Raw genomic sequence first — 111,371 nt, forward strand, 5'->3', positions numbered from 1 at the left:
GGACCACAGTGAGCGGGTCCCGCCCGGGTCGGGTGTCGGTGATCAGATGCAGTCGTCCTAGGGACGGCACGGCAACGCTCCTCCCTGCGCCGGCATTACCCGGATCAGGTTCAACGGTCGGGGGCTGTCAGCCCCCCTCTCAGCCCGGTACACCGGGCTCCCGTGGGTTACTTGCGTGTCACCGTACGACAGATCCGCCGGTCTGCCAAGGCGAGGTCTCGGCGGCGACTGGTCAGCCGGACCGCCGTGGCAACGAGCGAAATCGATGGGCCGTTTCGTGCGGTCCTGTTCGGAATGTCGCCCGCCGTTACCGAACCGTTACCCGCCGGCATCTTGCCGGACATTGAGACAGCCGAATTAATTTGTTCAGCGATTCGACAAAATGTCGGCGGGGCATCCTGGCACGGTGTAACCGCCGACTCCATCTGGGAGGGCGTTCGGCGAGCCGACTCCCGCGAGCTCTGTCACTACGACACAGGAGGCGGCGTGTCCCGTTCTCGTCGTGCCCGCTTACCCATCACCGCGACCTTCATCTCCCTAGCTCTCGCCTCGACGACGCTGTTCGGTGCGCCCGCCCAGGCGGCACCGACGGCCACGCAGGTCCCCCCACGAGAAGCACCAGCCGCCGCCCCGGTCACCCAGGCGGCGCCGAAGGTAGCGAAGGCCGCCGACGATCCCTACTCCGTCCTGGTCTTCTCCAAGACCGCCGGCTTCCGGCACGACTCCATCCCCACCGGCATCGCCGCCATCCAACAACTCGGTGCCGCCAACGGATTCACCGTGGACAGTTCCGAGGACGGCGCCGCATTCAGCGACGCCAACCTCGCGAAGTACAAGGCGGTGATCTGGCTTTCCACCACCGGTGACGTGCTCAACGCCGACCAGCAGGCGGCATTCGAGCGCTACGTGAAGGCCGGCGGCGGCTACGTCGGCATCCACGCCGCATCGGACACCGAGTACAGCTGGGCCTGGTACGGCGACCTGGTCGGCGCGTACTTCGCCAACCACCCGGCCAACCAGCAGGCCACGGTCAAGGTGGAGGACCACGCCCACCCGTCCACCGCCACGCTGCCGGACCGCTGGTCCCGCTTCGACGAGTGGTACAACTTCCAGACCAACCCGCGGCCCGACGTGCACGTGCTGGCGAGCCTGGACGAGAAGAGCTACACCCCGGGCGCCGGGGCGATGGGCGCCGACCACCCGACCGCCTGGTGCCAGGACTTCGACGGCGGCCGCTCCTGGTACACCGGTGGTGGACACACCCGGGAGTCGTACGCCGAGCCCGAGTTCCTCTCCCACCTGCTCGGCGGCATCCAGACCGCGGCCGGTATGGTGGACGCGGACTGCGGCGCCTCGAAGACCTCCAACTTCGAGAAGGTCGCGCTGGACAGCAACACCAGCAACCCGATGGAGTTGGACATCGCCCCCGACGGGCGCGTCTTCTACATCGAGCGCGACGGTCGCGTGCAGATCGTGAAGCCGGACACCGGCAGCACCGTCACCGCCGTCGACCTGGACGTCTTCACCGGCAACGAGGACGGTCTGATCGGCATCCGGCTCGACCCGGACTTCGCCACCAACAAGTGGGTGTACCTCTACTACGCGCCGAACGACGGCGTCACCCGCAACCTGCTGTCCCGGTTCACGGTGACCGGCGACACGATCGACCTGGCCAGCGAGAAGCAGGTGCTGCGGGTCGACACGCAGCGCAACACCTGCTGCCACGCTGGCGGCAGCATGACCTTCGACAGCGCCGGCAACCTCTACCTGGCCACCGGTGACAACACCAACCCGTTCGAGTCGAACTCGTACTCGCCGATCGACGAGCGGCCGGGCCGCCAGGACTTCGACTCGCAGCGCACCTCGGCCAACACCAACGACCTGCGCGGCAAGGTGATCCGTATCCACCCGGAGGACGACGGGACGTACACCGTCCCGACGGGCAACCTCTTCGCGCCGGGCACCGAGAAGACCCGTCCCGAGATCTACGCGATGGGCTTCCGCAACCCATTCCGGATCGGCACCGACCCGAAGACCAACACGCTGTACGTCGCGGACTACGGGCCGGACGCCAACGCGGACAACCCGACCCGGGGCCCCCGTGGCCTGGTCGAGTGGAACATCGTGACCCCCGGCAACTACGGCTGGCCGTACTGCACCGGGACGAACGAGGCCTACAACGACTACACGTTCCCGTCCGGTCCGAGCGGGGCGAAGTTCGACTGCGCCGCGCCGGTGAACAACTCGCCCAACAACACCGGCCTGACCAACCTCCCGCCGGTCGTTCCCGCGACCGTCGACTACGGGTACGCCGGTGACGCGCGTTACCCGGAGATCGGCGGCGGTGGCGCCCCGATGGGCGGCCCGGTCTACCGCTACGACGCCGACCTCAACTCCACCCGCAAGTGGCCGGCGTACTACGACGGCAAGGCGCTGCTCGGCGAGTGGAACCAGAACAAGATGTACACGATGCAGGTGACCGCCGACGGCAAGTCGCTGGTGGACATCAACCAGTTGCTCACCGGGATGAGCATGGTCCGGCCGATGGACTTCGAGTTCGGCCCGGACGGCGCCCTGTACCTGATCGAGTGGGGCAGCGGCTTCGGCGGCAACAACGACAACTCGGGCATCTACCGGATCGACTACATCGCTGGTGACCGCGCGCCGATCGCGGCGGCGTCCGCCACCCCGACGTCGGGTGCGGCGCCGTTGACTGTCACCTTCTCCAGCTCCGGATCCCGGGATCCGGACGGTGGCACGCTCACCTACGCCTGGACGTTCGGTGACGGGCAGACCTCCACCGAGGCGAACCCGACGCACACCTACGCCACGGCGGGCAACTACACCGCCCAGCTCACGGTCACCAACCCGAAGGGCCGTACCGCGGTGGCCAACGTGCCGATCACCGTGGGCAACACCGCGCCGACGGTGACCATCGAGTTCCCGCCGGACGGTGGCTTCTTCAACTGGGGTGACCAGGTCCGCTACACCATCAAGGTGACCGACCCGGAGGACGGGCAGGTCGACTGCGACAAGGTGCAGTTGCAGGTGCTGCTCGGTCACGACGAGCACGCCCACCCGCTGGAGCAGCACACCGGCTGCACCGGCACCGTCCAGACGTCGCTCGCCTCCGGGCACGGCGCCGAGGCGAACGTCTTCGCGGTCTTCGAGGCCACCTACACCGACGAGGGCGGTGCGGGCGGTTCCGCCTCGCTCACCGGCCGGTCGATCGAGGTTCTGCAGCCGAAGCAGAAGCAGGCCGAGTTCTTCACCGCCACCGGGCGCGCCCCGGTGAGCACCGGCGGTGGAGACGCCGGCGTGCAGCGGGAGACCGGCGCCGACACCGCCGGCGGTGGTCAGAACATCGGGTTCATCGAGGACGGCGACTGGTGGTCGGTGGCCCCTGCGGACCTGACCAACATCACCGAGATCCGGTTCCGGGCCGCCTCGGCCGCCGCTGGCGGTCGGATCGAGGTCCGCGCGGGTGCGGTTGACGGACCGGTGGTCGCCACGGCCACCGTGCCGGCGACGGGCGGCTGGCAGACGTACACGGACGTGAGCGCGCCGGTCACCGGTGCCGCGAGCGGTTCGCTGTACTTCCTGGCCCGCGACCCGAACGGCGGGACGGGCTCGCTGTTCAACGTCAACTGGATGGACTTCGTCGGCCGCGGTGTCACCGAGAACGCGCCGCCGACGGTCAGCGCCACGGCCACCCCGGCGACCGGCACCGCGCCGGTCACCGTCGCCTTCGACGGCACGGCCACCGACGCCGACGGGAACACCCCGCTGACGTACGCCTGGGACTTCGGTGACGGAGGCACGGCGACCACCCTGGACGCCAGCCACACCTACGCCAGCCCGGGCACCTTCACGGCCACCCTCACGGTGACCGACAGCAAGGGTGCCAAGTCGTACGCCACGGTGCCGGTGCGGGTGAACGCTCCGGACACGTCCTGCTTCGGAGCGCGTTCGGACGACTTCAACGGCAACACCCTCGACAAGGGCCGGTGGACCAGCGTGGTCCGGGAGAACCAGCTCTACTCGCTCACTGGCGGCGCGCTGCGGCTGCCCACCTCGGTGGGTGACCTCTACGGCGCTCGCAACGACGCCACCAACCTGGTGCTCCAGGCGGCTCCGACCGGCGCCTGGGAGATGACCACCAAGGTCACCCTGCCGGTGACGGCCAACTACCAGCAGGCTGGCGTCCTGGTGTACGGCGACGACGACAACTACGCCAAGCTGGACCTGCTGTACAACGGCAGCCGGCGGGTGGAGTTCATCCGGGAGACCGCCGGCACGCCGCGCAACGAGGCCGGCGACGCCGCCAACGCACCGGCGGGTGACACCGTGTACCTGCGGATCACCAGCGACGGGACGAACCTGACCGCGGCCGTCTCGGCCGACGGGCAGGCCTTCACCCCGGTCGGCCGATCGGCCGCGCTCGACGGCATCACGAACCCGCGGATCGGGGTCTTCGCGCTCAACGGAGGCACCGAGGCACCGGTGGTGGACGCCGCGTTCGACTCGTTCCAGGTGACGCCGGACGCCCCGGCTGGGCCGGTCGACCCGTCGGACGAGTTCACCGGCGCGACGTTGGACAAGTGCCGGTGGGACGCGATCCTGCGGGAGGACCCGGCCGGTTACCGGGTCACCGATGGCTCGCTGCGCATCGACGTGCCCAACGGTGACATCTACGGCACCGACAACACCGGGCCGAAGAACTTCATCCTCCAGACCGCGCCGTCCGGCGACTGGACCCTGGAGACGAAGGTCGACGGCAGCCTGCTGAACGAGCAGTACCAGCAGGCCGGTCTGCTCGTGCAGGCGGACGACGACAACTACCTGAAGTTCGACTTCATCGCGGACAACCAGGCCGGCCAGGCGGTGACGCGGCGGATCGAGTTCCGCAGCGAGATCGCCGGGGTGGTCCAGAACCCGCAGCCGGAGGCGGCCAACCTGACCGGTGCCGTGTGGCATCTGCGGCTGGCCCGTACCGGTGACACGTTCACCGCGTCGTACTCGGCCGACGGGACGACCTGGACCGCGTTGACGGCGTTGACCAACAGCGCGGTCGGGGCCACCCCGAAGGTCGGGCTGTTCACCCTCGGTGCCAACCAGACGGCGTCGAAGACCGCCTCGTTCGACTACTTCCGGCTCAGCACGGAGGTGGCCGACGAGACCGCGCCGGTGACCACGGCGGCGGTTTCCGGCACCCCGACCGACGGGTGGTACACCGGGCCGGTGACGGTCACGCTCACCGCTGCCGACGAGGCCGGCGGTAGCGGGCTCGCCGGTACGGCGTACCAGCTGGACGGTGCCACCACCTGGACGGATTACACCGCACCGGTGGAGGTCACCGGGGATGGCGAGCACGAGCTGCGGTTCCGCTCGACCGATGAGGCGGGCAACGTGGAGTCGACGAAGACCGTCTCGGTCAAGATCGACGCCACGGCGCCGGTGACCTCGGCGACGTTCGCTCCGGCGAACGACGCCGGCTGGCACGACGGGACGATCCCGGTCGTGTTGACCTCGAGCGACGCCGGTTCCGGCGTCAAGACGGTGGAGTGGTCGCTGGACGGTGGCGCGTGGACGCCGTACTCGACGCCGGTCGAGGTGAGCGGTGACGGGCAGCACGAGCTGCTGTTCCGCTCGACCGACAAGGCGGGCAACGCCGAGACGCTCAAGTCGGCGGTGCTGCGCATCGACGGCACCAAGCCGACGCTGCTGGTGTCCGGGATCGCCGACGGCCAGCTCTACGGCGACAGCCAGGACGTCCGGGTGTCCTGGCAGGCTGTCGACCCGACCTCGGGCATCGCGACCGTGGTCGGCAAGTTGAACGGCCAGACGTACACCAGCGGCACTCTGCAGGCCATGTACGAGCTGCCGCTCGGCCTGCACGAGCTGACCGTGACCGCGACCGACAAGGCGGGCAACGAGACCACCTCGGCGGTCCGCTTCTTCGTCACCACCTCGTTCCGGGACATGCAGAACCTGCTGGACCGGTTCAAGGCGACGGGGCGGCTCTCGGCCAAGGCGCACAAGCAGCTGACCGCGAAGCTGGACGCGGCCCGCAAGGCAGAGGCGGCCGGCAACGACAACAAGGCGATCAAGCAGCTGACCGACTTCCGGAACCTCGCCGCCGACGCCACCCTGGTGGCCGAGGCGGAGATCCGGGATGTCCTGATCCGGGACGCCGACTCCATGATCGTCCGGCTCGGCGGCACGGCCAGCAAGGCCGGCGTCAAGGCGAACGACGGTGAACCGATCAAGGGCACCGGGCGGCTCGGTGGCGATGCCACCCGGCTCGCACCCGGTCGCCAGCTCTGATCCGACGAGGCCCCTCCCCGACGCCGTGGCGTCGGGGAGGGGCCTCCCCCTTCAGTAATGAGGAGAGGCCCGTGACGGGTATCCGCAAGGTGTTTGCCGCAGTGTTCGCCGGGCTGGCCCTGACCCTGCTCTCCGCTGCCCCGGCGGCCGCTCAGGCCGACAAACTCAAGCTGACGGTGGCCGGTGACGGGGCCGAGGGGGTCACCATCCAGGCCACCCACACCGACGGTCGTCGGCTGGACAAAGTGGTGCGGTTGGTCCTCACCGCCACCGGCCCGGACGGGCAACAGATCGGGCCGGTGCAGCTGGACCCTCAGCCCGAGGGCCAAGGCTTCTACAGCAGCGGCCCGGTGCTCTCCGGCGGCAAGTGGAAGGTGACGGTCAAGTCCCCCGCTCCGTTGCAGAGCGAGGCCACCGCCGTGGTGCAGGCCAAGCCGCAGGCGCAGGCCCCGAGGCAATCGCCGACGCCCTCGCCGACGCCCAACCGCGACAGTGGGGAGGGGTTCACCTGGTGGTGGTCGGTCGGGGCCGCCGGCCTCGCGCTCGTCGCCGTCGCGATGGGGGTGGGCATCCTGCTCGGCCGCCGACGCACCGCTGAGGAGAACAACTGAAGCTCTGGCCTGGCGCTTCGCGCCAGGCCAGAGCTTTGATCGACACGAGTCGTCTGCGACTCGAACCCGCTGCTCAGCGGACAACCCGCACGGAACGACGGCGCTCGCCGTCGCGGGCTCAGAGGATGGCGCGCAGCGCCGCCAGGTCCTCGTCGCTCGGCTCCCAGGTACCGGCGGCGGCGTTGGCGCGTACCTGCTCCGCGGTGGTGGCACCGGCGATCACCGAGGTCACCGCCGGCTGGGCGGCCAGCCCGCCGATCGCCACCTGGAGCATGGTCAGCCCCCGCTCGGCCGCGTACGCCTCGATCGCCTCGATGGTGTCCCAGTCGGCTGCGGCGAGCCGCTCCGCGTACCGGCCACCGCCGGAGAGCCGGCTGCCGGCCGGCGGCTGACCCGAGCGCTTGTACTTGCCGGTGAGCAGCCCGTTGGCGAGCGGGAAGAACGGCAGCATGCCAAGGCCGAACCGCTCGCAGGCCGGGATGACCTCGGTCTCCACCGAGCGCTCCAGCAGGCTGTAGTGGTTCTGCGCGCTGATGAAGCGGGACCGCCCGTTGGACGAGGCGACCCAGTCCGCGTCGGCGATCTGCCAGCCGGCGAAGTTCGAGTTGCCCAGGTATCGCACCTTGCCGTCGCGGACCAGGTCATCCAGGGCGGCGAGGGTCTCGTCGATCGGGGTGCCCGGGTCGGGCTCGTGCATCTGGTAGAGGTCGATGTGGTCCGTGCCCAGCCGACGCAGCGACGCCTCCACGGCGCGGGCTATGTAGCGCCGCGCACCCCGCGCACCGAAGTCCGGTCCGTTCAGGCCGTTCATGTCCATACCGAACTTGGTGGCCACCACCACGTCGTCCCGGCGTCCCTTGAGCGCCTGCCCGAGCAGTTCCTCGGAGGCGCCCTGCGGCTCACCGTAGATGTCGGCGGTGTCGAACAGGGTGATCCCGGCGTCCAGAGCGGCGTCCACCACCGCGCGGGTGCCGTCGAGGTCGAGCTTCCGGCCGAAGTTGTTGCAGCCGATGCCGACCACGGACACCACGAGCCCGGAGTCGCCCAGCCGGCGATAGGTCATGTCAGTCACGAGATCCACCCTATGCCGGCCTGGTGCGGGCCACCTCGGCGGTGGCTCAACCGACCACCTCTGAGACCAGCTCGCGGGCTGCGCTGATGGTGGCGGCCAGCTCGGCGGGGCTGCGGCCGACGGCACCGAGGAGTGCCTGGGCCCGCCGCTCGAAGTCCGGCGGGGCCCCGGGCAGCCGACCCGCCGCGGCGATCATTCCCTTCTCGTTGACCAGCCACCGGCCCGCTCGGGCGTGCAGCACCTGGGCGAGCACCCCGACCGCCCGGAACAGGCAGCCGGCGACGTACCCGCTGTCCCCTGCGGTGCTGGCCTTGGCCGCGCCGGCCAGCAGAAACCCAGCCTCCCAACCGCCCGCCACCAGGGCATCGGCCAATGCGGGCGGATACTCCCGGGCCTGTTCCTTCAACCGGGCCAGCTCGCCGGTCGGATCCGCGAGCACCTGACACAGCGCCACCTCACCGACGTAGGCCGACGAGTAGAACCCGAGTGGGTGCCCGGCCTGCACCCCGACCTCGAACCGCCCGGTCCGGCAGTCCGTCCAGATGCGGTGCACCCGGTCGAGGTCCCGGTAGATCCAGTCCACCGCCGTTCCACCGACCCGCAGCCAACCACCGCCGTCGACCCACGGACCCCAGCCACCCGGGGCGGTGAGCGCGACGTCGGTGTCGTCGGCAACCGTCACGGCGACCGCGCGCAGCGCCCGTACGTCCAGCTCACCCCGGTAGTACAGACCCAGATCCCAGTCCGAGTCCGGACGCTGCTCACCGCGCGCCCGGCTACCACCGAGCGCCACGGCGACCACTCCCTCGACGGCGCAGAGCCGGTCGGGCAGGTCGGCGGGGATCACCCGACGTCCCAGACCGGCTCCGGAGTCTCCACCACCTCGCTGTCGCCTCGGAACAGCACGAACCTGTCGAATGAGCGGGTGAACCAGCGGTCGTGGGTGACCGCGATCACCGTTCCCTCGAACGCGGTGAGGCCCGCTTCGAGGGCCTCCGCGCTGGCCAGGTCGAGGTTGTCGGTGGGCTCGTCGAGCAGCAGCAGGGTCGCCCCGGACAGCTCCAGCAGCAGCACCAGGAAACGGGCCTGCTGACCACCGGAGAGCGTGCCGAAGCGCTGGTCGCCCTGACCGGCCAACTCGTAACGGCTGAGCACTCCCATCGCCGCGTGCCGGTCCATCCCCGTGCGGTGCTCGTCGCCCCGCCAGAGGATTTCGACAAGCGTCTTCGACATCAGTTCCGGCCGGTCGTGGGTCTGCGAGAAGTGCCCGGGGCGGACCCGGGCACCCAGCCGGGCCACACCGTCGTGGACCACCGGGGCGAGCGCGCCCGCCCCGTCGACCGGCCCGTTCGCCGGGTCCGGGTCGGTGCCGCCCCGGGCCAGCAGCCGCAGGAAATGCGACTTGCCGGTGCCGTTGGCACCGAGCACCGCCACCCGATCGCCGTACCAGATCTCCAGGTCGAAGGGAAAGGTCAGGCCGTCGAGCTCCAGCTGCTCGCAGATGACCGCGCGCTTGCCGGTCCGCCCGCCACTCAGCCGCATCCGGATGTCCTGGTCCTTCGGGGGTACGGGTGGCGGTCCGGCCTCCTCGAACTTGCGCAGCCGGGTCTGCGCGGCCTGGTAGCGCGAGGCCAACCCGTCGTTGTACGCGGCCTTCTGCTTGTACATCAGCATCAGCTCGCGCAGCTTCTGGTGCTCCTCGTCCCAGCGTCGACGCAGCTCGTCGAGGCGGGCGTGCCGGGCCACCCGGGCGGAGTGCCAGCTGGCGAAACCGCCCGGGTGCACCCAGGCGCTGCCACCCTCGACGGCCACCACCCGGTCGGCGCTCTGGGCCAGCAACTCGCGGTCGTGCGAGACGTAGAGCACCGACTTGGTCGACTCGCGCAGTCGCGCCTCCAGCCAGCGCTTGCCGGGCACGTCGAGGAAGTTGTCCGGCTCGTCGAGCAGCAGCACCTCGTCCGGGCCGCGCAACAGCAACTCCAACGCGAAGCGCTTCTGCTGGCCGCCGGAGAGGGTGCGCACCGGTCGGTCCCGCACGGCGTCCCAGGTCAGGTCGAGCACGATTGTCGCGACGGTGTCGAAGAGCACCTCGGCGTCGTACCCGCCGGCCTCGCCCCAGGCGCCCAGCGCGTCGGCGTACGCCAGCTGGGCCTTGCCCGCGGCGTTGCTGAACTTGCCGTGGGCCTCGGCCGCCCGCATGGCCGCCTCGGTCTCACCGAGCCGCCGGCCGGCGTCGCGTAGTGACGGCGGGGCCAGCGACAACGCCAGGTCGGCGAGCGTCGACTCATCGCCGATCATGCCGATGAACTGGCGCATCACACCCAGCCCGCCGGCCCGCGCGACGACGCCGGTACGCACCGGCAGGTCACCGGCGACCATCCGCAGCAGCGTGGTCTTTCCCGCGCCGTTCGGCCCGACGAGGGCGACCTTGCTGCCCTCACCGACCCGGAACGACACGTCGGCGAAGAGTTCCCGACCGTCGGGCAGGATGTGCCCGACCGCTGCCACGTCCACGTATCCCACGCCGGGATCCTGCCCCAGCAAGGGCCGGGAGGGACATCCAATTACCGGGTGACTCGCAGCACCCGGAAGCCCTTCTGGCTGGCGTACCGCTCGACCTGCCAGCTGTGCTCGGTGAGCCAGCGCTGCAGCGAGTCGCCGCCGAGGTGCCGGGCGACGACCAGCCAGCCGACGCCGTCCGGGGCGAGCCGGGGCAGCCAGCGCAGCAGCAGTTCGTGCAGCTCGTCCTTGCCAATGCGGATGGGTGGGTTGGACCAGAGCTGGGCGAACCGGGTGTCGGCCGGCACGTCGTCGGGCGCGCGGACCCGGACCCGGTCGGCGGCGTCGATCCGGGCCGCGTTGGCGGCGGTCAGCTCGCGGGCCCGGCTGTTGACGTCGACCGCCCAGACCGTGGTCGCGGGTGCCAGGTCGGCCAGCACGCACGCGATCGGCCCGAACCCGCAGCCGAGGTCGAGCAGGTCACCGACGGTGTCGGCGGCCGGTAGGTCGGCCTTGCGCAGGAGTACGGCGGTGCCCGGGTCGAGACGGCTGGCGGAGAAGACGCCGCCGGCCGAGACGAGCCGGTAGTCGCGGTCGGCGACGGAGAACTCGACCTCGCGTGGCGGAGCGTCGCTGGCGGGCTGAGCGGTGAAGTAGTGGTCGCCGGTCACGCCGGCAATTCTCGCACCGGCCCGGGGCGGCCATGACACGGCCCACGCGCACATTTCCCCGATATTACCCCCTAAAGGGACAATAACTCCTACTCTGGGCGACATGGTGTATCGGTACGAGTCCGATGAGGACGCTTTCGAGGAGTACCCGGAGCCCGGGTCCGACCTGTCGGTGCTCGGCGCCGGTCCGCCCCCGGCGCCCGGGCCCTCTCCGTCACGCTTCCCCACGCCGTCGCTGCCCCGGGCGAACCAGCTCTCGCTGCCGTCGTCGCAGCCACCGCCGGCTCGTGCCGACGTCCCGCCCGCCGCGCCCCGCAGCCAGGTCTACACCTCGGCCACGCCGATCGAGCCACCCGCCCGACGCGGCGGCGGCCGACTGTGGCAGGTGCTGATCGGCGGCGCAGCGGTCCTGGTGCTGCTCGCACTCTGCGGCCTCGGTGCCGCCGCGCTGCTCATCGATCGCGGCGAGCAACCGCAGAGCAACCCGACGTACCAGCCGAACGCCGCGCCGACGTCAGCCGCACCGGAACGGCCGGCCCTCGACTCCCGGGAGTCCGACCAGGCCCCGCTCACCGCCAAGGAACTCTTCCCCGCCAAGGAACTGAAGCTCACCGGCGGCCAGCCGAGCTACCAGGTGCTCAAGACACAGTCCAGCGGCAGTTGCGCGGTCGCCGCCACCGACGAGGTCGCCGACCTGCTGGTTCTCCTCGGTTGCAACCAGGTCGTCCGGGGCACGCTACGTACGTCCGACGGCGACCACCTGGTCACCGCCGGCCTGTTCAACCTCACCGACAAGGTCAGCGCGGACCGCGCCCGGGACCGGGTACGCCAACTCCTCGACGAGCGGCAGGGCCGGTTCCGTGGCCTCGTCGCCGGCGACGGCACCGACGTGCTGACCACCGCCCCGGCCCGGGTTGGCTGGCAGGTCCGTGGCCACTACCTGGCGTACGCGCTGGTGGTCCGCGAGGACGGCGAGGCGATCAAGGCGGGTGACACCAAGGTCCGCGAGATCCTGTACGACATGATCGAGCTGCACCTCAGCCGGGGCGTGCTGCAACAGCGGGCCGACGGCGGCACCGCCGCCCAACCGACGCCCTCCGACGGCAGCGCGAGCCAGGGCGGCAGCACCGGCGACGGCGGGTTGCCGGGCGACTGACCATCGCCAGGTGGTCGGCGGTCAGCCCTCGATCGGGACCCGCAGTCGGCGGGTGAGGTCGGCGCGGCGTGAGTACTCGGCCGGATCGGCCGGGTAACCGACGGCGACCAGGGTCAACCCGTGCGCGGGGGCCACGGTCACCTCGCTGGACCGCTCCTGGCGGGTGAGCAGGCTGCCCGGCCACTCGACCGGGCGGCGCCCGTCCCCGGCCACCAGCATCGCCCCCACCAGGCTGCGCACCATCGCCTGGCAGAACGCGTCGGCCTGCACGGTGGCGACCAGGATGTCGTCCGGGTCGCGGCGCCAGTCCAACCGGGTCACCTCGCGCAACGTGGTCGCGTTCTCCTTGCGCCGGCAGTACGCGGCGAAGTCGTGCTCCCCCACCAGGCCGTTCGCGGCGGCGTTCAGCGCGGCCAGGTCCAGCGGCTTCGGCCAGGCCAGCACCTCGTGCCGGCGCAGCGGCTCCGCACCGAAGGGCGCATCGGTGACCCGGTACTCGTAGCGCCGGAACGTGGCCGAGAACCGGGCGTCGAAATCGGCCGGCACCTCGGTCATCGCCCGTACGCGCATGTCGGTGGGGAGCAGACGGGCCAGCCGACGCAGCAGCCGCCCCTCATGCTGCCGCCACACGTCGACGGGCAGGTCCAGGTGGCAGACCTGCCCGGTAGCGTGCACCCCCGCGTCGGTCCGCCCGGCGACCGTCAGCCCGGTGGCCGTGCCGGCTCCGAGGACCAGGTCCAGGGTCTCGACGAGCACCCCCGCGACGGTGCGTCGGGTCGGCTGGGCAGCCCAGCCGGAAAAGCCCGTGCCGTCGTACGAGACGTCCAGCCGCAGCCGGATCCGCTCGTCCACCTCGTACCTCCTGTTACGGGTCGGGCCCGACACCCCGATGGGGTGCCGGGCCCGACGTTGCCCTTGATCAGGCCTTGTTCTCGGTGGCCTCGTCGCTGTCCTCGCGGGCGGCGTCGGTGTCACCGGACGCCGACACCGGCGCCTCGGAGTCCTGGTCGGCCTGAGCCGACTGCGGGGTCTCGTCGGCCGGGGCCAGGGCCTCGACCTTGTCCTGCTGCGCGGCCTTGCGGGCGGCGGTCTTCTTGTTCACCTTCGGCTCGGCGACCTGAAGCTCTTCCACCAGCTCGATGATGGCCATCGGCGCGTTGTCACCCTTGCGCGGACCGGTCTTCACGATCCGGGTGTAACCGCCGGGGCGGTTGGAGTACCGGGGCGCGATCTGGTCGAACAGGGCGTAGACCACGTCCTTGTCCTTGACGACACCCAGCACCCGCCGCCGCGAGGCGAGGTCACCGCGCTTGGCCTTGGTGATGAGCTGCTCGGCCAGCGGGCGCAGCCGCCGGGCCTTCGTCTCGGTGGTCTGGATCTTGCCGTGCTGGAACAGCGCAGTGGCCAGGTTGGCCAGCATCAGCCGCTCGTGCGAGGGGCTGCCGCCGAGGCGGGGGCCCTTGGTGGGCGTGGGCATTTTTGGTGCTCCTCAGTTGTGGCGGCAGCGCGGACTAGAGCTGCTCGGTCTCGCGGTAGTCGTCGGTGTCGTAGTCGGCCTCGCCGAAGGTGTCCACGACGTGCGCCGGGTCGAAGTTCGGAGCCGAGTCCTTCAGCCCGAGACCCATCCCGGCGAGCTTCATCTTGACCTCGTCGATCGACTTCTGACCGAAGTTGCGAATGTCGAGGAGGTCGGCCTCGGTACGCCCGATGAGCTCACCAACGGAGTTGATGCCCTCGCGCTTGAGGCAGTTGTAGGAGCGGACGGTGAGGTCCAGCTCCTCGATCGGCAGGGCAAGGTCCGCCGCCAACTGGGCGTCCTGCGGGGACGGCCCGATGTCGATGCCCTCGGCGGTCTCGTCCAGCTCCCGAGCCAGCCCGAACAGCTCCACCAGCGTCGAACCGGCGGAGGCCAGCGCGGTGCGCGGACCCATCGACGGCTTGGTCTCGACGTCGATGATCAGCCGGTCGAAGTCGGTACGCTGCTCGACACGGGTCGCCTCGACGCGGTACGTAACCTTCAGCACCGGCGAGTAGATCGAGTCGACCGGGATCCGGCCGATCTCGGCGCCGGACTGCTTGTTCTGCGCCGCCGTCACGTAGCCCCGGCCCCGCTCGACGGTCAGCTCCATGTCGAGCCGGCCCTTGCCGTTGAGGGTGGCGAGCTTGAGATCCGGGTTGTGCACCGAGACGCCAGCCGGCGGCTGAATGTCACCAGCGGTCACGTCGCCCGGGCCCTGCTTGCGCAGGTACATGCTGACCGGCTCGTCGTGCTCGGAGCTGACGCACAGCTCCTTGATGTTCATGACGAGCTCGACCACGTCCTCCTTGACACCGGGGATCGTGGTGAACTCGTGCAGCACACCGTCGATCTTGATCGAGGTGACGGCCGCGCCCGGGATCGACGACAGCAACGTGCGCCGCAGCGAGTTACCCAGGGTGTAGCCGAAGCCCGGCTCCAGCGGCTCGATGGCGAACCGGGACCGGGTCTCGTTGATCGACTCCTCGGAGAGGGAGGGTCGCTGGCTGATGAGCATCTTTTCTCTTCTCTTCCGGGGCGCCCGCTATTTGACGCCCACGACACAAACTGTTCCGGTGGCCCGCCCCGAAGGGCGGGCCACCGAACGAGCTCGGACTACTTGGAGTAGAGCTCGACGATCAACTGCTCCTGGACCTGCGTGTCAATGACCTGCCGGGCCGGGAGGGAGTGCACGAGCACCTTCATCTGGCTCGGGATGGCCTCAAGCCATGCCGGAACCGACTTCGAGCCGGCCTGGGCCTGCGCGACGATGAACGGGGTGAGCTCCTTGCTCTTGCCCCGAACCTCGATGATGTCGTGCTCCTTGACGCGGTACGACGGGATGTCGACCTTCTTGCCGTTCACCGTGAAGTGACCGTGCTTGACCAGCTGGCGGGCCATGTCCCGCGAGTGGGCGTAGCCGGCCCGGTAAACGACGTTGTCCAGCCGCGACTCGAGGATCTGCAGGAGGACCTCACCGGTCTTGGCCTGCTTGCCAACGGCTTCCTCGTAGTAACCGCGGAACTGCTTCTCCAGCACGCCGTAGACACGACGGGCCTTCTGCTTCTCACGGAGCTGGAGCAGGTACTCCGTCTCCTTCGTGCGGCCGCGGCCGTGCTGCCCGGGCGGGAACGGCCGGGACTCGAACGGGCACTTCGGACCATCGCACTTGCTGCCCTTGAGGAACAGCTTCATCTTCTCCCGCCGGCAACGGCGGCAGTCTGCACCGGTGTAACGAGCCATCTCTCTCTACCTCTCAGACCCGGCGACGCTTCGGCGGACGGCACCCGTTGTGCGGCTGCGGGGTGACGTCGGCGATCTGCCCGACCTCGAGGCCCACGGCCTGCAGCGAACGGATGGCGGTTTCCCGGCCGGAGCCGGGGCCCTTGACGAACACGTCGACCTTGCGCATGCCGTGCTCCATGGCGCGACGCGCGGCAGCCTCGGCGGCCAGCTGCGCGGCGAACGGAGTCGACTTGCGGGAGCCCTTGAAGCCCACCTGGCCAGCGGAGGCCCAGGAGATGACCGCACCGGTCGGGTCCGTGATGGACACGATGGTGTTGTTGAACGTGCTCTTGATGTGCGCCTGCCCGTGGGCGACGTTCTTGCGTTCCTTGCGCCGGACCTTCTTTACAGCGGCTCCGGCACGAGCCTTCGGTGGCATAAGTCTGTGCGCTCCTAGTTGACTTTCCGGATTGGGTTGCGGCCTGCCCTATCTCGGCGGCCGACCCCGTCATCCGGTCAAGAACTACTTCTTGCCGGGCTTCTTCTTGCCGGCGACGGTCCGCTTCGGGCCCTTGCGGGTCCGTGCATTGGTCTTGGTCCGCTGGCCACGCACGGGCAGGCCCCGGCGGTGCCGGATGCCGGCGTAGCAGCCGATCTCAACCTTGCGGCGGATGTCAGCGGCGACCTCGCGGCGCAGGTCGCCTTCAACCTTGTAGTTGCCCTCGATGTGGTCGCGGAGCTGCACGAGCTCCTCGTCCGTGAGGTCCCGAGCGCGCTTGTCCGGCGAGATGCCGGTAGCGGCGAGTGTCTCCTGGGCGCGGGTGCGACCGAGCCCGAAGATGTAGGTGAGCGCGATTTCCATCCGCTTCTCGCGGGGGAGATCCACGCCGACTAGACGTGCCATGTGCGGGCGTACTCCTCGTGATGTGTGGCGGAGGTGTGGACCCGTCCCATCCCGCTACCGGCCGTCCCGTCTTTCCGACGCGGTGAGCGCCGGCGACCGGGAACGGTCGCTGCCCGAGCGGGCCCCGGCCTCCGACCGGGGGTCAGCCACGCAGGAGTACGTCTCGCGTACCGCTCGTGGCTGGGACGAGCATGTGTGATGTGTGTGTCGCTGGGGATCTGCCTGGACCAACGCCACCCGGCGGTGTTACGGCCGGACGGGCTGAATCAGCCCTGGCGCTGCTTGTGGCGCGGGTCGCTGCAGATGACCATGACCCGGCCGTGCCGGCGGATAACCCGGCACTTCTGGCAGATCCTCTTGACGCTCGGCTTGACCTTCACGGTTGCCTTACTTCCCATCTGGCCCGGGGACGCGCGTTGCACGACACCAGACGTCGAAGACGGACACGGGACTCCCGGCCGTCGTCAGGACTACTTGTAGCGGTAGACGATGCGCCCGCGGGTCAGGTCGTACGGCGAAAGTTCGACGACGACCCGGTCCTCCGGAAGGATGCGGATGTAGTGCTGCCGCATCTTGCCGCTGATATGAGCCAGCACCTTGTGGCCGTTCGCGAGCTCCACCCGGAACATGGCGTTCGGCAGGGGCTCGATGACCCGACCCTCGATCTCAATGGCTCCGTCTTTTTTCGGCATGTCCTCCGCTGTCCTGACGTCGATTGCTCCGGGCGGCCCACAACGTCTTACACGGGAATCTGACCAAAATCAGATGCCCGCGCCAGCCGCGGCTCCAGGTCCCACCGAAGCGCAGGGTGGGCATGAAGGAGTGGACGCTGTGCGCCGATCTGAAAGTGTACGCCGGCCTGCGCGCGGTCGCCAAACCGGCCACCCACCGCACCGCCGTGTCGGCGATCGAGCCCTCAGCCGAGGGTCCGATGATCTCCGCGAGACCCACCGCCGGCCCCTGCACGCCGGTCGTCGACGACCGGTCCACGCCCGAACCGGCGGCGACTCCGCCGGCGCCAGCGGTCAACCAACCACTGGCGGCGCATCCCGTTCGTCCGGTTCAGCGGCGGCGCAGCTCCCTCTTGCGTTCCCGCTTCGCCCGCTTACGCTGCCGCTTGCGCTCCCGCTCGACCGCTTGGCGCCGGGGCTCCCCCGCGGACAGCCCGGTCACCGTACGGACCAGCAGCACCGCGCCCCACGGCCCGGCCACCCAGGCCGGCCAGAAGTAGAGCAGGTCCTGACTGAGCAGCGACGTCACCGCCCAGATGATCACCACGACCAGGATCACCTGCGGGTACGGCAACCACAGATCGGCCAGCCACCGGGCGGTGACGCCCCGGCCGGAGACCTGATCGGGCTGACCGGCCACGGGGCCGACAGCCGAAGCGCCGGCTGAGGCCGTCGCCAGGGTCGACCGCTGCGCCGGTGTCACCGGTGGCAGGTCGCCGAGCAGAGACTCCAACTCGGCGTACGTGCGCGCCGCGTAGGCCCGCTGCAACCGCTCGTCGTACTCGTGCAGGTCCAGTCGGCCTTCTTCGAGGGCGACCCGTAACCGGTCGGCCACCGCCGCACGGTCCGCGTCCGCGGCTCGCATCCCGTCGCGCCCGTTCATGCCGGCAAGCATGCCACCGTCACGCCAGTCCCGTCCGACCCGACCGCTCCAGCCTTGATCCCCTCAGGGTGGAGCTGTGCTCCGCGGCCGGACCGGTCAGGGGGCGGTCGAGGCGGCGGGTTGCCGCGCGGTGACCAGGTCGCCGAGGCGGGCCCGACCCCCGTCGAAGGCCGTGAGCACCCAGACGCCGTCCGGCAGCAGAGCCATCGAGTGCTCGACGTGCGCGGCCACCGAGCCGTCCCGGGTCACCACCGTCCACCCGTCGGCTAACTCGACCGTACGCGGCGACGCCATCGTGATCATCGGCTCGATGGCCAACGCCATGCCGGGAACCAGTCGTGGGCCCTTGCCCGGCCGACCGTGGTTCAGCACGTGCGGGTCCTGGTGCATCTCGGTGCCGATGCCGTGCCCGCCGTAGCCGTCGACGATGCCGTACCGGCCGCCCTTGCGGACCGCGCTCTCCACCGCGTGGGAAATGTCGGTCAGTCGGCCCTTGCCGCTGGCCGCACCACGTGCGGCGGCGGCGATGCCGGCCCACATCGCGTCCTCGGCGACCTCGGCCATCTTCAGCAGCGCCGGATCGACGTCGCCGACCCCGACGGTGATCGCCGAGTCGCCGTGCCAACCGTCCAGCACCGCGCCGCAGTCGATGGAGATCAGGTCACCAGCCTGGAGCACCTGCCCCGGCGAGGGGATGGCGTGCACGATCTGCTCGTTGACCGAGGAGCAGATCGACGCCGGGAAGCCGTGGTAGCCCTTGAACGACGGAACGCCACCCGCCTCGCGGATGGTCGACTCGGCGATGGCGTCCAGATCGGCGGTGCTGACACCGGGGGCAACTGCCTCCCGCATCCGGCGAAGCGCCTCGGCCACCACCAACCCGGCGGCCCGCATCTTCTCGATCTGGTCAGGGGTCTTCAGCTGGATGTCCAGCTGGGGACGACGCATTGAGCGATTACCTTTCGTTGCCGAACAGCGGGGCACGTCACGCGTACCCCGCTGTTCGCACTCTATCCGCCGTGGCCCGGCAGGACCTCAGCCGCCGTACGACCGCAGTGCGTCGATGGCCCGGGTGGTGACGTCCTCCACCGGGCCGGTGGCGTCGATCCCGACCAGCTTGCCCTGAGCGCCGTAGTAGTCGACCAGGGGCGCGGTCTTCTCGCTGTATTCACGAAGCCGGGTGGCGATCGTCTCCGGCTTGTCGTCGTCGCGCTGGAACAGCTCGGCGCCGCACCTGTCACAGATGCCGGGCCGGGTGGTGGCGTCGAACTCGACGTGCCAGATCTTCCCGCAGCCCCGGCAGGTACGCCGACCGGAGAGACGCCGGATCACCTCGTCGTCGTCGACCACCAACTCCAGGACCAGATCCAGGGCGGTGCCCAGATCGGCGAGGAGCTTGTCCAGGGCGGCGGCCTGCGGAGTGGTCCGCGGGAAACCGTCGAGCAGAAAGCCCTCGGTGGCGTCGGGCTCGGCCAGCCGGTCCCGGACCATGTTGATGGTGACCTCGTCCGGAACCAGCTCGCCTGCGTCCATGTACCGCTTCGCCTCGATACCGAGCGGCGTGCCCTGGGTGACGTTCGAACGGAAGATGTCTCCGGTCGAAATCTTGGGCACCGACAGGTGCGCGGCGACGAATTCCGCCTGCGTGCCCTTACCCGCGCCCGGCGGGCCAACCAGAACGAGTCTCATCTACCGCAGGAACCCTTCGTAGTTCCGCTGCATGAGTTGGCTCTCGATCTGCTTCACGGTCTCCAGACCGACGCCGACCATGATGAGCACAGCGGTGCCGCCGAACGGGAAGTTCTGGTACTGCTGGTTGTCCAGCCAGATGAAGAAGAAGTTCGGCAGGATCGAGATGACGCCGAGGTAGAGCGCGCCCGGCAGGGTGATCCGGCTGAGGATGAAGTCGAGGTAGTCGGCCGTCGGCTTGCCCGGGCGGATGCCCGGCACGAACCCGCCGTACTTCTTCATGTTGTCCGCGACCTCGGTCGGGTTGAACGTGATCGAGACGTAGAAGTACGTGAAGAAGATGATCAGCAGGAAGTAGACCGTGATGTAGATCGGGCTGTCCGGTGCCACCAGGTTGTTCTGGATCCACGCCTGGACCTTGCCCGGGTCGTTCTGGTCGAAGAACTGCAGAGCCAACTGCGGCAGGTAGAGCAGCGAAGAACCGAAGATGACCGGGATCACACCAGCCTGGTTGACCTTCAGCGGGATGTAGGTCGAGGTGCCGCCGTACATCCGCCGGCCGATCATCCGCTTGGCGTACTGCACCGGGATCCGGCGCTGCGCCTGCTCGATGAAGGTGACTGCGGTGATGACCACCAGGACCAGCGCGATGACCAGGGCGAACATGTCCCAGCCCTTGCTGGTCTTGATCTGCCAGCCCTCGCTGGGCAGGCGGGCCGCGATCGAGGTGAAGATCAGGACGGACATGCCGTTGCCGACGCCGCGGTCGGTGATCAGCTCACCGAGCCACATGACCATGCCGGTGCCGGCGGTCATGGTGATCACCAGGATGGCCAGGGTCAGCCAGTCCGGGATGCCGGTGCCGGTCGGGATGATCGGGAACTGGTCGCACTTGTTCTGGAACAGCTGCCCCGAGCGGGCCAGGGCCACGAACGCCGAGGCCTGCAGCACACCAAGACCGAGGGTCAGGTAGCGGGTGTACTGGGTGATCTTCGCCTGGCCGGCCTGGCCCTCCTTGCGGAGCTGCTCCAGGCGCGGGATCACGACGGTCAGCAGCTGCAGGATGATCGACGCGGTGATGTAGGGCATGATGCCCAGCGCGAAGACCGAGAGCTGCAGCAACGCTCCGCCGGAGAAGAGGTTGAGCAGGTTCAGCGGCCCCGTCGAGTCGCCCGAGATCGAGTCGAGGCACTTCTGCACGTTGCCGTACGAGACGCCCGGGCTGGGGAGCGTTGCACCCAGCCGGTAGACCGCGATGATGCCTACTGTGAACAGCAGCTTCTTGCGCAGGTCAGGCGTACGGAACGCACTGAGAAAGGCGGACAGCAACTTCTTCCTCCTGCGCGAGGCGGGCCGCCGGTGAACCCTGGCGGGTGGGGGTGGATCACGGGCGAGCGCCCGCAATCCATGGCTGGGATGGGACTCTAACAGCCCCACGCCGGTCCGGGCAGATGCGCCCGACTACATAAATCGAATCCGATGTTACCGGCCGCAATGGGCCCAGGTAGACCATGGCGCCCGCCAGTTGCTCACAACTGGACGGGCGCCATGGGTGGTACGCCTTACAGCTCGGTGGTGGAGCCACCGGCGGCGGCGATCTTCTCCTTGGCCGACGCACTGAACGCGTGCGCAGACACCTGGAGCGCGACCCCGCCGAGGTCCCCGGTGCCGAGGACCTTGACCGGGTGGCCCTTGCGGACCGCGCCGGACTCGACGAGCTCCAGCGGGCCGACCTCGCCACCGTTCGGGAACAGCTCAGCGAGTCGGTCCAGGTTGACAACCTGGAAGACCACCTTGAACTTGTTCTTGAAGCCCTTCAACTTCGGCAGGCGCATGTGGATGGGCATCTGCCCACCCTCGAACGCCGCCGAGATGTTCTTACGGGCCTTGGAACCCTTGGTACCGCGACCAGCGGTCTTGCCCTTGGAACCCTCACCGCGACCCACACGGGTCTTCGCGGTCTTGGAACCGGGCGCCGGGCGCAGGTGATGCACCTTGATCGTCATTACTCGACCTCCTCGACCTTCACGAGGTGGTTCACAGTGAAGATCATGCCGCGGATCTCGGGCCGGTCCTCCTTGACCACCACATCGTTGATCCGCTTGAGACCGAGCGAACGCAGCGAATCACGCTGGTTCTGCTTGGTCCCGATGACGGACCGGAGCTGGGTGACCTTCAGACGTGCCATCAGTGCGCCACCCCCGCACGCGACGCCAGCATGGCGGCCGGCGCGACGTCCTCCACCGGCAGACCACGACGCGCTGCGACCTGCTCAGGGGACTCAAGCCCCTTCAGGGCCGCCACGGTGGCGTGCACGATGTTGATCGGGTTCGACGAGCCGAGGCTCTTGGAGAGCACGTCGTGGATCCCGGCGCACTCCAGCACGGCACGCACCGGACCACCGGCGATGACACCCGTACCGGCCGAGGCCGGCTTGAGCAGCACGACGCCAGCGGCGTCCTCACCCGTCACCGGGTGCGGGATCGACTGACCGATCCGCGGAACCTTGAAGAAGTGCTTCTTGGCCTCCTCGACACCCTTGGCGATGGCCGCGGGCACCTCCTTGGCCTTTCCGTAGCCCACGCCGACCGTGCCGTCGCCGTCGCCCACGATCACCAGAGCGGTGAAGCTGAAGCGACGACCACCCTTCACGACCTTGGCGACGCGGTTGATCGCGACGACCCGCTCAAGGTGCGGGGTCTTCTCGACGGGCGCGTTTCCGCGGCCGCCCTCACGGCGGTTGTCGCGGCGACCACCCTCGTTGCCACCGGACCCGCCGCCACGGCGCTGTTGACCTGGCATCAGCAGCCTTCCTTATCTCTCGTGACGGGGTTGTTAGAACTCGAGCCCGGCTTCGCGGGCGGCGTCGGCAAGCGCGGCGACTCGCCCCGCGTACCGGTTGCCACCGCGGTCGAAGACGACCTTGGAGACGCCGGCGGCCTTGGCCCGCTCGGCGAGCAGCGCGCCCACCTTGCCAGCCAGGGCGCTCTTGTCGCCCTCCGTACCGCGCAGCGAGGCGTCCAGGGTCGACGCCGACGCCAGGGTGTGACCCTTGGTGTCGTCGACGATCTGGGCGACCATGTGCCGCAGCGAACGGGTGACGACCAGGCGCGGACGCTCGGCCGTACCACTGACGTTCTTGCGGACGCGGAAGTGTCGACGCGCACGCCCAACGGCGCGCTTGGCGGCGACACCGCGGCGGCGCTTGAGCAGCGTGGCGCTCACTTCTTACCTGCCTTTCCAGCCTTGCGGCGGATGACCTCGCCCTGGTACTTCACGCCCTTGCCCTTGTAGGGCTCCGGCGGACGGATCTTCCGGATGTTGGCGGCGACCTCACCGACCTGCTGCTTGTCGATGCCAGCCACGTGGAACAGGGTCGGCCGCTCCACCGTGAAGGTGATGCCCGCCGGGGCGGGGACGATCACCGGGTGCGAGAACCCGAGCGCGAACTCGAGGTCCGAACCCTTGGCGGTGACCCGGTAACCGGTGCCGGCGATCTCCAGGCTCTTGCGGTAGCCCTCGGTGACCCCGACGATCATGTTGGCAACCAGCGTACGGCTCAGGCCGTGGAGCTCCTTGGCCTTGCGCTCGTCGTTCGGCCGGTTGACGCTCAGCTGCCCATCCTCGGCCCGCTCGACCGTGATCGGCTCGGCGAGGGTGTGCTGGAGCTGGCCCTTGGGGCCCTTGACCTTGACGGTCTGCCCGTCGATCGTGATATCGACGCCGGCTGGTACCGGGATCGACTTACGTCCAATTCGCGACATTTCTACCTGTCTCCCGTTACCAGACGAAGGCGAGGACTTCCCCGCCAACACTCCGCTTGCGGGCCTGCCGGTCGGTCAGCAGCCCCTGGGACGTCGAAATGATCGCCACGCCCAGCCCACCGAGCACCCGGGGGAGCCCGTCCGACTTGGCGTACACCCGGAGACCGGGCTTGGACACGCGCTTGATGCCGGCCAGGCTCCGCTCGCGGTTCTGGCCGTACTTCAGCTCGACGACCAGTCGCTTGCCGACGGCGCCCTCCTCGGGCTCCTCGACCGACCAGGTGGCGATGTAACCCTCGGCCTTCAAGACCTCGGCGATGTTCGCCTTGATCTTGGAGTAGGGCATCTTCACCTGATCGTGGTACGCCTGGTTGGCGTTACGCAGACGCGTGAGCATGTCTGCGATCGGGTCGGTCATCGTCATGGATTTCGTCAGCCTTTCTCGCCGGGGTTCCCGGGGCATCAGCCCCGGGCCTACGGCGAAGAGCAATACCTAATCGGTGCAGGAGTTCCCGGCCGACGGCCGGGACGCGGTCGCCCTTACCAGGAAGCCTTGGACACGCCCGGCAGCTCACCGCGGTGGGCCATCTCCCGGATGCAGACCCGGCAGAGCCCGAACTTGCGGTAGACCGCCTTCGGACGCCCGCACCGCTGGCAGCGGGTGTACGCGCGAACCGAGAACTTCGGCTTCGCGGCCGCCTTGATGATCAGCGCCTTCTTGGCCATCTCAGTTCTCCTTGAACGGGAAGCCCAGGAGCTTGAGCAGCGCCCGGCCCTCGTCGTCGGTCGTGGCGGTGGTGACCACCGTGATGTCCATGCCCCGCTGGCGATCGATCCGGTCCTGGTCGATCTCGTGGAACACCGACTGCTCGGTCAGACCGAACGTGTAGTTGCCGTGCCCGTCCAGCTTGCGCCCGTCCAGACCGCGGAAGTCGCGGATACGCGGCAGCGAGATGGAGAGCAGCCGGTCCAGGAACTCCCACATCCGGTCGCCACGAAGGGTCACCTTCGCACCGATCGGCATGCCCTCGCGGAGCTTGAACTGCGCGATGGACTTGGTCGCCCGCCGCACCTGCGGCTTCTGGCCGGTGATCGTGGCGAGGTCGCGGACCGCGCCGTCGATCAGCTTGGCGTCGCGAGCAGCCTCGCCGACACCCATGTTGACGACGATCTTGACCAGCCGCGGCACCTGCATGGGGTTGCCGTAGCTGCGCTGCTCGCGCAGCTGGGCCACGATCTCGTTGCGGTACCGCTCCTTGAGGCGCGGCAGGGTCTTTTCGGTAGCCGTGGTCATCACAGGTCCTTACCGGTGCTACGCGCGATGCGGACCTTCTGGCCGTTGTCGTCGATCCGGTAACCGACGCGCGTCGGCTTGCCGTCGGAGTCCAGGACCTGCACGTTCGAGACGTGGATCGGGGCCTCCTGGGTGACGATGCCGCCGGTCTTGGCGCCACGCTGGGTGGTGCTGATGCGGGTGTGCTTCTTGACCCGGTTCACGCCCTCGACCAGGACCTTGTCCTGCCGCGGGAAGGCCGCGATGACCTTACCCTTGGCACCCTTGTCCTTGCCGGCGATGACGACGACCGTGTCGCCCTTCTTGACCTTCACGGTCACAACACCTCCGGCGCGAGGGAAATAATCTTCATGAACCGCTTGTCCCGCAGCTCCCGGCCCACCGGGCCGAAGATGCGGGTTCCACGCGGGTCCCCGCCGTCCTTGATGATGACGGCGGCGTTCTCGTCGAAGCGGATGTACGAGCCGTCCGGCCGACGCCTCTCCTTGGCCGTGCGAACGACGACCGCCTTGACGACGTCGCCCTTCTTCACACCGGCACCCGGGATCGCGTCCTTGACCGTGGCCACGATGACGTCGCCGATGCTCGCGTAGCGCCGACCCGAGCCACCGAGAACCCGGATGCACAGGATCTCCCGAGCACCCGTGTTGTCGGCGACGCGCAGTCGCGACTCCTGCTGAATCACGTCTATCTCCTATGTCTGCCGGTTCTCCGGCCGCCGTAGCGGCCGGCCGGAGCCTGGCGGAACCTACGCCCGACGCAACGCCGGGCGAGCTCGAGCCTTCGCTACTTGGCCTTTTCCAGGATCTCCACGATCCGCCAACGCTTGGTGGCGCTCAGCGGCCGGGTCTCCATGATGAGAACCCGGTCACCGGTGCCAGCGGCGTTCTGCTCGTCGTGCACCTTCAGCTTGGCCGTACGGCGCATGATCTTGCCGTACAGCGCGTGCCGAACCCGGTCCTCGACCTCGACCACGACGGTCTTGTCCATCTTGTCGCTGATCACCAGGCCCTCGCGGACCTTGCGGCGCGACCGCGCGGCGGCGGTGGCGGTCTCTTCGGTCATGATGCAGTCACCTCAGTCGGCGCGGCCGAGAGCCCCAGCTCGCGCTCACGCATGATCGTGTAGATCCGGGCGATCTCCCGACGGATGACCTGCAACCGCCGGTTGTTGTCCAGCTGCCCGGTTGCGGCCTGCACGCGGAGGTTGAACAGCTCCGCCTTGGCCTCCCGCAGCTTCGTGACCAGCTCCTCTTCGGAGAGCTCACGCAGCTCGGTCGCCTTAACGCCCGCTGCCATCAGGATTCACCCACTTCGCGCGTAACAATGCGGCACTTCATCGGGAGCTTGTGGATCGCGCGACGCATGGCCTCTCGCGCGATCTGCTCGTTGGGGAAGGACATCTCGAAGAGAACCCGCCCCGGCTTGACGTTGGCGACCCACCACTCGGGCGAACCCTTACCGGAACCCATCCGGGTCTCGGCAGGCTTCTTGGTGAGGGCCTGGTCCGGGAAGATCGTGATCCAGACCTTGCCACCACGCTTGATGTGGCGAGTCATCGCGATACGTGCCGACTCGATCTGCCGGTTGGTCACGTACGCCGGCTCGAGAGCCTGGATCCCGAACTCGCCGAACACCACCCGGTTACCACCCTTGGACGCGCCACTGCGGTCCGGGTGGTGCGGCTTGCGGAAGCCCTTCGGGGGCTTGCGCGGCATCAGCATCTGTCAGCCCTCCTGCTGCGTTTCTGCCGGAGCAGCCGCGGCCGCGACAGCTGCGCTGTCGACCGGCTCGCCGCTCGGCGTCTCGGCCTGCTGCGCGATGGTGGTCGCAGCAGCCCTGCCGGCCTCGGTGCCACCGGCCGTGGTGCCGGACGAACCCGACCGGCCACGGCGCGGACGCTCGGGACGGTCGCCACGCTCACCACGACGCGGGCGGGACGGACCGGCCTCGGCCGGAGCCTCCCGGCCCGGGACGGCGTCGCCCTTGTAGATCCAGACCTTCACACCGATCCGACCGAACGTGGTACGGGCCTCGAAGAAGCCGTACTCGATGTTGGCCCGCAGCGTGTGCAGCGGAACCCGGCCCTCACGGTAGAACTCGGTCCGGCTCATCTCGGCGCCGCCGAGGCGACCCGAGACCTGAACCCGAATGCCCTTGCAGACCGGGTTCTTCATCGCCGACTGCATGGCCTTGCGCATCGCCCGACGGAAGCTGACCCGGCTGGACAGCTGCTCGGCGACACCCTGCGCAACCAGCTGAGCGTCCGACTCGGGGTTCTTCACCTCGATGATGTTCAGCTGAACCTGCTTGCCGGTGAGCTTCTCGAGCTCGCCGCGGATCCGGTCGGCCTCCGCACCCTTACGGCCGATGACGATGCCCGGCCGGGCGGTGTGGATGTCGACGCGAACCCGGTCGCGGGTGCGCTCGATGTCGACCTTGGAGATCCCGGCACGCTCGAGGCCCTTGGACATCATGCGGCGGATCTTGACATCCTCGCCGATGTAGTCCTTGTAGAGCTTGTCCGCGAACCAACGGGACTTCCAGTCGGTCGAGATGCCGAGCCGGAACCCAGTGGGGTGAACCTTCTGACCCATTACTCGGCGTCCTCCGTCTTGCTCTGCGCTTCGGCCGGTGCGGCCTCAGTGGCCGGGGCGGCCTTCTTCGCCGCGGCCTTCCGCGGCGTTGCCGGCGCGACCGCTTCGACCGCCACCGTGATGTGGCAGGTCCGCTTGCGGATCCGGTACGCCCGACCCTGCGCCCGCGGCTGGAACCGCTTCATCGTCGGGCCCTCGTCCACGAAGGCCTCGCTGACGAGCAGCGCGTCGGGGTCCAGCCGCTCGTTGTTCTCCGCGTTGGCGATCGCGCTAGCGAGCACCTTGTACACCTGCTCGCTCGCAGCCTGCGGCGCGAACTGCAGCACCGTGAGCGCCTCCTTCGCGGGCAGGCCGCGGACGAGGTTGACCACCCGGCGCGCCTTCATCGGCGAGATGCGCACGTGCCGCGCAACCGCCCGCGCGCCCGGAAGCACCGGAGCGTCGCCCTTTCCTGGCATCGCTGTAACCCCTTGTTCCCTCTATCCGTATGCCCGCGGCGTCAGCGCCGACGGCTCTTCCGGTCGTCCTTCTCGTGACCCTTGAAAGTGCGGGTCAGCGCGAACTCGCCGAGCTTGTGCCCGACCATCGCCTCGGTCACGAACACCGGGACGTGCTTGCGTCCGTCGTGCACGGCGATCGTGTGTCCCAGCATCTCCGGGATGATCGTCGAGCGCCGCGACCAGGTCTTGATCACGTTCTTAGAGCCCTTGTCGTTCTGGACTTCCACCTTCTTGAGCAGGTGGTCGTCTACGAACGGGCCCTTCTTCAGGCTGCGAGGCATGTCTTATCTCCCTCAGCCGCGCTTACGCGTGGCGTAGCGGCGGCGGACGATCAGCCGGTCACTCGGCTGGCCCTTACGGCGGGTGCGGCCCTCGGGCTTACCCTGCGGGTTGACCGGGTGGCGACCACCGGAGGTCTTACCCTCACCACCACCGTGCGGGTGGTCGACCGGGTTCATGGCGACACCACGGACGGTCGGGCGCTTGCCCTTCCACCGCATACGGCCGGCCTTACCCCAGTTGATGTTCGACTGGTCGGCGTTGCCGATCTCGCCGACGCTGGCGCGGCAGCGAACATCCACACGCCGGATCTCGCCGGACGGCATACGCAGGGTCGCGTACGCGCCCTCACGGCCGAGCAGCTGGATGCCGACGCCGGCGGACCGGGCCAGCTTGGCCCCGCCACCCGGACGCAGCTCCACGTTGTGGATCGTGGTACCGACCGGGATGTTGCGCAGCGGCAGGTTGTTACCCGGCTTGATGTCGGCGCCCGGACCGGACTCGACGCGGTCGCCCTGCTTCAGGTCCTTCGGCGCGATGATGTACCGCTTCTCGCCGTCGGCGTAGTGCAGCAGCGCGATGCGCGCCGTGCGGTTCGGGTCGTACTCGATGTGAGCGACCTTCGCCGGCACGCCGTCCTTGTCGACCCGCTTGAAGTCGATCAGACGGTACTGGCGCTTGTGACCGCCACCGTGGTGCCGCGTGGTGATCCGGCCGTGGGCGTTACGCCCGCCCTTCTTCGGCAGCGGAACCAGCAGCGACTTCTCCGGCGTGGACCGGGTGATCTCGGCGAAGTCAGCGACACTCGAGCCACGTCGGCCCGGCGTCGTCGGCTTGTACTTACGGATAGCCATTGTCTACACCCCTCAGCTGACCGGGCCGCCGAAGGCCTCGATGCGGTCACCGTCAGCCAGCTTCACGATCGCCCGCTTGGTCGCCTTGCGCTGACCGAAACCGGTCTTGGTGCGCTTGCGCTTACCCTGGCGGTTGAGCGTGTTGACCGTCAGGACGCGGACGTTGAAGATCTGCTGGATAGCGATCTTGATCTCGGTCTTGTTCGCGTCCGGGTGCACCAGGAAGGTGTACCAGTTCCGGTTCAGCTCGCTGTAGCTCTTCTCCGAGACGACCGGCGCCACGATGATGTCGCGCGGGTCGGCGATCGTGCTCACTTGCCACCCTCCTCGGTGGTCTCGGCGGGCACGCCCAGGAACTCGTCCAGGGCGTCCTTGGTGAAGACCACGTCGTCGGCCACCAACACGTCGTACGTGTTCAGCTGGCCGGACTCGATCAGGTGCACGCGCGGCTCGTTGCGCAGCGACACCCAGTTCAGCTCGTCGGTGCTGCTCAGCACGACCAGGACCCGACGGGCCTCGGTGAGCTTGGTCAGCGTGGCCAGGGCCGCCTTGGTCGACGGCTTCTCGCCCGAGACGAACGCCTCGACGACGTGCACCTGCCCGGCGCGAGCCCGGTCGGAGAGGGCACCGCGCAGGGCGGCAGCCTTCATCTTCTTCGGGGTCCGCTGGCTGTAGTCACGCGGCACGGGACCGTGCACGACGCCACCACCGGCGAACTGCGGCGCGCGGATCGAGCCCTGCCGGGCGCGACCGGTGCCCTTCTGCTTGTAAGGCTTCTTGCCGCCACCGGCGACCTCGGCCCGAGTCTTGGTCTTGTGCGTGCCCTGTCGGGCCGCCGCGAGCTGGGCCACCACGACCTGGTGCATCAGCGCGACGTTGGCCTGCACGTCGAAGATGTCCGCCGGCAGCTCGACCGAGCTGCTGGTGGTGCCTTCGACGGTGCGCACGTCAACGGTGGTCACTTGGCCGCACCGCCCTTCTTCACCTTGATCTTGGCCGCGGTACGGACCAGAACCAGCGCGCCCTTGGGACCAGGAATGGCACCACGGACGAGCAGGAGGTTGTTCTCGGTGTCGACCGCCTGGACGGTCAGGTTCTGCACCGTGTAGCGAACGCCACCCATCCGGCCGGCCATCCGGGTGCCCTTGAAGACACGACCCGGGGTCGCGCAGGCGCCGATGGAACCGGGCGAACGGTGCTTGCGCTCGACACCGTGGCTGCTGCCGAGACCGTGGAAGCCGTGCCGCTTCATCGGGCCGGCGTAGCCCTTGCCCTTGGTCTTGCCGGTGACGTCGATGGTGACGCCGGCCGGGAACTCTTCGACCGTGACTTCCTGGCCGAGCGAGTATTCCCCAGCGTCCGTGGTGCGCAGCTCGACGATGTGCCGGCGCGGTGCCACGTCCGCCTTGGCGTAGTGCCCGCTGATCGGCTTCTTGACCTTGCGCGGGTCGATGGTGCCGTACGCCAGCTGGACCGCGGAGTAACCGTCCTTCTCGGCGCTACGAACCTGGCTGATGACGCACGGGCCGGCCTCGACCACGGTCACGGGAACAACACGGTTGTTGTCCCAGACCTGGGTCATGCCGAGCTTGGCGCCCAGGATCCCCTTGACTTGCCTGTCCATTTGTCCGGTCCCTACAGCTTGATCTCGATGTCGACGCCAGCCGGCAGGTCGAGGCGCATGAGCGAGTCGACCGTCTTCGGGGTCGGGTCGATGATGTCGATCAGCCGCTTGTGCGTGCGCATCTCGAAGTGCTCGCGCGAGTCCTTGTACTTGTGCGGCGAGCGGATAACGCAGAAACGGTTGATCTCCGTGGGCAGCGGCACCGGGCCCGCGACCTGCGCCCCGGTGCGCGTCACCGTCTCGACGATCTTCCGAGCCGAGGAGTCGACGACCTCGTGGTCATAGGCCTTGAGCCGGATGCGGATCTTCTGTCCCGCCATGGTGGCTTCTGTTCCTTCTCTCGATGCCGCTGTGTTGCGGGCGCCTGTACCGGCTGGTACAGGCCCACTTCGCCGACCCCCGCGGTCGGGCGTGTCGCGCCCTCGGGCCGGGCTCCGCCCCGTGGTTCCGGAGTGGTGCTGACCGCGCGGGGGGTCAAGGCGCCGATCGCATTACCGCGACCTGAACGCCGTGCGAGGGTGGTTGGCGACTGGGCCGCCAACCACCCCACGCTCGACTGTCTCGCCACCCGGAGGTTCAGCGCAAGCCGAACACAGGCGACGGTCTGTCGTTACGCAACCTGACTAGTATGCCGCACGACCGGCGGCGGGCCTAATCGGGGTTACCTAGTTCACTTCTGGATCTTGGTGACGAACCCGGCGCCGACGGTGCGGCCACCCTCGCGGATCGCGAACTTGAGGTTCTCCTCCATGGCGATGGGCTGGATCAGCTTCACCGACATGGTGGTGTTGTCACCCGGCATGACCATCTCGGTGCCCTCGGGGAGGGTGACGACACCGGTGACGTCCGTGGTCCGGAAGTAGAACTGCGGGCGGTAGTTCTGGAAGAACGGGGTGTGCCGGCCGCCCTCCTCCTTGGAGAGGATGTAGACCGTCGCCTCGAACTCCGTGTGCGGGGTGTTCGAGCCCGGCTTCACGACGACCATGCCGCGCTCGACCTCGTCGCGCTTGGTGCCACGCAGCAGCAGGCCGACGTTCTCGCCTGCGCGGGCGTCGTCCAGGGTCTTCCGGAACATCTCGATCGCGGTGACCTTGGTCTTGAAGCTCTTCTCCTTGATACCGACGAGCTCAACATCCTCGTTCGGCAGGAGAACGCCGCGCTCCACGCGACCGGTGACGACGGTGCCACGACCGGTGATCGTGAAGACGTCCTCAACCGGCATCAGGAACGGCTTGTCAACCTCGCGCTCCGGCTGCGGGATCGAGGTGTCGACCGCGGTCATCAGGTCCAGCAGCTTGCCGGTCCACTCGGGGTCACCCTCGAGGGCCTTCAGCGCCGAAACCCGAACGACCGGCAGGTCGTCACCCGGGTACTCCTGCGAGGAGAGCAGCTCACGAACCTCGAGCTCGACGAGCTCCAGGAGCTCCTCGTCATCGACCATGTCGCTCTTGTTGAGCGCCACGACGATGTACGGCACACCAACCTGACGGGCCAGCAGCACGTGCTCGCGGGTCTGCGGCATCGGGCCGTCGGTCGCCGCGACCACCAGGATCGCGCCGTCCATCTGCGCGGCACCGGTGATCATGTTCTTGATGTAGTCCGCGTGGCCGGGGCAGTCCACGTGCGCGTAGTGCCGCGCCTCGGTCTGGTACTCGACGTGCGCGATCGAGATCGTGATACCGCGGGCCTTCTCCTCCGGCGCCTTGTCGATCTCGTCGAACGGCGTGTAAGGGTTCAGGTCCGGGAACTGGTCGTGCAGGACCTTGGTGATGGCCGCCGTCAGCGTCGTCTTACCGTGGTCGATGTGACCAATGGTGCCGATGTTGACGTGCGGCTTAGTCCGCTCGAACTTAGCCTTCGCCACTGGTGTCCTCCTGTGGACTTCTTGGTTCGTACGCCCGGCGCGCCGGTCGGCGCTTAGGACTCTGTCGACAGCCTTTCCGGCCTGACGGCCGGGAAGCCATTGTGGGTTCTGCGGCGATGAAGCCTACAGGCCCGGTCTCACGCGATCCGATCGTGGTGGCCGCGGGCGGGTGAAACCTCCCGCGACCAACCACGAATCACCTGCTCAGGGCGTTACTCGCCCGTTGCCTTGGCGATGATCTCCTTCGCGACGCTCTGCGGAACCTCAGCGTAGGAGTCGAACTGCATGCTGTAGCTAGCCCGGCCCTGGGTCTTCGACCGCAGGTCGCCGACGTAGCCGAACATCTCCGACAACGGCACCAGAGCCCGGACGATGCGGGCGCCGCTGCGCTCCTCCATCGCCTGGATGATGCCGCGGCGGGAGTTGAGGTCACCGATGACGTCACCCATGTTCTCCTCAGGAGTGGTGACTTCAACGGCCATCATCGGCTCGAGCAGTGCAGGATCGGCCTTGCGGGCCGCGTCCTTCATCACCATCGAGCCGGCGATCTTGAATGCCATTTCCGACGAGTCGACCTCGTGGTACTGGCCGTCCAGCAGGGTCAGCTTCACGCCGACCAGCGGGAAGCCCGCCAGGATGCCGTACTGCAACGCATCCTGCGCACCGGCGTCCACCGACGGGATGAACTCCCGAGGGATGCGACCGCCGCTGACCGCGTTGGCGAACTCGTAGGTCGGCGAGTCGTTGTCCAGCGGCAGCGGCTCGACGCTCACGATCACGCGGGCGTACTGGCCGGAACCACCGGTCTGCTTCTTGTGGGTGTACTCGACCTTGTCCACCTTGCGGCGGATGGTCTCGCGGTACGCCACCTGCGGCTTGCCGACGTTGGCCTCGACGTTGAACTCGCGGCGCATCCGGTCGACCAGGATGTCCAGGTGCAGCTCGCCCATGCCGGAGATGACCGTCTGACCGGTCTCCTCGTCCAGCTGGACGCGGAAGGTCGGGTCCTCCTCGGCCAGGCGCTGGATGGCCGTACCCAGCTTCTCCTGGTCGGACTTGGTCTTCGGCTCGATCGCCACCGAGATGACCGGCTCCGGGAAGGTCATCGACTCCAGGATGACCGGGTTCGCCGGGTCCGAGAGCGTGTCGCCGGTGGTGGTCTGCTTGAGACCCTGGACGGCGATGATGTCGCCGGCCTGCGCCGACGGACGCTCTTCCCGCTTGTTGGCGTGCATCTGGTAGATCTTGCCGATGCGCTCCTTGCGGTCCTTGGTGGAGTTGACCACCTGGGAACCGGAATCGAGCGTGCCGGAGTAGACCCGCACGTAGGTGAGCTTGCCGAGGTGCTTGTCCGTCTGGATCTTGAAGGCCAGGCCGGAGAAGGGCTCCGAGTTGGACGGCTTGCGCAGCAGCGGGGTCTCGCCGTCGGTGGCCGTACCCTCGATGGCCGGAACGTCCAGCGGCGACGGCAGGAAGTCGACCACGGCGTCGAGCATGGGCTGAACGCCCTTGTTCTTGAACGCCGAGCCGCAGAGCACCGGGTTGGCCTTGCCAGCGATGGTGGCACGCCGGATGGCGGCCTTGATCTCCTCGACGGAGACCTCCTCGCCTTCCAGGTACTTCTCCATCACCGAGTCGTCGACGTCGGCGAGGGTCTCCATCAGCTTCTCGCGCCACTCGGCCGCGGAGTCGGCCAGCTCGGCCGGGATCTCCTCGATCGCGTAGTCCTCACCCTTCTGGGTCTCCCCGCGCCAGGTGAGGGCGCGCATGCCGATCAGGTCGACGACACCGATGTGGTCGCCCTCGAGCCCGATCGGGATCTGGAGCACCAGCGGGGTGGCGTTCAGCCGGTCGATCATCATCTGCACGCAGCGGAAGAAGTCGGCGCCGGTCCGGTCGAGCTTGTTGACGAAGCACATACGCGGGACGTTGTACTTGTCGGCCTGCCGCCAGACGTTCTCCGTCTGCGGCTCGACGCCGGCGACACCGTCGTAAACCGCGACCGCACCATCCAGGACCCGCAGCGACCGCTCGACCTCGACCGTGAAGTCGACGTGGCCAGGCGTGTCGATGATCTGGATCGTGTGGCCCTTCCACTCACACTTGGTAGCAGCGGAGGTGATGGTGATACCACGCTCCTGCTCCTGCTCCATCCAGTCCATGACGGCAGCGCCCTCGTGGACCTCACCGATCTTGTACGTGATGCCGGTGTAGAAGAGGATTCGCTCGGTGGTGGTGGTCTTACCGGCATCGATGTGCGCCATGATGCCGATGTTGCGTACGTTGGCGAGCGCGTCTGCGGCGGCCACTTCAATCCCTACTTATCGTCGTCTCGACTCAACTGGTGGCGGTTCCGGCGCCCAGTGGGCGCCGGAACCAGGGTGTTACCAGCGGTAGTGCGCGAAGGCCTTGTTGGACTCGGCCATCTTGTGCGTGTCCTCGCGCCGCTTGACGGCGGCACCGAGGCCGTTGCTCGCGTCCAGCAGCTCGTTCATCAGCCGCTCGACCATGGTCTTCTCACGCCGAGCGCGGGAGTAGGTGACCAGCCAACGCAGGCCCAGGGTGGTCGCCCGGGTCGGGCGAACCTCGACCGGAACCTGGTAGGTGGCGCCACCGACACGACGGCTGCGCACCTCGAGGGTCGGCTTGACGTTGTCCATCGCCCGCTTGAGGGTGACGACCGGGTCGGTGCCGGACTTCTCGCGGCAGCCCTCGAGAGCGGCGTACACGATGGTTTCGGCGAGCTGACGCTTGCCGCGCAGCAGGATCTTGTTCACCAGCTGGGTGACCAGCGGAGAGTTGTACACCGGGTCAGCGACCAGCGGCCGCCGCGGAGCGGGTCCTTTACGCGGCATGTCAGCTCTTCTCCTTCTTCGCGCCGTAACGGCTGCGCGCCTGCTTGCGGTTGCGGACACCCTGGGTGTCCAGCGATCCGCGAACGATCTTGTAACGCACGCCGGGAAGGTCCTTCACCCGGCCACCGCGGACGAGCACGATCGAGTGCTCCTGCAGGTTGTGACCGACGCCCGGGATGTAGGCGGTCACCTCGATCTGGCTGCTGAGCTTCACGCGAGCGACCTTGCGCAGCGCCGAGTTCGGCTTCTTCGGGGTGGTGGTGTACACGCGGGTGCACACGCCGCGCCGCTGAGGGGAACCCTTCAGCGCCGGGGTCTTGGTCTTGGTCGTCTTCGCCTGGCGGCCCTTTCGGACCAGCTGCTGGATCGTGGGCACCGGGTTTCTCCGCTCCCTTCGGCCGCATCCGCGGCCGCGCCGTCTGCTCGTTAACCGGCCTGATGACCGGCTCTCCTACATTCCGACCAGGGCCACCTTGCGGAGACCCCGGCACCCGCGGTCGGGCGTGTCGCCCTCTTCACGGTCCCGTTGCGACGCTTTCGCGCGCGACCGGGTTTGTGTCACCGGCGCGCGGGTCGCCCCGTGCCGGATCCTTGGCTTGTCGTGCCGCCGCCCGGAATCCGGAAACAGCGCACGCACGAGTTGCCCGGGCATGCCCGGGCACAAGGGGAAAGAGTACCTACCACAACCGCCCAGGTCAAAACGGAAGGGCCCGGCGACTGTCTCACACCCGCCGGCCGAATCTCGTCTTGCCCCGTCGCCCGCGATGGGCACCTACAGACACAAGTGTACCGGCTTCCCCGCGCGACCACCCGTCGCCCCCGGGGCGGGCACCGGGATGGTCCCACGGAAGCCGCGGACAACCGGCTCAGGCTCCGAGCCGGGCGGTGATCAGACTCACGTCAGGGCGAGAAGCAGCGCCAGACCCAGGCCCAGGAGGCTGAGCAGTGCCCCGGCCGCGCCACAACTGATCCCCGCCACCGCCAGCCCTCGGCCGGTGAACCGGACCGCAGAGGGCGCGGCCGGCCGGCGGATCTGCCGCTGGCCGAGCAGACCAGCGACGACCGCCGCGACACCGGCCAGCAACCCGAGCACAGCGAACGCTCCGGAAGCCCAGGCCCCGCCATCGTTGGAGAAGGCCACCCCGAAGCAGATCACCAGCAGCGAGACCAGGACCGACGCGACCCCGGCCACCAGCGCCCCGATGGCCAGCCCGGAGGTGACCGGCGCCACGTCCAGGTGCACGACGCCGAACGGCGTACCAGGCACCGCCTCCACCCGCTTCGGCGGCCGACGTTGGTCGTCGGTGGGCGGTGGCACCGCATGTGCCGGCGGGCCACCCCAGGCGGGGGCGTAGCCCGACGGCGGCGGGCCCCAACCCGGCGGCCCACCCGGCCCCGACGGCGGCGGACCCCAACCGGGCGGCCCACCCGGCCCCGACGACGGCGGACCCCAACCGGGCGGCCCACCTGGAGCGGAGACCGGGTGCGGCTGACCGGAGCCGGGCGGGCTGGCCGTGGCCCAGCCGGAGTGCGGCACAGGAGCTGGCGGCCCGCCCCAACCCGGTGCGGACGCGGGTGGGTGCGGCTCGCTGCTCGGGCCCGGTCGCGCCCAGTCGTTCGGCTCGGACGGGGCCGGCGCATCGGAATGGCCGGCCGGTTCATCCGCCGGGGGCCGCGCCGGATCCGTCACGAGGTCCTCCTGTCGAAAGGCCGCCACACCGCACGGCGGACACCGGCCAGGCTACCGCCGAGAGTGCCATTGCCCGCGCCGGGCGGCCACGGGCGGCTCAGTCCATGTTCGCCGGGTAGTCGTGGCCGAAAGGGGCGCCGGCCAACCGCACGACCCCGATCACCACCACGGCCACCACGGTGACCGCGACCAACACCAGGCCGGCCCAGGCCATCCGCTCACCCCGTCGCAGCCAGGCGCCGCCGGTCAGGAAACCCCCCGAGGAGTACGCCTCGCGGCGCGCCTGCCTGGCCAGTTGCAGTGCCACCGTCGCCGGCACCACCCCGCCGATGAACAGCCCGGTCAGCAGGCCGAGCAGCCCCAGCGCGAAAACCGCCCGCGCCTTCGTCGCACGGGCCGGATCCGGGTCCAGCGGGTGGCGCAGGCCCTCCTGCGCGACGGACACCTGCCCGGGTGCGGTCGTCATTCCCCCATCATGCCGAACTCGGACCGGGGGTGGGTGGGTCCGGACGCGACGAGGCCCCCGGCGGATGCCGGGGGCCTCGTCGTGTTACTGGTGCTTAGCGGTACGACCCGAAGTCGAAGTCGTCCAGCGGCACAGCCTGCCCGCTGGCCGGCCCGAAGCCGTAGTCGGTCTCCGGGTACCCGGTCATCGAGTAGACCTTGGCCTTGGCCTCCTCGGTCGGCTCCACCCGGACGTTGCGGTACTTGCTGATGCCCGTACCGGCCGGGATGAGCTTTCCGATGATCACGTTCTCCTTGAGGCCGACCAGCGAGTCGCTGCGCGAGTTGATCGCAGCGTCGGTCAGCACCCGGGTGGTCTCCTGGAAGGAGGCCGCCGAGAGCCAGGAGTCGGTGGCCAGCGAGGCCTTGGTGATACCCATCAGCACCGGACGACCGGCGGCGGGCTCGCCGCCCTCCGAGACGAGCCGGCGGTTCTCCGACTCGAACAGCGCCCGGTCGACAAGCACACCCGGCAGGAACTCGGTCGAGCCGGAGTCGATGACCGTCACCCGCTTGAGCATCTGGCGGATGATGATCTCGATGTGCTTGTCGTGGATGAGCACACCCTGCGAGCGGTAGACCTCCTGGACCTCACTGGTCAGGTGGACCTGGACCGCCCGCGGACCCATGATCCGCAGAAGCTCGTGCGGGTCGATGGTGCCCTCGGTCAGCTTCTCGCCGACCGCGACGTGACCGCCGTCGTGGGTCCGGAGCTTGACCCGCTTCGAGATCTTGTCGTAGACGATCTCTTCGCTGCCGTCGTCCGGCACCACGATGATCTTCCGCGAGCGCTCGCCGTCCTCGATCCGGATCCGACCCGGGGTGTCGGCGATGGGCGCCTTACCCTTCGGGACCCGAGCCTCGAAGATTTCCTGCACACGGGGCAGACCCTGGGTGATGTCCTCACCCGCGACACCACCGGTGTGGAAGGTACGCATCGTCAGCTGCGTACCGGGCTCACCGATGGACTGGGCGGCGATGATGCCGACCGCCTCGCCGATGTCGACCGACTTGCCGGTCGGCAGCGACCGGCCGTAGCAGGCCGCGCAGACGCCCAGCTTCGACTCACACGTGAGCACGCTGCGCACTCGGACCGTCTCCACACCAGCGGCGACGATCTTGTCGACCCCGATGGAGTTGATGTCCTGGCCGCGCTCGGCGACCACGGTGCCGTCCGGCCCCTTGATGTCGTCGGCCAGGGTCCGGGCGTGCACGCTGGTCTCGGCGTGGGTGTGGACGACGAGCTTGCCGTCCAGCTTCTCGCCGATCTGCATCGGGATCGCCCGGTCGGTGCCGCAGTCCTCTTCGCGGATGATGACGTCCTGCGAGACGTCCACCAGACGACGGGTCAGGTAACCCGAGTCGGCGGTCCGCAGCGCGGTGTCGGCGAGACCCTTACGGGCACCGTGCGTGGAGATGAAGTACTCCAGCACGGACAGACCCTCCCGGTAGCTGGCCTTGATCGGCCGCGGGATGATCTCGCCCTTCGGGTTGGCCACCAGACCACGGATCGCCGCGATCTGCCGGAGCTGGAGCAGGTTACCGCGGGCACCCGAGTTGATCATCTTCCACAGTGGGTTCTCCTGCGGCAGCGCGGTGTCCATCTCCTTGGCGACCTCGTTGGTCGCCTTGGTCCAGATCGTGATGAGCTCGCCGCGACGCTCCTCGGCGGTCATCAGACCACGCTGGTACTGCTTGTCGATCCGGTCGGCTTCCGCCTCGTACTTCGCCAGGATCTCCGCCTTGCGCGGCGGAGCGATGACGTCCTCCATGCCGATCGTCACGCCGGACCAGGTGGCCCAGTGGAAACCGGCCTCCTTGAGCCCGTCCAGGGTGGCGGCCAGCGCCACCTTGGGGAAGCGCTCGGCGAGGTCGTTGACGATCGCGGAGAGCTGACCCTTGCGGATCTCGTAGTTCACGAAGCGGTAGCCCTGCGGCAGCGTCTCGTTGAACAGCACCCGACCCAGGGTGGTCTCCACGGTCAGCGGGTCACCCTCGACCCAGCCCTCCGGGGCGGTCCACGCCTCGGCGCCGGCGCCGTTGTCGACACCGACCACCGCACGCAGGCGGATCTTCACAGGCGCCTGCAGGTGCAGCTCGCCGTTGTCGAAGGCCATCCGCGCCTCGGCGTCCGAGCTGAACGCCCGGCCCTCGCCCTTCTCACCGGCGGTGAGGTGGGTGAGGTGGTACAGACCGATGACCATGTCCTGGGTGGGCATGGTGACCGGCTTGCCGTCGGCCGGCTTGAGGATGTTGTTCGACGACAGCATCAGGATCCGCGCCTCGGCCTGAGCCTCGGCGGACAGCGGCACGTGCACCGCCATCTGGTCACCGTCGAAGTCGGCGTTGAACGCGGTGCAGACCAGCGGGTGGATCTGGATCGCCTTGCCCTCGACCAGCTGCGGCTCGAAGGCCTGGATGCCCAGGCGGTGCAGGGTCGGCGCGCGGTTCAGCAGCACCGGGTGCTCGCCGATGACCTCTTCCAGCACATCCCACACGACCGGGCGCTGACGCTCGACCATCCGCTTGGCGGACTTGATGTTCTGTGCGTGGTTGAGGTCGACCAGCCGCTTCATCACGAACGGCTTGAACAGCTCCAGTGCCATCTGCTTGGGCAGACCGCACTGGTGCAGCTTGAGCTTCGGGCCGACCACGATGACCGAACGGCCGGAGTAGTCGACGCGCTTGCCCAGCAGGTTCTGACGGAACCGGCCCTGCTTGCCCTTGAGCATGTCGGACAGCGACTTGAGCGGGCGGTTACCCGGGCCGGTGACCGGCCGGCCGCGACGGCCGTTGTCGAACAGCGCGTCGACGGCCTCCTGGAGCATCCGCTTCTCGTTGTTGACGATGATCTCGGGCGCGCCGAGGTCGATCAGTCGCTTGAGGCGGTTGTTCCGGTTGATCACACGGCGGTACAGGTCGTTCAGGTCGGAGGTCGCGAAACGGCCACCGTCGAGCTGCACCATCGGGCGCAGGTCCGGCGGGATGACCGGGACGCAGTCCAGCACCATGCCGAGCGGCGAGTTGCGGGTGTTCAGGAACGCCGCCACGACCTTGAGCCGCTTGAGCGCCCGGATCTTCCGCTGGCCCTTGCCGGACCGGATGGTCTCCCGCAGGCTCTCGGCCTCGGCGTCGAGGTCCATGTTCTGGACCAGCGCCTTGATCGCCTCGGCGCCCATGGATCCGGTGAAGTACTCACCGAACCGGTCGCGCAGCTCACGGTAGAGCAGCTCGTCGGTGACCAGCTGCTTCGGCTCCAGCTTGCGGAAGGTGTCCAGCACCTCGTCCAGGCGGTCGATCTCGCGCTGGGCCCGGTCGCGGATCTGGCGCATCTCGCGCTCTCCGCCCTCCTTGACCTTGCGCCGGACGTCCGCCTTGGCACCCTCGGCCTCCAGCTCGGCCAGGTCGGCCTCGAGCTTGGCGGCCCGCTTCTCGATCTCCGAGTCGCGGCTGTTCTCGGACTGCCGCTTCTCGGCCAGGATCTCGTTCTCGATCGTCGAGAGGTCACGGTGACGCGACTCGGCGTCCACGCTCGTCACGACGTACGAGGCGAAGTAAATGATCTTTTCGAGGTCCTTGGGGGCGAGGTCCAGCAGGTAGCCCAGCCGGCTCGGAACGCCCTTGAAGTACCAGATGTGGGTCACCGGAGCGGCGAGCTCGATGTGCCCCATCCGCTCACGACGGACCTTGGAGCGAGTCACCTCGACGCCGCAGCGCTCACAGATGATGCCCTTGAACCGGACGCGCTTGTACTTACCGCAGTAGCACTCCCAGTCCCGCTGCGGACCGAAGATCTTCTCGCAGAAGAGCCCGTCCTTTTCCGGCTTCAGGGTGCGGTAGTTGATCGTCTCAGGCTTCTTGACCTCGCCGTGCGACCACTGACGGATGTCGTCGGCGGTGGCGAGACCAATGCGCAGCTCGTCGAAGAAGTTGACGTCGAGCACTATGTCCCCTATGTCGTCGTCTGTACTGCTAATTCTCGGGTGGGGTCGGGGGCCGGCGAGCCGGCCCCCGACCGCTCACCTCAGACCTCTTCGACCGAGCTCGGCTCGCGCCGGGACAGGTCGATGCCCAGCTCCTCAGCGGCCCGGAACACCTCGTCGTCGGTCTCGCGCATCTCCAGGGCCACACCGTCGCTGGAGAGCACCTCAACGTTGAGGCACAGCGACTGCAGCTCCTTGAGCAGCACCTTGAACGACTCCGGGATGCCCGGCTCCGGGATGTTCTCGCCCTTGACGATGGCCTCGTAGACCTTCACTCGGCCGAGCACGTCGTCGGACTTGATCGTGAGCAGCTCCTGCAGGGCGTACGCGGCGCCGTACGCCTGCATCGCCCAGCACTCCATCTCACCGAAACGCTGACCACCGAACTGCGCCTTACCACCCAGCGGCTGCTGCGTGATCATCGAGTACGGGCCGGTCGAACGAGCGTGGATCTTGTCGTCGACCAGGTGGTTGAGCTTCAGGATGTAGACGTAGCCGACCGCGATCGGGTCCGGCAGCGGCTCGCCGGAACGACCGTCGAACAGCTGTGCCTTGCCGGTACGGCCGATCAGCTGCTTGCCGTCCCGGTTGGGCAGGGTCGACTCGAGCAGACCGGAGATCTCCTCCTCGCGGGCACCGTCGAAGACCGGGGTGGCCACGTTGGTGTCCCCCTCGGACTCGTGCGCGTCGATCGAGCGGAGCTGGCGCTTCCAGTCGGCGTCGTCACCCTCGACCTTCCAACCGGTCTTGGCGACCCAACCGAGGTGGGTCTCCAGGACCTGCCCGATGTTCATCCGGCTCGGCACACCGAGCGGGTTGAGCACGATGTCGACCGGGGTGCCGTCCTCCAGGAACGGCATGTCCTCGATCGGCAGGATCTTCGAGATGACACCCTTGTTGCCGTGTCGGCCGGCGAGCTTGTCGCCGTCCTGGATCTTGCGCTTCTGGGCGACGTAGACCCGGACCAGCTCGTTGACACCCGGCGGCAGTTCGTCGCCGTCCTCGCGGGAGAACGTGCGCACACCGATGACCGTGCCGGTCTCGCCGTGCGGCACCTTCAGCGAGGTGTCCCGAACCTCACGCGCCTTCTCACCGAAGATCGCGCGGAGTAGGCGCTCCTCCGGGGTCAGCTCGGTCTCACCCTTGGGCGTGACCTTGCCGACCAGGATGTCGCCGGGGACGACCTCGGCACCGATCCGGATGATGCCGCGCTCGTCGAGGTCGGCGAGCATTTCCTCGCTGACGTTCGGGATGTCGCGGGTGATCTCCTCCGGGCCGAGCTTGGTGTCCCGAGCGTCGACCTCGTGCTCCTCGATGTGGATCGAGGTGAGCACGTCCTGCTGCACGAGGCGCTGCGACAGGATGATCGCGTCCTCGTAGTTGTGACCCTCCCAGCACATGAACGCCACCAGCAGGTTGCGTCCGAGTGCCATCTCGCCCTCGTCGGTGCACGGCCCGTCGGCGATGACCTGACCGGCCTCGACGCGGTCGCCCTCGAAGACCACCGGCTTCTGGTTGACGCAGGAGCCGGCGTTGGAGCGGCGGAACTTGTGCAGCAGGTACGTCCGGCGGTGGCCGTCATCCTGGTGGATGGTGACGTAGTCGGCGCAGAGATCCTCGATCACACCGCCGACCTCGGCGACCACCACGTCGCCAGCGTCGACCGCGGCCCGGTATTCCATGCCCGTGCCCACCAGCGGCGCCTCGGCCTTGACCAGCGGCACCGCCTGGCGCTGCATGTTCGCGCCCATCAGTGCCCGGTTGGCGTCGTCGTGCTCGAGGAACGGGATCATGGCGGTCGCGACCGAGGTCATCTGCCGGGGCGAGACGTCCATGTAGTCGACGGCACCGGGGAGGACGTCCTCGGTCTCGCCGCCCTTACGACGGCAGAGCACCCGCTCCTCGGCGAACGTGCCGTCAGCCTTCAGGCGCGCGTTGGCCTGGGCCTTGACGAACCGGTCCTCCTCGTCCGCGGTCAGGTAGTCGATCTGGTCGGTGACCCGACCCTCGACGACCTTCCGGTACGGCGTCTCGATGAAGCCGAACGGGTTGACCCGGGCGAAGGTGGACAGCGCGCCGATCAGACCGATGTTCGGGCCTTCCGGCGTCTCGATCGGGCACATCCGGCCGTAGTGGGACGGGTGCACGTCGCGGACCTCGAAGCCGGCCCGCTCCCGGGACAGACCACCCGGGCCGAGCGCGCTCAGCCGGCGCCGGTGGGTGAGACCCGCCAGCGGGTTGGTCTGGTCCATGAACTGGGACAGCTGAGACGTCCCGAAGAACTCCTTGATCGCCGCCACCACCGGGCGGATGTTGATCAGGGTCTGCGGGGTGATCGCCTCGACGTCCTGCGTGGTCATCCGCTCGCGGACGACCCGCTCCATCCGGGACAGGCCGACTCGGACCTGGTTCTGGATGAGCTCACCCACGGTACGCAGGCGCCGGTTGCCGAAGTGGTCGATGTCGTCGGCCTCGTAGCCGTCCTCGCCGGCGTGCAGCCGGCACAGGTACTCCACGGTGGCGACGATGTCGTCCTCGGTCAGCGTGCCGGTGGTGATCGGCACGTCGACTTCGAGCTTCTTGTTGAACTTGTAGCGCCCGACCTTGGCGACGTCGTACCTCTTCGGGTTGAAGAAGAGGTTGTCGAGCAAGGTCTGGGCGTTCTCACGCGTCGGCGGCTCGCCAGGGCGCAGCTTGCGGTAGATGTCTAGCAGGGCCTCGTCCTGGCCGGCGATGTGGTCCTTCTCGAGCGTGGTCATGAGCAGCTCGGACCAGCCGAACCGCTCACGGATCCGCTCGGCCGACCAGCCGATGGCCTTGAGCAGGACGGTGACGGCCTGCCGACGCTTGCGGTCGATGCGTACGCCGACCGTGTCGCGCTTGTCGATGTCAAACTCCAGCCAGGCACCCCGACTGGGGATGACCTTGACGCTGGAGAGGTCGCGGTCGGAGGTCTTGTCCGGCTGCTTGTCGAAGTACACGCCCGGAGACCGGACGAGCTGGCTGACCACGACGCGCTCGGTGCCGTTGATGACGAAGGTGCCCTTGGGCGTCATCATCGGGAAGTCACCCATGAACACCGTCTGGCTCTTGATCTCGCCAGTGGTGTTGTTGGTGAACTCCGCGGTCACGAAGAGCGGAGCGCAGTAGGTCAGGTCCTTCTCCTTGCACTCCTCGATCGAGGCCTTGACCTCGTCGAAGCGCGGTGCCGAGAAGGAGAGCGACATGGTGCCGGAGAAGTCCTCAATGGGACTGATCTCTTCAAGGATCTCCGCGAGACCCGAGCGTGCGTGCGGGTCGTCCGCCGACCGGCCCTGCCAAGCCTCGTTGCCGACGAGCCAGTCGAAGGACTCGTTCTGGATGGCAAGGAGGTTGGGGACCTCGAGGTGTTCGGTGATCCTGCCGAATGAAACTCGGCGGGGAGCGAATGCGCTCGACGTACGACTGGTCTTCGCAGGGCGGGAAGCTGCCAAGATGCGTCCTTCCGAGGACCGGTGCTGCAGAACGGCTGGTACGCGTGCACTCCAATGACCCCACCAGAAATATCCGTAAACGGACATTTCCGAGCAGGGGTCAAGTCGGAAGGCAGCGCAAACTAGCAGTGTAGCCGAGAGGCTAACCGCTGTCCAGCCCACCCCGCAGGTCGTTTGCGGAACGCGCCTCGGCCCCCGTAAACCGGGGTCTGCCGGGCCGCTCAGAACGCAACGTCCCCACTGGGCCGCTCGGGTTGACGCGGCGATGGTGCCGCCACTGTCATACCCACGTCGTGGCCGTCGCAAGCGCGGTGTCTTGCTGGTGTCAGCGTGCCTGGCAGTCCGGTGCCGCGTCAAGGGCCGGTATCCGGGTTGCCCCTTCTTTCCCACCGGAGGGCGACCCGCCGCGCTCGTTCGGGTCACCGGTGCCGGTGGTCGGAGCCCAGCTCAGGACCGTTCGGCGCCGGACACACCAACACGGCGGGCGGTGATCCGTGTCGGATCACCGCCCGTCGCTACGCGATCGTGTCCCGGCTCACGAGCCAGGTACGCGCAGGTGGAACGTCAGGTCACTTGAGGGTGACCTTGGCGCCTTCACCCTCGAGCTTGGTCTTCGCCTTCTCGGCGGTCTCCTTGTTGACCTTCTCCAGGATGGCCTTCGGCGCGGACTCAACCGCGTCCTTGGCCTCCTTGAGGCCCAGGCCGGTCAGCTCACGCACGACCTTGATGACCTGGATCTTCTTGCCACCGTCAGCCTCGAGGATGACGTCGAACTCGTCCTGCTCCTCCTCGGCCGGCGCAGCAGCGCCACCGGCGGCACCGCCGGCCGCGGCGACCGCGACCGGAGCGGCAGCGGTGACCTCGAAGGTCGTCTCGAACTGCTTCACGAACTCAGAGAGCTCGATCAGCGTCATCTCCTTGAACGCGTCGAGCAGCTCGTCGGTGCTGAGCTTCGCCATATCTGGCGTCCTTTCCTGATTCTGTTAAGTAAAGAACTGGTGCGCCGTGGTGGCCTCAGGCCGCCTCGGCGCCCTCCTTCTCGCGCTTGTCCTGCAGGGCAGCCGCCAGACGGGCGGTCTTCGACAGCGGGGCCTGGAACAGGGCCGCGGCCTTGCTCAGGTTGCCCTTCATCGCGCCGGCCAGCTTGGCCAGCAGCACCTCGCGGGACTCAAGGTCGGCGAGCTTCGTGACCTCGGCCGCGGAAATGGCCTTGCCCTCGAAGACACCGCCCTTGATGACGAGCTTCGGGTTGGCCTTCGCGAAGTCGCGAAGCCCCTTCGCCGCCTCGACGACGTCGCCCGAAACGAAAGTCAGCGCGGTAGGACCGGTGAACAGCTCGTCGAGGCCGGTGATGCCCGCGTCCGTCGCAGCACGCTTCGCCAGCGTGTTCTTCGCGACCGTGTAGCTGGTCTCGGCGCCGAGCGTGCGCCGAAGCTGGGTGAGCTGGGAAACCGTCAGACCGCGGTACTCGGTCAGCACGGTGGCGCCCGAGCTACGGAAGCTCTCGGTCAGCTCAGCGACGGCCGTGGCCTTGTCGGCCCGGATCGGCTTGTCCGCCATGTCCCTCCTCTCTCGTTACTCGAGGCTGGTCCCCGTCACAGCCGAAGCCGGGGCGGGGGCGGAGGCAGCACGACAACGAAAAGCCCCGGCGCAGGGCGCACGGGGCGAGGGCCGGAAGTTCGTCACGGTCGGCGGACCATGCTCACTGCCGAGTTACGCTTGCCGCCCTACGCGGGTCGCCCGTTGTCGCGGGGCCTTCGACCGTGCCGAAGCACAGTGACCAGCGGTCTCTGGGTGGTTCCTCATCCGTGAGAACACGGATGACGTTTGAAGAGTACGCGACCCCACGACCTGCACCAAATCGCCCCCTGTGAGCCGCGCCACCGGCGGCCGGCGCTCCCGTCGCCGGTCAGCCCTGGGCCCGCCGCCGCCACAGGTAGCCGCCGACGACCACGGCGCTCCACGCCAGCGCCCACACGGTCAGCCCCAGCAGGGTGAGCGCGGCGGCGTCGCCTCCGGTGGTGCGGGCGGTAGCCATGATCGGCGGCGCCAGCCAGGGGGCCACCGAGCCGCTCAGGCCGAGCACCACCGCGCCGACGCCACCGAGGGCCAGCACCGCGACGCCGTACCCGGCACTGCCAACGGAGGCCCGGCTGGCCAACGCGCCCAGCGCAACCGCAGCGGGCAGGGCGAGCAGATGCGCCCACAACCCCAGGGCGAGCCCGACCGGGATCGACCGGTCCCCCGGGTCGACCGGGCCGGAGATCCCGCCGACCAGCCACGGGAAGAGCAGCGCGACCGCCACCGTCACCAGCGCCGCCACACCGGCGGCGAGGAGCCCGGCCAACCGCTCCCGGGCCGCACCGACCGCCACCTGTGCCAGCCGGCGCTGCACGTCCGGCTCCACGTCCAGAAGGATCTTGGTTTGCCAGGCGAGCACCGGGAAGAGCACCACCGCCGAGACGCCGTACGCCTCCGCCGGCTGGGCCCGGCCGCCGCCGTACAGCGTGCCGAGGGTGATCAGGCCGGCGAGCAAAGGTGCCAGCGCCCGACCGGTCCGTAGGAAACCGGCCAGCCGCATCCGCACCAGCGCGATCACCGGGCCTCCCCCGCTGCCGGCTCGACCACCGCGTCCGCGCCCTGGCCGCCCACAGGCTGCTCGGGCGTCAGCTCACCGGCTGGCCGGGCCGGTGGGGAGTGGGGGCGAGCCTGTGGTGCGGCGAGGGAGGCGTCGGCGCGTACTCGAAGAATTTGATGGCCCTCGGCGCGCAACCGGGCGACGGTGCCGGCGACCCGCGCGGCCGGCACCGCGACCTCGACCACCGCGATCGCCTCGTCCGCCGACGGCGCCTCTTCGGTCAGCGACCCGTCGGCCACCGACCAGCGGCGCGCGGCCGGCAACCGGACCGTCTCCCCACGGTGGTCGCTGACCAGGACGGCACCGTCGGCGGCGAGCACCTCGGAGATCAGCTCGGGGACCAGCTCGCGGGTGGCGGCGTCCAGCCCTTCCCACGGCTCGTCGAGCACCAGCAGGCCCGGCAGGCGCAGCATCGCCTGGGCGAGCCCGACCTTCTGCGCGGTGCCCTTGGACAGCTCCGGCAACCGGACCGAGCGGAAGGCGGACAGCCCGAGCCGGTCGGTCCAGGAGGTCACCGCCTCGTCGACCGCCGTCCCTCTCAGCCCCGCCACCCGGGCCATCCCGGTCAGGTAACGGACCACGGTGAACGGCTGGTCGGCCGGGAAACGCTCCGGCACCCAGCCCACCCGTGCCGGCCGGCCGGTCACCCGACCCCGGCCTGGGCGGAGCACTCCCGCGGCCACCTGGAGCAGGGTCGACTTGCCCACGCCGTTGCGGCCCAGAACGACCGCCACCTCGCCCGGACCGAGCCGCACGTCCACGCCCCGCAGCACCCACGGCCCCTGCCGGTGGTACCGCACCCAGACGTTCTCCAGCTGCATGGCACAGAGCCTGCCACACCTCAGACGCGCCGGGGCGCCGCCACGATCGTGGCGGCGCCCCGGTGGAACGAACTGTCGACTCAGGCCTCGGTAGCGTCTCCGGTGAGGTTCTTCACCAGGTTCGGGTCGACCGGAACGCCCGGGCCCATCGTGCTGGTGAGGATGACCTTGCGGAGGTACTTGCCCTTGGCCGCGGACGGCTTGGCACGCAGCACCTCGTCGAGCACCGCCGCGTAGTTGTCCACCAGCTGGCTCTCCGTGAAGGACGCCTTGCCGATGATCAGGTGCAGGTTGGAGTGCTTGTCCACCCGGAAGGTGATCTTGCCGCCCTTGATGTCCTGCACCGCCTTGGTGACGTCCATGGTCACCGTGCCGGTCTTCGGGTTCGGCATGAGACCGCGCGGGCCCAGGATCCGCGCGATCCGGCCGATCTTGGCCATCTGATCCGGCGTGGCGATCGCCGCGTCGAAGTCGAGCCAACCACCCTGGATCCGGGCGACCAGCTCGTCGGTGCCCACCTCGTCCGCACCCGCGGCGGTGGCCTCCTCGGCCTTCGCGCCACTGGCGAACACGATCACGCGGGCGGTCTTACCGGTGCCGTGCGGCAGGTTGACCGTGCCGCGGACCATCTGGTCCGCCTTGCGGGGGTCGACGCCGAGGCGCATGGCGACCTCGACCGTGGCGTCGAACTTGACGTTGGTGGTCTCCTTGGCCAGCTTCACGGCCTCGGCGGGGGTGTAGAGCTTGGACCGGTCGATGACGTCGGCGGCCTTGCGGTAGCTCTTGCTGCGCTGCATTGCTGATTACTCCTGTGGTCTCTGGCGGGCCGCTCGGCGCGAGCCCTCCCACGGTCAGATCGACGGCCTGGGCCGACGTCAGTCGTTGACGGTGATGCCCATCGAGCGGGCGGTGCCGGCGATGATCTTCTCGGCCTGGGCCAGGTCGTTGGCGTTGAGGTCGGCCATCTTCTTCTCGGCGATCTCACGCAGCTGGGCGCGGCTGACCGAGCCGACCTTCTCGGCCTGCGGAACGCCCGAACCCTTCTGCACACCGGCGGCCTTGATCAGCAGCCGGGCAGCGGGCGGGGTCTTCAGCACGAACGTGAAGGACCGGTCCTCGTACACGCTGATCTCGGCGGGGACGATGTCGCCCCGCTGGGACTCGGTCTGCGAGTTGTAGGACTTGCAGAACTCCATGATGTTCACGCCGTGCTGGCCGAGCGCGGGGCCGACCGGCGGCGCCGGCGTGGCCTGGCCCGCCGGCAGCTGAAGCGTGAACGTCTTGACGAGCTTCTTCTTCGGAGGCATGTCACTTCCTGGGGCTTGGAGCTGGGAAAATGCGGCTGTCGCCGCTCTCGGAGCGCGCACGGTCAGCGCGGTGCGACAGCGGCGACATTCAAGAGTAGCGCAGGCCGCAGCCCACTCGTCCGCCGAGGTCGAGCGGGAGGGCGTACGCCGACGTCGGCGGCGGGCTGGGCCCGCCGCCGACGACCAATCAGATCTTGGCGACCTGGTTGAAGTTGAGCTCCACCGGCGTCTCGCGACCGAAGATCGACACCAGCACCTTGAGCTTCTGCTGGTCGGCGTTGATCTCGCTGATCGTGGCCGGCAGCGACGCGAAGGCGCCGTCGGTGACGGTGACCGAGTCGCCCACCTCGAAGTCGAGGACCTTGATCTCCGGCTTCGACTTCTTCTGCTCGGTCTCGACGGCCGGCGCCAGCCACTTCAGCACCTCGTCGAGGGAGAGCGGGGCGGGCCGGTCGGCCCGGTCGGTCGCGCCGACGAAGCCGGTCACGCCCGGCGTGTTGCGCACACACGAGTAGGACTCGGCGGTCAGCTCCATCCGAACCAGGATGTAGCCCGGGAAGACCTTGGCCTGGATCTGCGAACGCTTACCGTTCTTGACCTCGACCTCTTCCCGGGTCGGCACCTCGACCTGGTAGATGAAGTCCTCCATGTCGAGGCTCGTGATCCGGGTCTCGAGGTTGGTCTTGACCTTGTTCTCGTACCCGGCGTACGAATGCACCACATACCAGTCACCCGGCGCGTAGCGCAGCTTCTGCCTCAACTCGGCGACCGGGTCGTACTCCTCGTCCGGCGCGGGTTCGGTCATGGGGAATTCCGGCTCGCTGGCGGCCTCAACCGACTCGTCACCAGCCGCCGTCGCGACCGTGGACTGCTCGTCCACCGGTCCGGCGGTCTCGTCGTACTCAGGCACGCTCGCTCACTTCCGTCACTATCGGCTGGAGACAGCCGGTCAGTCCGAGTTGCCGAAGACAAACAGCACGACCTTGGCAAAGCCGAGGTCCAGCAGGCCGACGATCGTCAGCATCACCGCGACGAACGTCACCACCACGGCGGTGTAGGTCAGCAACTCCTTACGCGTCGGCCAGATGACCTTACGCAGTTCGGCTACGACCTCGCGGAAAAACCGGGCGATGCGGCCGAACACGCCCACTCGACCGGTCTCCGACCGGGTCGTGGGCCGGCTGTCCGCCGACTCCGCCCGGGCACGCGACCGCGTGGCGGTGCCTCCCCGGGAGACCGGCTCGTCCGCGCTGGGGGCGTCGTCATCGGCTACCTCGTCGACGACCTCGTCGTCCAGACGATCGTCGCCGGCGTCCTCGCCGCGCCGCTTGTTGTCGGCCACTTCGCCCTCCGTCGCGGAATCTCGGGTCGCACGCCGAGTGGCGTACGCGGCGCTGGTCACGCCGGCCGGACCCTACCGTCCCGCGACGGGCCGCGGCCGGTGGATCAATCCGGAGGGCCCGATTGCCTCGGAACCACCCCGCCGATGCCACCACCACGGGCCGGACGCCGCCAAGCTGGCGGCGCGACCCACGGGAACGGTCAGGCCTGAGGCGCAGGGGTGACAGGACTTGAACCTGCAGCCTGCGGTTTTGGAGACCGCTGCTCTGCCAATTGAGCTACACCCCTGTGCGGCAACACTCGCCCCACGCGGTCACAGACGACCGAGCAGGGGTCACTTGCCCCACGGCGGACCAGTGTACGGGTAGCCGCCCGACTTTCCCAACCGGTCTCTCCGCCACGCGTGGCGGGCCTGCTTCAGCGTGTCGTCCGGATGGTTGCCCGGGCCTGCGAGAGCACCTTCTCGCCCAGGCAGGTGGCGGTCACGTCGAGACGGGTGAGGCCGTCCTCGGTCACCTCACGGACCCGCGCGGAGACCTCGATCTCGGTCCCCTGGTCGTCGTCCGGGACCACCACCGGCCGCGTGAAACGAACGCCGTACTCGACCACCGCGTCCGGCGACCCGGCCCACTCGGTGATCGCCCGGCCGACCAGCGCCATGGTGAACATGCCGTGGGCGATCACCCCGGGCAGACCCACCTTGGTGGCGAACCTGTCGCTCCAGTGGATCGGGTTGAAGTCACCCGAGGCGCCGGCGTAGCGGACCAGATCCGCGCGGGTCACCCGAAACGTCTTGGCTGGCAACTCCATCTCAGGCCTCTCCGCGTACGACGATCTTGGACCAGACGGCGACCACCGGTTCCCCGCCGACGGTGGTGACGTCGGTGCGCGTGGTCAGGAAGCCGTGCCCGCCCCGGGTGCTGACGTCCTCGATGGTGTTGGTGCAGACCAGCTCATCACCGGCGACCACCGGCCGGGTGTACGCGAACCGCTGGTCGCCGTGCACCACCCGGCTGTAGTCCATACCCAGGGCCGGGTCCTCAATGATCTGGTTGCTCGCGGCCATCGTGACGATCACCGGGAAGGTCGGCGGGGCCACCAGGTCGGGGTGGCCCAGCGCCTGCGCGGCCTCCAGGTCGTGGTGGGCCGGGTCGGTGGCACCGATGGCGGTGGCGAACTCGCGGATCTTTTCTCGGCCCACCTGATAGGGGGCGGTCGGCGGATAGGTCCGGCCGACGAAGGAAGGGTCCAGAGACATGCCGCGAACCTACACGGAAAGCACAATCGCCGACCTGCTCGGCAGGCAGCGGCACAGCCGCGCCAAACCGGTCAGATCGGCGATTGAAAAGCTTCGACAGCGGCCGGCAGGAGCCGGCCAACGGTCAGCGGGTCTCGCGGTGGACCGTGTGACGGCCGTCGCGCGGGCAGAACTTCTTCAGCTCGATGCGATCGGGGTCGTTACGGCGGTTCTTGCGCGTGATGTAGTTGCGCTCCTTGCACTCCACACACGCCAAAGTGATCTTCGGCCGGACATCGGTAGCCTTCGCCACGGCGGAGTGCCTTCCTCGCTAACGGAAACAACTACGACGCGCCAGCCTAGACGCTGACAGCGCGGACATGCAAAGTGGGCGCCGGAAGCGCCCATTTCCTACGACCACCGGCAACGAGCCCGGAAGACGAGAGTAGCGGTGGCCGGACTTGAACCGGCGACACAGCGATTATGAGCCGCTTGCTCTACCATCTGAGCTACACCGCTGCGATGGGTCCAGCTGAACCCTCGAGCCCCCTTACGGAATCGAACCGTAGACCTTCTCCTTACCATGGAGACGCTCTGCCGACTGAGCTAAGGGGGCCTGCGCGATCTCCCCGTGGGGCGCGCAGAAGTAAGAGTACACGGCCCGGCTCGACAGGTGAAATCGGATCCCCGGTGATCGTCTACGCCCTGCTCAGGGCACGACACGAAGGCGCGGCAACTCCCCGTTGGAGACCGTTTCCGGCTCGATCTGGGCGCCGAACCAGGCGGCCAGCCGCTCGTACGGCAGCGGCCGGCTGAACAGGAAGCCCTGCCCGATCTCACAACCGATGTCCTGGAGAAGCTCCAGGGTCAGCTCACTCTCCACGCCCTCGGCGACCACGGCCAGGCCGAACTGCTGCGAGAGGGTCACCACGGCGTTGACGATGGCCAGGTCCCCCGGGTCGGTCGCCATGCCCTGCACGAAGGAGCGGTCGACCTTGACCTCGTGCACCGGCAGCCGGCGGAGGTGCGCCAGCGACGAGTCGCCGGTGCCGAAGTCGTCCACCGAGAGTCGGACACCGAGGTCGCGTAGCCGTCGCAGGGTCGGGATGGGCCGGTCCGTGCCGTCCAGCACCCCCGCCTCGGTGATCTCCAGGGTCAGTCGCTGTGCCGGCACCCCGTACTCGGTCAGCAACTCCTGAACCCGGTCCGGGAAGTGCTGGTCGGTGAGCGTACGGGCCGAGAGGTTGACCGCGATCGGCAGCGGCTGATCGGCCAGCGCCCAGTCGCGGCTGCGGCGCAGCCCCTCGCGGAGCACCACCTCCGTGAGCCGGCTCAACTGGCCGGTGTGCTCGGCCACCGCCACGAAGTCCTCAGGAGCGACCGTGCCGTGCGTCGGGTGCTCCCACCGGGCCAGGCACTCGACACCAACCAGGCGCCGGTCCCGCAGAGTCACCTTGGGCTGGAAGTAGACCTCCAGGTCGTCCTGGTCCAGTGCTCGGCGCAGATCGCCGGCCAGACCGAGCCGGCGCAGCGATCGGGACTCCAGCGCAGGGTTGAACAGCTGCACGCTGCCCGGCACCGACTTGGCCGCGGTGGCGGCCAGGTCGACCCGGAGCAGCAGGGTCGCCGCATCGCTGCCGTGGTCGGGGTGCACGGCCACCCCGACGGCGGTGTTCACGTCGAGGGTGAGCGCGTCGAAGACCATCTCGTCGCGGATCTGGTCGCGCAGTTGAGCGGCCAACTCGAGTGCCGCGTCGGCGCTCTCCAACCGCAGGGTCACCAGGAACTCGTCCCCACCGGCCCGGCCGACCAGAGCCGACGACGGCGCGCTGGCCCGCAACCGGCTGGCGACCTCGGCGAGGACCTTGTCCCCGGCCGCGTGACCGAGAGACTCGTTGACCTGGCGCAGCCCGTCGACGTCGAAGAGCAACAGCGCCACCACCTCGCCGGGGGCAGCGATCTTGAAGGACTCCGCGAGTGCGCCGGTGATCCGCCGACGGTTGGGCAACCTGGTCAGCGCGTCGTGGTACGCGTCGTGCCAGAGCCGGTCGACCAGCCGCGAATTCTCCAGAGCGACGGCGGCATGCGCTGCCACGGTCTCGAAGATGGGGATGTCGGCCGGGGCGAAGTGGCCCACGTCGCTGAGCCGGTTGACCACCTCCAGCGTGCCGATCACCGCCTGCCCCGATCGCAGGGGCACCGCGATGACGTCCTTGACCTTGGAGCCGGCGAGCGCGGACCGCAGCGTCGGGTCACCGTCGAAGGCTCGACCGAGGGCGACCGTCTGGCCCGACTCGCGAGTTTTCTCCCGAACCACCGACGGGGTACGGGCGACATCGAGGAGACCCCGGTCGTCGAGGCGTGCGGTCAGCAGGACCTCCGGGTGCCGACCCTGCGCCGGGAGCCACAGCGTGGCGTACTCCGCCTGCATGAGAGAACGGATCCGGCCGAGCAGCACGTCGGTCAGGTTGCCCTCCTGACCCGCCTCGCTCATCGCTCGGGTCAGCTCGTACATGTCACCCAGCGTGCGGTGCTGCCGGATGAACTGCGAGTACGAGCGGTAGAGCATGACGCCGGCCACCGCCAGGGCAAGCAGAAGCAGAATCGACCAGAGGGTCGTCACCAGCGCGATAAGGATGATCATCCCGATCGCGACGTTCAGCACCGTGGTCAGCAGGACCTGGACGGCCGTACGCACAGTCTCGCGGGTGCCCTGCCAGCCCTGCAGGAGCGTGATCACGCCGACCACGGCAACCAGGCTGATGAGCGTGTTGGCCGTGACAGCGGCGAAGAGCACAACCCAGGTCGCAGGGCCCACTCGGTCGTGAGGCGGCACGGCGGCCAGCACCAGGCCAGCCACCGAGCTGCCGGCCGCCGCCCGGGCGACGTTGAACCAGAACTTCGGCGGGGCGTACCCGCGCTGCATCTGGGTGAAGAGTTCGGCTGCCGTGGCGACGACGACCACGAGGAGCGGCGACAACCAGTACGCCACGAGCACCAGCGGGATCTCGCTGAGCGTCACCACGACCGCCTGGCGGCGGGCCACCATGCTGAGCGTTGGTATCCCGGCAGCAACCATCACCACCAGCAACGCCACAGCAATCGGCCAGTCCGCCAGGCGGCTGGGCACCGACAGGGCGAGGACCAGACATCCCACCAACGCCATCCCGGCGAGTGGAGCTGTGATCAGCCAGGCGTGTTCGGTGGTACGACGTCGGACAGCCTTAGGTGACACCGCACCGCCCTGTCATCGGTCACGTCATCGCCGCACCGGGGTCACCGGGTGACGACGGACTGCACTCCACTCGGAACCGACACGCTGTGGCCGGTGGGTGCGCCCCATTCGACGGCGGTGGACTGGAAGGCGCCGCCGAGCTGGGCACCTAGGAGGCCAACGGCCAGCGCGGCAAGGGCAAGCGACGCCATACGCAGCCGGCCAAACTTTCGACCAGACATGTGGAACTCCTGTCGGCAGGGGGGGTGTGCGGGGATGGAGATTCCACGATGGTGCCACAGCGGCGTCCGCCAGGAAAGTTCTCCCACCCGCGATCAGGCCGACCGACCCGCGAGCCGACCCGCTCGGCCGGACAGGGACAACGTCCGGCCAGACGATCTGCTGATCAACCCATGTTCGTACGCCCAAAAAACGACCTAGCAGAGAAAGCACACCTATTAGACGTAACAGTTCATTTGAACTGCGTGCCTCTCCGCCAAGTACGCACGCTACTCGCCGCTACCTCCTGGCAACAGGTCACTGTCACCTTCTGGTTCCTGTCCGTATCAGGAGTCGATTCAGCGGCATCAGATTGCCACCCGACTGGCCCAGCGTCGCCACGCCATCGATACATGCACATCAGCTCCGCGATATCGCGGCATTCGGTCCGACCGGAACACGACCACGCTCAGGAGTCGCGGCTTTCAGTCGTCCTTCGGCATCGACCACACATCCCGAGAGTCGTTGAAGGCTCCCGGGGACGGCTCGACCGTCAAAGACCGCACCCAGCGTGGGAGGGACGCAGCCCCACGTCCCACGGAACGCCAGAGCCGAGCCGCGGAGTAGACCACCCCGAGGACCACCGCCAAGCCCAGCGCCGGCAGCACCACGAAGGCCACCATCGCTTGAAGGATCACGCGGACATTCTCGTCCAGCGGTCAAGGCCGGCTATGCATCCGGAGCGCGGGTCAGGTGTTCCGCATCGGCCGGAACACAGCCCGCATCTCGGCTGCGCCACCGCTGTAGTAGCTGTCCGTGTCGTGGTCGAGCATCCACGCCGCCGGCCCGACCGGAGAATCCAACAGGAAGTAGCCGATCGTCTGAGGCCGAGTGGACTGCTCCAGGAAGTAACCGAAGCCGTCCGTGGTGAACGGGTTGAGCGCGTCGTACGCCGCGCGTTCCTGCTCCGACCTGGCCGGCAGTTGGTCCTTCAGACCGATCGCCCCGGCGAGCAGGTTGACGTGGATGCCGAGCAGCCCTTCGGGTCCCTGGCGGCCCATCGCGTCCGTGACGGGGCACCCACGCCCCCACCCTGGCGACGTGGCGCGTGTAGCCGAGGCCGTCCATCAGTTTCGCCCAGGCCTCCCCTGCCAACTGATCTGCGCCACCTCAGCGTCCTGATCGCGGCAGGACAGCCAATCAAATTCGAAGCCTCTGCAGACCCGGTTGGAAGCGGACAGATTGTCAGACCCGGGTCTCATCATGAGCGTCATGTTGCAGGGAAGGGTTATAGCCGAGAGCCTTCGCGTCGGATGTGACCTGCAGATCCGGGGCCTTCGGATTACCCGGATCAATCGGCAGGACGTCTCCGCTGCTGCTAGTAGCCACCAGCCCGACGTGTGGACATTGCTGGATGTCGAAGGCACTGATGACACTGCCGAGGAGTTCGCGTCCGCGCTGCGAGACGCTCTGATCGAAGACCAAGGCTGGTACGCCGACTTCCGCGTCGCCGATGATCATGTCGTGATCTTTCCTGGGCGGATCTTCCGCTATGCCATTGGTGACCACGCAGGACGCGCCGAGACCGTGCGGTACGGGAGGCTCGCCGGCGTGCCCCCACACCAACTCGACTGGGGCGACTAGCTTGGCGGCTGGCGTTTGCGGTCGGTCAGCGGCAGCAGCGGACGCCGTGCGGCGGGACGCTCAGGACAGAAAGTGGTGCAGCGCCGCAGTCAGGTCGTCGGGGTTCTCCTCGGCGACGTGATGGCCGGACTCGATCGGGTGTCCACGTAGATCGGCGGCCCAAGGGCGCCAGACGGCCAGCGGATCGCCGTACAGGTCCTCCAGGTCGTCCCGAGTCGACCACAGCAACAGAGTTGGGCAGCGGACAGTGCGACCGTCACGCCGGTCGGTTTCCTCGTGTGCTCGGTCAACGCCGAGGCCGGCTCGGTAGTCCTCCAGCATCGCCCGTACGGTGGCCGCATCGTGGATGGCCTGCCGGAACTCCCGGTAGTTCTCAGCTCCCATGCTCTCGGGCCGGGCACTACCGGCGTACCAGGCATCGGGGTCGGCGGTGATGGCCCGCTCTGGCTTGTCCGGCTGGGCGAAGAAAAACCAGTGGTACCAGTCCTGGGCGAACTTCGCATCGCACCTGGCAAGAGCCTCACTGATGGGTACGCCATCGATGACCACCAGATGACTGACCGCGTCGGAATGGTCCAGCGCCAGGCGTAACGCCACGTACGATCCGCGGTCGTGCCCGACCGTGGCGAACGTCGTATGGCCCAGTTCATTCATCAGCCGGACCATGTCCGCTGCGACCACCCGCTTGGACTGCTGGGAGTGATCCGCGAGGATTTTCGCCTTGCCGGATTGCCCGTAGCCGCGCATGTCGGGACAGACGACGGTGAACCCGCGATCAACCAGCTGCGGCGCGACTCGATGCCACGTCGATCCCGTACGCGGATGCCCGTGAACGAGGAGGACCGGAAGCCCGTGCCCCGCATGCCGGACCCGGAGCACCACCTCCCCGACATCGATCCGCTCGTCCTCGAAACCGTCAAACATGCGCGACAAGTATCCGGGCGCCCGTCGAGCAAACATCTGCTCATCGGCAGGACAGCACGGTCGTCGGCGCTGTCGCCCTGTCGCCCCCGGATCGCTGGGACCTGCCGCAAATCACCCGGCGAAGTTGTGTGACAGCCGATTCAGCTCTTCATCGGGCGAGTCTTCCTTGGGCGAGGATCGAACGCGCTCAGCGCGGAACTTGAGGTTCTTCCATCTGGTACTCCCAGCCCTCACGCCAGGCGAAGTCGGCGTCGACCAGGTCCTCCAGCCGGACCCCGTTGATCCAATGGTCGAAGCCCCAGCGAGTGGCAACGTGCCCGATCACCAGAACTCGCCGGCCCGACCACCGCAGCGACAGATCGTCGAGAAAACGACCGACCCGGTGCACGGCCTGTCGCCAGCTCTCGCCGCCGGGGTAGGGATGGTCGAGATACCGGCTGCGCCGCTCGTGCAGCTCGGCGGCCGGAAGGCCGTTGAGCTCCCCGTAGTCACACTCCCGCAGGCGCCAATCATGTAGCAGGGGGATCGTGGTTCCCGAGAGGGCAATGTCGGCCGTCTCCACAGCCCTCCGCAGGTCCGAGACGAAGACCGCCTCGATGCCGTCGCTTCTCCTCCGCTGGCCGAGTTCGGCTGCCAAGGCTCTTCCCCTCGGAGACAACCGACCCGGCAGCCATCCGGTGGCAAGACCTCGGTCGTTGTCCTCGCTCCAGGAGTGAGTCTCGAAGACGATCTCAATCGGCATCAGGCGATGTTACTGACGAAATGAGAACGGGTCGCTGACGACACCGCAGCGGCCAAGCCCGATCGGTTGCGCCCGAACCATCAAGATCCCCGAGACAGGACCTGGTCCGCAGAGGCGGCACGAGCGCAGCAGGGAAGCCTGGACGGGTCGATCTGGCCGAGGGTCTGGGCTTCCGGCGGCACACCTGCGGCGCGGTCCAACTCCGCAGGCAACACCAGCACCGGCATCCGCGGCCGCAGCCGAGCCCCCAGCGGCAAGATCGACCTGCCCGACAGCTGCGTCGTCATCGGCTGGACCCAGCCGGACTCAGCCAGACGAACGACAACGGCCCCCGATCAGCATCTCTGCTGGTCAGGGGCCGTGTCTGCACCTGGTGGCGGGTAGAGGATTCGAACCTCTGAAGCTTTCGCGACGGATTTACAGGGCGTCAGCGATCTTGGCCGCGTCAGGGCCGATGAGCTGGCGCTTCGCTCCCCTGATCAGGCGCCGACCAGGCTCCCGCCCACCATCTGCCCACGCCCACAGAACCAGCGCCCCACATCTTCACGGGGGCGGATATCGGAGTGACTCCGCTGGCTTGGCGGCGGAACATGTACCAATGCTCAGCAGCGACGCACTCGCCCGCCTCCAGGACGCCACCACCCTTTGGAGCATCGGGCAGGGCAAGGCAGCCGAGGTGATCGAGGCCGCCTGTGACTGCCTCGTGGCAGGCGTTGAGAGCGCCTCGCTGTGCATCCTGGCCGGGGTCTCGCCCACCGCCACCGATCAGGATCTGCTCCAGTGGCTTGAACCCACCCTCGACGAGCTTGGCCTGACCTTCTACCCCAGAGGCAGCGAAGATGCTGAGGACGCCGCCGTACGCATCATGGCTACCAAGCTTCTCGCCGGCGCCCTTCCCCCGCGCGAGTTGGCTCGCTGGACCCACTCGGCCATCGGACATGACGGCACACCCCTCGCCGAGGAGTTGGTCATGCTCGACGACGTGTACGACACGCTGGAGTACTGCGAGGAAACCGAAGCGGAGATCGATGCTCGCGTTCTCGCAGAGGCCCGCCGCTTGACCGCCACAGGCGTACCCACCCAAGGTGCCGACTCCACCGACTGACTCAGGCAGGATCACGCCAGAGCCTCGCCGATCTTGTCGTTCATGGTGTCGTCGCCACCGTCGATGCAGTTGGCGTAGACGCGGAGGAGGACGGCGACGCCGTGGCCCAGGCGCCGGGCTACCTCGGTCGGCGGGACGCCGGCATTCAGCCAGAGCGAGGCCGCCGCGTGACGTAGGTCGTAGGGCCGGCGGACGAGCGGCGAGGCGACCTGCGATTCGGTCAGCGCCTTCTCGCGGGCGAGCTTCCACCACCGGTCGTAGACCGACTCGGACAGCGGCCCACCGTGCAGACCCCGGAAGAACCGCCCGTCCGGACCGACCCCGTGATTCTCGACGTGCACGTACAGCAGCTCGACGAGCCGGGGCGGGATCGGGACCGTACGAGTCTCCGCCCTCCCCCGGTGCTTGAGTCCCCGCCGCTCGTGGGAACCGCCATCGTCGGTCCAGTGCGACCCGGCGCGCGGGGAGGTGCCGGCGAGCACCAGGCGGCCCCAACGATGTTCGATCTTCTCGTGCTCGCAGGACCGGGAAGGCTTGACCGCCGCCAGGTCGTCGAAGTCGGCCCCGCAGTCGACGCAACGGCCGGCAAGGTCGCAGTCCTCCCGCCGTAGGTCCGCGGCTTCCGAGGGCCGCATCCCCGCGTAGTAGAGACAGCCGAAAAACGCGGTGACCTTGTCGGCGCGTTTGCCGAGAGATTTCACCGCCTCCAGCAGCGTGGCGACCTGGGCCGGATTCGCCACTACCCGCCGGTCGATGGACTGTGCGACCTCGGGGGCGGTCCACTGAACCCGGTCGACCGGATTGGAGGCGATCAGCTCCAGCTCGACGGCGTACCCGAGCACGTTGTAGAACGTGGCCCGCTTTCGCTGGACGGTGGAGGCAGCCGCAAGCTTGCCGTCGAGGCGTACGCACAGGCTGTCGAGGACGCGGCGGACCATCGCGGGCGAGTCCAGCTCGACGACCGGGAGGGACACAGTTTCCAGCCAGGCCAGCGCCGCTGCATGCTCGGGCGGGATCTCGTCGGACCAGCGGCGCGGGTTGAGGCCGTAGAGGTACAGCGCCTGACGGAGCAGGGTGTCAGTCGGTCGGCCCCGCTTTGTCGGCCGGGTCAGGGTCACCGTGATCGAGGTCAGCGCTTCGACGATCGAGCGCCGGGTCTTGGCCGCCGCCCGGGGCCACTTCATCTCGACGTACGCGCGGCTGTGGGCGTACCAGGTGGTGGGGTTCTTGGTTCTGGCCTCGGAGACCGGGCGGCCGGTGGCCGGGTCGAAGGGCTCCCCCGCGTTGGCCGCCTGGACCAGCTCGGCGCGGAACGAGTGCGCTAGGGCTTTGGTGCGGAACATGTCCTCGAAGCGTTGGCCGCTCACTGCCCAGCGGACCCGCCACGGCCGAGCCTTCCGGTCAGCGCGCTTACCGATATCCCAGATCTGGACCTCGTAGCTCTTCATGCGGCGTCCTGCTCCAGGTCGCCGAGCCACCGACCGAGCGCCGACCGGCGGACCCGCAGCTGCCCGTTCGGGAGCTTAATCACCCGTGGTCCCTTGCCGGTCTGCCGCCAGTAGAACCAGGTCGAGCGCGGTACGCGCAGTTCGGCGAGCACTTCCGGCACGGTCAACAACTCTTCGTTCACTGCGTCTCCTCCCCGTCGTGCTGTGCGCTGTGCTGAGTTGCCGAGAGATCTGAGGACCCCTGCGCTGCCCGGTCCTTGGCGGCGAGCAGTTCGGACCGCCAGCGGGCGCGTTCGCTGATCGACCGCATGAGCCGGTGGGTCATCGGGCCCACGTCGGGGTCATCGGGTCGGGCCAACTCCCAGGCGTGGCGGACCCGTTCGGTGGTGGCGCCCTGGTCGTCGACGACCTGAGTGCCGTCGGTGGTGACGCCGAGCAGTGCCCGCACCCAGGCCCGCGCGTCGTGCTTGTGGTCGGCGAGGGTCTTGCCGGACCAGTCGCGGGAGATGAGGATGCGCCGGCCGCCGATGCCGAGGGTGTCGCGCTGGTGGACCTTGCCCTTGCAGCGGCCGGGCTTGAGCTTGGCGTGCGCCTTCTTCGGCTGGACGCCGTAGAGCAGCCAGTTGGCGCACCGGTCGGTACACGGGGTGAGCTGGAGTTGCTGCCAGAGCCGGTCGAGGTGCTTGCGTTGCCGGTCGGTGGTGGCCTTGTGGCAGTCGCCGGTGTGCTTGGTGATGTATTTCGTGACGTACCGGATGGTCCGTTCGGCGTCCTCGGTGCCGGGCATGACGCCGCGGGCGTCGACCTGGGCGCCGAAGCGCACGACGTGCACCGGCTCCGCGTCCGGGTCGTCATCGATGGCGTCGAGGGCTTCCGTCCAGGTGGTCAGCGGCACGTGGGTGTCCGGGTCGACCCATGCCGCCGCCTGCTCGTCCCAGACCGGGAGCCGATCGAGGGTGTAGCGCTGGACGTCGACCGAGGGCCACCACACCTGGTGGTAGGTCGCCGCCGCCACGGTGCGGAGCACGTCCCGGGGGATGGTGCCCCGGATGGCGAAGTGGGCGTGTGGGGCGAGTCGGCGTTGCGGCTCGACGCAGCCGGCGTACTGGACGTTCCAGCCCTCGCACCGCCGAAGGTTCTGCCAGAACCGGTCCAGCAGCCGGGGGAAGTGCACGGCGTCCCAGGCTGCGCGGCGGTAGTCGTACCTGGCCGGGTTGACGGGGGTGCCGTCGGGGCGGACCGGGCCGTACGAGTCGAGGGTGAGCGTGAGCCACATCGATGGTTGGTAGGTGGAGCCGTCCGGGGCGGTGTAGGTCTTGCCGACGGTGCGGCGCTCGACCTTGCGCCGAGGCAGTTCTGGGGCGTCCTGGCGCCGCTTGGTGGAGCGCTTGCGTCGCTGGCCGGGCTCGTCGTCCTGGTCCTCGTCGTCGCTGGCGTGCGGTGGTCCGACGCGCCCGCGTAGGCCCTCAGCGGCGATAGCTTCCTCTACCTCGCGGATTGCCTCGTCGAGGTCGGTCACCTGGTCCCACTGGGCGGCGCGTACGGCCTCGTCGCGGGAGAACTCCAGGTGTGCTCGGAACAGGATCAGCGACTTCTGCGCTTCGGTGGCGGGTTCCGGGCCGGGTAGTGGCTCGTCGTCGCGGTGCCAGCCCTCGCGGATCTGGGCCTGCCGTAGCCGGCGGTTCTTCTTGGCGCACGGTGGGCACTTGTCCTCGCGGGTAGCGCCGCAGGGAAGGTCGATGACTTCGGTCAGGCCGGTGTCGAGGTCGGTCCGGCGCATGGCGAGCGGGCGGACGCAGACGCCGTACTCGATGGCGATGTCTTTCAGGACGTCGATCGAGCGGGGCAGCGCCATGCGGGCCGCCCGCGACCCTGGGCGCGGAGCGACGCGGGTCGGGGCGGGTTCGAGGCCGGCCAGGGTCGGAGCCGTCATCGGCCCACCTCTACCGCGAGTCGAATGCGGTGGTCCCGGCTGCAGCTCCGCCGGTACTGTCCGGGCTCACCAAGAATCCGAGCGGCGAGGTCGACATGAACAGCGATGACGGTACGACGGTGCTGTGGCGCCCAACCGGGCCGAACGAGCTGGCTCTCGTCCGCGAGTCCGGATGGCGGGCGTGGCCGCCGCGCCTGCCGGATCAGCCGATCTTCTACCCCGTCCTGAACGAGGACTACGCGGTGATGATCGCCCGAGACTGGAACGTGCCCGCGTCGGGCGTCGGCTACGTGACCCGCTTCCGGGTGGAGTCGGAGTTCCTGAGTCGGTACCCGGTCCGCCAGGCCGGCGGAAAGACCATTCTGGAGCTGTGGGTGCCGGCCGAGGAGCTGGACGAGTTCAACGCTCACATCGTTGGAATGATCGGGATTGTGCACGAGTTCCGGTAGCCGCCGCCCGGCGACGAGGATGGCCGTCATCGGATGATCCCGACGACCTGGGGCCGGTTGGGCTGAACGACACCGACCCGAGGCAGCACCGCGGCTGATGCCGGCGGCATCACCGGAGCCGGCGGCGTGGGTTCGACCGGCTGCGGCTCGTCGTACCAATCGCCCTGCGGCTGATCGGGCTCAGGAGCCGGCGGTGTGGCGGGTTCGCTGGACAGGACAACCTTCACCAGGGCGAGGAAGGCCAGCGACGGCACCGCCGCGACGATCCAGCCCCAGACGGACGGTTCGGCTTCGGCGACCTGGGCGGCGAGGGAAAGCAACGCGAACGCGATCAGGAGGACCCCGACCAGGCCGACGGGGCGACCGGTGCGGCGGCGGGTGCGGATTTCCAGGCCGAGGTAGATGGCCATCAGCTCGACCGCTACGGCGTTGGCCCAGCCGATCCAGTCGGGCTGACCGTGGGCGACGGTCAGGTCGTGGACGTGGGTGAAGGCGGCGGCGCCGGCCATGGTGCCGACGACGAGCAGGATCAGCACCCGGATGCCGGATTCAGCGCGGATCATCGGCTGCTGCCGTTGTCGCGGACGGTCAGGGTGATACAGATCTGTTGGCCGTTGAGGTCGCGGCGGCGGTTGACCATGTGCGCCAGGCCGTGCAGGGCACCGGTGAGCCGGTCCGGGGAGCCGTTGAGTTCGATGTGCAGCGGCTTGAGGCGGTGGGTGCCGAGGAAGAAGCTCTTGAGGGACATCGGTTACCTCCGGGCCGGGGCGACGCGGGTACGGATGTGGTCGGGTGGCTCGCCGAGGGAGGCCACCGCTTCGGAGAGGCAGCGCCACAGCGCCCACGCCTCGTCGGGGGTCAGGTACATGCGGCGCCGGCCGCCACCGACGGCGAGATAGACCGGGTACGGATCGGGCCGGGCGGGGTCGACGCGGACGGAGACGGCGGTGCTGGTGGCGCCGTCGGTGCCGGGTGCGCGGAGCCGGTAGAAGGTTCGGCCGTCGGTCGGGGCGGTCACCGCGGCTCACCCCCGTCGGTGTCCCGGTCGAGGATGTTCAGCAGCGAGTCGGGCAGCAGTGGTCCGCGACGCTGCCGGGGCAGAGGCGGCCGGGCCGGTTCGGTGGCGGTTTCGCGGCCGACCTGGGCGAGGATGTCCGCCGCGTCGGCCGGCGCCGGGTATTCGGCGGCCAGCTCCCGAATGTGGTCGTCCGAGATGTAGGAGAAGCGGACCCGGGCCGGCTCTGGGGTGCCGTCGAGGATTACGTAGCCGACGCCCTTGGCCCAGCGGGGCATCTGGTCAGCGAGGGCACCCCGGTTGCGAGCACCATCACCCAACACGAGGTCGACCTGAGCGGCCTCGGTCAGACCGAGCGCGATCCGGGTCGGGAACAGGTCCCGAAACGGCAGCACCTCCTTGCGGGGGTCCTGCAACGCCGCCACAACCAGCACACCAACGCCGGCACCCTGCGACAGCAGCAGCCCGAGCGAGCCGGCGATGCGCTTGCGCAGGTCAACATCTTGGAGGTACGCGGTCAGTGCCGCCATCTCGTCGATGACGACGACGACCAGGGGGTCATCCAGGGTCGGAGTGTGGACCCGCACCGCGCCGGCAAGCCGGGTCTGCCGTTCCCGCACCACGGTGACGGCCTCGTCGAGCAGGTCGGCCATGGCCTCGAACGACTTGCAGGCGAATCGGGCGAACAGCGGCCGACCCATGGCGAACTCCATGCCGCCCTTGGGATCGATCACCCAGAGCCGGACCAGCCCGGAGGAGATCCCCCCGGCTAGGACGCGGACCAGCGACCACAGGACCGAGCCCTTCCCAGAGCGGGTGGAGCCGCCGATGAGGACATGCGTGGCGAGCAGATGCAGACACCAGTGCCGCAGGTCTTCCCGCCGAGCCAGAGGTAAAGCGGTGAAGTCGGGCACCGACGGGATGTCGAAGGGGCCGACCAGGGTGCGCAGCGCATCGGTGCGGACCACGACCAGGTAGACCACCGAGGGCCGGTCCCGGAACCGCAGCCGGTCCACCGCGCCGAGCACCAGTGCCCAGTAACCCGACCGGATCGGCGGGTCATCGGGGCGCTCGGAGTAGACCCGCGCGTGCCGCCGGCCGAAGGCGTACGCCAGGTTCGCCGTTGCCTTCTGGAACTCCTCCGGTGTCTGACCGCGGACCATGCGGATGGTCAGCACATCGAGCGCCTGATCCGAGCGGACCCGCAGCAGCTCCGGCAGGACCGTGCGATGGTCGTACACCTTGGCCAGGCCGCACAGCGTCATGGCCTCACGCCAGGCCCGCCGGTAGACGAAGAGCTGACGGAACCGGCCGAGTATCGGGCCGGCACACCAGGTCCACCAGGACGACTCGTGCCGCCACCGCCACAGCGCCGACACGGCAGCGGCTAGGACCACGGGCACGACCACGCCGACCCGGCCGAACTCGCGGAAGAGGCTCACCCCGGCCACGACCAGGCCGACAGCGACCGGGTGGCGAAGACACCACCACAAGCCCCGCCAGAGCCACCGCAGCACCAGCCCGACCGCGATCAGCCAGACCGGCAACTCCAGGCGGCGCGGGCGGATCACCATCAGGTCCCCGGCGGTGGTCATCACGACCTCGCCCCGCGGCCGGCGCATCATCGCGCACCCGCCAGGACGAGCCGCCGCAGGACGGCAGGCATACGCTTGGACATGTCACTACCTCTCTCGACAGAGCAGGGGAAAGAGACAGAGGGCGGGGCTGCCGTCCGCCAAGACCTGACAGCCCCGCCCCCACCAGAAGCGGCTACTGCGCCGCCTTCGTCGCCACGCCCGCCGGGGCACGCATCCCGGTCGCCCGCAGCGAATACGCCATCCGACCGTTGTTGCCCACGTACGGCGTGACGGTCATGCCGTCGAACTCCACCGCCTCGAACAGGCCACCCGTCGGCGGCACCGGCTGGTAGTCCGCCGAGATCTTCACCGTCGTCTCCCGCGACCGCTTCCCCAGCTCCGGGTCCAGGTCCATCACCCGGACCTGCCACACCCGCTGGCCGGTCAGCTTGTCCTTCGCCGGGCTACGCCGACCGGTCTTCTCGTCGTAGTCCTCGACCTCGCCCAGAGACTCGGGCACCAACGCGCACCCCGCCGGGAACACGTCCTCGCACCGCACCGCGAACCTCGTGCCGCCTCGCAGAGCCATCGCTCAACCTCCAACTTGTTAACTTGTCTGCCAAGTTGCGTTCCAAGGTAGACGGCACTTGGCAGACAAGTCAATGAGTTCCGGCCCGAAGTCCCCGAAAGACCCTTTTGTCACTTTCGTTGAGTTGGCAGCACCAACGGGACGGAAGTGTAAATAAAGCCAAATAAAAACGCGGCCAGAGAATTCAGGCCACCTCTAGTCGGCACGGATAATGGTTAAACAACTCTATTTCTAATCAATTTAAGCCAAACCCTTACCCTCTTGACTAGATGCGAAGTATTGGTATTCTTGGACCAAGCAAGTGAAAGGCGATTTGCCGCCGAAAGAATTCCCAGAAAGGAACTGGAATGACAGCAATTCTACTTAACTGCATAGATCTGGAAAGCGAGGGGGCGCTCTTTAGAATAACTATTCTGATCATAATATTGATCGGTTTGTTGACGCAGCCGGCATCAGTGTTCCAAGGATGTGAGAGCAGCCCAACCTGGGAGGATGCACCCGTGCCCTTCTTCCTGCAGGCGAGGATCGCGCTCCGAATGGCACCGACGGCCGTTTGCAGCAACGGATGCGGAAGGGTCCCGGGACCGGCAGGACCGTGCGTGGTCTGGTGAGTCGACGGTAGCCGCGCCATCTTCGGGGTACTGCTGATGCCATGGGAGACGAACAACAGGGCCTAGCAGTCGATGAGGTCCACTCACGACCTGATGGCCTGGGAGACACGACCGTCGAAGCGTTGGGCGAGCTAAGCAAGGCCCTTGAGACGATTTACCGGGTGCGCGGTCACCTGTATTCGGCGCACCAGCTCGTCGGCGGCGCGGATTTCACCCTTGACCGGGTGGTGAAGCTGCTCCGCGAGGCAGGACACGACGAGATGGCCGACCGGGTCGAGCAGGAGCTGTTGGGGCGCAACGTGCTACCCGGCCGGTGGACGTTCCAGATCGTGGAGGAGTTCGACGACGGCTACTACGCCGCGTTCCAGGAGATCGAGCGGGAAGCGCGGGAGAAGCTAGCCGGCGGACGGCGGCACATCTTCGAGGCGGAAATGAAGGAGCGGCGGCGTACCCACGGGATGCCGGGGCACGAAGCTACGCCGTAGCGCTGCCGTCGAAGCCGTCTGGGATCATCGAGGCCAGGGCGTTGGCTCTGGCCTCGATGATTCTCATCCGTCCCTGGTACTCAGCCGGTTCCCGGTGTGCAGCCTGGCTGGTCACCTGGCCGGGCCACTTGCGGTAGAGCAGGCCGTATTCGCGGGTGAAGTAGCCCGCGGTGACCGCGTTGGCGGCGAGCAAAAGGCCGGTGTCCTCCGAGGCTGGTAGGGCCATCCAGCCGCCCAGGGCGAAGACGAGATCCCGCCGCAGGCACAGGGTCGCCGGGTGCACCGATGCTCGGTAGTCGTTGGCCTTCCAGAACGTCAGGACCGAACCGCGGTCGATAACGCCGCCGGCCGGGTCCTTGTCCCATCCGGCGGTCGAACCGTCGGGGAGCAGGTCGAGGACCCGCGAGGTGGTCCAGCCGATCTGCGGGTGCGCATCGAACGCGGCGATGTCCCGGGCGAGCGCGCCAGGGGTCAACTGGTCGTCGGCGTCCAGCACCTTGATGAGTTGCCCGGAAACTCGGGAAAGAGCGAGGGTACGGGCAACACCAGGCCCACCGGGACGGCCGGTGCCCAGACTGATCCGGGGATCGTCAGGCAGCGCGTCGCCCAGGGCGCCGGTCTGCCCGTCCTCCTGGACGAGCCATTGCCAGTCCCAGCCGGCCGGCATCTCTTGCTTGGCCAACGACTCGTAGGCGCCAGCCAGGTGCTCGATGCTGGGCGCATGGACCGGGGTGATGACCGAGACGAGCTGCGTCAAGTTTTCCACCGCTGGAGTTTGTGGGAGTAGACAAGCTCGGTGCGGTCGCCCGGCATCACCACGTCGGCGACCTCGACGACCCGGCCGGTGGTGTCGGTCGAGGTCTTCCGCACAGTGAGCACGGAGACGCCCGGGTCGATGTCCAGCAACTCAGCCTCCTCCGGCGACGGCGGGCGGGCGCGGATCTCGTCGTCGATCCGGTCCAACTCGATGCCCAGCGTGTAGAGCTGATGCTGCGTGCCGCCCGGCCACGGTTCCTTGTCCGCGTCGAGCAAGTCCGGGTTCGCGGCCACCAGGTCGTACGGCAGGTAGGAGTACGACACGGTCAGCGGCGCGTTCTCATGCCGGGACGACGTCCAGTAGACCCGGCGCAGCAGCGGCGTACCCGGCTCGACCTGCAAGGCTGCCGCCATCTCCGCATCAGCCTCCACCCGCGAATACTCGGCGTGGAACTTCAGGTCGTCGACGGTCAGGCCGGTGTCGTGCTCTGTGGCGCCAGTCTTCAGCCGCTCGTCCTCGTCGAGCAGGACGCGATCCTTCTCCCACTGGTACCGCTCGGTGTTGCGACGGCGTACCCGCTGGCGGGGTGCCCGCACGTAGGTGCCGCGCCCCTGCTCCGCCCGGACCAGGCCCCATTCCCGAAGCTGCCGGATGGCGTTGCGGACGCTGGTGCGTGACAGGCCCGAGGTGTCGGCCAGCTCGGTTTCGCTGGGCATCAGGGTGCCGGGGGCCAGTTCGCCGCTCACGATCTTTGCCCGCAACTCTTCGGCGAGTTGCAGGTAGCGAGGGCGCCAGTCCCGGCCTTGCACACCGGTCACCGTACCCCCTAGACGTTCCAACGTCTGCCAGGTGGTCCCGCCAGCGGGCCGCTCAGGAACCGGCGGTACGGCTACCGCTGCTCGCGGTGGCCTCGCAGGGCGCAGGCCAGGAGTGCGGGGAACGGCTGAGCTCCGGGTGTTGGCGTTCACCGCGTCTCTCCGGCCCGCTCGCCGCCTTCTGCCGGTGTCAGCATCTCCAGCTGGGCGTAGACCAGCTCGTCGATGAGCCGGTCTACCTGCGCGGGCGACAGGAGTACGGTCTGCGTCGCGCCATAACGGGTCGCGTCGAGCTTCACGGCCAGGTCCCGGCGGGCGAACCGGTCGACGATCAGTTGGACGGTGACCCAGCCGGTCCGCTCCCGTCCAATGGTGGAGAGAAGCCCGCGGTGCATCGGATCGTTCGGTCCGCAGCCCCGACACCAGACCGGGCACACGAACGGCGCAATCGACGACGGCGACCGGCCCTCTGGAATGGCGGCGCCCTCACTCATCGCCGGCCCCCTGCTGCCCGGTGGCCTGTGCCAGCGATCCGCGAAGTTGCTCGACCAGTTGGGCTGCCTGCGGCACGGACAACTCCGCCCAGGCGTTCCCCGCCCGGCAGGTCACGTGAACACCGACCAGGGGACCGCCCAGAGCCTCACTGCTGATGAGGTACGTGACGACGAGCCCGCCCGCCCGACTCTCGCCGACCCGCTGCACCGGGCCGCGATGACGGCGGGCCATGTGCGTCATCACCGGTGGCACCAGGTACCCGCAGCGATCCGGGGCGCACCAGTCCGGGTGGCTCGTGACGGCGGCCGGCTTGTTCGTTCGACTCATCGCGGCCACCGCCCCCCGTTGCCCCGGAAGAGCTGGGCCCGCGTCATCAAGGGCGCGTACCGGAGCACAGGCAATTCACGGGTGGCACCTTTTGACCACTGCGGCGAGGAGGCCGCAGAAGCCGCGCGAGGACTCGATCGACCGATGCTGCTGGCACGCCGGGCAAATGGGCGCCTCCGAGACCACCAGGACGAGAGCCGATGGTGTCGACGATGAGAGCCGGACATCGCACCTCCACAGGTAGGCGGGGACCGGTGGCCAGCCGCGGGGGAATGCGGCCGGCCACCGGCCCGGATGAAGGCACGGCGCACCGTCCGACGCCGGACGGGTCGGGTATCGCCGAGCCAACTTGTACGCGCGGCGACCGCAACCGGTCCGACAGGACGCCGCGCATCACGTGCGACCAGAGCCGACGCGTGACCACCCCTGACACGAGCCGTCACCCCAGCCGCCTACACGGAAACGTATCTACAAGTGGATGAGTTGTCTAGACGTCGAATCAGGTCAGTTGGTTGGCACTTGGTAAGACAAGTGCCAGGTACGGTGAGCGGGTGCCCACCCCGCACTACGGCCAGCCCCGCTACCGCGTCATCGCCGAACAGTTGAGAGAGCGCATCGAGAGCGGCGTCATCCCGCCCGGAGCCCTCTTGCCGGCTGAGAGCGCGCTAACGGCCGAATTCGGGGCAGCACGTGGCACGGTTCGTCAGGCAATAGCCGCGTTACGCGAGGCAGGCTTGGTGGCTACCGAACACGGCCGCGGAACCTATGCAACCCTGCGCCTGCGCGAGTGTGGGCTATACGAGGGTTCCGAGACGGAGACGCAACAGCGCCAAGTCGCCGCCGACGCGGAGCTTGCAGCCCTTTTCGCTGTCGAGGTGGGCGCGACTCTGATGGAACAACAGAGCCTCACCCGAACAAACGGAGCCGTCGGAACAGTCGTCAGAACCTACCGACTGCCGCCGACAGAGCGATAGGGCAGTTCACACCCTCGATACGTCCTCAATGCGGCCCTGAACGGGCCGCACGCGCCGCCGCCTGGGCGCGCCGGCCGCTGCCGCTGGCGCCCTGCGGCCGAACGTGCGTCAAGGTTCGCTAGACGTGGCGGGCCGGGCGGCGGCCCGCTCCCAGGATGGCGGGTCGAGGGCACACGGGATGGCAGTCAGCATGGACCAGTTCGTATGGCTAGGCAGGGCCGCACCGTCACGGCTTCACCGGCATCTGAGTACGGCGACGTCCAACGGGGTGAGGCGAAACCAGGGCGTTCAGGACCGCTCATCTGTCCCACCCGGCGCCGTCCTCGCACCTCCTGCCACTGTCCTCGTAGGCGTCTCGAACAGCTACAGTCAGGGCACCGACAAGGGAGAGGTCACCAAGTGGCGAAGCTGACGTTGCCGCAGCTTGAACGGCATCTGTTCGGAGCCGCAGACATCCTTCGCGGCAAGATGGACGCTTCGGAGTTTAAGGAATACATCTTCGGGATGCTGTTCCTGAAGCGCGCTTCCGACCAGTTCGACGCAGTCCGCCAGCAGCTCATACGGAGATGGGAACTCCAGGGGAAGAGCCCGGAGGAAGCCGAGAGGATGGCCGCTGCCCCCAATTTCTACCGCGGAGAGAGCTTCTTCGTCCCGGAGAAGGCTCGCTGGCAGCACATTAAGGATCACTCCCGCCTAAAGAACGTCGGCAGTCTGCTTAACACCGCACTCAACGAGCTCGAGCAAGCTAACTCATCGGCCCTCGAAGGCGTGCTTGAGCATATCGACTTCATGAAAAAAGTCGGGCAGTCGATCATTCCGGATAAGCGGCTCCAACAGTTGATCGACCACTTCAACCGCGTCCGGCTGCGTAACGAGGACTTCGAATTTCCCGACTTACTCGGCGCCGCATATGAATATCTGATAGGAGAGTTCGCCGACTCCGCCGGAAAGAAGGGCGGCGAGTTCTACACCCCGCGGGGTGTCGTCCGTATGATGGTTCGGCTAGTCAAGCCGGAGCCGGGTATGCGCATCTACGACCCCTGCGCCGGTTCAGGTGGAATGCTCATTCACGCTAAGGAGTACGTCGAGGAGCACGGCCAAGATTTCAAGGACCTGACCCTCGCGGGCCAAGAGTACAACGGCGGAACTTGGGCCGTCTCAAAAATGAACGTGATCCTCCACGGCGTGCTCAACGCCAGCCTAGAGAACGACGACACGCTCGCCAATCCATTGCACAAGGAGGGCGGCGAGCTGATGCGCTTCCACCGAGTGCTCACCAATCCCCCGTTCTCGCAGAACTACGTTGCTGGCGACATGGAACACAAGGAACGTTTTAAGTACGGTTTCGCGCCCGAGACCGGCAAGAAAGCGGACCTCATGTTTGCTCAGCATGTGCTCGCCGTACTAACGCCTGACGGCATCGGTGCCACGGTTCTTCCGCACGGCGTTCTGTTCCGCGGTGGCAAGGAGAAGGAAATCCGCGAAGGCATCATTAGTGATGATCGCTTGGAGGCGGTAATCGGTCTCGCTCCTAACCTTTTCTACGGGACGGGTATCCCGGCTTGCATTCTCGTTCTTCGCGGTACCGCACGTCCGCATCAGAAGCGGCGCGGCAAGGTGCTGTTCATCAATGCTGACCGGGAGTTCACCCCTGGCCGCGCGCAGAATTACTTGGATCCCCAACATGCTGAGAAGATTGTTGTAGCCTTCGAGGAGTACAAGAACATCCCAGGTTTTGCCCGCGTCGTCGACATCCAGGAGCTTAGGGAAAACGACTTTAACCTCAACATCCGGCGCTATGTCGACAATGCGCCCCCGGCGGAGCCGCAGGACGTCCGAGCCCATCTGCACGGCGGAGTTCCGAAGGTTGAAGTCCTCAACAAGACTCCGGTGTTCACTGCGTTCGGCATCGATCCCACCACTCTGTTCGTCGAGAGGGACAACGACTACTACGACTTCCTGCCGGAGGGCTGGAAGGCGACGATGGAGCGACTCCCAGGGCTCGCCCGCTCTGCCGAGATAAAGCTAAGCGAGGCGTTCTCGGATTGGTGGGCCCGGCACAGCAAGCGCCTGGTTGAGCTGCCGGATTCCCCAAAGGTCATGGAGATCCGAGCGGAACTGCTCGAGTCATTCGTGGCCGAGCTGAAACCGCTGGGCCTGCTTGACCGGTTCGAGCTAGCCGGCGTTGTGGCCGCTTGGTGGGGTGAGACCCAGTACGACATAAAAGCTTTGTCACTCAACGGCTTTCAAGGCGTCGTCGAGGGCTGGCTAACCACGATCGAGTCGGCCTTCGACCTCGATGAGGAAGAGGTCGAGTATTGGGACAAGCAGAAAATTGCGGCCGAGAAGCGCAAGGCCCGCTCTCACCGCGTCGTCCCGGCACTGCTCCCTGAGTACTTAGTCGAGCTTGAAGCGGCCGAGTCTCGATACGCCCAGCTGAATGCGCAGCTTAAGGCTGCTACCGCCAAGCCCAGCGAGGATGACGATGACGACGCTGGGGAGCCGACCGTGCAGGTCTCGGCGGCCGAGGTCAGAAAGCTCAGGACCGACATAACGGCCGCAAGGAAGGAAGCCTCAGCCCTGGTGAACGGCTTTCTACCCTCGCTTAGGACGGCAGTGACAGCTCTCAACGAGGACGACCGCCGCGCCCTGGTCCTCGAAGTCCTCCGAACGCAGCTCTCATCCCGCCTCGACAGCCGTACGGCTGCGGCGCGACGGCAACTCGAATCTGCGTACCAGACCTGGGCTGGCAAGTACGCCGTTACCGTTCGGGGCCTCGAAGCCGAGCAAGGTGCTGCTGCAGCTCGGCTCAACAATTACCTGAGGGACCTCGGCTATGCATGAACTTCCCGAGGACTGGATGTCGGTGCGATTGCGGGACACTGGAACCTGGCTGTCCGGCGGAACGCCGTCGACGGATGAACCACGGTTTTGGGGTGGCGACCTGCCGTGGATCAGTGCTGCAAGCTTGAAGGAATTTGATATTCACGACTCCGACCGGCGGCTCACGAAAAGCGGTTCGTTGGCGGGCACCAGGCTCGTGCCTGATGGCTCCGTCCTTTTTGTGGTACGCGGCATGAGCTTGAAGAAGGAGTTCCGGGTCGGAGTCACGCGAAAGCGGGTCGCCTTCGGCCAAGACTGCAAGGCGATTGTTCCCCGTCCTGGTATTGACGCCAGGTTTCTCGCCTTGGCAATGAAGGTCCGGACCCGCGAGATCCTGAGCATGGTCGATGAGGCTGGTCATGGGACAGGTCGGCTGCCGACGGATCTTATCGCCAAGCTGGAAGTGGGCATTCCGCCCTTTCCAGAGCAGCGGCAGATTGTTGAGGTCCTCGATAGCGTCGATGCTCGGTTCCACCTCGAGGGCCAAACCGTTGCGAAGTTGCGAGCGCTCCAAGAGGGCGTCGTTGAAGCTCTGCTTGCGAGTCTCGTTGCCGACACCTTACCCCTCGGCGAACACCTCGCGCTTCCGCCCAAGAACGGCTTTTCACCTCAAGAGGCTGACGAATGGACGGGACTTCAAGCCTTGGGTTTAGGGTGTCTTACCCCTAACGGATTTCAGGCACGTCAGCTAAAGAACGTACCAGTTCTCGATGGCAGGAACTCGGGTGCCCTGCTCGCCGATGGTGACTTGCTGATGAGCCGTGCAAATACGCGCGACTTGGTAGGCCTCGCTGGGGTTTACCGAGACGTCGGCACTCCGTGCATTTATCCAGATCTCATGATGCGGCTAGTTGTAGGACGAGGCTGCCGTTCCGAGTACTTGGAGCTGGTCCTACGAAGCGCGAATGTTCGACGGCAGATCCAAGCGTACTCTCAAGGAACCTCCGAGAGCATGGTGAAGATTAGCGGTTCATCTGTTCGGCGATTGCTGGTAGCTATTCCACACCTAGTGGAACAAGACCGTATTCTCGCTGTCGTTGAGGCCACTAAGAACGAGATTGAATCTCATCTGAAGGAGCAGCACAAGCTTTACCTACTCAAGCAGGGTCTCATGGAGGACCTGCTATTTGGGCGGGTACGGACTGCGGCAGCTGAAGCCGTGAGGTAGGTCATTAGTTTCTGAATCACGCGGCTTGCTCACCGGATGCGGGATCGCATTGTTGAGGGAGTTGCGAAGGCGAGCGGTAACGGATGGAGGCCCAACTTTGGCAAGTGAGCTGGAGTATACGTTGGTGGAGAAGCCTCTCATCGATCAGCTCAAGCGAATGGGCTGGCGGCATTTGGAGGGTGCTCCGCCGAACGCGGTAATGCCTACGACTGCTCGCGACTCCGGCCGTAGCGGCTTCGACGAGGTGATACTTGGAGAACAGCTGCGCCAAGCGCTTCTGCGAAACAACAAGAATCCGGAGGGTCAGGAATGGCTCGATGACACGCGGATCAGCTCGGCCTTAAGCGCTCTAGCCCGCACGCCCTCCGGCAACTTGCTTGAAGTCAATCGCCTAGTCACGGAACTCCTGCTCAAGGGCACTACGGTGGAGGGCGTGCCTGGCTGGGAGGGAGGCAAGACGCGCACGGTGGCCTACATTGATTGGCAGAACCCAGCTAGCAATGAGTTCACGGTGGTCAACCAGTTACGAGTGGACATCCCAGGTGGCCGTGGCTCGATCGTGCCTGACCTCGTGCTGTTCGTGAACGGCATTCCGCTCGTGGTCATCGAATGTAAAAGGACCACTGAGACGGATCTCGGCGCAGCCGTCGGTCAGATACGAAAGTACGCAGAGCAGGTAGCTGGCGATAGCCGCACAGGTAACCAGAAGCTCTTTCACACGGTACAGCTCACGGTCGCAACCAGCGGAGAAGCCGCTCGCCTCGGTACGTTCACTGCCAAGTACGAGCATTATGTGCCGTGGCGCGACCCTTACCCGTTGAGCAAGGATGATCTCGCTGTACGGCTGGGCAAAGATGCGGGACAGCTCAGCCGGCAGGAAATCTTGGTCGCCGGAGTGCTCGATCCCGTCAACCTGCTTAATGTTGTTTACAACTACGTCACTTTCATGACGACGGACCAAGGCAGGACCATCAAGCTCGCGCCTCGCTATCAACAGTTTCGCGCGGTGGAAAAGGCGATCAAACGGCTACTCGGCGGCAAGACCCGCAAGCAAGACGGCGTTGTCGATAGGCGCGGCGGGATTGTCTGGCATACGCAGGGGTCCGGTAAAAGCATCACCATGATGTTCCTCGTACGGCGGCTCCGGTTCGAGCCGGAATTACGTGACGCCAAGGTAGTCGTTGTCACCGACCGCACCCAGCTGCAGGATCAGCTGTGCGAGACGCTGAAGCTCAGCGGGGAAAAGGTGGACATCGCGAAGTCAGGCGCGCGCGCCAAGAGGCTGCTTGGCCTCCACGGCCCTGCAGTTGTCTTTGTCATGGTTCAGAAGAACCAAGCTGGCGATGGCATCACCGCGTCCACAGATCTGGGTGTGATCAACGCAGACGAGTCAATTGTTGTGCTGATCGACGAAGCGCACCGATCCCATACCGCTTCGCTTGGTGCGAATCTTCGCGAGGCGCTGCCGAATGCCGCACGGATCGGCTTTACAGGCACTCCTATCATGACCAGAAAGGGTCAACGCAAGACAAGCCTCGATCTTTTTGGGCCTTTTATCGACACCTACCGATTGAAGGAGGCCGAGGAAGACGAGGTCATCGTCCCAATCCTGTATGAGGGCGTCAAGGTCAAGGCAGCGGTCCGCGATCGTCAGAACCTCGACGAGATCTTTGATGACGAGTTCATTGACCTCAACGAGGAAGAGCGGCAGCAGCTTCAAGAGCGCTGGGCAACCAAAGGGAAGGTATCCACCGCCCAGCAGTTGGTGGATGCCAAAGCTAAGCACATGCTGCTGCACTATGTGGACAATGTGCTGCCCGAAGGGTTCAAGGCCCAAGTAGTCGCGCATGACAGGGCGACCACAGTCCGCTACCGAGAGTCGTTGCTCGCCGCGCGCGACGAGCTCGTCGCCGCCGTCGAGAAGTTGCCCACCCAGGTACTCGCCACGCCGCCCTATGAAATCCGCAATGCGAGCCGTGCGCGGCTGGTGCGGGCGGCCAAGTTTCTAGATCTTATAAAACGAATCGACTTCGTGCCGGTGATCTCTGAGGGTGATTCGGAGGAAGAGCATCTGTTAAACGAGTGGACCGATGAGACGAAGCAAAAAGAGCGAATCGAGGGCTTCACTCGACCCTTTGGAGAGAATGACACAGCGTTCCTCATCGTGAGGACGATGCTTCTCACCGGGTTCGATGCACCGATTGAGCAGGTGATGTACCTAGACCGCAAGCTTTATGAGCATGATCTGCTGCAAGCCGTCGCGCGAGTTAACCGTACTGCGGACCGCAAAACCAACGGTCGGGTCGTGGACTATAGCGGAGTCGCCAAGAGCCTCTTAGAGGCGCTGCGGATCTTTGCGGCGGAAGATTTCGAAGGCGACGAGGGCAACGACGCGGCGGATGCCCTGCGAGATGCGCGCTTGGAAGCTGCCAAACTGGATCCGCAGTTGCAAAGACTCAGGATGATGTTTCGCGCTCCAGAGGACGTTGAGCGCTGCGTTCAGGATCTCGCCGACTCGGACTTGCGAGATCGCTTTTACGCAGAACTCGGCCGGTTCGCTCAAACCGTTAACACGGTGCTGCCGGATCCGGCGGCGAAGCCGCATCTTTCGGATTTGAAGCGGTTCGTGACCATCAAGCTGACGTCCGTGAGGCGTTATCGGATCGATTCGGGCGAGTTCGATACGGGAGCGTATGGCGCGAAAATCCGCGCACTGATTGACGAGCACATCGCTTCTCTCGGTATCGAAGAACAGTTGCCGCCTATCAAGATGACGGCACCAGGCTTCGCGGTGAAGGTCGAGGCGATGACCGGTGGATCTCGGGCGAAGGCGTCGGAGATGGAGAACGCCATTCGACACCACATCCTCGTCCACGGCGGTGAGGACCCCGTTCGGTACCAGACGCTCAGCGAGCGGCTTGAGAAGATTCTGACCGAGCTGAAGGACCACTGGGACCAGCAGGCACTCGCACTCAAGGACCTGATGACGGAGATCATTGAAGAGACGCCGGATGCACTCTTCGGCCTGAGTGAGATCGAGGCGCGGCTGCACCGAACCATCACTGCCGAGCTGGCGACTTCTCCGGAAGAGGCTTTGACGGACGTGCGGCTCGCCGATGCTGCCAGGGAGGTCTACCTGAAGGCCGCCCAGACGATCCACCGACAGGACTTCTGGCGCAAACGCGTCGACCAAGACGACCTCAGGCTCGATATCTTCGGGATCCTCTATGCGCGGGCTCTCGGTGACTACGAGCAGCTCGACCAGCTCGCCACAGCCCTCCTCGAAGTTATCAAGAGCAATCGCCACCTCATTCAGAGGGCTCGAACCTGACATGGCAGGTGCTGTGGGTGACTTTCCTGGGGTGTTGCGCCTCGGCGATCTAGAGGTTGCGGTGTCAGTGAGTGAAGGGCGCAAGAGCGTTCGGCTGACTGTCGAGCGTGACGCGTCGGTCACCGCTGTAGTCTCGCCGCGGATCTCCACTGCGGAACTAACCAAGATGATCGAGGCCAAGCGGTCGTGGCTGTACGGGAAGCTCGCCGAGAAGCGAGATCTGGGTCAACTCCCACCGAGTAAGGAGTACATCTCGGGTGAGGGGTTTCTCTATCTCGGACGGTCGTATCGCCTGAAGGTCGTAGACGCAGGAGACGTTCGACTCGTCCGCGGTCGCTTGGAGCTTGCCCGCGGAGGTGGTGCCAAGGAACTTGTGGGCTGGTATCAGCGGGTCGGTACGCCTTGGCTCCTGAGGCGCGTCCAGCCCTGGGCTTCACGCATGGGCGCCGATATGACGGGGCTGCGCGTACGGCCATTAGGCTACAGGTGGGGCTCGTGTTCCCATGACCGGACCGTCAACATCCACTGGGCCACTATGCAGCTTCCGCCTACCTTGATCGACTACGTTCTCGTGCACGAATTGGCGCATCTTCGCCGCCCAAACCATGGCTCGGAGTTCTGGCGTTTAGTCAATCGATTGTTGCCCGGCTACGAGGAATATCGAGAGCGGCTCCGCAGGGCGGGTAACGATCTTTGGCTTCCGGAGCGGGGATGATTAGAGCTATCCGATCTCGATCTGCCTGACGTACCCCTGGATCTGGCGCCCCATGCTGCGCTTTCAAGGATGCAGAGGGCTGCGGTCATGCAGGAACTACCTCGTGAAACGTGAGGGGTAAGTCGGAAGCACTTGGACCCGCGGCCTTAGCAACGGACGCAACTTCTGGTCAAGGAGCCTCACGTCGGAGGGTGGGAGCGTGAGCAGGGTACGCCGCAGATAGATGGCCCAAGCGTCCGGCTTGGGGAACGCTTCCAATTCCCGCACAAGCGGGGCCACCTCAAGTCCGTTTGGATAGGGAACTAAGCCGTCTATTCGCAAGGTGCAGCCGGAGAGGTACCGCTGTGTACCGATCTCCAAGGGCCTGTCAAAGCTGCTTACGGCGCTCGCGACCGTGGCATGGCCGATAACCCGACCTCGGTCGCGAGCCGGGTTCTTCCAGGCGCTCCGGCTGCTGTAGAGGTAGAGCCCATCCCCGACGGCTAGCGCGGCCACCTCTCCGCGAGGTGTTGCTGAGAACGCCATTCGCTGCTCCCGCAGTACCCAAGCGATCGCATCTCGTTGCGAAAGGATGAGTAGGTAGGCACGATGCATAGGAGAAGAGTAGCTAGCCGCCCTGCAACCAGCGGAGGTCCGGTAGCCGGCGGATGCGGTGTCGACAGCAACACTGACAGCAACTCCGCCGGACGGGGGCACGCTCACGAACGCCGGACGGACGAATCTCCGAGCCTGCAGCCGTTGCCGGACGCGTGCGGACGCGACGCACAGAGCTTGTAAACGAGGTGTCTCGCACCTCACCTATCGCCCCCACCTATCGCCCCCACGCTGTTGCTGATTTCTTCTGTTCTGGATCAAGGCGCCGCGCTCCGCACGGCGCGGGCGGTGAGCCGGCCGGCGGCAAGCCACCCCGGCCGCCTGCGGCGCCGGGGCGGAAAGCCACCGACTGCCGCCGGACCGCCGCCCCGAAGTCCACTTATCCAGACGCAGGACGACCACGGCCAGGCGACACGGAAGCCGGCAGGTCGACCTGATCGAGGGCCAGGGCTTCCGACTGCCGCGCCAGTCCAACCCCGGGACTGGCTTGCCCCCGGTCTACCTACGCAGCCAGCTAGCCCGCGGCAGCCCCAACCGGTGCTCCAGGTACGACCAGGCCAGGCCGGCAACTCCCGGAGCACGGGCGTTCGCAGCCCCCAGCGGAGCCCTGAGAGGCAAGATCGACCTGCCCACCATCTGCCCACAACCAGTCGTCAACGGCTGGACGCAGCCGGACCCGACCGGACAAACGACAACGGCCCCCGATCAGCATCTCTGCTGGTCAGGGGCCGTGTCTGCACCTGGTGGCGGGTAGAGGATTCGAACCTCTGAAGCTTTCGCGACGGATTTACAGTCCGCTCCCATTGGCCGCTCGGGCAACCCGCCAGGGCACCCCACCGCGTCGTAACGCGGCGGCGGAAGCAAGGATAGCGGCTCCCCCCGGTACCGGCGCAACCGGGTACGGTCAGGGGGTCGTGCCGCTGGTCGGCGGCCGACGGCAGGCCCAGACCGCCGGACAGCAGGAGCAGAAACATGGCAGCAAACCCGTCGTTCGACATCGTGAGCAAGGTTGACCGCCAGGAGGTCGACAACGCCCTCCGGCAGGCGGAGAAGGAGCTCGCGACGAGGTTCGACTTCCGTGGCACCGGCGCGGAGATCTCCTGGTCTGGTGAGGAGGCGATCGGCCTTCAGGCGGAAACCGAGGAGCGGGTTCGCGCCGCACTGGACGTGTTCAAGGAGAAGTTGGTCAAGCGGAACATCTCGCTGAAGTCGTTGGATGCTGGCGAGCCGCGCCCGTCCGGCAAGATTTTCAAGATCGACTGCAAGGTGATCCAGGGCATCGAGACGGACAAGGCCAAGGCGATCAGCAAGAAGATCCGCGACGAGGGCCCCAAGGGCGTGCAGGCGCAGATCCAGGGCGACCAGCTGCGGGTCACCGGCAAGAAGAGGGATGATCTCCAGGCGGTCATCTCGCTGCTCAAGGGCGAGGACTTCGGGGTCGCCCTGCAGTTCAACAACTACAGGTAAGGCACTAGCTACCTCACCGGTCACTGTCCGGGTCACGTTGCGTCACCTGGTCAGATCTCGTCTGCAACGGTCATCTTTGGTCGTCCTTGTCCGGCCTCGGACGGCCTGGCGACGGCCTGGTGGGTGCCTACCTTCACTGAATCGCGGAGAACTGCACCTCGGGCTTGCATCTGATACCTAGGTACAGGCTTACCGTCGGGGTATGAGTGACCACCACATCACGACGGACGACGCCTGGGTGTCGGATGCCTGCACCCTGCCGACGGCTGAACGGCCGCTGCGGCTCGCCGAGTTTGATCAGTTCTTCACTGATGCCGTGCGGGGCCTCGACCGGCTGTCGGCTCAGCATCTGCGGTTGCAGCTCGACGGCGCTGCGCAGGTCGAGGAGACGGCGCGGGACCTGACGGCCCGAGAGTCGTCCTGCTGCTCGTTCTTCACTTTTGACCTCTCCCGGCCCGACCCCGACTCGCTGTCGCTAGACGTTCGGGTACCAGCGGCCCACGTTGACGTGCTCGACGCCCTCGCCGAACGGGCCGAGTCTGTCCGGAATCAGGGATGACCGGGTCGGGACTGCGCAGCGGCCAACTGGCCGACGCGGCCGGAGTCAACCAGCAGACGCTGCGCTACTACGAGCGCCGGGGCTTGCTCGACTCACCGCAGCGGTCGCCGGGTGGGCACCGGCTCTACCCGGCCGAGTCGGTCACCCTGCTGCGAGTCATCAAGACCGCGCAACGTCTCGGCTTCACCCTCAACGAGGTTGCCGACCTGCTCGACTTCGGCCGACACCAGCACAGCGGCCGACCCGACACCGGCCTGCAGGCACGTGCCAGGGAAAAGCTCATCGAGGTCGAGCAGAAGCTGTCCGACCTAACCGTCATTCGCGACACCTTGCGGGCCGCCATCTCGGCCGGTTGTGACGACCTGGTCGCCTGCGCCGGCAGCTCCTGCTGCCCCCTGCCCTTCGCTGAACTGGTCGAGAGGACCGATCGTGCCGACACCTGCTAACCGACTTCGCCGCCTACTGCCCTCCGGTATGACGGGACTCGCGGGAGCCGCCTGCGCCGCCTGCTGCGTCCTGCCATTCCTCCTAGCCGCCGGGATCCTCGGCGGTGCCGGATGGGCCGCCGCGAGCCGCTTCATGCCCGGCGTCGCCGTCGCCCTGGCCGTGCTCGCCGGCCTGTCCTGGTGGTGGGCCAGCAAACGCCGCCACACCACCGGCTGCGCCGGCGGCAACTGCTCCTGCGGCCAACGCGAGCAGCACGACCGCGAGGTGATCCCGCTACGGTCCGACGCATGACAGTCGCCCGCTCGATCCTGCTGTTCCTGCTCGCCGCGCTCGCCGAAATCGGCGGCGCCTGGCTGGTCTGGCAGGGCTGGCGGGAGAACCGAGGGCTGCTGTGGATCGCGGCCGGAGTCATCGCGCTCGGGTTCTATGGCTTCGTCGCCACCTTCCAACCCGACCCGAACTTCGGCCGCATCCTGGCCGCCTACGGCGGGATCTTCGTCGCTGGATCTCTGGTCTGGGGCATGGTCGTCGACAAGTTCCGGCCCGACCGCTACGACCTCATCGGCGCAGCCCTCTGCCTCGTCGGCGTCGCGGTCATCATGTACGCCCCACACAACGGCTGATCGTGGTATTACCACTCGTCTAGCCGCGTCGGCTCCGTCGAGGCCAAATGAGCAGACCTGCGACTGCAGCCGCGATGGCGGCGAGGATGGACCAGTCCCCCGCGACGGTCGCCTCCGGCAAGGCCCGCAACGACTTGGGCTCAGCCTCGTACTCGTCGCTCCCGGGCGCTTCGTTCATGCCGATACGCTATCGCGCCGAACCCACCAACCCGAGTGACGCTTGCGCCGCGCCGTGGTTCGAGCACGGCAGCTAACCTCACAACCGTGATTGTCGTCTAGCCGGACGTGTTACGGATCAAGTGACACTGATCCGTAACGCATCAACTGAAGCTCGACATCGCCGGCAGCCGGCGGCTCAACCGAGTGCCGGGGCTCCCCTGGCTGTCCGGTCCGCGTCGAGCTTCCGGCTGACCGTGGGCCAGTCTTCGGTGGTGACGCTGTAGTAGATCGAGTGCCGGACGTGGCCGTCTCGCAGGATGCGGTGGTTCCGAAAGGTGCCTTCCTCTGTTGCCCCGAGGCCCTTGATGGCTTGTTGCGATCGGGTGTTGCGGCTGTCGGTCTTGAAGGCCACGCGGATGGCGCCCAGGTCGTTGAAGGCGTGGCGCATCAGCAGGTGCGACGCTTCGCGGATCGCGCCGGTTCGCCAGTAGCTCGGTGTCAGCCAAGCCCACCCGATCTCCAGGCTGTGGTGAATCGGTGAGATGTCGATGTAGCTAATGCTCCCGACAGCCTTGCCCGTGGTCAGGTCAACGATGGCGAAGGGCAGCCGGTCGCCTCTCTGCTGCTCGTCTAGTGCTTCCTGGATTAGCGCGGCCACCGGTTCCTGGTCTGTCGGCGTCGCCTCGTCCAGGTAGGCCCAGACCTGATCGTGATTCGCCGCTTCGGTGAGATCGCCGAGGTGCCTAATCGCCCTGCAGTTCAACAACTACCGGTAGCGGCTCAGTAGACGACGGTGTACCAGTGTGCGGTCTCGCCGGGTAGCGGCGCCAACCGCACGTTGGTGCCGCCCGGGTGGTCGAACATGCGCACCCCGTCGCCGAGCAGCACCGGGGCGAAGAACATGAGGATCTCGTCGAGCAGCCCGGCCTGAATGCACTGCTTGGCGACATTCGCGCCGAGGATGTTCACGTACTTGTCCCCGGCGGCCTCCTTGGCCTGCGCGACGGCGGTGTGCAGGTCACCGACGAACGTGACGTCCGGGGGTGGCTCGGTCGGCGGCCGGTGGGTGAGCACGAAAACCGGCCCGTGGTACTGACCACCGAAGGCGCCCTCGCGATCGGTGCCGCGGTTCGGGTCGTCGCCGCCGAAGGTGCCGTTGCCGACCAGGAGCGCGCCGACGTTGTCCAGCACACGCTCCGCCGTCGGATTGTCGCCCCCGACGTGCTCGGTCAGCCATGACATGTCGCCGCCGGGGCCGGCGATGAAGCCGTCGAGCGACGCCGTCGCCGAGTAGAGGACCTTGGCCACGATTTTCTCCTCTCCGCGGCGTTCAGTCTGCTGGCCACCGGCGGCGGGAGCAACGGCTCAGGTCAGACGGTGACAAGCTCTTCGGTGCGTACCGCCGTGTTTTCCGCACGGGCGATGGGCCCGGCGGGCGGCGCGGCGACCGCGGCCCCGACGGCGACCGCCGCCCCGGCGAACAGGAACGCCCACTGGACGCCACCGGCGTGGTCCACGATCAGGCCGGCCACCGAGCCGCCGGCGGCGCTCGCCGCGACCGCCACGGTGACCACCCAGGTGTACGCCTCGTTCAGCATGCCGGCGGGTGCGATCCGGCCGACCAGGGTGTTCTCCAGGGTCAGCGCGGGTGCGATGGTGGCGCCGCCGACGACCAACGCGACACCCAACGCCAGCGGGGTGGGCATCAGCGCGAACACCACGAAGGTGCCGGCCAGTGCGGCGAGCAGCAGGGCGAACTGGCGGGTCATGTTCGGTGCCGGCTTGCGGACGCCGAACCAGAACCCGCCGATGGCGCTGCCGATCCCCCAGACCGCGAGCAGGAGGCCGGCCAGGCTCTCCGGGTCGTCGGTGGTGTGACCGCTCGCGTAGGCCGGGACGATCACCCCGGCGGCGCCGAACGCGATGCCCAGGCTGGCCACGCAGACCAGCAGGGCCGGGAAGCCGGCGACCCGCAGCGGGCCGAGCCCTCGGGCGTGGTGTTCCCGCGGGTGCGGGCGCCAGCCGCGCATGACCCGGCCGAGGGCCACGGCGGTCGTGCCTACCAGGGTGACCACGGCCGCACCGATCAGCGCGGCCGCCGCGTCGGCGAACAGGACGAAACCGGCCACGAGCAGGGGGCCGAGCACGAAGACGATTTCGAACAGCGAGGTCTCGGCGGCCAGCGCGGTGTTACGCAGGGTGTACCGGCCGGAGTTGGGGCCGGTCAGGTCGTTCCAGGCGCCCCGGATGGCGGCGGTGAGCGGCGGGTACGTGGCGCCGGCCACAGCTGAGGCGACGTAGATGGCAGCGAGGGCGTCGTCGCCCGAGCGGCTGGCCAGCAGCAGGCCGATGAGCGCCAGCGGGTGGGCCACGGCGGTGACCAGCAGGACGGGGCTCGGGCCGACGCGGTCGGCGATCCGCCCGGCCACCGGGCTGAGCGCGGCGCCTGCGACGGCGTAGATCCCGCCCGCGATGGCGGCCAGCGCGTACCGACCGGTCACCTGCTCGACCACCAGGAGCAGCGCCAGCGGGGTCATGCCGATCCCGAGCCGCCCGATGATGCCGAGGACCAGCATCATCGGCGCGCCGGGAATCCGCCAGACACCCAGGTACTGACGCAGCGCGGCCACCGTGAACCTCCAGGGGATGTAACGAGCGTTAGCGGTTACGACCCTAACGCCACCACTGTGTGGGCAGATACCGGATATCTGCCCCGGCACAGCACTTCGCCCGTACCCGGTGTGACCGGGTACGGGCGGAGGCGTGGATTCAGCGGGTCAGCGCTGGAACTGCACCGGCCCCGAGTTGGCGGCCATCTGCTCCAGCCGGGCGACGCGGTCCTCCATCTTCGGGTGAGTGGAGAAGAGCGCGGCCATGCCACCGCCCCGGAACGGGTTGGCGATCATGAGGTGCGCGGTGCTGGTGAGCTGGCCCTGGGCCGGCAACGGCCGACGTCGAGCCACCGCGTCGATCTTGCGAAGTGCGCTGGCCAGGGCCAGTGGGTCACGGCTCAGCTCGGCACCCGAGGCATCCGCCTGGAACTCGCGGCTCCGGCTGATCGCCAACTGGATCACGGTGGCCGCGATCGGGCCGAGGATCAGGGTCAGCAGCAGCACGGCCGGGTTGGGCCTGTCCTCGTCGTCCCCACCGCCCAGCGGGATGAAGAAGGCGAGGTTCGCCAGCAGGGTGATGATGCTGGCCAGACCAGCCGCCACGCTGGAGATCAGGATGTCCCGGTTGTAGACGTGTGACAGCTCGTGCCCGATCACACCGCGCAGCTCGCGGTAGTCGAGGACCTCGGTGATGCCCTGGGTCACGCAGACCGCCGCGTGCTGCGGGTTACGACCCGTGGCGAACGCGTTGGGCTGCGCGGTCGGGCTGACGTAGAGCCGTGGCATGGGTTGGCGGGCGTCGGTCGCCAACTCGCGCACCATCCGGTACAACTCGGGGAACTGTGCCTCGGTGACCGGTTGCGCCCCCATCGAGCGCAGTGCGAGCTTGTCGGAGTAGAAGTACGAAACGCCGTTCATGACCAACGAGATGAGGACGGCAATGACCAGGCCGCCACTGCCGCCGAACCCGTAGCCCACCGCGAGAATCAGTGCGGAGAGCAGGCCGAGCAGCGCGGCGGTCTTCAGACGGTTGTGGTGCACGATCTCTCCTTCGGTGCACGGATCGCCGGGATCCGCTGACCGGTGCAACAACCCGGTACCCACCAACCATCCGTCTCAACGCTGAGAGTTCACTGAGACTGCAGTTGCAGGTCAGGTCAGCGGCCGGCCAGGTCGAGCACCAACTGCGGAGCGAAGCCGAGCACCACCGCAGCCACCGTCGCCACCGCCAGCACCACCGCCACCACACCCACCACGGGTACGGCCGCCGTGCCCCCACCTGACGCGGAGGCCAGACCGGGCGTCGTCGGCGTCGGCGCCCAGAGCGCGGCGGTCACCCGCAGGTAGTAGGCCAGCCCGATCACGGCGTTCAGCGCAACCACCAGCGCCAGCCAGGCCGCCCCGCCGTCCAGCAACGCCCGCACCACTGTCACCTTCGCGAACAGGCCGGCCAACCCCGGTGGCAGGCCCGCCAGACCCACCAGCGCGAGACCGAGCGCCGCGGCCCGCCACGGATGCCGACGGGCCGCCCCGCGCAGGTCGTCCAACGTGCCGCCATCGGCACCCGCCGGGCGCAGCGCGGTCACCCCGGCGAACGCGGCCAACTCCAACACCACGAAGAAGACGGCGTACGCCACCGCGGCGGCGTACGCGGCTGCCCGTGCGTCGTCCGTGCGCCCGGCAGCCAACGCCAGAGCGCCCAGCGGGGCGAGGATGTAGCCGGCCTGCGCGACGGACGACCAGGCGAGCAGGCGGACGGTACGCCGCTGACGCAGGGCGACGAGGTTGCCGACGGTCATGGTGAGCACCGCGAGCAGGGCGAGCACCGGGCCGGTCTGATCCGCCGGCAGCGCCCTCTGCACCACGGCGAGCAGAGCGACCAGGCCGCCCAGCTTCGACGCCGTGGACAGGTACGCGGCCACCGGCAGCGGCGCGCCGTCATAGGTGGCCGGCGCCCAGGCGTGGAACGGCACCGCCGCCACCTTGAAGGCCAGCCCGACCAGCAGCACCGCCACCGCGGCGGTGGTCAACGGCAGGTCCCGCAGCTCGGGCCGCTCGGCGAGCAACGCGCTGAGCCGGTCCAGGTGCAGCCCACCGGTCACCGCGTACAGCAACGCGGCACCGAGCAGGGTCAACGTGGTCGCCACCACGCTGACCACGAAGAACGTCAGTGCCGCCTCCGCACTGGCGAGGCTGCCCCGGCGCAGCCCGACCAGCACGTACAGCGGCAGCGTCAGCGTCTCCAAGGCGACGATCAGGGTGATCAGGTCGCCGGCCGCGCCGAGCACCACACCACCGGTCATCGAGCAGGCCAGCAGGAAGGCGTACTCCCCCACCGGCGACCGCCCGGCGAGCAGCGCCGGCACGGAGAGCCCGAGCACGCCCAGGGTGAGCAGCGCCACCACCGCGGCAACCAGCGCGGCCCGACCGCCGAAGATCCAGGAACAGTCGGCGCCGACGCAGAACGTCCGCCGCTCCCCGCCCAGGCCGACCAGGACGGCACCGACGGCGGTGCCGAGCGCGCCGAGCGCCGCCACCACGATCGTGGCCCGTGGCCGGGCCAGGAACAGGTCGGTGAGGAGCACGAGCACGGCGGTGCCGGCGGCCAGGTACGCCGGCAACAGCGCGACGTTGTCCACGCTCTGCACGCCAGTCACGGGAAGACCACCCCAATCAGGGCGTCGACGGGAGCCTCGGCGACACCGAGGACCAGCGCCGGGGCCAACCCGATGGCCAACGCGAGCAGCACCAGCGGCACCCACGCGGTCAACTCCGCGCCGGCCAGGCCCGGGCCGACCTGCCCGACGGCGGGGCTGGGCCGGTTGTGGGTGACCTGGCGCAGCAACCGCAGGAAGTACGCCGCGGTGAGCGCTCCGCCGACCGCGGCCAGCACCCCGAGGGTGATCCAGAGTGGGCCGCCCACCTGAACCGCCGCGATCACCGCGAACGCCTCACCCCAGAAACCAGCCAGGCCGGGCAGGCCGAGCGACGCGATCGCCGCGAACGCGAGCAGACCAGCCAACCGAGGCGCGGTCTCCCGCAGCCCGGACAGCTCGGCGAGCGTGCCCGTGCCGGTACGGTCCTTCACCGCCCCGGCGAGGAAGAACAGCAGGCCGGTGATCACCCCGTGCGCGATGTTGCCGATCAACGCCGCCTGGATGCCGACGGTGGTCAACGTGGCGACACCCAGCAGCACGAAGCCCATGTGCCCCACGCTCGAATAGGCGATGAGCCGCTTCACGTCAGACTGGGCCAGGCAGACCAGCGAACCGATCAGGATCGCGGCGACGGCCAGCACGCCGAGCACCGGCGACGCCCAGCGGGCACCCTCCGGCGCCACCCCCACCGCCACCCGGATCAGACCGTAGGTGCCCATCTTCAGCAGCACCCCGGCCAGCACGACACTGCCCACCGTGGGGGCCTGGGTGTGCGCGTCGGGCAGCCAGGAGTGCAGCGGCCACAGCGGGCTCTTCACCGCGAACGCCAACGCCAACAGGGTGAACGCGGCCAACTGGGTGCCCCGGGACATCCCCGCACCGCCGGTCAACGCCACCACGTCGGCGGTGCCGGCGGCCGCCACCACGACGTACACGCCGACCAGCAGCAACACCGAGCCGAACAGGGTGTAGAGCGCGAACTTGCGGGCAGCCCGACGCCGGTCCGCGCCACCCCAGCCGGCGATGATCGCGTACATCGGCAGCAGGACTACCTCGAAAAAGAGGAAGAACAACACCAGATCCAGGGCGAGGAAGGTGCCCAGGATGCCCACCTCGACCACCAGCAGCAGCGCGACCAACGCCCGGCCACTGCCGCCGCCCGGAACCCGCCACACCGTGTACGCGCAGCAGAGCAGGGTGAGCAGCGCGGTCAACACCACAAGCGGCCAGGAGATGCCATCGACGCCGAGATCGAAACGCAACTCCAGGCCGGGCACCCAGGGCAGGTCCAGTTCGTGCCACGGGCGCACCGCTGGCGCGTCCGCCGACCAGGCGAACCAACCCCGGCCCCCGAACACCAGCGGCACCGCGGCCAACAGGGTCAACGCCGCCGCTACCGTGCCGACCAGCCGGGCCGCCCGGTCCCGTGGCGTCGCCGCCACCGCGACCGCGCCGAGCGCCGGGAGCGCCAGCACGGCCACCAGCAACACCTGCCCAAAACTCACTGGACCGCCTCTGTTCGCGACTGCGGGGCTCGCAACCCCGGCTCACTCCTCGCGCTCACCGGACCGCCTCTGTTCGCGACTGCGGGGCTCGCAACCCCGGCTCACTCCTCGCGCTCACGGGATCACTCCGATCAGGGCGGCTGCCAAGCCGATCAGCAGCGCGCCGGCCAGCACACCTGCGGCGGCCCGGGGCAGCGCCGCTCGGTGCAGCGCGGCCAGCCCCGCACCCAGACCGGACGCGACCCGCCCGCTGCCCTCGACCGCGCCGTCCACCACCACCTCGTCGCCGGAGCGCGCGGCGCGGGCCAGCGCGCGGGCGGGACGTACGACAAGGGTGTGCTGGACGTCGTCGAGCCGGAACGCGCGGGCGAAGACCGGCCGCAGCGGACCCAGCGCGGCCGCCGGATCGGCGGCCCGGTTCCGACGCCAGCCCAGCGTTACCAGCCCCGCGCCGACCAGCAGCAACGCCAACGGCAGCAGCACCCCGGACCCGAGGTGGACCAAGCCGTCCTCGGAGCCCGCCACCGGGACGGTCGGGAACCGCAGGCGATCGGCGAACGCCCCGACGAACCCGGCCAGACCGAGCAGCGCGGCCGGCACCGCCAGCAGCAGCACCGGCCAGCGCAGCAGCGCCGGCGGATCGTGGGGCCGGACCAGCGGCAGGCGTGGCGCACCGAAGAAGGCGCGCAGCAGCAGTCGACCCGCATACCAGGCGGTGATCGCCACCCCGACCAGCCCGGCCAGCCACACCAGCCAGCCCACCCAGGACGGCGCCGGGCCGGTGCCCTCCAGCGCGGCCGACTCCGCCACCGTGAGTACGCCGTCCTTGCTCCAGAAGCCGGCCAACGGCGGCACCCCAGCCAGCGCGCCCAGGCCCACGACGGTGCACCAGAACGTCACCGGCATGCTCCGCCGCAGCCCCCCCATCTCCGACATCAGCGTGGTGCCGACCGCGTGGATCACCGCGCCGGCGGCGAGGAACAGCAACGCCTTGAATGCGGCGTGGGTGAGCAGGTGGAACAGCGCCGCCGACGGTGAGCCCACCGCCAGCGCGCCCGTCATGTAGCCCAACTGGGACACGGTCGACCAGGCCAGCACCCGCTTGATGTCGTCCTGTGCGGTGGCGGCGAGCGCACCGAGCAGCAGGGTGATCGCGCCGACCACCCCCAGCACGGTCAGCGTGACCGGCGCGGCCGTGAACAGCGGGTAGAGCCGGGCCACGGCGTACACGCCGGCGGCGACCATCGTCGCCGCGTGGATCAGCGCGGAGATCGGCGTCGGGCCGGCCATCGCGTCCGGCAGCCAGGTGTGCAGCGGGAACTGCGCGCTCTTACCGGCCACCCCGGCGAGCAACAGCAGGCCGGCGGCGGTCAACGTCGCACCGGAGTGGTCATGGGCGAGCACGTCGGCGATCCGGAAGCTGCCCGTCGACACGCCGAGCAACGCGATGCCGAGCAGGAACCCGACGTCACCGACCCGGGTCACCAGGAACGCCTTCATCGCGGCGGCCGGAGCGCCGGGGAGTCGGCGGTCGTGGGCGATGAGCAGGTACGAGCAGAGGCCCATCACCTCCCAGCCGACCAACAGCATGATCAGGTCGCCGGCGACCACCACCAGCAGCATGGCACCCGTGAAGAGGCTGATCTGCGCGGCGTACGGCGGGTAGCGGTGGTCGACGTCCACGTCGTCGTGCGGACCGCGCCGCAGGTAGCCGATCGAGTAGACCTGCACGGCCAGGGCGACCGCGGTGACCGCCACCGCGACCAGCGCCGCGGCACCGTCCAGCCGTACGCCGAGCGTCACCATCAGCCCGCCGACGTCGACCCAGGTGGTCGACGTCTCCGTCGGCCCGTCGACCGTCAGCAGGAGCGCCACGGCCAGCGCCAGCGCGCCAGCCGCGCCGGTGACGCCGAGCGCGATGGCCAACCGTCGGGCCCGGTCGCCACCTGCGGCACCCGCGCCCAGATGACGCGGGGCCGGCGGCAACAGCAGACCGACCAGGCCGGCGACCAGCGGAACGGCGGGCAGCAGCGCCCCGAGCAGCCCGGTCACCGGCCCGCCTCCGTGTCCAGGACGGCCGGCTCGCGCCCGCCTGCCGGCTGCGCCGGCTCGGTCAGTGGCACGTCATCCACCGCCACGCTGGCCCGCAGCCGGTAGAGCTGCAGGACGATCGCCAGCCCCACCCCGATCTCGGCCGCGGCGAGGACGATGACGAACAGCGCGAAGACCTGCCCGGAATGCGGCAACACGGCGCGGGCGGTGGTGTCCGCGGTGACCAGGATCAGGTTGACCGCGTTGAGCATCAGCTCGACTGACATCAGCACCAGCACCGCGTTGCGGCGGCGCAGCACGCCGTACACGCCGAGGCCGAACAGCAGCGCGGCGGTGACGTACGGGATGACCGGCCTCACCGGCGCCCCCCGGTCTTGACGTCCACCCCGGGCCGCTCGGCGGCGGGACCCGCGCCGGGGCCGGGCCGGCCGATGTCCGGCCGGGACAGCACCACCGCTCCCACCAGGGCGGACAGCAGCAGCACGGAGAGCACCTCGAACGGCAGCACCCAGGACTGGAAGATCTGCTCCCCCAGCCGCTCGGCGGTGCCCGCCCGGGGCAGTGCGACAGTGCTCCAGCGGTACGCGTCGACAAGCAGGACGGTCAGGCCCAGCCCAGCGCCGCCGCCGATCAGGGCGGCCGGCCAGCCAGGCCGGTCCAGATCGTCGGAAGCACCGATCGGGGCCCGGGTCAGCATCACCGCGAACAGCAGCAGCACCACCACCGCGCCCACATAGATCAGCACCTGCACCCAGGCCACCAACTCGGCGCTGAGCACCAGGAAGTCACCGGCCAGCGCGCCCAGGCACACCACCAGGTAGAGCCCCGCCCGGACCAGGTGTTTCGTCGTCACCACCAGCACACCGGCACCGACCGCCACCGCGCCGAGGGCGAGCAGCAGCACGTCCGCGCCGGTCACCGGGCCGCCCCCACGGCTGGGGCGTGCACCCGTCGGGCCGGCCTCACGACGCCGGACCTGGGTCGGCGCCGGGCTCGGAGCGTACCGATGGAGGCGCCGGACGCGCGGCGGACGCCTTGCGCGCGGCGGCGGTCTCCTCCTTGGCCGGCTCGCCGTTGGGGTCGTGCGCGGTCGGCGGCGGAACGGTGGCCATCCACTGGCCCAGGTGGTCCTTGTCGTGCAGCAGGTCCTTGATGTCGTACTCGGCGTACTCGAACTCCGGCGACCAGTAGAGCGCGTCGAACGGGCAGACCTCGATGCAGATGCCGCAGTACATGCAGAGCGAGAAGTCAATGTCGAACTTGTCGAGCACGTTGCGCTGGCGGGGGCGGGCGGCGCCGGGCACCGCCACCTCCTCCTTGTGCGAGTCGATGTAGATGCACCAGTCCGGACATTCACGGGCGCAGAGCATGCAGACCGTGCAGTTCTCCTCCGACAACGCGATCACCCCACGGGAGCGGGGCGGCAGGTCAGGGGCCACGTCCGGGTACTGCTGGGTGGTCGACCGGCTGGTCATCGTCTTGAGGGTGACCGCCAGCCCCTTCACCAGACCCGCGCCGGGCAGGCTGCGCGCGCTGGTGGCGCCGGCCGGGTCGCCGTGCTCGCTGGGGTCGCTCATGTCGACCATCCTGCCCTGTGGCCCCGGCGCGCGCGACCACCACCCGTGGGTCGACGACGCTACCGTGGTCGTGGGGAGAGCCCTCGCCCCGAGATCCTGGACGGAAACCTGCTCATGTCGCTCTCCCCCACGCGACTCCACCAGTCCATCGCGCTCATGCTGGGCTCGGCCCTGCTGGAGAGCTGCCCGCACGACCTCGACGTCACGCAGGGCGTCGAGGTACGCATCTCGCGGAAGCGTTCGTTCATCCCCGACCTGCTGGTCACCTACCTCGACGCGGCGCAGCGGAATCCGTCGCACTACCTACCGGACCAGGTTCTCCTGGTGGTGGAGATCGTCTCGGCGGGGTCCCGCAGCATCGACCGGGTACTTAAACCGGCCCTCTACGCCGAGGCGGACATCCCCTACTTCTGGCGGATCGAGACCGAGGTTGGCATCGTCGTACACACTCACAAACTCGACGCGATGAAACAGGTCTACGTCGAGCAGGCCCGGATGACCGACGGCATCCTCGTGCCGGAGCCGTGGGAGATGGACATCCCGCCGGAGCGGTTCACCCCCCGGGCCCGCTGACAGCGGTCGGTGGGAGCATCTCGACGCCGAGTTGCTGAAGAAGCTGGAACAGCTCATTGCAGCTCCACACCTCGACGATCCGGCCCGCCGCGCCGAAGCGCAGGAACGTCGCGCCGGAATAGCTCACCACCTGCCCGGTTGGCGGCACCGGCCCGAACTGCCCGGCGTGCGTGCCGGCAGCCCGCCAATGCACGGCAACCCGCTCGCCGGCCGCGACCACGTCCACGATCTTGTAGCGGAGGTCCGGGAAGGCCGCCCGGCGCTCCCGGTGCCAGGCCAGCGTCGCCTCGGGCCCGGTGCCGCCCAGCCCCGGGCACTCCTCGGCGATCAACTCGTATGCCGACTCCTCCCGGCGGGCGTTCCACACGTCCGCGATGAAACGCCGGGCCGTGGCCTCCACATCCGTCATGCCGGCAGAGTATCCGGACCGGCTGGGCGTCCGGTGAGCCGTAGATCCGCAAGGATGGGGTAGAGACAGTGACCGGACCGGGAGGGTGACGTGGGCGAGCAAACAGGCGGGAAGTACGTCGAGCCGGGTGGCGAGTTCACCCGCGACCAGCGGTACATCGCCACTCGGATCACCGAGGACGGGCGCGACGGGTACCCGGTGGAGCCGGGTCGGTACCGGCTGGCGGTCAGTCGGGCCTGCCCGTGGGCCAACCGCCTGATCATCGTGCGTCGGCTGCTCGGTCTGGAGGACGCCATCTCCATGGCGGTGGCCGGCCCGACCCACGACGCCCGGAGCTGGACCTTCGATCTCGACCCGGGCGGGCGGGACCCGGTGCTCGGCATCGAGCGCATCCAGGAGGCGTACTTCAAGCGCTTCCCCGGCTACGAGCGCGGCATCACCGTCCCGGCGATCGTCGACGTGCCGACCGGGCAGGTGGTCACCAACGACTACGCGCAGATGAGCCTCGACCTGTCCACGCAGTGGGGCGCGTACCACCGCGACGGTGCCCCGCAGCTCTACCCCGAGCACCTGCGGGCCCAGATCGACGAGGTCAACGACGTGGTCTTCCGGGACGTCAACAACGGCGTCTACCGCTGCGGGTTCGCCGGCAGCCAGGAGGCGTACGACAAGTCGTACCACCGGCTCTTCGACCGGTTGGACTGGTTGACCGAGCGGCTGACCGACCAGCGTTACCTGGTCGGCGACACCATCACCGAGGCGGATGTCCGGCTGTTCACCACGCTGGTCCGCTTCGACCCGGTCTACCACGGCCACTTCAAGTGCAACCGGCAGAAGTTGAGCGAGATGCCGGTGCTGTGGGCGTACGCCCGGGACCTGTTCCAGACCCCCGGTTTCGGCGACACCATCGACTTCGACCACATCAAGCGGCACTACTACGAGGTGCACCGCGACATCAACCCGACCGGGATCGTGCCGCTCGGCCCGGACCTGTCCAATTGGCTCACCCCGCACGGTCGGGAGACCCTCGGTGGCCGTCCCTTCGGCGACGGCACACCGCCCCCGCCGCCGGCCGAGCCCGTCGACCCCGCACACACCCCGCTGCGCTGATCGGCTGTCGAGTTCGCGCCGCGACCTTGTGGTCGCGGCGCGAACTACAGGGCTATGCGGACGGCGGCCGTCAGGACCAGTTGGGCGAGGGACGCTGGCACCAGCACCAGCCAGCAGAGCCGCTGGAGTTGGTCCTCGCGCAGCCGGGGGTAGGACACCCGCAACCAGATGATCACGAAGGACACCGCGAAGATCTTGAGCAGCGTCCAGAGCCAGCCCAGCTGATCGTCGGCGAACGGGCCCTGCCACCCACCGAGGAACAGCACCGTGGTCAGTGCGGCGATCACCACGATGCCGACGTACTCGGCGAGCAGGAAGAACGCGAAGCGCAGACCCGTGTATTCAGTCATGTAGCCGAAGACCAGCTCCGAGTCGGCCACCGGCATGTCGAACGGCGGCCGACGGATCTCGGCCAGCCCGGCGACGAAGAAGATGATCATCGCGGGTGCCTGCCAGAGCAGCCACCACGGCTGCCACGCCTCGACGATTCCGGAGAGGCTGAGGGTGCCCGCCGCCATCGCCACCGAGGCGGCGGCCAGCACCAACGGCAGCTCGTAACCGAGCAACTGGGCGGCCCCACGCAGCCCACCGAGCAGGCTGTACTTGTTGGCCGACGCCCACGCCGACATGAGCACCGCCACGACCCCGACACCGACCACGGCCAGCACGAAGAACAAGCCGATGTCCAATGGTTGACCGACCAGGTCGTTCGGGCCGAGCGGAATGACCAGCAGCACCAGCAGGTAGGGCACCAGGGCCACCGCCGGGGCCAACCGGAACACCGCCCGATCCGCCTCGCGCGGGGTCACGTCCTCCTTCTGCACGAACTTGACCCCGTCCGCGACCAACTGGGCCCAGCCGTGGAAGCCGCCCGCGTACATCGGACCGAGCCGGCCCTGCATGTGCGCCATCACCTTGTGCTCGGCCTGGCCGACCAGCAACGGCAGGGTGAGAAACGCGACCAACACCCCACCCACCCGCAGCACCAGCTCCACCCAGAGCGGCATCAGGTCGTACCCCCGTCGTCGTCGGTGCGGCCGTCGCGGGCCGGCGGGTCCGCGACCGGACCGGGCGCCGGCTGGTCCGCCGCGGGCTGGTCGGGCGACGTGGCCGGGGGTGCGGACCTCTCGACCGCGCCCGCCGGGCCGTCGTCGGCCACCGCAGGCCGGGGAGTACGCGCCGGACGGGCCCCCGGGGCGGGCCGCGCCGGACGGTCACCGGCCGGCCTGGCCGGGGTGCCGCCACGCGGACCCTCCCCCACACCACCGGCACCGGCCGGGGTGGGCGTGGTCCCCCACTCCCCCGGAGCGGGAACACCCGGCGGGCGGATCGGTCGACGCCCGCCACCGGCCTCGGACTCGCCCGGCTCCTTCGCGCCCGGCCAGGGCTTGGCCACCCGGGAGGCGAGCACGAACTCCTTACGCAGCGGGTGCCCCTCGAACTCCGGCGGCAGCAACAACGGCAGCAGCTCCCCGTGGCCGGCGAAGTCGATGCCGAACATCTCGTGTGTCTCCCGCTCGTGCCAGGCGGCACCCGGGTAGACCTCGACCACCGAGGCGACCGTGGGCGCGCCGCGCGGCAGCCGGGTACGCAGCAGCACACCGTGTCGCAGCCGCGTCGACCAGAGGTGCGCCACCACGTCGAAGCCCTCGGTCAGCTCGTCGACCGCGGAGAGCCAGTCGAAGAAATCGCAGGCCAGCGCGTCGTCGTCGCGGGCGGCACGAACGGCGGCCAGCCAGCTCTCCGACGGCACATCGACGGTGGCCCGAGCGAACCGTTGCCCGCCGGAGACCGACGGGGTCGCCTCAACCGGCGCGAGCAGCGCAACCAGCCGAGCGCCGAGGGCTTCGGGAGTCATGCCGCTGATCCTAGGACGTCGCGCCGATACGAGCCCGGCCCGCGCCCGTCCGCCGCCGATGCCCGACGATCTGCCGGCTTTGCGCGCGGCGTCGCCGTCGGCGGGGAAGGATGAGGGAGTGCGCGCTGTGACTGTGACACCCGGGGTCGCCAATACGCTGCGTCTCATCGAGGATCAACCCGAGCCGGCTGCCGAGGAGGGCTCGATCCTGGTCGAGGCTCTGGCGGTGGGGATCTGCGGCACCGACCACGAAATCGTCAGCGGCGAGTACGGCGAGGCGCCGCCGGGCGCGGACCGTCTGGTCATCGGGCACGAGTCGTTGGGCCGGGTCCTGGAGGACCCGACCGGCACCCTGCAACCCGGCGACCTGGTGGCCGGGGTGGTCCGGCATCCGGACCCGGTGCCCTGCTCCAACTGTGCGGTCGGCGAATGGGACATGTGCCGCAACGGGCAGTTCACCGAGCACGGCATCAAGGGCCTGGCCGGCTTCGCCCGGGACCGCTGGCGGCTCCAACCGCGCTTCGCGGTCAAGCTCGACCCGACGCTGTCGCGGGTCGGCGTGCTGGTCGAACCGACAAGCGTCGTCGCCAAGGCGTGGGACCACATCGAGCGGATCGGGCACCGAGCCGAGTGGCAGCCCCAGACGGTCCTGGTGACCGGGGCCGGGCCGATCGGGCTGCTGGCCGCACTGCTCGCCACCCAGCGCGGGCTCGCCGTGCACGTGTTGGACCGGGCGACCGAGGGCCCGAAGCCGGAGCTGGTCGCCGCGCTCGGTGCCACCTACCACACGGTGCCGGTCAACGATCTGCCCTTCGAACCGGACGTGGTGGTCGAGTGCACCGGGGCACCCACGGTCGTCCTCGACGTCATGTGCAAGGCGGGACCAACCGGGATCGTCTGCCTGGCCGGGGTGTCCAGCGGCGGCCGGAGCATCGACTTCGACGCCGGGGCGCTCAACCGCGCGCTGGTCCTGGAGAACAACGTGGTGTTCGGCTCGGTCAACGCCAACCGCCGACACTGGGATCTCGCCGTGGAGGCACTCACCCGCGCCGACCAGGGCTGGCTCGGCTCGCTGCTCACCCGCCGGGTGCCGGTGGAGGCGTACGCCGATGCGTACACCGCCCGACCGGACGACATCAAGGTGGTGCTGGAGTTCGCGGCCTGAGCGACGCCCCGCCCGATCAGAGGCTCGGCAGACGGCCGTTGCGGAACAGGTCGACGAAGAGCTGGTGATCCTGCCGGGCGCGCACCCCGTACGCGTGCGCGAAGTCCACCAGGTGGGTGACGAAGCCCGACTCGTCGGCGTCCACCGCGGCGACGATCGCCTCCTCGGTCGAGTAGTCCACCAGGTCGTGGCTGGATTCGTCGTCGGCGACCGAATGCATCCGGGCCACCGCCCGACCCAGGTCGACGAGAACTCCGGTCAACTCCTCCGGCTCGTTCACGTCCGACCAGTCCAGGTCGGCCGCGTACGGGGAGACCTCCGCGACGAGTTGGCCGACCCCGTCCAACTCGGTGAAGCCCAGCCACGGGTCGGCGTGCGCCTGCAACGCCCGCTGCGACTCGGCGGTCCGGTGCCCCTGGTGCTGGAAGTAGCCGCGGACCGACTCGTCGGTGACGTACCGCGCCACGGCCGGCACCTGCGCCTGCTTCATGTAGATGACGACGTCGTTCTCCAGGGCCTGGGTGTGCCCCTCCAGCAGCAGGTTGTACGACGGCAGTCCGGCCGAGCCGATGCCCACCCCCTTGCGCAACACCACGTCCTTGATCCGCGCCTCGACCGGCCGGAGCTGCGTCGACGCCACGGGCAGGGTGCCCAGGTAGTTCTGGAACGCGGCGCGAACCCTGTCCCGCGTGGCGTCGTCGATCTCGAAGACCCCGTCGCCGATGGAGAAACGTCGCTCGTAGTTGTCGATGGTGGTCTGCGCGGCGAGCAAATCGACACGGGTGTTGAGTCGAGCCTGCTGGAGCACCCTGCGCAGCACCCCGTCGGCGTTCTCCAGGGTGATCGAGCCGATCGCGTCGTCACCGCCGGCGGCGATCGCCCGCAGCTCGGTCAGGTACGACCGGGCGAAGCCAGCCACCAGGTCCCCGATCGAGGTGTCGGAGAGCGCCTTGCTGTAGCCGAGCAGCGCCACGCTGGCCGCGAGCCGGCGCAGGTCCCAGGTGAACGGCCCGACGTACGCCTCGTCGAAGTCGTTGACGTTGAACACCAGTTGCCCGGAGGCGTTCATGTAGGTGCCGAAGTTCTCCGCGTGCAGGTCACCGTGGATCCACACCCGGCTGGTCTGCTCGTCGCTGAACCGGTCGTCGGCGAATTCGCCGAGCTGGTCGGCGTAGAACAGCGCGGCGCTGCCCCGGTAGAAGGCGAACGGGGACGCCGCCATCTTGCGGAACTTGCGGCGGAAGGCGGCCGGATCGGTCGCCATCGACGCGCCGAACTCCTCGGTGAGCACGTCGACGATGTGGGCGGACCGCTGGTCCGTGGAGCTGGTCATGATGCGCAGGCTAGCCCTGCCCAGCCACCTCGTCGTCAGTTGGCGGCGGGTGGGCGTACCGGCGGGGCGGTGAGTGAGTCCACGGAGCGGGGGGCAGCGGCTTCGCGGGGTGGGGCGTCCAGCGGCGCGGCCAACACATCACGTTGCGGCACACCGCCGATGCCGGACTGCTCGGCGGCGATCTTCTCCTGCAGGCGCAGGATGCCGTGCAGCAGCGCCTCCGGGCGGGGTGGGCAGCCGGGCACGTAGACGTCGACCGGGATGAGCTGGTCGACCCCCTTGGTCACCGAGTACGAATCCCAGTAGGGGCCGCCGCAGTTGGAGCAGGCGCCGAACGAGATGACGTACTTCGGCTCGGGCATCTGGTCGTAGAGCCGCTTGATCGCCGGCGCCATCTTGTCGGTCACCGTGCCGGAGACCACCATCAGGTCGGCCTGTCGGGGGCCGTGGGCGAACGGGATCACACCGAGCCGGATGAAGTCGTGCCGACCCATGCTGGTGGCGATGAACTCGATCGCGCAGCAGGCCAGGCCGAAGTTGAAGACCCAGAGCGAGTAGCGGCGGCCCCAGTTCAGCACGAACCGGATCGGCTCACCGAGCACTCCCGGCAGCTGCACGAGCGCCCCCTCTCCTCACCGACAGTGAATCACAGGCAGTGTCGACGTGGTCCGGCGGTGAGCGTCCTGAGCGCCCGGCCAGGTGTCCCGGACCCGACAAGAAATCGGCATCGATTGACGCGCAACCTAGTGGCGCACTCGTCTGTGTGACCAGTGCTGGCGAACACGCCGCCCGCAACCGCCACGGGGAGGACGAGTGCTTGTGACGAGAGAGGTGCGGGTGGGTGGACGCCCGCCGGACCCGCCGGGAACCGCAGCCTCGGCGCAGGCAGAGCTGCTCTTCGACGACTTCTACCACGCCCACTTCCGTGGACTGGTGGTGCAGCTGACCGCGTACACGGGTGACCGTGGGCAGGCACAGGACCTGGTCCAGGAGGCGTTCTGTCGGGCGTACGCCCGCTGGGACCGGCTCGCCCGCTACGAGGATCCCCTGGCCTGGGTACGCAAGGTCGCCTGGAACCTCGGCCACAACCGCTGGCGGCGGCTGCGGACCGCCCAGACGTGGCTGCTGCGGCAGCGGGAGACACACGTCGCGGAGCCCAGCCCGGACCGGGTCGCCGTTGACGCCGCGTTGGCGAAGTTGCCACCGAAGCAGCGGCGGGCGGTGGTGCTGCACTACCTCGCCGACCTGACGATCGCGGAGATCGCCGCCCAGGAACAGGTTGCCGAAGGGACGGTCAAGTCCTGGTTGCACCGGGGCCGGACCGCACTCGCCACACACTTGCGCGACACCAATGAGGAGGTGCGGGATGTCTGAGCAGGAGACCCTTGGCCTTGCCGAAGAGTTCGCCCGCTACCGCCGTACTGCGCTGGCAGAGGTCGAAGCGCCGGGACCCGCCGCCGTTCGACGGACGGTACGAGGTCGCAGCCGGCGCCGGCTGGGCGCCACCGCCACGACGGCGCTCGCGCTGTTGGGCGGCTCGGCCATCGGCTACGCGGCGATGACCGGCCCGGACCACCGGCCGGGCCCGGTCGATCCGACGCCGAGCGTGTCGGCGTCGCCGACGCCGACGCCGACGCCGAGCTTGACCCCCAGCCCTTCCGTGACCAGTGCCAGCCCGACCGCGCCCGTGCCGGACGGCCGGATCAGCCGGGCCCAGTTGTTGGGGGCGTCGGTGACCCTGCCGGCCTGGCGGGCCGGCCCGGGCTGCCCGACGTCACAGACGCGGATCAGCGGCGACGACCGCGAGGGCGTCAACTGGCTCATGGCGCTCGACCACGGCGACCTCGACGGGGACGGCGCGGTGGAGACCGTGGCGCTGGTGCAGTGCGTGCTCGGCAGCGGCGGGCCGATGCAGGTGGTCGCCTTCGACCGGGACGAGGGAGGGAAGGTGATCACGCTCGGCCGGGTGGTCGCGACCACCATCGACAAGCCGCAGTGGCTGTTCGCGCTGGATGTCGTGGGTGACGGCACGGTCCGGGTGCAGGTCGGTGACATCGCTCCCGGGGGCGGCTGGGCAGCCAAGTGGTCACAACGGCAGTGGCGGGGCTACCGCTGGAAGGGCGATGCCTTCGCCCAGGTCTCCGGACCGACGAGCTTCGGTCCGAACCCGAACTGGGGGATGGACGTCTCGGTCACCGCCGCCGACCTCGTGCTGACCACGGCGGACGACGGCTCCCGGACGGGTACGGCCACGGTGCGGATTCGTAACCGGGGCGCGGGGCCGGTCGCCCATGTGGGGCTGCGGTTGGGCGTGCCCGCGGTGGTGCGCGCGGACGTCGACGGGTGGGAAGACTGCGTGGGTGTCCCTGAGAGCACCGAACCGATCATCTGCCGCCTGCCTGGGCTGGCCGCCGGGGCGGAGATGCGGCTCGACCTGGCCTTCCGGGTGGCCGAAGGGATCACGCTGGGCACGGACAAGGCCGACGTGGATGCCCAGCCGATGGACAGCGAGGGCGACGAACTACCAGATTTCCACGACACCGACAACCTGGTGCAGATGCGAATGATCTACGGCTGAGGATCCGGCTGCCGCCGGCCGCGTCGTACGCCATTCCGGTGTACGGCGCGGCCGGTCTCCGTTCACCGGGTGAGGCGTTGCCGCAGCCCGACGACTCTCGGGCCGGCCTGTCGGATTCGCGGCCGAACGAGGCGCAACCACATCCCCTCTCCTGGAGTGTTACCGGTGCCCAGGGCACCGGCCCAACGGCAACGGGGAGGGGCAGTGACAGCGACGATGGGGGGCCGCGCCAACGAGCCACCGGTGGCGGTGAGGGCCGGCGGGTCGGACGCGGTGACGACGACCTTCGACGAGTTCTACCACGCCCATTTCCGAGGGGTGACCGCGCAACTGTGCGCGTACACCGGGGATCTGGGACAGGCGCAGGACCTGACTCAGGAAGCGTTCCTTCGGGCGCTGGCCCGTTGGGACCGCCTGGTCCGCTACGACGATCCGGTGGCCTGGGTCCGGCGGGTCGCGTGGAACCTGGCCCGCAGCCGGTGGCGTCGGCTCCGCACCGCCCGCAACCACCTGCTGCGGCAACGGCGGAGCGAGGCGGAGGTCGCCGGTCCGACGCCCGACCGCGTGGCCATCGACGCGGCGCTGGCGAAGCTGCCTCCCAACCATCGCCGGGCCGTCATCCTGCACTACCTGGCCGACCTGCCGGTGCACGAGATCGCCGCCCAGGAAGGGGTGGCTGAGGGCACCGTCAAGTCCTGGCTGCACCGTGGCCGAGCTGCCCTGGCCTGCCTGCTCGACGAGAACACCGAGGGGGTGTGCGATGTCTGACCTCGACCCGCTGCGCGAACGGTTCGCCGCGTACCGCAGTGACGTGACAGACCAGGTCGTCGGTCCCGGACCCGAACAGACCCGGCACACCCTGCGCCGACGGCGGCGGACGACGGCGGTGGCCCTCGCGGTCGCGGCGGTGGTCCTGGTGTTGGCCCCGGTCATGGCCAATGCCGCACTGCGGGACGATCGAAACCCCCCCTTGCCGGCGGAGTCCGTCGAACCGACCGCCCCGCCGACGCCCGGCCCGACGCCGACCGTCACCGGGTCGCCGAGCGCGTCGGCGACCCCCACGCAGACGCCGCCAGACTCGATCAGTCGGACCCAGCTACTCGCCGCCCGCCTCGATCTGCCGGCCTGGCCGCCGGTCGTGTCGAAGACCTGCACCACCTCGAACGTGCGGTTGAGGACCATGGCCAACGAGGGCTCGGTGCAGGTGCCGGTGCTCGCCGACGTGCCGGTAGCTCACGCTGACCTGGACGGTGACGGCGTCGACGAGACAGTCGCCGTCGTCGCCTGCCGGATAGGCGAGGCGTTGGCAAAGCAGGTCGTCGCCTTCGACCGGGGCAGCAGTGGGCAGATCGTGACGCTCGGCCGGGTCGTCCGGACCACCGACGATGTTGAGGACATCCTCGGGCTGAAGGTCACCGCCGCCAACTCGATCGAGGTGCGGGTGGCCGACCTCCAGCCATGCTGCACCACACCGGAGTACTGGAAGCAGGAGCAACTGCGCACGTACCGGTGGGAGGGAAGCCGGTTCACCCAGACCAATGGCCCGACGAAGTTCGGGAAGGACCCCCGGCTCACCGATCTGCGCTTGACCATGACGTACAAGCTGGGTGCGTTCGTCGACAACGACGCCCGGCAATATCTCACCACCGTCCTGACCGTTCGGAATGCCGGTCCCCGAGACGTGGAGCGGATCAGCTTCGAAGGGCTGGGCCTGGGCGACCCGACGGGCGGCGACTGGTCCAAGTGCGGCCCCCCACCGTCGACGGAGCCGAACGACGACGCTTGCCTGCTCCCCGGGATACCGGCCGGTGAGAGCCGTCGGTACACCTTCGAGGAGCTGATTCCCGGCGGGGCACGGCAGGAGTACATGGCTCCGCGCACCTTCAGGGTGGTGCACTGGGACCGACAGGACCGCAGATGGCGCGACCTGACACCCGCCGACAACGCGGTGAAGCTCGACCTCAGTTGAGCCTGCGGGTGCCCTGCCCGTGCGGGCGGGGCACCGGCAGGCTCAGGCGCCCGCCTACCAGGCGGGACGTTGCAGCAGCCCGACGAACTCCACCAGCAGCCGTTCCCGCAGCGCGGGCGGAGCCGCGTCGAGCAGCGTGTTCACCACCGCCATCCGGTCCGGCGTCGGCGCGTCCCCGGCACCGAGCCCGAGCCCGTCCGCGAGCCCGGCGACCAGTTCGGGCGTGAGCGCGTCCGGCGTCAGGGCCGCCGCCAGTGCCATCAGCTCGGGCGGGAGGGCGACCGGGCCGGCAGCCCGGGCCGCGGCCACCGCGTCGGCCAGGTCCGGGGCGAACTCGGCCACCCGGGGCGCCACCGAGGCGGTCACCGTGAGGTGCACGCTGGCCGGTAGACCGGCGTACGACAGTTGGGGTTGGGTGTGCCAGCCACGCGCGGTCAGCTCGTCGACCAGGACGAACAGGTCGGGGCCACTCTCGGTGGCGGTGAGACAGACCACCGTGGACTCGGGCTCGGCCATCAGCCGCAGCCCGTCGACGGCACGGACGGCGTCGGCCAGACCGGCGACCGCGTCCCGGGTGACGCTGGCCAGCCGCAGGTAGCCGTCGTCGCCGAGGTGTCGCACCGTCGCGTACGCGGCGGCGATCGGCCCGCCCGACCGGGTGGACGCGATCACCGGGTTGATCATCGTGTAGCCGGGCCAGTCGGCGTACGCGAAGTACTGCGGGGCACGCAGCGCAGCATCACGATGCAGCAGCACCGACACCCCCTTCGGCGCGTACGCGTACTTGTGCAGGTCAACCGAGATGGAGGTGACCCCGGGTACCGCGAAGTCGAACGCCGGCACCGGCTCCCCGAGACGACGCAGGTACGGCAGGGTCCAACCGCCGAAGCAGGCGTCCACGTGGCAGCGCACCCCGGCGTCGGCGGCCGCGGCCGCGATCTGGGCGACCGGGTCCACCACCCCGTGCGCGTAGGACGGCGCGGAGCAGGCGACCAGCACCGTCTCCGGGCGGATCGCGGCGGCCATCGCGGCCGGGTCGGGGCGCAGCGTGTCCGGGGAGACCGGCACGACGTCCAACGCCACCCGCAGATAGTGCGCCGCCTTCGCGAACGCGGCGTGCGCGGTCGACGGCACCACGATCCGGGGCGCGGTGATCTCCGGGTGGGCATCCCGGGCCGTCTTCACGGCGAGGATCAGCGACTCGGTGCCGCCGCTGGTGACGCTGCCGACGACGTCCGGGGCGGTGGTGCCCGGGCCGGCGCCGAGCACCCGGCCGGCGGCGCCCACCAACGCGTTCTCCATGGCCAGCAGGGACGGGAAGGCGGTCGGGTCCAGCCCGTTGACGTGCGCGCTCTCCCGGTGCGCGGCGGCGGCCAGCTCGTCCAGCCCCGCCACCGCCGGGTCGTAGACGTACGCGAACAACTGCCCCCCGTGGGTAGGCCGATCACCAGCGCGCAGTTGACGAACCTCCGCCAGAACCCGTTCAGCGGAAACCCCGGCAGGAAGCGCCCCGACGCTGTTCTCGTCGATCATCAAGTGATGGTGCCCTTCTCGTGACGATTCCCCACCGCGACCTCCTGGACGACGCGCCGCTCGTCGGTGGCGGCGGCCAGGACGGCGGGGGTCAGGGTGTAACGGCGCAGGAGGAGGATGGGCGGGGCCACCAGCAGCGCCGGCAGCACGGTGAAGCCGAGGAGGACGCCCAGTCGGGCCGTGTCGGACTGGGCGGCTGCGGTGCCGGTGTCGGAGGAGACGTAGCCGGAGAGCTGTAGCACCAGTCCGTAGATGCCCGGGCCGAGCGCCAGACCGAAGGTCTCCCCGGCGGTCCACAGGCCGGTGAAGACACCCGCCTGCCGTCGACCGGTGCGCGCCGTGTCGTACGCGATGCAGTCCGGCAGCATCGCCAACGCGAAGACCTGCTGCCCGGCGTACCCCACGCCGATCACCGCGACCACGAGGTAGACCGCGACCGGCGGCAGCACCGGCGCGGCGACCAGGGCGAGCGCCCCGGCGGCGAGGATCAGCGAGGCGACGACCAGCGCGGTCCGCTTGCCCAACCGGGCACCCGCCCGGGTCCAGATCGGCATCACCAGCAACGCCGGCCCGACGAAGCAGACGAAGAGCAGGGTTGGTCCGCTCTCGTCGTCGCGCAGGATCTGCCCCGCGAAGTAGTTGACCCCGGCGAGGATCGTCGCCACCCCGGCCGACTGCACCACGAAGCAGATCAACAGCGCCCGGAACGGGCGGTTGGCGGCCGCCACCGCGAGTTGGGCGCGCAGGCTCGGCTCGCTGCCGCCCACCGTGCCGAGCGGCGCGGACCGGGTGCCGAAGAACGCGCCGACCGCTCCGACGGCGATCAGCGCCGCCACGAACAGCCCCATCCACCGGTGTCCGGCCACACCGTCGCCACCGGCGGTCACCACCAGCGGGGCGACCGCACCGGAGACCAGGATGGCCAGCGCCAGCACCGCGATCCGCCACGTCATCAGCCGGGTGCGCTCGGCGTAGTCGTCGGTCAACTCCGCAGGCATTGCCACGTACGGCACCTGGAAGAAGGCGAACGCGGTGGCCGTGGCGAGAAAGGCGAACGCCACGTACGCCGCGGCGGCCGAGCCGTTACCGAACGGCGCGGCGAAGATGGACGCGAACAGGACGGCGAGCGCCAGACCGCCGATGAGCAGGTACGGCCGGCGGGCTCCCCAGCGCGACCGGGTGCGGTCGGAGATCCGCCCGGCGACCGGGTTGACCAGCACGTCCCATGCCTTCGGCAGCAGCACCAGCAGTGCGGCCAGCCCGGCGGCCACGCCCAGCGTGTCGGTCAGGTAGGGCAGCAGCAGCAGACCGGGCACGGTGCCGAACGCGCCGGTCGCCAGTGAGCCGAGCGCGTAGCCGGCGTGCACCGGTCGAGGCAGCGAGCCCGGCGCGCCGGTGCCCGGCGGCGTTTTCATGGGCCCGAATGTTACTCACGTTATGCCGAAGCTCACATCCCCTCATCCGGTGACCAGCCCGCCGCCGCGATGTCCACGCCCTCGCCACGCAACGGCGCCCCCTCCGCGCGCAGCCGGGACCGCGCCTCCCGCTCGTGCCCCGGTGGCAGCCGGCCGGCGGAGGTCACCACCCGGTGCCAGGCCACGGCACCACCGTGCCGGGCCATGATGTTGCCCACCAGCCGCGCCGAGGCACGACCCGAGCGCTCGGCGAGCGCGTCGGCGACCGCCCCGTACGACATCACCCGACCCTCCGGGATCCGTTCGACCAGGTCGAGCACCGCCTCGACGTACTCGTCAGGAGTCACAATCCGCCACCATATGGGAACGCCGCCGGGCGGCGCGGCCGTGACCACGCAGAATGGTCGGGTGCGCGACGCAGTCACGACGGCCCGGCGGGTCGTCGTCAAGATCGGATCCTCCTCGTTGACCACCGCCAGCGGCGGGCTGGCCGACGAGCGCGTCGACACGCTGGTCGACACCCTCGGCCGGCTCACCGCCGAAGGGCGCGAGGTGGTGCTGGTGTCCTCCGGGGCGATCGCCGCCGGTCTCGCCCCGCTCGGGCTACCGCGACGCCCGCGTGACCTGGCCACCCAACAGGCCGCCGCCAGCGTCGGGCAGGGGCTGCTGATCGGCCGGTACGCGGCCAGCTTCGCCCGGCACGGCCGCACCGTCGGGCAGGTGCTGCTCACCGTCGACGACGTGACCCGGCGGGCGCACTACCGCAACGCGTACCGGACGCTGCGCAAGCTGCTCGACCTGCGAGCGGTGCCGATCGTCAACGAGAACGACACGGTGGCAACCCAGGAGATCCGGTTCGGCGACAACGACCGGCTGGCCGCCCTGGTGGCCGCGCTGGTGCACGCCGACCTGCTGGTCCTTCTCTCCGACGTGGACGCCCTCTGGACCGGCGACCCCAGCAAACCGCACTCGACCCGGATCACGGAGGTCCGCGACGACGCGGACCTCGCCGGGATCACCATCGGCGGGTCCGGCCGCTCCGGCGTCGGCACCGGCGGCATGGTGACCAAGGTCGAGGCGGCCCGGATCGCCACCGGCTTCGGCATCCCGGTGGTGCTCACCGCCGCCGACCTGGCTGCCCCGGCCCTGGCCGGCGAACCGGTCGGCACGCTGTTCCACCCGCAGCGGCAACGCCCGACGGCCCGGCTGTTCTGGCTGGCCCACGCCACCTCGCCCCGGGGCCGACTGCACCTCGACCCGGGTGCGGTGGCCGCCGTCGTCGGGCGGCGCAAGTCGCTGCTGCCCGCCGGCATCACCGCCGTGGACGGCACGTTCACCGCAGGCGACCCGGTGGACCTGGTGGACACCGCCGGCGCATCGGTCGCCCGGGGGCTGGTCAACTACGACGCGGTGGAGCTGCCGGGGCTGCTCGGCCGTTCCACGTCCGAACTCGCCGCGGCGCTGGGCCCGGCGTACGAACGAGAGGTCGTCCACCGTGACGACCTGGTGCTGCTGTGAGCAAGTGCCCTTCCCACCACCTGAGGAGCGCAGGATGACCGTGAACGAGCAGGCGCGACGGGCACGGGACGCCGCCGCGGATTTGGCCGTGGCCACGCGTACGGTCAAGGACGCCGCGCTGGTGGCGATGGCCGATGCGCTGGTGGCGCGTACCCCGGAGATCCTGGCCGCGAACGAGACGGACCTGGCGGCCGGCCGAGAGGCCGGGCTGAGCGCGGCCGTGCTGGACCGGCTCGCCCTCGACGCGGGCCGGGTGGCCGGCATCGCCGACGCGCTGCGCGAGATGGCCGCGCTCCCCGACCCGGTCGGCGAGGTGGTTCGCGGCTCGACCCTGCCCAACGGGCTGGAGCTGCGCCAGATCCGGGTGCCGTTCGGGGTGGTCGGCATCATCTACGAGGCGCGGCCGAACGTGACAGTGGACGCCGCCGGCATCTGCCTGAAGTCCGGCAACGCGGCGCTGCTGCGCGGGTCGTCCTCGGCCGCGCACTCCAACGCCGCGCTGGTGGCGGTGCTGCGCGACGCGGTCGCCGGCGCCGGGCTGCCGGCCGACGCGGTGCAGCTCCTCGACGCCAGCTCCCGCGACTCGGTCAAGGAGCTGATGCGCGCCCGAGGGCTGGTCGACGTGCTCATCCCCCGCGGTGGCGCGTCCCTGATCCGCACCGTGGTCGAGGAGTCGACCGTGCCGGTGATCGAGACCGGGGTGGGCAACTGCCACGTCTACGTGGATGCCGCCGCAGATGTGGCGAAGGCCGTCGCGGTGACGCTGAACGCCAAGACGCAGCGCCTGTCCACCTGCAACACCGCGGAGTCGTTGCTGGTGCACGCGGGCGTCGCCGACACGTTCCTGCCGCCGATGCTGGCGGCCTTCGCCGAGGCCGGGGTGACCGTGCACGGCTCACCCGAGGTTGCGGCCTACTCCGCCGCCGTGGTCCCGGCCACCGAGGAGGACTTCGCCACCGAATACCTGTCCGCCGACATCTCGGTCGCGGTGGTCGAGTCGCTGGACGCGGCGGTCGCGCACATCCGCCGTTTCGGCACCGGGCACACCGAGGCGATCCTCACCGACTCGGCGAGCGCTGCCCGCGACTTCGTCGCCCGGGTGGACGCGGCCGCGGTGATGGTGAACGCTTCGACCCGCTTCACCGACGGCGGCGAGTTCGGGTTCGGCGCGGAGATCGGCATCTCCACGCAGAAACTGCACGCCCGCGGCCCGATGGGCCTGCCCGAGCTAACCTCGACGAAGTACGTGGTCACCGGGGACGGGCACCTGCGCGGCTGACCGTCCCCGGTGGACGGGGTCCCGCCGGGGTGTGCCGGGTCGCTAGTCTGAGGCTGGTTCGGCACGGCCAGTCCGGGGAGGCAGCATGCTGGGTGAGAACGCCCTGGAAGAGCAACTAGCGCAGGCACGGGCCGCGTTGCGGGATGTCAGCCGCACCGTCGCGCCCCAGGAACGGGTCGAGTCGGTGGGCGAGGCCGCCGACGGACGGGTCCGGGTCACCGTCGGCAGCGACGGACGGGTCAGCGCCGTCGACCTCGATCCCCGGGTGCTGCGCGAAGGCTCGGAACAGCTCGCCGAGGAGTTTCGCCGGGCGGTGAACGCGGCCCTCGACGGGCAGGAGGAGGCCGTCGCCGCCGCGGAGCCGATGCCCGACCTGGCCGCGATGACCGCCACCGTGGAGCGGCTCCAGGACCAGGGCCTGCGGCAGATGCGGGAGATCACCCTCGCGGTCAGCGAGACCATGCGGAAACTGCATGGGAGGAGCTGACGATGAACCCGCTCGACGTCGACGTCGACTCGGTGCGCCGCGGCGCGGAGGAGCTGGTCCAGGC

Annotated in this window: 120 protein-coding genes, 4 tRNA genes, 2 pseudogenes and 1 riboswitch (2 of these 127 running past the window's edge); of the genes and pseudogenes, 27 read left to right on the forward strand and 99 right to left on the reverse strand. The window is 68.6% G+C overall.

Annotated features, from left to right (window positions below; genetic code table 11):
* Nucleotides 1-70, reverse strand: partial view of a thiamine phosphate synthase gene (thiE, locus tag JOD64_RS10565; protein ID WP_204942084.1) — the beginning only. 557 nt of this gene lie to the left of the window's left edge; only the first 70 of its 627 coding nucleotides appear in the window; its start codon is at nucleotides 68-70; its stop codon lies off the left edge, out of view.
* Nucleotides 65-174, reverse strand: a riboswitch (TPP riboswitch). It overlaps the preceding gene by 6 nt.
* 312 nt (nucleotides 175-486) lie before the next feature.
* Between thiE and JOD64_RS10570 the strand changes: the two genes are divergently transcribed.
* Entirely contained in the window at nucleotides 487-6,327 is a 5,841-nt protein-coding gene (locus JOD64_RS10570; RefSeq protein ID WP_204942085.1) for a ThuA domain-containing protein, read from the forward strand.
* A gap of 71 nt (nucleotides 6,328-6,398) precedes the next feature.
* A complete protein-coding gene (locus JOD64_RS10575) occupies nucleotides 6,399-6,938 on the forward strand; it encodes a hypothetical protein (RefSeq protein ID WP_204942086.1) in 540 nt (179 codons plus the stop codon).
* 118 nt (nucleotides 6,939-7,056) lie between these two features.
* On the opposite strand, the gene JOD64_RS10580 is transcribed toward JOD64_RS10575, so the two are convergent.
* From JOD64_RS10580 to JOD64_RS10595, 4 genes are read right to left on the reverse strand one after another with little or no spacing between them, the layout of a single operon-like run.
* A complete protein-coding gene (locus tag JOD64_RS10580) occupies nucleotides 7,057-8,019 on the reverse strand; it encodes an aldo/keto reductase (RefSeq protein WP_204942087.1) in 963 nt (320 codons plus the stop codon).
* A 37-nt stretch (nucleotides 8,020-8,056) separates the two neighbouring features.
* A complete protein-coding gene (locus JOD64_RS10585; RefSeq protein ID WP_204942088.1) occupies nucleotides 8,057-8,857 on the reverse strand; it encodes a nucleotidyltransferase domain-containing protein in 801 nt (266 codons plus the stop codon).
* A complete protein-coding gene (locus tag JOD64_RS10590; protein ID WP_204942089.1) occupies nucleotides 8,854-10,533 on the reverse strand; it encodes an ABC-F family ATP-binding cassette domain-containing protein in 1,680 nt (559 codons plus the stop codon). Before JOD64_RS10590 ends, JOD64_RS10585 begins: the two co-directional genes overlap by 4 nt.
* Nucleotides 10,534-10,574: 41 nt before the next feature.
* Nucleotides 10,575-11,180 carry a class I SAM-dependent methyltransferase gene (locus tag JOD64_RS10595; protein ID WP_204942090.1) on the reverse strand — a complete coding sequence of 202 codons (606 nt, stop codon included), beginning with the start codon at nucleotides 11,178-11,180 and terminating at the stop codon, nucleotides 10,575-10,577.
* A 103-nt stretch (nucleotides 11,181-11,283) separates the two neighbouring features.
* Here JOD64_RS10595 and JOD64_RS10600 point away from each other — a divergent pair, with 103 nt between their 5' ends.
* A complete protein-coding gene (locus tag JOD64_RS10600; RefSeq protein WP_204942091.1) occupies nucleotides 11,284-12,336 on the forward strand; it encodes a hypothetical protein in 1,053 nt (350 codons plus the stop codon).
* Between the two features lie 21 nt (nucleotides 12,337-12,357).
* On the opposite strand, the gene truA is transcribed toward JOD64_RS10600, so the two are convergent.
* The 62 genes and pseudogenes from truA to JOD64_RS10910 all read right to left on the reverse strand — a co-directional run bounded on the left by truA (nucleotide 12,358) and on the right by JOD64_RS10910 (nucleotide 59,151).
* On the reverse strand, nucleotides 12,358-13,188 hold the full coding sequence (truA, locus tag JOD64_RS10605; RefSeq protein WP_204942092.1) for a tRNA pseudouridine(38-40) synthase TruA: 831 nt from the start codon (nucleotides 13,186-13,188) through the stop codon (nucleotides 12,358-12,360).
* 67 nt (nucleotides 13,189-13,255) lie between these two features.
* Nucleotides 13,256-13,813 carry a 50S ribosomal protein L17 gene (gene rplQ / locus JOD64_RS10610; protein ID WP_110563087.1) on the reverse strand — a complete coding sequence of 186 codons (558 nt, stop codon included), beginning with the start codon at nucleotides 13,811-13,813 and terminating at the stop codon, nucleotides 13,256-13,258.
* Between the two features lie 34 nt (nucleotides 13,814-13,847).
* Entirely contained in the window at nucleotides 13,848-14,870 is a 1,023-nt protein-coding gene (locus tag JOD64_RS10615) for a DNA-directed RNA polymerase subunit alpha (RefSeq protein WP_007465227.1), read from the reverse strand.
* A gap of 98 nt (nucleotides 14,871-14,968) precedes the next feature.
* Nucleotides 14,969-15,595: a 30S ribosomal protein S4 gene (rpsD, locus tag JOD64_RS10620; protein WP_204942093.1), complete on the reverse strand. Its 627-nt coding sequence runs from the start codon at nucleotides 15,593-15,595 to the stop codon at nucleotides 14,969-14,971.
* Between the two features lie 13 nt (nucleotides 15,596-15,608).
* Entirely contained in the window at nucleotides 15,609-16,016 is a 408-nt protein-coding gene (gene rpsK, locus JOD64_RS10625; protein ID WP_030329919.1) for a 30S ribosomal protein S11, read from the reverse strand.
* An 84-nt stretch (nucleotides 16,017-16,100) separates the two neighbouring features.
* Complete coding sequence (gene rpsM / locus JOD64_RS10630; protein WP_088950226.1) at nucleotides 16,101-16,481, reverse strand: 30S ribosomal protein S13; 381 nt, start codon at nucleotides 16,479-16,481, stop codon at nucleotides 16,101-16,103.
* A gap of 266 nt (nucleotides 16,482-16,747) precedes the next feature.
* Entirely contained in the window at nucleotides 16,748-16,861 is a 114-nt protein-coding gene (gene rpmJ, locus JOD64_RS10635) for a 50S ribosomal protein L36 (protein ID WP_088952025.1), read from the reverse strand.
* 90 nt (nucleotides 16,862-16,951) lie between these two features.
* On the reverse strand, nucleotides 16,952-17,173 hold the full coding sequence (infA, locus tag JOD64_RS10640; protein WP_007073013.1) for a translation initiation factor IF-1: 222 nt from the start codon (nucleotides 17,171-17,173) through the stop codon (nucleotides 16,952-16,954).
* Nucleotides 17,174-17,506: 333 nt separating this feature from the next.
* Nucleotides 17,507-18,095: pseudogene (locus JOD64_RS10645) on the reverse strand (DUF1707 SHOCT-like domain-containing protein).
* 96 nt (nucleotides 18,096-18,191) lie between these two features.
* The gene (gene map / locus JOD64_RS10650; RefSeq protein ID WP_204942094.1) at nucleotides 18,192-19,043 is read right to left on the reverse strand and encodes a type I methionyl aminopeptidase; all 852 of its coding nucleotides are present in this window, start codon (nucleotides 19,041-19,043) and stop codon (nucleotides 18,192-18,194) included.
* An 87-nt stretch (nucleotides 19,044-19,130) separates the two neighbouring features.
* Nucleotides 19,131-19,784 (reverse strand): adenylate kinase, encoded by a 654-nt coding sequence (locus tag JOD64_RS10655; RefSeq protein ID WP_204942095.1) that lies wholly within the window; start codon nucleotides 19,782-19,784, stop codon nucleotides 19,131-19,133.
* A complete protein-coding gene (gene secY / locus JOD64_RS10660) occupies nucleotides 19,785-21,113 on the reverse strand; it encodes a preprotein translocase subunit SecY (protein ID WP_204942096.1) in 1,329 nt (442 codons plus the stop codon). It lies immediately after the preceding gene.
* A gap of 233 nt (nucleotides 21,114-21,346) precedes the next feature.
* Nucleotides 21,347-21,790 (reverse strand): 50S ribosomal protein L15, encoded by a 444-nt coding sequence (rplO, locus tag JOD64_RS10665; protein ID WP_204942097.1) that lies wholly within the window; start codon nucleotides 21,788-21,790, stop codon nucleotides 21,347-21,349.
* On the reverse strand, nucleotides 21,790-21,972 hold the full coding sequence (gene rpmD / locus JOD64_RS10670) for a 50S ribosomal protein L30 (protein WP_204942098.1): 183 nt from the start codon (nucleotides 21,970-21,972) through the stop codon (nucleotides 21,790-21,792). The genes rplO and rpmD overlap by 1 nt, the downstream gene beginning before the upstream one ends.
* Nucleotides 21,972-22,586, reverse strand: a complete 615-nt coding sequence (rpsE, locus tag JOD64_RS10675) for a 30S ribosomal protein S5 (RefSeq protein WP_074314587.1) — start codon at nucleotides 22,584-22,586, stop codon at nucleotides 21,972-21,974. Before rpsE ends, rpmD begins: the two co-directional genes overlap by 1 nt.
* A 33-nt stretch (nucleotides 22,587-22,619) precedes the next feature.
* Entirely contained in the window at nucleotides 22,620-23,009 is a 390-nt protein-coding gene (gene rplR / locus JOD64_RS10680; protein ID WP_110563093.1) for a 50S ribosomal protein L18, read from the reverse strand.
* Nucleotides 23,006-23,548 (reverse strand): 50S ribosomal protein L6, encoded by a 543-nt coding sequence (gene rplF, locus JOD64_RS10685; RefSeq protein WP_204942099.1) that lies wholly within the window; start codon nucleotides 23,546-23,548, stop codon nucleotides 23,006-23,008. The genes rplR and rplF overlap by 4 nt, the downstream gene beginning before the upstream one ends.
* A 16-nt stretch (nucleotides 23,549-23,564) precedes the next feature.
* Nucleotides 23,565-23,972 carry a 30S ribosomal protein S8 gene (gene rpsH, locus JOD64_RS10690; RefSeq protein ID WP_007465270.1) on the reverse strand — a complete coding sequence of 136 codons (408 nt, stop codon included), beginning with the start codon at nucleotides 23,970-23,972 and terminating at the stop codon, nucleotides 23,565-23,567.
* Between the two features lie 116 nt (nucleotides 23,973-24,088).
* Nucleotides 24,089-24,274 carry a type Z 30S ribosomal protein S14 gene (locus JOD64_RS10695; RefSeq protein ID WP_007465272.1) on the reverse strand — a complete coding sequence of 62 codons (186 nt, stop codon included), beginning with the start codon at nucleotides 24,272-24,274 and terminating at the stop codon, nucleotides 24,089-24,091.
* 1 nt (nucleotide 24,275) lies between these two features.
* Nucleotides 24,276-24,842 (reverse strand): 50S ribosomal protein L5, encoded by a 567-nt coding sequence (rplE, locus tag JOD64_RS10700; protein WP_110563094.1) that lies wholly within the window; start codon nucleotides 24,840-24,842, stop codon nucleotides 24,276-24,278.
* Entirely contained in the window at nucleotides 24,842-25,162 is a 321-nt protein-coding gene (gene rplX, locus JOD64_RS10705) for a 50S ribosomal protein L24 (protein ID WP_204942100.1), read from the reverse strand. Before rplX ends, rplE begins: the two co-directional genes overlap by 1 nt.
* Entirely contained in the window at nucleotides 25,159-25,527 is a 369-nt protein-coding gene (rplN, locus tag JOD64_RS10710) for a 50S ribosomal protein L14 (protein WP_007465279.1), read from the reverse strand. Before rplN ends, rplX begins: the two co-directional genes overlap by 4 nt.
* Before the next feature lie 101 nt (nucleotides 25,528-25,628).
* A complete protein-coding gene (gene rpsQ / locus JOD64_RS10715) occupies nucleotides 25,629-25,907 on the reverse strand; it encodes a 30S ribosomal protein S17 (protein ID WP_030489590.1) in 279 nt (92 codons plus the stop codon).
* Complete coding sequence (gene rpmC, locus JOD64_RS10720; RefSeq protein ID WP_007465283.1) at nucleotides 25,904-26,140, reverse strand: 50S ribosomal protein L29; 237 nt, start codon at nucleotides 26,138-26,140, stop codon at nucleotides 25,904-25,906. The genes rpsQ and rpmC overlap by 4 nt, the downstream gene beginning before the upstream one ends.
* Nucleotides 26,140-26,565, reverse strand: coding sequence for a 50S ribosomal protein L16 (gene rplP / locus JOD64_RS10725; protein WP_007465292.1), 426 nt, complete (start codon nucleotides 26,563-26,565; stop codon nucleotides 26,140-26,142). Before rplP ends, rpmC begins: the two co-directional genes overlap by 1 nt.
* 3 nt (nucleotides 26,566-26,568) lie before the next feature.
* A complete protein-coding gene (gene rpsC, locus JOD64_RS10730) occupies nucleotides 26,569-27,438 on the reverse strand; it encodes a 30S ribosomal protein S3 (protein ID WP_007465294.1) in 870 nt (289 codons plus the stop codon).
* Entirely contained in the window at nucleotides 27,438-27,896 is a 459-nt protein-coding gene (gene rplV, locus JOD64_RS10735) for a 50S ribosomal protein L22 (protein WP_088987577.1), read from the reverse strand. Before rplV ends, rpsC begins: the two co-directional genes overlap by 1 nt.
* Nucleotides 27,897-27,937: 41 nt before the next feature.
* Nucleotides 27,938-28,219, reverse strand: coding sequence for a 30S ribosomal protein S19 (gene rpsS / locus JOD64_RS10740; protein ID WP_007465299.1), 282 nt, complete (start codon nucleotides 28,217-28,219; stop codon nucleotides 27,938-27,940).
* A gap of 12 nt (nucleotides 28,220-28,231) precedes the next feature.
* A complete protein-coding gene (rplB, locus tag JOD64_RS10745) occupies nucleotides 28,232-29,071 on the reverse strand; it encodes a 50S ribosomal protein L2 (protein ID WP_110563095.1) in 840 nt (279 codons plus the stop codon).
* A gap of 12 nt (nucleotides 29,072-29,083) precedes the next feature.
* A complete protein-coding gene (rplW, locus tag JOD64_RS10750; protein WP_007465304.1) occupies nucleotides 29,084-29,386 on the reverse strand; it encodes a 50S ribosomal protein L23 in 303 nt (100 codons plus the stop codon).
* A complete protein-coding gene (rplD, locus tag JOD64_RS10755; RefSeq protein WP_110563096.1) occupies nucleotides 29,383-30,033 on the reverse strand; it encodes a 50S ribosomal protein L4 in 651 nt (216 codons plus the stop codon). The genes rplW and rplD overlap by 4 nt, the downstream gene beginning before the upstream one ends.
* The gene (gene rplC / locus JOD64_RS10760; protein ID WP_204942101.1) at nucleotides 30,030-30,695 is read right to left on the reverse strand and encodes a 50S ribosomal protein L3; all 666 of its coding nucleotides are present in this window, start codon (nucleotides 30,693-30,695) and stop codon (nucleotides 30,030-30,032) included. Before rplC ends, rplD begins: the two co-directional genes overlap by 4 nt.
* A gap of 11 nt (nucleotides 30,696-30,706) precedes the next feature.
* Entirely contained in the window at nucleotides 30,707-31,015 is a 309-nt protein-coding gene (gene rpsJ / locus JOD64_RS10765; RefSeq protein ID WP_007073037.1) for a 30S ribosomal protein S10, read from the reverse strand.
* 350 nt (nucleotides 31,016-31,365) lie between these two features.
* Nucleotides 31,366-32,559, reverse strand: coding sequence for an elongation factor Tu (tuf, locus tag JOD64_RS10770; RefSeq protein WP_184178727.1), 1,194 nt, complete (start codon nucleotides 32,557-32,559; stop codon nucleotides 31,366-31,368).
* Nucleotides 32,560-32,771: 212 nt separating this feature from the next.
* Nucleotides 32,772-34,868: an elongation factor G gene (gene fusA, locus JOD64_RS10775; protein ID WP_184178729.1), complete on the reverse strand. Its 2,097-nt coding sequence runs from the start codon at nucleotides 34,866-34,868 to the stop codon at nucleotides 32,772-32,774.
* A gap of 75 nt (nucleotides 34,869-34,943) precedes the next feature.
* On the reverse strand, nucleotides 34,944-35,414 hold the full coding sequence (gene rpsG / locus JOD64_RS10780; protein WP_030489583.1) for a 30S ribosomal protein S7: 471 nt from the start codon (nucleotides 35,412-35,414) through the stop codon (nucleotides 34,944-34,946).
* A gap of 1 nt (nucleotide 35,415) precedes the next feature.
* Nucleotides 35,416-35,790, reverse strand: a complete 375-nt coding sequence (gene rpsL / locus JOD64_RS10785; protein WP_007465318.1) for a 30S ribosomal protein S12 — start codon at nucleotides 35,788-35,790, stop codon at nucleotides 35,416-35,418.
* Between the two features lie 519 nt (nucleotides 35,791-36,309).
* A complete protein-coding gene (locus JOD64_RS10790) occupies nucleotides 36,310-36,690 on the reverse strand; it encodes a hypothetical protein (RefSeq protein ID WP_204946008.1) in 381 nt (126 codons plus the stop codon).
* 511 nt (nucleotides 36,691-37,201) lie between these two features.
* A complete protein-coding gene (locus tag JOD64_RS10795; RefSeq protein WP_204942102.1) occupies nucleotides 37,202-37,570 on the reverse strand; it encodes a hypothetical protein in 369 nt (122 codons plus the stop codon).
* Nucleotides 37,571-37,664: 94 nt separating this feature from the next.
* Nucleotides 37,665-41,552, reverse strand: a complete 3,888-nt coding sequence (locus tag JOD64_RS10800) for a DNA-directed RNA polymerase subunit beta' (protein WP_204942103.1) — start codon at nucleotides 41,550-41,552, stop codon at nucleotides 37,665-37,667.
* An 80-nt stretch (nucleotides 41,553-41,632) separates the two neighbouring features.
* Nucleotides 41,633-45,064 (reverse strand): DNA-directed RNA polymerase subunit beta, encoded by a 3,432-nt coding sequence (rpoB, locus tag JOD64_RS10805; RefSeq protein ID WP_204942104.1) that lies wholly within the window; start codon nucleotides 45,062-45,064, stop codon nucleotides 41,633-41,635.
* A 569-nt stretch (nucleotides 45,065-45,633) separates the two neighbouring features.
* On the reverse strand, nucleotides 45,634-46,023 hold the full coding sequence (gene rplL / locus JOD64_RS10810; protein WP_204942105.1) for a 50S ribosomal protein L7/L12: 390 nt from the start codon (nucleotides 46,021-46,023) through the stop codon (nucleotides 45,634-45,636).
* Between the two features lie 55 nt (nucleotides 46,024-46,078).
* Nucleotides 46,079-46,624 (reverse strand): 50S ribosomal protein L10, encoded by a 546-nt coding sequence (gene rplJ / locus JOD64_RS10815; RefSeq protein ID WP_204942106.1) that lies wholly within the window; start codon nucleotides 46,622-46,624, stop codon nucleotides 46,079-46,081.
* Between the two features lie 349 nt (nucleotides 46,625-46,973).
* Complete coding sequence (locus JOD64_RS10820; RefSeq protein WP_204942107.1) at nucleotides 46,974-47,663, reverse strand: hypothetical protein; 690 nt, start codon at nucleotides 47,661-47,663, stop codon at nucleotides 46,974-46,976.
* Nucleotides 47,660-48,523: an ABC transporter ATP-binding protein gene (locus JOD64_RS10825; RefSeq protein WP_204942108.1), complete on the reverse strand. Its 864-nt coding sequence runs from the start codon at nucleotides 48,521-48,523 to the stop codon at nucleotides 47,660-47,662. Before JOD64_RS10825 ends, JOD64_RS10820 begins: the two co-directional genes overlap by 4 nt.
* 80 nt (nucleotides 48,524-48,603) lie before the next feature.
* Nucleotides 48,604-49,320, reverse strand: coding sequence for a 50S ribosomal protein L1 (gene rplA / locus JOD64_RS10830; protein WP_204942109.1), 717 nt, complete (start codon nucleotides 49,318-49,320; stop codon nucleotides 48,604-48,606).
* Between the two features lie 78 nt (nucleotides 49,321-49,398).
* Nucleotides 49,399-49,830 (reverse strand): 50S ribosomal protein L11, encoded by a 432-nt coding sequence (gene rplK / locus JOD64_RS10835; RefSeq protein WP_110563109.1) that lies wholly within the window; start codon nucleotides 49,828-49,830, stop codon nucleotides 49,399-49,401.
* 187 nt (nucleotides 49,831-50,017) lie between these two features.
* Nucleotides 50,018-50,740, reverse strand: coding sequence for a transcription termination/antitermination protein NusG (nusG, locus tag JOD64_RS10840; RefSeq protein ID WP_204942110.1), 723 nt, complete (start codon nucleotides 50,738-50,740; stop codon nucleotides 50,018-50,020).
* Nucleotides 50,741-50,779: 39 nt separating this feature from the next.
* On the reverse strand, nucleotides 50,780-51,172 hold the full coding sequence (gene secE, locus JOD64_RS10845) for a preprotein translocase subunit SecE (protein WP_204942111.1): 393 nt from the start codon (nucleotides 51,170-51,172) through the stop codon (nucleotides 50,780-50,782).
* A 214-nt stretch (nucleotides 51,173-51,386) separates the two neighbouring features.
* Nucleotides 51,387-51,459: transfer RNA gene (locus JOD64_RS10850), tRNA-Trp, on the reverse strand.
* Nucleotides 51,460-51,588: 129 nt separating this feature from the next.
* Nucleotides 51,589-51,981: a MaoC family dehydratase gene (locus tag JOD64_RS10855; protein ID WP_204942112.1), complete on the reverse strand. Its 393-nt coding sequence runs from the start codon at nucleotides 51,979-51,981 to the stop codon at nucleotides 51,589-51,591.
* A 1-nt stretch (nucleotide 51,982) separates the two neighbouring features.
* Nucleotides 51,983-52,429 (reverse strand): MaoC family dehydratase N-terminal domain-containing protein, encoded by a 447-nt coding sequence (locus JOD64_RS10860; protein WP_204942113.1) that lies wholly within the window; start codon nucleotides 52,427-52,429, stop codon nucleotides 51,983-51,985.
* 124 nt (nucleotides 52,430-52,553) lie between these two features.
* Nucleotides 52,554-52,721: a 50S ribosomal protein L33 gene (gene rpmG / locus JOD64_RS10865; RefSeq protein ID WP_007073056.1), complete on the reverse strand. Its 168-nt coding sequence runs from the start codon at nucleotides 52,719-52,721 to the stop codon at nucleotides 52,554-52,556.
* A gap of 133 nt (nucleotides 52,722-52,854) precedes the next feature.
* Nucleotides 52,855-52,927 (reverse strand) — tRNA-Met (locus tag JOD64_RS10870).
* A 24-nt stretch (nucleotides 52,928-52,951) separates the two neighbouring features.
* Nucleotides 52,952-53,024 (reverse strand) — tRNA-Thr (locus JOD64_RS10875).
* A 93-nt stretch (nucleotides 53,025-53,117) separates the two neighbouring features.
* Nucleotides 53,118-55,574: a putative bifunctional diguanylate cyclase/phosphodiesterase gene (locus tag JOD64_RS10880; protein ID WP_204942114.1), complete on the reverse strand. Its 2,457-nt coding sequence runs from the start codon at nucleotides 55,572-55,574 to the stop codon at nucleotides 53,118-53,120.
* Nucleotides 55,575-55,684: 110 nt separating this feature from the next.
* Nucleotides 55,685-55,864 (reverse strand): hypothetical protein, encoded by a 180-nt coding sequence (locus JOD64_RS10885; protein WP_204942115.1) that lies wholly within the window; start codon nucleotides 55,862-55,864, stop codon nucleotides 55,685-55,687.
* A gap of 462 nt (nucleotides 55,865-56,326) precedes the next feature.
* The gene (locus JOD64_RS10890) at nucleotides 56,327-56,539 is read right to left on the reverse strand and encodes a hypothetical protein (RefSeq protein ID WP_204942116.1); all 213 of its coding nucleotides are present in this window, start codon (nucleotides 56,537-56,539) and stop codon (nucleotides 56,327-56,329) included.
* A 51-nt stretch (nucleotides 56,540-56,590) separates the two neighbouring features.
* Nucleotides 56,591-56,902, reverse strand: a complete 312-nt coding sequence (locus JOD64_RS10895) for a hypothetical protein (RefSeq protein ID WP_204942117.1) — start codon at nucleotides 56,900-56,902, stop codon at nucleotides 56,591-56,593.
* Nucleotides 56,903-57,086: 184 nt separating this feature from the next.
* Entirely contained in the window at nucleotides 57,087-57,362 is a 276-nt protein-coding gene (locus JOD64_RS10900; protein ID WP_204942118.1) for a hypothetical protein, read from the reverse strand.
* A 183-nt stretch (nucleotides 57,363-57,545) separates the two neighbouring features.
* On the reverse strand, nucleotides 57,546-58,409 hold the full coding sequence (locus tag JOD64_RS10905; protein ID WP_204942119.1) for an alpha/beta fold hydrolase: 864 nt from the start codon (nucleotides 58,407-58,409) through the stop codon (nucleotides 57,546-57,548).
* A gap of 187 nt (nucleotides 58,410-58,596) precedes the next feature.
* The gene (locus tag JOD64_RS10910; RefSeq protein ID WP_204942120.1) at nucleotides 58,597-59,151 is read right to left on the reverse strand and encodes a histidine phosphatase family protein; all 555 of its coding nucleotides are present in this window, start codon (nucleotides 59,149-59,151) and stop codon (nucleotides 58,597-58,599) included.
* Nucleotides 59,152-59,749: 598 nt separating this feature from the next.
* On the opposite strand from JOD64_RS10910, the gene JOD64_RS10915 reads away from it, so the two are divergent.
* On the forward strand, nucleotides 59,750-60,256 hold the full coding sequence (locus tag JOD64_RS10915) for a hypothetical protein (protein WP_204942121.1): 507 nt from the start codon (nucleotides 59,750-59,752) through the stop codon (nucleotides 60,254-60,256).
* Between the two features lie 11 nt (nucleotides 60,257-60,267).
* On the opposite strand, the gene JOD64_RS10920 is transcribed toward JOD64_RS10915, so the two are convergent.
* The 3 genes from JOD64_RS10920 to JOD64_RS10930 are packed head-to-tail and all read right to left on the reverse strand — an operon-like array spanning nucleotide 60,268 to nucleotide 63,637.
* Nucleotides 60,268-61,704 (reverse strand): tyrosine-type recombinase/integrase, encoded by a 1,437-nt coding sequence (locus JOD64_RS10920; RefSeq protein ID WP_204942122.1) that lies wholly within the window; start codon nucleotides 61,702-61,704, stop codon nucleotides 60,268-60,270.
* Nucleotides 61,701-61,886 (reverse strand): helix-turn-helix transcriptional regulator, encoded by a 186-nt coding sequence (locus JOD64_RS10925; protein ID WP_030329852.1) that lies wholly within the window; start codon nucleotides 61,884-61,886, stop codon nucleotides 61,701-61,703. Before JOD64_RS10925 ends, JOD64_RS10920 begins: the two co-directional genes overlap by 4 nt.
* On the reverse strand, nucleotides 61,883-63,637 hold the full coding sequence (locus JOD64_RS10930; protein ID WP_204942123.1) for a replication initiator: 1,755 nt from the start codon (nucleotides 63,635-63,637) through the stop codon (nucleotides 61,883-61,885). Before JOD64_RS10930 ends, JOD64_RS10925 begins: the two co-directional genes overlap by 4 nt.
* A gap of 95 nt (nucleotides 63,638-63,732) precedes the next feature.
* On the opposite strand from JOD64_RS10930, the gene JOD64_RS10935 reads away from it, so the two are divergent.
* Complete coding sequence (locus JOD64_RS10935; RefSeq protein WP_204942124.1) at nucleotides 63,733-64,086, forward strand: hypothetical protein; 354 nt, start codon at nucleotides 63,733-63,735, stop codon at nucleotides 64,084-64,086.
* A 26-nt stretch (nucleotides 64,087-64,112) separates the two neighbouring features.
* Here the strand turns inward: JOD64_RS10935 and JOD64_RS10940 are convergent, their stop codons facing one another.
* The 5 genes from JOD64_RS10940 to JOD64_RS10960 form a co-directional block, all read right to left on the reverse strand.
* Nucleotides 64,113-64,649: a DUF2637 domain-containing protein gene (locus JOD64_RS10940; RefSeq protein ID WP_204942125.1), complete on the reverse strand. Its 537-nt coding sequence runs from the start codon at nucleotides 64,647-64,649 to the stop codon at nucleotides 64,113-64,115.
* On the reverse strand, nucleotides 64,646-64,834 hold the full coding sequence (locus JOD64_RS10945) for a hypothetical protein (protein ID WP_204942126.1): 189 nt from the start codon (nucleotides 64,832-64,834) through the stop codon (nucleotides 64,646-64,648). The genes JOD64_RS10940 and JOD64_RS10945 overlap by 4 nt, the downstream gene beginning before the upstream one ends.
* A 3-nt stretch (nucleotides 64,835-64,837) precedes the next feature.
* Complete coding sequence (locus JOD64_RS10950; RefSeq protein WP_204942127.1) at nucleotides 64,838-65,104, reverse strand: hypothetical protein; 267 nt, start codon at nucleotides 65,102-65,104, stop codon at nucleotides 64,838-64,840.
* Nucleotides 65,101-66,696 (reverse strand): FtsK/SpoIIIE domain-containing protein, encoded by a 1,596-nt coding sequence (locus tag JOD64_RS10955; protein WP_204942128.1) that lies wholly within the window; start codon nucleotides 66,694-66,696, stop codon nucleotides 65,101-65,103. The genes JOD64_RS10950 and JOD64_RS10955 overlap by 4 nt, the downstream gene beginning before the upstream one ends.
* 175 nt (nucleotides 66,697-66,871) lie before the next feature.
* Complete coding sequence (locus JOD64_RS10960; protein ID WP_091402451.1) at nucleotides 66,872-67,267, reverse strand: transcriptional regulator; 396 nt, start codon at nucleotides 67,265-67,267, stop codon at nucleotides 66,872-66,874.
* Between the two features lie 652 nt (nucleotides 67,268-67,919).
* Here JOD64_RS10960 and JOD64_RS10965 point away from each other — a divergent pair.
* A complete protein-coding gene (locus tag JOD64_RS10965; protein ID WP_204942129.1) occupies nucleotides 67,920-68,363 on the forward strand; it encodes a hypothetical protein in 444 nt (147 codons plus the stop codon).
* Here JOD64_RS10965 and JOD64_RS10970 read toward each other — a convergent pair.
* From JOD64_RS10970 to JOD64_RS32920, 4 genes are all read right to left on the reverse strand, one after another.
* On the reverse strand, nucleotides 68,353-69,129 hold the full coding sequence (locus JOD64_RS10970) for a glycosyltransferase family 2 protein (protein ID WP_307813324.1): 777 nt from the start codon (nucleotides 69,127-69,129) through the stop codon (nucleotides 68,353-68,355). The two genes, JOD64_RS10965 and JOD64_RS10970, sit on opposite strands and share 11 nt — an antisense overlap.
* A complete protein-coding gene (locus tag JOD64_RS10975; RefSeq protein ID WP_204942130.1) occupies nucleotides 69,117-69,938 on the reverse strand; it encodes a GntR family transcriptional regulator in 822 nt (273 codons plus the stop codon). The genes JOD64_RS10970 and JOD64_RS10975 overlap by 13 nt, the downstream gene beginning before the upstream one ends.
* 146 nt (nucleotides 69,939-70,084) lie before the next feature.
* Nucleotides 70,085-70,330, reverse strand: coding sequence for a precorrin-4 C11-methyltransferase (locus tag JOD64_RS10980; protein WP_204942131.1), 246 nt, complete (start codon nucleotides 70,328-70,330; stop codon nucleotides 70,085-70,087).
* A 91-nt stretch (nucleotides 70,331-70,421) separates the two neighbouring features.
* Entirely contained in the window at nucleotides 70,422-70,757 is a 336-nt protein-coding gene (locus JOD64_RS32920; RefSeq protein WP_239559476.1) for a hypothetical protein, read from the reverse strand.
* Nucleotides 70,758-71,308: 551 nt separating this feature from the next.
* Between JOD64_RS32920 and JOD64_RS10990 the strand changes: the two genes are divergently transcribed.
* The 5 genes from JOD64_RS10990 (at nucleotide 71,309) to JOD64_RS33920 (ending at nucleotide 79,828) form a co-directional block, all read left to right on the forward strand.
* A complete protein-coding gene (locus JOD64_RS10990) occupies nucleotides 71,309-71,731 on the forward strand; it encodes a GntR family transcriptional regulator (RefSeq protein ID WP_204942132.1) in 423 nt (140 codons plus the stop codon).
* Nucleotides 71,732-72,130: 399 nt separating this feature from the next.
* Entirely contained in the window at nucleotides 72,131-74,575 is a 2,445-nt protein-coding gene (locus JOD64_RS10995) for a type I restriction-modification system subunit M (RefSeq protein ID WP_204942133.1), read from the forward strand.
* The gene (locus tag JOD64_RS11000; protein WP_204942134.1) at nucleotides 74,568-75,782 is read left to right on the forward strand and encodes a restriction endonuclease subunit S; all 1,215 of its coding nucleotides are present in this window, start codon (nucleotides 74,568-74,570) and stop codon (nucleotides 75,780-75,782) included. Before JOD64_RS10995 ends, JOD64_RS11000 begins: the two co-directional genes overlap by 8 nt.
* Nucleotides 75,783-75,903: 121 nt before the next feature.
* Nucleotides 75,904-79,113 (forward strand): type I restriction endonuclease subunit R, encoded by a 3,210-nt coding sequence (locus JOD64_RS11005; RefSeq protein WP_275581707.1) that lies wholly within the window; start codon nucleotides 75,904-75,906, stop codon nucleotides 79,111-79,113.
* Nucleotide 79,114: 1 nt separating this feature from the next.
* Nucleotides 79,115-79,828, forward strand: a complete 714-nt coding sequence (locus JOD64_RS33920; RefSeq protein ID WP_372434134.1) for a M48 family metallopeptidase — start codon at nucleotides 79,115-79,117, stop codon at nucleotides 79,826-79,828.
* Between the two features lie 1,335 nt (nucleotides 79,829-81,163).
* Here the strand turns inward: JOD64_RS33920 and JOD64_RS11015 are convergent.
* A tRNA-Tyr gene (locus tag JOD64_RS11015) sits at nucleotides 81,164-81,247 on the reverse strand.
* A gap of 147 nt (nucleotides 81,248-81,394) precedes the next feature.
* On the opposite strand from JOD64_RS11015, the gene JOD64_RS11020 reads away from it, so the two are divergent.
* The 5 genes from JOD64_RS11020 (at nucleotide 81,395) to JOD64_RS11040 (ending at nucleotide 83,518) form a co-directional block, all read left to right on the forward strand.
* Nucleotides 81,395-81,889, forward strand: a complete 495-nt coding sequence (locus JOD64_RS11020) for a YajQ family cyclic di-GMP-binding protein (protein ID WP_124774541.1) — start codon at nucleotides 81,395-81,397, stop codon at nucleotides 81,887-81,889.
* A gap of 202 nt (nucleotides 81,890-82,091) precedes the next feature.
* Entirely contained in the window at nucleotides 82,092-82,448 is a 357-nt protein-coding gene (locus JOD64_RS11025; protein ID WP_204942137.1) for a hypothetical protein, read from the forward strand.
* Complete coding sequence (locus JOD64_RS11030) at nucleotides 82,445-82,894, forward strand: MerR family transcriptional regulator (RefSeq protein ID WP_204942138.1); 450 nt, start codon at nucleotides 82,445-82,447, stop codon at nucleotides 82,892-82,894. Before JOD64_RS11025 ends, JOD64_RS11030 begins: the two co-directional genes overlap by 4 nt.
* A 28-nt stretch (nucleotides 82,895-82,922) precedes the next feature.
* Nucleotides 82,923-83,186 carry a hypothetical protein gene (locus JOD64_RS11035; protein ID WP_204942139.1) on the forward strand — a complete coding sequence of 88 codons (264 nt, stop codon included), beginning with the start codon at nucleotides 82,923-82,925 and terminating at the stop codon, nucleotides 83,184-83,186.
* Nucleotides 83,183-83,518 (forward strand): YnfA family protein, encoded by a 336-nt coding sequence (locus JOD64_RS11040; protein ID WP_204942140.1) that lies wholly within the window; start codon nucleotides 83,183-83,185, stop codon nucleotides 83,516-83,518. Before JOD64_RS11035 ends, JOD64_RS11040 begins: the two co-directional genes overlap by 4 nt.
* A 19-nt stretch (nucleotides 83,519-83,537) precedes the next feature.
* Here JOD64_RS11040 and JOD64_RS11045 read toward each other — a convergent pair whose 3' ends face one another.
* From JOD64_RS11045 to JOD64_RS11095, 11 genes are all read right to left on the reverse strand, one after another.
* Nucleotides 83,538-83,696 (reverse strand): hypothetical protein, encoded by a 159-nt coding sequence (locus JOD64_RS11045; RefSeq protein WP_204942141.1) that lies wholly within the window; start codon nucleotides 83,694-83,696, stop codon nucleotides 83,538-83,540.
* 177 nt (nucleotides 83,697-83,873) lie between these two features.
* Entirely contained in the window at nucleotides 83,874-84,440 is a 567-nt protein-coding gene (locus JOD64_RS11050; RefSeq protein WP_204942142.1) for a GNAT family N-acetyltransferase, read from the reverse strand.
* 17 nt (nucleotides 84,441-84,457) lie between these two features.
* Complete coding sequence (locus JOD64_RS11055) at nucleotides 84,458-84,985, reverse strand: dihydrofolate reductase family protein (protein ID WP_204942143.1); 528 nt, start codon at nucleotides 84,983-84,985, stop codon at nucleotides 84,458-84,460.
* Nucleotides 84,986-85,047: 62 nt separating this feature from the next.
* Nucleotides 85,048-86,307: an MFS transporter gene (locus JOD64_RS11060; RefSeq protein WP_204942144.1), complete on the reverse strand. Its 1,260-nt coding sequence runs from the start codon at nucleotides 86,305-86,307 to the stop codon at nucleotides 85,048-85,050.
* 147 nt (nucleotides 86,308-86,454) lie between these two features.
* A complete protein-coding gene (gene htpX / locus JOD64_RS11065; RefSeq protein WP_204942145.1) occupies nucleotides 86,455-87,330 on the reverse strand; it encodes a zinc metalloprotease HtpX in 876 nt (291 codons plus the stop codon).
* Nucleotides 87,331-87,446: 116 nt separating this feature from the next.
* Nucleotides 87,447-88,946 carry an NADH-quinone oxidoreductase subunit N gene (locus JOD64_RS11070; RefSeq protein ID WP_204942146.1) on the reverse strand — a complete coding sequence of 500 codons (1,500 nt, stop codon included), beginning with the start codon at nucleotides 88,944-88,946 and terminating at the stop codon, nucleotides 87,447-87,449.
* Nucleotides 88,943-90,451, reverse strand: coding sequence for a complex I subunit 4 family protein (locus JOD64_RS11075; RefSeq protein WP_204942147.1), 1,509 nt, complete (start codon nucleotides 90,449-90,451; stop codon nucleotides 88,943-88,945). Before JOD64_RS11075 ends, JOD64_RS11070 begins: the two co-directional genes overlap by 4 nt.
* Before the next feature lie 114 nt (nucleotides 90,452-90,565).
* Complete coding sequence (locus tag JOD64_RS11080; protein WP_204942148.1) at nucleotides 90,566-92,503, reverse strand: NADH-quinone oxidoreductase subunit 5 family protein; 1,938 nt, start codon at nucleotides 92,501-92,503, stop codon at nucleotides 90,566-90,568.
* Nucleotides 92,500-92,862 carry an NADH-quinone oxidoreductase subunit NuoK gene (gene nuoK / locus JOD64_RS11085; RefSeq protein ID WP_204942149.1) on the reverse strand — a complete coding sequence of 121 codons (363 nt, stop codon included), beginning with the start codon at nucleotides 92,860-92,862 and terminating at the stop codon, nucleotides 92,500-92,502. The genes JOD64_RS11080 and nuoK overlap by 4 nt, the downstream gene beginning before the upstream one ends.
* Nucleotides 92,859-93,422 carry an NADH-quinone oxidoreductase subunit J family protein gene (locus tag JOD64_RS11090; protein ID WP_204942150.1) on the reverse strand — a complete coding sequence of 188 codons (564 nt, stop codon included), beginning with the start codon at nucleotides 93,420-93,422 and terminating at the stop codon, nucleotides 92,859-92,861. Before JOD64_RS11090 ends, nuoK begins: the two co-directional genes overlap by 4 nt.
* A 43-nt stretch (nucleotides 93,423-93,465) precedes the next feature.
* On the reverse strand, nucleotides 93,466-94,089 hold the full coding sequence (locus JOD64_RS11095) for a NuoI/complex I 23 kDa subunit family protein (protein ID WP_204942151.1): 624 nt from the start codon (nucleotides 94,087-94,089) through the stop codon (nucleotides 93,466-93,468).
* Nucleotides 94,090-94,125: 36 nt separating this feature from the next.
* On the opposite strand from JOD64_RS11095, the gene JOD64_RS11100 reads away from it, so the two are divergent.
* Nucleotides 94,126-94,653: a Uma2 family endonuclease gene (locus JOD64_RS11100; protein WP_307813327.1), complete on the forward strand. Its 528-nt coding sequence runs from the start codon at nucleotides 94,126-94,128 to the stop codon at nucleotides 94,651-94,653.
* Here the strand turns inward: JOD64_RS11100 and JOD64_RS11105 are convergent.
* Nucleotides 94,634-95,062 carry an ester cyclase gene (locus tag JOD64_RS11105; protein WP_204942153.1) on the reverse strand — a complete coding sequence of 143 codons (429 nt, stop codon included), beginning with the start codon at nucleotides 95,060-95,062 and terminating at the stop codon, nucleotides 94,634-94,636. The two genes, JOD64_RS11100 and JOD64_RS11105, sit on opposite strands and share 20 nt — an antisense overlap.
* Before the next feature lie 90 nt (nucleotides 95,063-95,152).
* Here JOD64_RS11105 and JOD64_RS11110 point away from each other — a divergent pair, with 90 nt between their 5' ends.
* Entirely contained in the window at nucleotides 95,153-96,172 is a 1,020-nt protein-coding gene (locus JOD64_RS11110; protein WP_204942154.1) for a glutathione S-transferase family protein, read from the forward strand.
* Between the two features lie 44 nt (nucleotides 96,173-96,216).
* On the opposite strand, the gene JOD64_RS11115 is transcribed toward JOD64_RS11110, so the two are convergent.
* A complete protein-coding gene (locus tag JOD64_RS11115) occupies nucleotides 96,217-97,179 on the reverse strand; it encodes a complex I subunit 1/NuoH family protein (RefSeq protein WP_184178804.1) in 963 nt (320 codons plus the stop codon).
* 254 nt (nucleotides 97,180-97,433) lie between these two features.
* Nucleotides 97,434-98,030, reverse strand: a pseudogene (locus JOD64_RS11120) (NADH-quinone oxidoreductase subunit C); the annotation flags it as partial.
* Nucleotides 98,031-98,148: 118 nt separating this feature from the next.
* On the opposite strand from JOD64_RS11120, the gene JOD64_RS11125 reads away from it, so the two are divergent.
* A complete protein-coding gene (locus JOD64_RS11125) occupies nucleotides 98,149-99,195 on the forward strand; it encodes a glucose 1-dehydrogenase (RefSeq protein ID WP_204942156.1) in 1,047 nt (348 codons plus the stop codon).
* 16 nt (nucleotides 99,196-99,211) lie between these two features.
* On the opposite strand, the gene JOD64_RS11130 is transcribed toward JOD64_RS11125, so the two are convergent.
* Nucleotides 99,212-100,528, reverse strand: a complete 1,317-nt coding sequence (locus JOD64_RS11130; protein WP_204942157.1) for a DUF2252 domain-containing protein — start codon at nucleotides 100,526-100,528, stop codon at nucleotides 99,212-99,214.
* Nucleotides 100,529-100,563: 35 nt separating this feature from the next.
* Nucleotides 100,564-101,145 carry an NADH-quinone oxidoreductase subunit B gene (locus JOD64_RS11135; RefSeq protein ID WP_204942158.1) on the reverse strand — a complete coding sequence of 194 codons (582 nt, stop codon included), beginning with the start codon at nucleotides 101,143-101,145 and terminating at the stop codon, nucleotides 100,564-100,566.
* 196 nt (nucleotides 101,146-101,341) lie between these two features.
* Here JOD64_RS11135 and JOD64_RS11140 point away from each other — a divergent pair, with 196 nt between their 5' ends.
* The 4 genes from JOD64_RS11140 (at nucleotide 101,342) to JOD64_RS11155 (ending at nucleotide 105,075) form a co-directional block, all read left to right on the forward strand.
* On the forward strand, nucleotides 101,342-101,902 hold the full coding sequence (locus tag JOD64_RS11140; RefSeq protein ID WP_204942159.1) for an RNA polymerase sigma factor: 561 nt from the start codon (nucleotides 101,342-101,344) through the stop codon (nucleotides 101,900-101,902).
* Nucleotides 101,895-103,106: a hypothetical protein gene (locus tag JOD64_RS11145; RefSeq protein WP_204942160.1), complete on the forward strand. Its 1,212-nt coding sequence runs from the start codon at nucleotides 101,895-101,897 to the stop codon at nucleotides 103,104-103,106. Before JOD64_RS11140 ends, JOD64_RS11145 begins: the two co-directional genes overlap by 8 nt.
* A gap of 204 nt (nucleotides 103,107-103,310) precedes the next feature.
* Nucleotides 103,311-103,874, forward strand: coding sequence for a SigE family RNA polymerase sigma factor (locus JOD64_RS11150; RefSeq protein ID WP_307813329.1), 564 nt, complete (start codon nucleotides 103,311-103,313; stop codon nucleotides 103,872-103,874).
* Nucleotides 103,867-105,075: a hypothetical protein gene (locus tag JOD64_RS11155; protein WP_204942161.1), complete on the forward strand. Its 1,209-nt coding sequence runs from the start codon at nucleotides 103,867-103,869 to the stop codon at nucleotides 105,073-105,075. Before JOD64_RS11150 ends, JOD64_RS11155 begins: the two co-directional genes overlap by 8 nt.
* Nucleotides 105,076-105,129: 54 nt before the next feature.
* Here the strand turns inward: JOD64_RS11155 and JOD64_RS11160 are convergent, their stop codons facing one another.
* Genes JOD64_RS11160 through JOD64_RS11170 form a run of 3 tightly spaced genes read right to left on the reverse strand, consistent with a single transcriptional unit; the run spans nucleotide 105,130 to nucleotide 108,370 of the window.
* Nucleotides 105,130-106,608 carry a pyridoxal phosphate-dependent decarboxylase family protein gene (locus tag JOD64_RS11160; protein WP_204942162.1) on the reverse strand — a complete coding sequence of 493 codons (1,479 nt, stop codon included), beginning with the start codon at nucleotides 106,606-106,608 and terminating at the stop codon, nucleotides 105,130-105,132.
* Nucleotides 106,608-108,023, reverse strand: a complete 1,416-nt coding sequence (locus JOD64_RS11165) for an MFS transporter (protein WP_204942163.1) — start codon at nucleotides 108,021-108,023, stop codon at nucleotides 106,608-106,610. The genes JOD64_RS11160 and JOD64_RS11165 overlap by 1 nt, the downstream gene beginning before the upstream one ends.
* Before the next feature lie 32 nt (nucleotides 108,024-108,055).
* Nucleotides 108,056-108,370 (reverse strand): MGMT family protein, encoded by a 315-nt coding sequence (locus JOD64_RS11170; RefSeq protein ID WP_204942164.1) that lies wholly within the window; start codon nucleotides 108,368-108,370, stop codon nucleotides 108,056-108,058.
* A 13-nt stretch (nucleotides 108,371-108,383) separates the two neighbouring features.
* On the opposite strand from JOD64_RS11170, the gene proB reads away from it, so the two are divergent.
* The 4 genes from proB to JOD64_RS11190 form a co-directional block, all read left to right on the forward strand.
* On the forward strand, nucleotides 108,384-109,541 hold the full coding sequence (gene proB, locus JOD64_RS11175) for a glutamate 5-kinase (protein ID WP_204942165.1): 1,158 nt from the start codon (nucleotides 108,384-108,386) through the stop codon (nucleotides 109,539-109,541).
* A gap of 34 nt (nucleotides 109,542-109,575) precedes the next feature.
* Nucleotides 109,576-110,820 carry a glutamate-5-semialdehyde dehydrogenase gene (locus JOD64_RS11180; protein WP_204942166.1) on the forward strand — a complete coding sequence of 415 codons (1,245 nt, stop codon included), beginning with the start codon at nucleotides 109,576-109,578 and terminating at the stop codon, nucleotides 110,818-110,820.
* Between the two features lie 85 nt (nucleotides 110,821-110,905).
* Nucleotides 110,906-111,307: a YbaB/EbfC family nucleoid-associated protein gene (locus JOD64_RS11185; RefSeq protein WP_204942167.1), complete on the forward strand. Its 402-nt coding sequence runs from the start codon at nucleotides 110,906-110,908 to the stop codon at nucleotides 111,305-111,307.
* A gap of 2 nt (nucleotides 111,308-111,309) precedes the next feature.
* Nucleotides 111,310-111,371 carry the start of a hypothetical protein gene (locus JOD64_RS11190; protein ID WP_204942168.1) on the forward strand. Its footprint extends 265 nt past the window's final position, so 62 of the gene's 327 nt are visible here — the first part of the coding sequence; the start codon lies at nucleotides 111,310-111,312; the stop codon falls past the right edge of the window.

This window comes from Micromonospora luteifusca (genome assembly GCF_016907275.1).
GTDB lineage: Bacteria > Actinomycetota > Actinomycetes > Mycobacteriales > Micromonosporaceae > Micromonospora > Micromonospora luteifusca.

Excerpts from the sequence above, each read along its gene's own strand:
- JOD64_RS11185 (WP_204942167.1), top strand. The coding sequence starts at position 110,906 with ATGCTGGGTGAGAACGCCCTGGAAGAGCAACTAGCGCAGGCACGGGCC.
- JOD64_RS10695 (WP_007465272.1), bottom strand. The coding sequence starts at position 24,274 with ATGGCCAAGAAGGCGCTGATCATCAAGGCGGCCGCGAAGCCGAAGTTC.
- rplB (WP_110563095.1), bottom strand. The coding sequence starts at position 29,071 with ATGGCTATCCGTAAGTACAAGCCGACGACGCCGGGCCGACGTGGCTCG.
- rplC (WP_204942101.1), bottom strand. The coding sequence starts at position 30,695 with ATGGACAGGCAAGTCAAGGGGATCCTGGGCGCCAAGCTCGGCATGACC.
- JOD64_RS10885 (WP_204942115.1), bottom strand. The coding sequence starts at position 55,864 with ATGTCTGGTCGAAAGTTTGGCCGGCTGCGTATGGCGTCGCTTGCCCTT.
- JOD64_RS11155 (WP_204942161.1), top strand. The coding sequence starts at position 103,867 with ATGTCTGACCTCGACCCGCTGCGCGAACGGTTCGCCGCGTACCGCAGT.
- rpmD (WP_204942098.1), bottom strand. The coding sequence starts at position 21,972 with ATGGCACGTCTGAAGGTCACCCAGCTCCGGTCCGTCATCGGGACCAAG.
- JOD64_RS10880 (WP_204942114.1), bottom strand. The coding sequence starts at position 55,574 with ATGGCGTTGGTGGGATGTCTGGTCCTCGCCCTGTCGGTGCCCAGCCGC.
- rpsH (WP_007465270.1), bottom strand. The coding sequence starts at position 23,972 with ATGACGATGACCGACCCGATCGCAGACATGCTCACGCGTCTGCGTAAC.
- rpsM (WP_088950226.1), bottom strand. The coding sequence starts at position 16,481 with ATGGCACGTCTAGTCGGCGTGGATCTCCCCCGCGAGAAGCGGATGGAA.
- JOD64_RS10895 (WP_204942117.1), bottom strand. The coding sequence starts at position 56,902 with ATGGGCCGCCAGGGACCCGAAGGGCTGCTCGGCATCCACGTCAACCTG.
- rpsD (WP_204942093.1), bottom strand. The coding sequence starts at position 15,595 with ATGGCTCGTTACACCGGTGCAGACTGCCGCCGTTGCCGGCGGGAGAAG.
- proB (WP_204942165.1), top strand. The coding sequence starts at position 108,384 with ATGGGAACGCCGCCGGGCGGCGCGGCCGTGACCACGCAGAATGGTCGG.
- rplL (WP_204942105.1), bottom strand. The coding sequence starts at position 46,023 with ATGGCGAAGCTCAGCACCGACGAGCTGCTCGACGCGTTCAAGGAGATG.
- JOD64_RS10940 (WP_204942125.1), bottom strand. The coding sequence starts at position 64,649 with ATGATCCGCGCTGAATCCGGCATCCGGGTGCTGATCCTGCTCGTCGTC.
- rplO (WP_204942097.1), bottom strand. The coding sequence starts at position 21,790 with ATGACGATCAAGGTGCATCACCTGCGCCCGGCGCCCGGTTCCAAGACC.
- rplQ (WP_110563087.1), bottom strand. The coding sequence starts at position 13,813 with ATGCCCACGCCCACCAAGGGCCCCCGCCTCGGCGGCAGCCCCTCGCAC.
- rplJ (WP_204942106.1), bottom strand. The coding sequence starts at position 46,624 with ATGGCGGACAAGCCGATCCGGGCCGACAAGGCCACGGCCGTCGCTGAG.
- JOD64_RS10965 (WP_204942129.1), top strand. The coding sequence starts at position 67,920 with ATGGGAGACGAACAACAGGGCCTAGCAGTCGATGAGGTCCACTCACGA.
- JOD64_RS10920 (WP_204942122.1), bottom strand. The coding sequence starts at position 61,704 with ATGAAGAGCTACGAGGTCCAGATCTGGGATATCGGTAAGCGCGCTGAC.
- JOD64_RS11020 (WP_124774541.1), top strand. The coding sequence starts at position 81,395 with ATGGCAGCAAACCCGTCGTTCGACATCGTGAGCAAGGTTGACCGCCAG.
- JOD64_RS11130 (WP_204942157.1), bottom strand. The coding sequence starts at position 100,528 with ATGACCAGCTCCACGGACCAGCGGTCCGCCCACATCGTCGACGTGCTC.
- JOD64_RS11040 (WP_204942140.1), top strand. The coding sequence starts at position 83,183 with ATGACAGTCGCCCGCTCGATCCTGCTGTTCCTGCTCGCCGCGCTCGCC.
- rplA (WP_204942109.1), bottom strand. The coding sequence starts at position 49,320 with ATGCAGCGCAGCAAGAGCTACCGCAAGGCCGCCGACGTCATCGACCGG.
- JOD64_RS11145 (WP_204942160.1), top strand. The coding sequence starts at position 101,895 with ATGTCTGAGCAGGAGACCCTTGGCCTTGCCGAAGAGTTCGCCCGCTAC.
- JOD64_RS10615 (WP_007465227.1), bottom strand. The coding sequence starts at position 14,870 with ATGCTCATCAGCCAGCGACCCTCCCTCTCCGAGGAGTCGATCAACGAG.
- JOD64_RS10915 (WP_204942121.1), top strand. The coding sequence starts at position 59,750 with ATGCTCAGCAGCGACGCACTCGCCCGCCTCCAGGACGCCACCACCCTT.
- rpsJ (WP_007073037.1), bottom strand. The coding sequence starts at position 31,015 with ATGGCGGGACAGAAGATCCGCATCCGGCTCAAGGCCTATGACCACGAG.
- rpsG (WP_030489583.1), bottom strand. The coding sequence starts at position 35,414 with ATGCCGCGTAAAGGACCCGCTCCGCGGCGGCCGCTGGTCGCTGACCCG.
- JOD64_RS10930 (WP_204942123.1), bottom strand. The coding sequence starts at position 63,637 with ATGACGGCTCCGACCCTGGCCGGCCTCGAACCCGCCCCGACCCGCGTC.
- infA (WP_007073013.1), bottom strand. The coding sequence starts at position 17,173 with ATGCCGAAAAAAGACGGAGCCATTGAGATCGAGGGTCGGGTCATCGAG.
- JOD64_RS11105 (WP_204942153.1), bottom strand. The coding sequence starts at position 95,062 with ATGACGGATGTGGAGGCCACGGCCCGGCGTTTCATCGCGGACGTGTGG.
- rpsK (WP_030329919.1), bottom strand. The coding sequence starts at position 16,016 with ATGCCACCGAAGGCTCGTGCCGGAGCCGCTGTAAAGAAGGTCCGGCGC.
- JOD64_RS10910 (WP_204942120.1), bottom strand. The coding sequence starts at position 59,151 with ATGCCGATTGAGATCGTCTTCGAGACTCACTCCTGGAGCGAGGACAAC.
- rplV (WP_088987577.1), bottom strand. The coding sequence starts at position 27,896 with ATGCCAGGAAAGGGCGACGCTCCGGTGCTTCCGGGCGCGCGGGCGGTT.
- rpsC (WP_007465294.1), bottom strand. The coding sequence starts at position 27,438 with ATGGGTCAGAAGGTTCACCCCACTGGGTTCCGGCTCGGCATCTCGACC.
- rpmC (WP_007465283.1), bottom strand. The coding sequence starts at position 26,140 with ATGGCAGCGGGCGTTAAGGCGACCGAGCTGCGTGAGCTCTCCGAAGAG.
- JOD64_RS10980 (WP_204942131.1), bottom strand. The coding sequence starts at position 70,330 with ATGCACCGCGGGCTTCTCTCCACCATTGGACGGGAGCGGACCGGCTGG.
- rplE (WP_110563094.1), bottom strand. The coding sequence starts at position 24,842 with ATGACCACGGCTACCGAAAAGACCCTGCCGCGCCTCAAGGAGCGGTAC.
- rplF (WP_204942099.1), bottom strand. The coding sequence starts at position 23,548 with ATGTCGCGAATTGGACGTAAGTCGATCCCGGTACCAGCCGGCGTCGAT.
- JOD64_RS11160 (WP_204942162.1), bottom strand. The coding sequence starts at position 106,608 with ATGATCGACGAGAACAGCGTCGGGGCGCTTCCTGCCGGGGTTTCCGCT.
- JOD64_RS10955 (WP_204942128.1), bottom strand. The coding sequence starts at position 66,696 with ATGACCACCGCCGGGGACCTGATGGTGATCCGCCCGCGCCGCCTGGAG.
- JOD64_RS10960 (WP_091402451.1), bottom strand. The coding sequence starts at position 67,267 with ATGGCTCTGCGAGGCGGCACGAGGTTCGCGGTGCGGTGCGAGGACGTG.
- JOD64_RS10795 (WP_204942102.1), bottom strand. The coding sequence starts at position 37,570 with ATGACGACCGCACCCGGGCAGGTGTCCGTCGCGCAGGAGGGCCTGCGC.
- map (WP_204942094.1), bottom strand. The coding sequence starts at position 19,043 with ATGCGTCGTCCCCAGCTGGACATCCAGCTGAAGACCCCTGACCAGATC.
- rpsQ (WP_030489590.1), bottom strand. The coding sequence starts at position 25,907 with ATGACCGAAGAGACCGCCACCGCCGCCGCGCGGTCGCGCCGCAAGGTC.
- JOD64_RS10855 (WP_204942112.1), bottom strand. The coding sequence starts at position 51,981 with ATGGAGTTGCCAGCCAAGACGTTTCGGGTGACCCGCGCGGATCTGGTC.
- rpsE (WP_074314587.1), bottom strand. The coding sequence starts at position 22,586 with ATGCCAGGTCAACAGCGCCGTGGCGGCGGGTCCGGTGGCAACGAGGGT.
- JOD64_RS11165 (WP_204942163.1), bottom strand. The coding sequence starts at position 108,023 with ATGAAAACGCCGCCGGGCACCGGCGCGCCGGGCTCGCTGCCTCGACCG.
- JOD64_RS10945 (WP_204942126.1), bottom strand. The coding sequence starts at position 64,834 with ATGTCCCTCAAGAGCTTCTTCCTCGGCACCCACCGCCTCAAGCCGCTG.
- JOD64_RS10655 (WP_204942095.1), bottom strand. The coding sequence starts at position 19,784 with ATGAGACTCGTTCTGGTTGGCCCGCCGGGCGCGGGTAAGGGCACGCAG.
- rplP (WP_007465292.1), bottom strand. The coding sequence starts at position 26,565 with ATGCTGATGCCGCGCAAGCCCCCGAAGGGCTTCCGCAAGCCGCACCAC.
- JOD64_RS11025 (WP_204942137.1), top strand. The coding sequence starts at position 82,092 with ATGAGTGACCACCACATCACGACGGACGACGCCTGGGTGTCGGATGCC.
- JOD64_RS11115 (WP_184178804.1), bottom strand. The coding sequence starts at position 97,179 with ATGCCGCTCTGGGTGGAGCTGGTGCTGCGGGTGGGTGGGGTGTTGGTC.
- JOD64_RS11030 (WP_204942138.1), top strand. The coding sequence starts at position 82,445 with ATGACCGGGTCGGGACTGCGCAGCGGCCAACTGGCCGACGCGGCCGGA.
- JOD64_RS10860 (WP_204942113.1), bottom strand. The coding sequence starts at position 52,429 with ATGTCTCTGGACCCTTCCTTCGTCGGCCGGACCTATCCGCCGACCGCC.
- JOD64_RS32920 (WP_239559476.1), bottom strand. The coding sequence starts at position 70,757 with ATGAGTCGAACGAACAAGCCGGCCGCCGTCACGAGCCACCCGGACTGG.
- JOD64_RS11045 (WP_204942141.1), bottom strand. The coding sequence starts at position 83,696 with ATGAACGAAGCGCCCGGGAGCGACGAGTACGAGGCTGAGCCCAAGTCG.
- rplK (WP_110563109.1), bottom strand. The coding sequence starts at position 49,830 with ATGCCTCCGAAGAAGAAGCTCGTCAAGACGTTCACGCTTCAGCTGCCG.
- rpsS (WP_007465299.1), bottom strand. The coding sequence starts at position 28,219 with ATGCCTCGCAGCCTGAAGAAGGGCCCGTTCGTAGACGACCACCTGCTC.
- JOD64_RS10905 (WP_204942119.1), bottom strand. The coding sequence starts at position 58,409 with ATGTTTGACGGTTTCGAGGACGAGCGGATCGATGTCGGGGAGGTGGTG.
- JOD64_RS10900 (WP_204942118.1), bottom strand. The coding sequence starts at position 57,362 with ATGATCATCGGCGACGCGGAAGTCGGCGTACCAGCCTTGGTCTTCGAT.
- JOD64_RS11000 (WP_204942134.1), top strand. The coding sequence starts at position 74,568 with ATGCATGAACTTCCCGAGGACTGGATGTCGGTGCGATTGCGGGACACT.
- JOD64_RS11035 (WP_204942139.1), top strand. The coding sequence starts at position 82,923 with ATGACGGGACTCGCGGGAGCCGCCTGCGCCGCCTGCTGCGTCCTGCCA.
- JOD64_RS11095 (WP_204942151.1), bottom strand. The coding sequence starts at position 94,089 with ATGGTCGACATGAGCGACCCCAGCGAGCACGGCGACCCGGCCGGCGCC.
- JOD64_RS10935 (WP_204942124.1), top strand. The coding sequence starts at position 63,733 with ATGAACAGCGATGACGGTACGACGGTGCTGTGGCGCCCAACCGGGCCG.
- JOD64_RS10825 (WP_204942108.1), bottom strand. The coding sequence starts at position 48,523 with ATGCAGCTGGAGAACGTCTGGGTGCGGTACCACCGGCAGGGGCCGTGG.
- JOD64_RS11180 (WP_204942166.1), top strand. The coding sequence starts at position 109,576 with ATGACCGTGAACGAGCAGGCGCGACGGGCACGGGACGCCGCCGCGGAT.
- JOD64_RS10600 (WP_204942091.1), top strand. The coding sequence starts at position 11,284 with ATGGTGTATCGGTACGAGTCCGATGAGGACGCTTTCGAGGAGTACCCG.
- JOD64_RS33920 (WP_372434134.1), top strand. The coding sequence starts at position 79,115 with ATGGCAGGTGCTGTGGGTGACTTTCCTGGGGTGTTGCGCCTCGGCGAT.